The following is a 115,343-nucleotide window of genomic DNA, read 5'->3' as shown; positions in this document are numbered from 1 at the left end:
TGCGTTTTACCATACATTGCAACATTTCACGGGTTCTAAAGATCATAATATTCGAATTCGACAAATTGCGAAACAAACGAACGAAAAAGTAAGTGAATACGGTATCGAACAACCAGATGGTACGTTGTTGCAACTCGATAGTGAAGCAGCGATTTATGAACATTTTGGTGCCAAGTGGATTGAACCAAGTATGCGTGAAGACGGGTCAGAATTTGACAAAGACTTATCAGAAATTGTGACACTCGATGACATTAATGGTGATCTTCATATGCATACGACTGCGAGTGATGGTGCATTTTCATTAAGAGAAATGGTCGAAGCGAATATTGAAAAGGGCTACAAGTTTATGTGTATTACAGATCACTCACAAAGCTTACGTGTGGCGAATGGCTTATCAGTTGAGCGCTTATTGAAACAAAACGAAGAAATTAAAAAGTTGAATGAAGAATACTCGGAAATTGATATTTATTCAGGAACAGAAATGGATATTTTGCCTGATGGTCGATTAGATTACGAAGATGAAGTACTGGCACAACTGGATTATGTCATTGCGGCAATTCATCAAAGTTTTAATCAATCAGAAGAAGAAATCATGAAGCGATTAGAAGCAGCATGTCGAAACCCATACGTTCGCCACATTGCACATCCAACAGGTCGCATTATTGGGCGTCGTGACGGTTACGCGCCGAATATGGCACAATTGATTGAGTTATGTCGTGAAACGGGGACAGTGCTCGAAATTAATGCGAACCCGAAACGTTTAGATTTAAGTGCAGACGTGTTACGACAAAATCCAGGTTTGAAAGTAACGATTAATACGGATGCGCATCATGTCGATCATTTAAATTTTATGAATTATGGCGTTGCGACAGCACAAAAAGGCTTCGTCAAAAAAGAAGATGTGATCAATACGATGTCTCGTGAAGCATTTAAGAAATTTATTACACAACCCAAAACTGTTGAATAGAAATTGAGGGATTGGATGAAACAAAAAACGTTAGAAATATTGGAATTTAATAAAGTCAAGTCATTGATTGCGCTAGAAGTCATCAGTGATTTAGCGATTGAAAAAGTAAAACAATTAACGCCATCGTCAGATTATGAGACGGTCGTTCATCAAATGAATGAAGTGGATGAAATTTCACACATTTACAATCAATATCGTTTGCCAAGTATGAGCGGCTTGTCTCGTGTGCAACCGTATATTAAACGTTCACAAATTGGTGGGACATTGAACGTACAAGAACTGAATGCGATTAAAGCGTTGATTCAAGTTCAAAATCAGTTTAAAACTTTTTATAATCAACTTGTAGAAGATGAAGAAGCCGTTCATTATGAAATTTTAGATAATCACATGCAACAACTTCCTGTATTGACGCATTTGTATCAATCGATTCATCAAAAATGTGACACTCAGGATTTATACGATTCTGCAAGTATGGAGTTACAATCGATTCGAAGTCGTATTGCTAAAACGAATCAACGTGTCCGTGCACAATTAGATCGTATCGTGAAATCTACAAGCAATCAGAAAAAGTTATCTGATGCGATTGTGACGGTAAGAAATGAGCGTAACGTGATTCCTGTGCGTGCAGAGTATCGACAAGATTTTAATGGGATTGTGCATGATCAATCTGCATCAGGGCAAACACTTTACATTGAACCTTCTGCTGTTGTTGAATTGAACAATCAAATCAGTCGTCTACGCAGTGAGGAAGCAACTGAAGTCCAACGCATTCTAGCTGAGTTAACCGCTGAAGTGGCTGAAGAAGCTGAAGCGTGTTTAATTTCCGAACAGATAATGGGGCATTTAGACTTTTTAATTGGTAAAGCCCGCTATGCTGCTAAAATTAAAGGGACAAAGCCGACATTTTCAAAAGAACGCCAAGTATATTTACCGAAAGCATTTCATCCGTTACTTGACCGAGAAACAGTTGTAGCGAATACGATTGAATTTGAGTCGTCTATTCAAACTGTCATTATTACCGGTCCGAATACTGGGGGTAAAACAGTCACATTAAAAACGTTAGGCTTAATTATTCTTATGGCGCAATCAGGGCTGTTAATTCCGACGCTAGATGGCAGTCAGTTGAGTGTGTTTGACAACGTCTTTTGTGACATTGGTGATGAGCAGTCGATTGAGCAGTCATTGTCTACGTTTTCTTCACATATGAAAACGATTGTGAATATTTTAGAAGAGGCGAATGATAAGAGTTTAATTTTATTTGATGAGCTTGGTGCAGGGACAGACCCAAGTGAAGGTGCGGCGCTCGCGATGAGTATTTTAGACCATGTGCATCAAATGGGCGCACTTGTCATGGCAACGACACACTATCCAGAATTGAAAGCGTACAGTTACAATCGTGAAGGTGTGATGAATGCAAGTGTGGAATTTGATGTAGATACTTTAAGTCCGACATACAAACTGTTAATGGGTGTGCCAGGGCGTTCGAATGCATTTGATATTTCGAAACGTTTAGGTCTTGGCTTGAAAATCATTAACCATGCGAAATCCATGATTGGTCAAGATGAACAAGAAATTAATGAAATGATTGCGTCACTTGAAAAAAATGCAAAACGTGTGGATGACCAACGTATTGAGCTTGATCGTCTCGTCCGTGAAGCGTCTCAAATTCATCAAGATTTATCTCGTGCGTACGAGCAATATCAAAATATGGAAGCCCGTTTAATAGAGGAAGCGAAAGATAAAGCAAATCAGCGTGTCAAAGCGGCGATGGAAGAAGCGGATGATATTTTGAAATCATTACGTGACATGCGTGATCAAAAAGGGGCCGAAGTCAAAGAACACGAGCTCATCGATCAACGTAAACGCCTAGAAGATCAATATGAAGCGAAATCCATTAAGCAAAACGTACAAAAACAAAAATGGGACGAAATCAAAGCGGGTGACGAAGTTAAAGTACTTTCTTATGGTCAAAAAGGGGAAGTCCTTGAAGTATTGAGTGATGACGAAGCAGTCGTTCAAATGGGCATTATTAAAATGAAATTACCATTAAGTGACCTTGAGAAAAAAGAAAAAGCAAAAACACAACCGAAAAAAGTCGTCACACGTACGAATCGTTCTACAGTAAAAATGGAATTAGACTTAAGAGGTTATCGTTATGATGAAGCGATGATTGCACTGGATCAGTATCTTGACCAAGCCGTACTCAGTAATTATGAAGATGTATATATCATTCATGGTAAAGGAACGGGGGCATTACAAAAAGGCGTACAACAACATTTGAAACGTCATAAAAGTGTCGCTACGTTCAGAGGTGGTATGCCAAGTGAAGGTGGATTTGGTGTGACAGTTGCCACATTGAAATAAATGAGCAACGATAATGAAATCAAGCATACAATTTGTTATAATTTTAACATCACACGATATTTAAGGAGGAAACTTCCTATGGCAATCATTGAAGTGCAAGATTCAAATTTTGACGAACAAATTCAATCAGGTGTTAAGTTAGTAGATTTTTGGGCAACTTGGTGTGGCCCTTGTAAAATGATTGCACCTGTACTAGAAGATTTAGCAAGTGATTACGAAGGTAAAGCTGACATTTTAAAATTAGACGTTGACCAAAACCAAGCAACAGCAGCAAAATTCGAAGTAATGAGTATTCCAACATTAATCGTATTTAAAGATGGTCAACCTGTAGATAAAGTTGTTGGATTCCAACCAAAAGAAAACTTAGCACAAGTATTAGATAAACATTTATAATCACAAATTCACTTCGATTATAATAAATGTGTTGAACAGTTAGAACATCAAATGACAGTCATTTGATTGAACGGAAAGCGCAGTCGGTGATGAGTGAGTCCGCGTGCTTGTATATTATGAAGTGAATCACCGTTGCGGGAGTGAAACAGTCATTGAACTATTGAGATGACGTTCGTTTCACTCCTTTTCGTTGTATTCATTCACAATGGTATGACATGAGGATGAAGTTGTTTTAGGTGGGAGATGTAAAGAAGGTGAATGATACATGGAGGAAACGCAAAAACGAATTAAACAAAAGTTAGGCGTATTACCGATGGAACCGGGTTGTTATTTAATGAAAGATCGACAAAATCAAGTGATATATGTCGGTAAAGCGAAAAAGCTAAGAAATCGTGTGCGGTCATACTTTACAGGGGCACATGATACAAAAACGACGCGTTTAGTTCGAGAAATTGTTGATTTTGAATATATCGTGACGTCTAGTGAAACGGAATCATTGTTGCTTGAGCTCAATTTAATTAAAAAATATCAACCACGTTATAATATTTTGCTGAAAGATGATAAGAGTTATCCTTTTATCAAAATCACGAAAGAACGACATCCCAAATTGATTGTGACGCGAACAGTACGCAAAGGAAGCGGGAAATATTTTGGTCCGTACCCAAATGCGTATTCCGCACATGAAACGAAAAAGTTGTTAGATCGTATTTATCCATTTCGTAAATGTGATAAAATGCCCGATCGTTTATGCTTGTACTATCATATTGGGCAATGTTTAGGACCGTGTGTATATCCTGTTCAGCAAAACGAATATGAGCGTATGACGAAAGAAATTACTGAGTTTTTAAATGGTGAAGATAAAACTATCTTAAAAAACTTAGAAGATAAAATGATGAAGGCAAGTGAAAATCTAGAGTTCGAGCAAGCAAAAGAATATCGTGATTTGATACAGCATGTGAATAATTTGACGAAAAAGCAAAAAATTATGTCGGTTGATCAAACAGTGCGTGACGTCTTTGGCTATTATGTCGATAAAGGTTGGATGTGTATCCAGGTGTTCTTTATTCGACAAGGGAATTTGATTGAACGTGAAGCAACGATGTTTCCATTGCAACAAACGCCTGAAGAAGAGTTCTATACATTTATCGGTCAATTTTATCAACTGAATCAACATTTTTTACCTAAAGAAGTACATATTCCAAAACAACTTGATGTGGAAATGGTGCAATCTGTAGTGGATACGAATATCGTTACACCGCAACGTGGGCAGAAAAAACAATTAGTCGATATGGCAAATAAAAATGCGCGTATTTCATTAGAGAATAAATTTGAATTGATCGCACGTGATGAATCTCGTACGGTGAAAGCGATAGAACAACTTGGCGATGCGATGGGGATTCAAACACCGATACGTATTGAAGCGTTTGATAACTCAAATATTCAAGGCGTGGACCCTGTCTCAGCAATGGTCAGTTTTGTCGACGGGAAGCCGGATAAAAAAGGGTACCGGAAATACAAAATTAAATCAGTGGAAGGACCCGATGATTATAAATCGATGCAAGAAGCAGTACGTCGTCGATACACACGTGTGCTGAATGAAGGCTTGCCATTACCAGACTTAATTATTGTTGACGGCGGGAAAGGTCATATGTCGAGCGTGGCAGATGTGCTTGAAAATGAGCTCGGATTAGATATTCCGATTGCAGGTCTTGCCAAAAATGATAAACACCAAACTTCAGAGCTGTTATATGGAGACACTGCACAAGTTGTGCCATTAAAGAAAAACAGTCAAGCATTCTATTTATTACAACGCATTCAAGATGAAGTGCATCGATTTGCAATTACATTCCATCGCCAAACACGTCAAAAGACAGGATTACGTTCGATATTAGATCAAGTCGAAGGGATCGGACCTAAACGGAAGACCAAATTATTGCGTACGTTTGGCTCGATTAAAAAAATGCGTGAAGCTTCTGTAGAGACATTACAAGAAGCGGGGTTGCCGAAAAAAACGGCGGAGGTCCTTTTTAAAACATTGCAAGAGGAAGGCTAGATAAATTTGGTGTGAGAATCATTCTCATACCCAAATTTGTCACATTTAATGTTACAATAATAGAAAGTTGATTTCTTTTTTTAACTTGATATGCAAACGTTTTCTCAGCAACGAATTACAAAAGGGAATCAAAAAATATTAATAGTATCGCAGGGGGGACTTCCTTTGGCACATTCAAAGAACCAATTCTACCTTAGACGTTTACATTCGTTACTTGGTGTCATTCCATTAGGTGGCTTTTTACTCGTTCACTTATTGGTTAACCATCAAGCAACACAAGGGGTGGAAGCATTTAATAAGGCGGCTAACATGATGGAGTCGCTACCATTTTTATATGCTTTAGAGATTATCATGATTTATATTCCAATTTTATATCATGCAGTCTACGGCGTACATATCGCTTTCACAGCTAGTCACAACATCGGACATCATTCGTATATGCGAAACTGGATGTTCTTATTTCAACGTATTTCGGGCATTTTAACGTTTATTTTCGTAATGATTCACATGTGGCAAACACGTATTCAAAAGTTTTTTGGCCAAGAAGTGAATTTTGATATGGTACATGACATCGTATCGAATCCTTTTTGGTTAGTGTTCTACATCGTATGTATCATTGCGGTGGTATTCCATTTCTCAAATGGTTTATGGTCATTTTTAGTAACTTGGGGCATTTTGCAATCACCAAAATCACAAAAAGTGTTTACTTGGGTATCACTAGTCATCTTCATTGTGGTTTCATATATCGGTGTAAGTGCAATTTTAGCCTTCGTATAAACGTTTAATCATTTCAGGGGAGTGACAATTCTATGGCAGAGAAGAAAATTATTGTTGTCGGAGGCGGTCTTGCCGGTTTAATGTCAACAATTAAAGCAGCGGAACAAGGGGCACATGTAGATTTGTTCTCGATTGTTCCAGTAAAACGCTCTCACTCAGTATGTGCACAGGGCGGTATTAACGGAGCGGTAAATACAAAAGGTGAAGGTGACTCTCCGTGGGTTCATTTCGATGACACAGTATACGGTGGAGACTTCTTAGCGGATCAACCGCCTGTTAAAGCAATGACTGAAGCAGCACCACAGATTATTCATTTGTTAGACCGTATGGGTGTGATGTTTAACCGTACAGCTGAAGGACTTTTAGATTTCCGTCGTTTCGGTGGGACGTTACATCACAGAACTGCATTCGCAGGTGCGACAACAGGTCAACAATTATTATACGCATTAGATGAACAAGTACGTAGCTATGAAGTAGACGGACTTGTAACGAAATATGAAGGATGGGAATTTTTAGGTATCGTTAAAGATGATGACAATGCCGCACGTGGTATCGTCGCTCAAAACATCACAACTTCAGAAATTCAATCTTTCGGTTCTGATGCGGTCATCATGGCAACGGGTGGTCCAGGTATCATCTTCGGTAAAACGACGAACTCTATGATTAACACTGGATCAGCTGCATCTATCGTATATCAACAAGGGGGAAAATACGGTAACGGTGAGTTTATCCAAATTCACCCTACAGCGATTCCAGGTGACGATAAATTACGTCTCATGAGTGAATCAGCACGTGGTGAAGGTGGCCGTATTTGGACGTATAAAGACGGTAAACCTTGGTATTTCTTAGAAGAGAAGTATCCTGATTATGGTAACTTAGTACCTCGGGATATTGCGACACGTGAAATTTTCGATGTTTGTGTGAATCAGAAACTCGGTATTAACGGTGAAAACATGGTCTACCTTGACTTATCGCACAAAGATCCACATGAGTTAGACGTTAAATTAGGTGGTATCATCGAAATTTATGAAAAATTCACAGGTGATGACCCACGTAAAGTACCAATGAAAATCTTCCCAGCAGTACACTACTCAATGGGTGGTCTCTATGTCGATTACGATCAAATGACGAACATTGATGGTTTATTTGCGGCAGGGGAATGTGATTTCTCACAACATGGGGGTAACCGTTTAGGTGCGAACTCATTATTATCAGCAATTTACGGCGGTACGGTCGCAGGTCCAAACGCTGTGAAATATGTGGAAAACATTGAAAAATCATATGTGGACATGGATGACAGCATGTATCAAAAACGTGTGGATGAAGAACAAGCACGTTTCGACAAGTTGCTAAACATGAAAGGTTCTGAAAATGCATATAAATTGCATCGTGAACTTGGTGAAATCATGACAGCAAACGTTACTGTTGTACGTCATAACGATAAATTGTTAGAAACTGACAAGAAAATTGTTGAATTGATGAAACGTTACCAAGATATTGACATGGAAGATACATCACAATGGAGTAACCAAGCCGTATTCTTCACACGTCAATTGTGGAACATGCTTGTGTTAGCGCGCGTAATTACAATCGGTGCTTATAATCGTAATGAATCTCGTGGTGCGCACTATAAGCCAGAATTCCCAGAAAGAAATGACGATGAGTGGTTAAAACACACTTTAGCTGAATATAAAGGTCCAGATGCACCACCAGAATTTACTTACAAACCTGTTGATGTCAGCTTAATCCCACCTCGTAAACGTGACTACACAAGTAAGTCAAAAGGGGGTAAAAAATAATGGCAGAAACACAAGAGAAACAACACACACCACAACAAGCTCAAAGTAGCAATTCAAATAGAACAATCAAGTTAATTATTAAACGACAAAAGGATCAAAACTCAACACCATACGAAGAAGCTTTTGAAATTCCTTATCGTGAAAATATGAATGTCATCGCGGTGCTCATGGAAATTCGTCGTAACCCAATTAATACAAAAGGTGAAAAAACAACACCTGTGACATGGGATATGAACTGTTTGGAAGAGGTCTGCGGTGCATGTTCAATGGTGATTAACGGTAAAGCACGTCAATCTTGTTCAGCGATTATTGATCAACTTGAACAACCGATTCGCCTTGAACCGATGACGACATTCCCAGTGATTCGTGACTTACAAGTGGATCGTACACGTATGTTTGACAACTTGAAACGTATGAAAGCATGGGTGCCGATTGATGGTACGTATGATTTAGGTCCTGGTCCACGTATGCCAGAGAAAAAACGTCAAACCGCATATGAATTATCAAAATGTATGACATGTGGGGTATGTTTAGAAGTATGTCCAAACGTAACAAAAACAAACAGTTTCGTTGGGGCTCAAGCCATTTCACAAGTCCGTTTGTTTAACTTACATCCGACTGGTGCAATGACAAAAGATGAACGTTTAGATGCGTTAATGGAGCAAGGTGGTTTACAAGCTTGTGGTAACTCACAAAACTGTGTACAAGCGTGTCCAAAAGGGATTCCATTGACAACTTCTATTGCGGCAATGAACCGTGAAACATCATTCCATATGTTCAAATCATTCTTTGGTTCTGACCATGAAGTAGAATAATGATATAACAATGGCGCATGTTCTGTAGAGAGCATGCGTTATTTTTATGGACGTATATCGATGAATGATGATAATCAGATTGAACAACAAAAACAGTATGTAAATTTGATTCATTATACATTCAATATGATAAAATATTTGAAGTTGTGTGTTTCAGTGTAGATTTACGAAATACCAGATTGTTCAACTTCATATTAGATGTGATAAAATAAAAAGCAATAATGAACACGAATAGGATGAAAGAGATGGAAAGACCAATTGGAGTTATGGATTCAGGTGTAGGGGGGCTAACGGTAGCGAAAGAAATTATGAGACAGCTCCCCAATGAAACCATTTATTATTTAGGGGATGTCGGTCGTTGCCCATACGGTCCTCGAAATCAAGAAGAAGTTAAAAAATTTACCATTGAAATGGCCAATTACTTAGTACAATATGATATCAAAATGCTTGTGATTGCGTGTAATACGGCAACCGCTGTCGCATTAGAACCATTACAAAAACAGTTGAAAATACCAGTGATTGGTGTTATTGAACCCGGTGCGAGAACTGCCATTATGACGACTAAAAATCAAAATGTACTTGTACTTGGAACAGAGGGTACAATCAAATCAGAAGCGTATCGTACACATATTAAAAAAATCAACCCTCATGTAGATGTTTATGGCGTCGCATGTCCAGGATTTGTCCCGTTAGTAGAAGAGATGAAGTATAAAGATCCTACGATTACGAATATCGTGATTCATCAAACATTAAAAAGTTGGCGTCAAACAGAAGCAGATACGGTCATTTTAGGGTGTACACACTATCCGTTGCTGTACCAACCGATATTTGATTACTTTGGAAAAACGAAAACAGTCATTTCTTCAGGGCTAGAAACAGCGAGAGAAGTGAGCGCGTTACTTACATTTAGTCATGAACATGCGCATTACACGCCGCAACCGAAACATCGCTTTTTTGCGAATGGTGAAGTTCGACACATGACTTATATTATTCAAGAGTGGCTTAAAATTGATGCTGAAGTTGAAAGAATTCAGTTAGGATAGGAGAGAAAACTATGGCAGATATCGTCATTGCATCATCGAACCAAGGGAAAATTAATGATTTTAAAGTGATTTTTGCAGAAGATAATGTGATTGGCATTAACGAGATGATAGAAGACTTCGATGTTGAAGAAACAGGCACGACATTTGAAGAGAATGCGCGGTTAAAATCTGAAGCAGCAGCCAAATTACTGAATGCGACTGTGATTGCTGATGATAGTGGTTTAGAGGTAGCGGCATTGAACGGTGAACCGGGTGTCTATTCCGCGCGTTATGCAGGATTACAAAAAAGTGATGAAGCGAATATTGAAAAAGTACTTAAAGGGTTAGAAAATGAAGAAAACCGCGCTGCACGATTTGTTTGTGTGATTAGTATGACAACAGCAAATGGAGAAACAAAGACGTTTAAAGGTACAGTTGAAGGTGAAATCACTTTAAGTCAAATCGGCGAAAATGGCTTTGGATATGATCCTATTTTCTTAATTCCTGAACGTCAAAAAACGATGGCCCAACTTACTGCTGAAGAAAAATCGGAAATCAGTCACCGTCGTAAAGCCATTGACCTATTAAAAGCGTACATTGAAGGTGAAGCGAAATGAAAAAAATTATCGTACTGAGTGACAATCATGGAGAAACGGGCATTTTATATGATGTGTATCAACAGCATAAAGACGCAGAAGCATTTTTTCATTTAGGTGATTCAGAATTTAAATATGATGATACAGAGTTGAGTTTGTTTCAGCGTGTCAAAGGAAACGTAGACTTTTATCCTGAATTCCCAGAACAACAAGTGGTAACTGTTGGTCATGTGCGCATATTTTTGACGCACGGGCATCTTTATAACGTTAATAGTGGTCGTCAACAACTTGCTCAAGCTGCAATCGCTCATGATGCAGTCATTGCACTTTACGGCCATACACATGTAGCAAAATATAAACAGATTCATGATGTTCATGTGATCAATCCAGGAAGCATTTCGCAATCACGAAGCGATATGGAAGAAACTTATGCTGAAATCGTGTTAGATGCTGCGAACAGTCGAGTGAACTTCCGGAATCGCAATCATGAAATCATTGATACAGTCACATTTCAAATAGAAGTATAAATAGCGAAGCAGTACAGAGTTGGCGGATCTTTCCAATTGTGTGCTGCTTTTTGATGCTGAAATCAATAAAAAGACGTCTTACTGTGTATTCATACGAGATGTAAGAAGAATGAACGACTCCAAAGTGTAAATCGAAAAGAAAAGAGCATGCATCAGTTTCATACAGCCTCAAACACAGTCTAATGAAAGCAAGCACGATTTAGAAACGATGTGTGACGGCACATGATGCAAATACAGGAAAGCAATCATTTAAGAGTATTGAGAATAAAAACTATTTGTCTAAAGTTCATTAAACAACAAACATAGAGAGAATAGTGGAAAGTACACCGTATCAAATGGTATCTGTACACAATCATCCTAGAATTCCTTTGCCGAGTGAGGACGATTTAACAGCTCACCATTTAAGTAAATATGAAAAAAGCATAATAGGGGCTCATAATGGTAGGCTACTAGTTTATTGTGTTAATAAAGATATAGATTTTGAATTTTTGAAAAACTCATTGTAAGATACAAAGTGCTGTTTTTCAAAATAATATAACGACGCAATTAATACATTAAACAAAATGGATAATAGTTAAAAACGACGAAGTTAAATACAAGTCTTTAAAGCTAGTAATAGCAAGGGATACAGCGTATATAAAATTATGCTGATCCTTGCTATTTTTATTTTGGGATAAAATTGGGACAAAATTATTATTTACGGTTTGTAAGTTTGTTAAGTGTGTTTGCTATTTCTTTTTCACTACTTGGATATAAATGCCCATACACGTTAGCAGTTGTTTGTATATTATTGTGTCCAAGATGTTTAGAAACGCTATATAATGGTAAACCGTTATTAATTAATAGCGAAGCATTAGAATGTCTCAAGTCATGCACTCGTATTTTTGGTAATTTTAAATTAGCGAGATATTTATTCATTATGTGATTAGGTGTGTTTGTTTGAAGAGGTACGTTTTTGTTTTTGTATGTGAATAAAAAATCATCTGAGTATTCTTTGTATTTATTTGTTTGATGCTCGATCAATTCTATTACATGCTCTATAACAATATCTGGAACACTAATAACACGAACAGAATTTTTGTTTTTAGTGGTTGTGACCTTTTCACCATTCCAATTTTTATTAATTGATATTGTATTATCGTGCATGTTGATGTCGCTTGTCTTTAACGCTAACGCTTCACCTTTACGCATGCCACTCCAAAATAATAAGATAAACAGTGTTTTATAAACTGGATTGTCCACCTCTTTTATAAAGGTGTTAAATTCATCAACAGTCCAATATTTAACTTTTTCATCTTCGTGAGCACCGCTATTCTTTTCTGGAATCTTAACTAATTTAACAACATTTTTGGGTAAATCGTAAAAGCTCATAGCATAATTAAACATAGATGATAGTATTGCCTTTATTAATTTTAAATACGATTTTGAATATTCATCTAAAAACTTGTTATACAAATCTGCAATGTCTTTAGGTTTTATTTCTGATATTACCTTTTCTTCAAAGTGAGGTATCAATATCGTATTAATAACAATGTTTTGAATTTTAATACTACTTTCCTTTTTTCTTCCAACAGAATAATTCATATAGTCTTCTGCGATTTTTTTAAATGATGTCTTGTGACTGAGCTTTTCTTCTTTTATTCTTTTTAAAAACTCTTGTTCAGCTTGTAATGCTTCTTTCTTTTTATCAAAACCTCTTCTTTTTTTAGTTACCCATTTTCCGTTTTCGTTTTTAACTGCAACTTGAAAATACCATTTGTTTGTTTTTGGATCTTTGTATGCTACCAAACCACATCACCTGTCATCTGATTAAAGAGTAGTTTGAGGCGATTGCGAGCACTTTCGTAGTCTTCGTTAAAGAAAGAAGTTAATGAACGTTCGTCATACAGTTCATTTTCTATTATTACGTCTTTTGGCATACGAAATAATAGAGAGAATTTATTTGCTTCATACTCTTGTTTTTCGTTAAACATGTCAGGCATAATGTGTTGGTTTGTTGAGTGTAAAAAATAATGTCCTAACTCGTGTGTAAACGATCGCCACATAGTTTGTTCGTCACTTTGTTTGATATATATAACGTCATGACCTTTACGCTGCATGTAGCAAGATAGGTATTCGTTATATACTACAAAGATGTTTAAAACATCTGATATTTCTTCAATATTTAGTTTGATATTGAATTTTTTTAATGTTTTCAAAATGCTTTCTACTTTATCTTCTATAAACATCTAAAATGCCCCTTTGCGAATGTATGTTCGTGTAAAATTCCTAAATAAAGGACAGAATAATAGTCTGTCCAAATTGGTTATTTATTTTTTTGTTGAGCAAGTTTAATAAAAAAGTCAGCTTGTTCTTTTAAAAATTTTATGATTTCCTTTTTCTCTTTTTCGGGAAGTGCGTCGAATGCTGCTTTATCCTCAAACATAAAAGGAATAACTCTTTCTGAGAAATCGCCGTCCATTAACTCATACGTTGTTATATTTAAAACGTCAGCTAAAGACTGTATTTGTACCGAGTTTGGTCGCGTATAACCTCGTTCCAAATTAGATATAACTTGCTTAGATACGCCGATACGCTTAGCAAGTTCTAGTTGTGTAAAACCACGTTTTTTTCTAATTTCTCTTAAACGCTTATTAAAGTCTAACTCCATATAATCACTCCTATATGTTTATAAGTCGCTTTCTGATTCTTCGTCTTGAGATTGTTCGTCAATAATAGCGTTGTATCTATCTATCATTTCGTTGTATTCTTCTAAATTGACATCTCGGTTAACGTGATCCATTTTTTCGTTATCAGCTACCAATTCGTTATATCTATCAACGATTTCATTATATTCATCAGCTGGATATAGCTCTTCTTCTACGCTGTATTCATCAGTTTCGTTGTTAGAATCTAATTCTTCACTTGTTGAATCGCTATCATCTATATCTGAACTTAAATCTTCCTCACTTGAATTTTCTTCTTTTTCTTGGTTTTCTGCTGTTGTACTAACAATAGGAGTAACGTTATCATTTTTAGGCTTACCGTCATCAGCCAAATTGAACCTTAATTCGTCGCCGTAATAACTTAAAGTAGAATTGTCAGCTGGTTGTTCGATCGTTACACCGATTTCTTTTGGTGTTTTATCTTCTTGATAATTTAACGGAAGAATTGCATATCCTTTACCTTTAGAATTAGCGTTATATTCTTTAGCAAGCGGTCCGGAATTTAGACCGGCGTCTGGTTTTAATTGTTCACCAGTATCAGTTACAAAATGAATATAGTTTAAAAACTCTAGCGCTTTGTCAGAATCGTTTTTAATTTCACCAAAATAAGCTAATGATTTTTCTTTTGTTTCAGTATTTTCAAGAAGCATATAAGAAAAGTTGAACTTAAAACCGTTATTATCTTTTTGCGTCATGCCGTTTTTATCAGAATCTTCGTTTGTATATTTTTTTAGCATTTTGTACTGGACGCCGTTTTCATCTGTAAATATAGTACCTTTTTTAGATTGTGCGAACTTTAAAGCGTCAGTCGTATCTTTAGTTTCATTGCTTTCAGTTTTAGTTTGATTGTCATTACTCTCGTTTTGGTTACAAGCCGTTAAAGTAACGGCAGATGTTAATAAAACGACAGATAAGTATTTAAATTTCATTGTATGCCCCTTTGCAAAATTGTTTTTTTAATCTTTTTTATATTTGTGAATTAAAAAGTCAGCTTGCTCGTTTAAGATGTTCATCACTTTTTGCTGATCTTCCAACGATAGTTTTTTAAATTCTTCGATGTTCTCAAACATCAATACTGGTTCCTCTTTATAAGGTGTATCTTGAACTTCGATATTATCTTCGTTCGTAATATATCCGGCTAACTTCATTAAGTATAGATAGTCTAATTTATAACCGTTTGCAAATTTTCTTAAAACACTAGGAATGGGTATCGGTCTTAATCCACGTTCAAGTTGTGAAATGAAAGAATTTGATAGACCAGTTTTATAAGCCGCGTGATTTAACGAATAATTTAATTCTTGTCTTGTTGTTAATAGTAAATTAAATAACTCTTGCCCGTCCTTGTAACTATCGTTTTCCAATTTGAACCAGACCTCCAAAATAACGGTAATTTTGTTTTGTATACTAATGATAACGTAAAAAAGAATAAAAATCGCTGATTTTTTAAAATAAACACTTTACATTATATAGCGCCGTCGTTATACTTTGTATATAAGTTGGAGAGACTAAAAAACAAGGTTTTTATAAGGAGGAAACAAAAAATGATTAAAGTACTAAATATTAAACAAGGCAACCCGCACTTCGACCCAAGAAAGCAGAATGACGGGGGAGGTTACGACCAACCAATCGTAACTTTCGAAAAAGATGGCATTATTGGAACTTACCACAATTCGTCTTGTGGAGACTTCGGCAGTCGCTACCACTTGGAGTGGAACGACAAAGTCGAGGTTTGGGGTACGATGGAACCAGATTTCAATTACCATGATGATTTCAATGAGGATGAATTCGATGAAATCATGAGTAGCATTAAAAAAGCATTGAAAGGAGGCTATCACAATGAAAGTTAAATCAATGCCTAAAAACGAAGGTCTTCTATTTGTAGCAGCAACTATAGAAGAAGCTGAATTATTTGAAAATAAAGAATTTAAAAACAGCTTTGTCAATAACTTGAACAAAGCAATGGAATCGAAAATCAAAAACAAATAATAAAAATCAGCGCTCACATTGAGCGTATACGAGCGAGAGTAGGCGACGATATGAGCCGCACTAAAATACATTCAATAGTCATTGCGAGGACTGTGCGTTGAATGTGAGCGCTGAGCAATGTAGGAGGATATATAAAATGGAAATCAAAAACATGAATAAAAAAGAAGTAATCGAAGAAATTCAAAATAAAGCTGAACAATTGTTCGACTTTGTGAAAAAAGTAAGACAAGAAACAGAATTTAAACCTTGTCTTATAACGTTTGCAGCTTTAGACGAGGGAGACGAGATGAATCTCTTTAATCAAACGCTTCTTGGAAACTTTGATTTATTAGCACTGATGTTGAGCACTGCAGAAAACTTTGAAGAAGTTTTAATCCAAGCTTCAACTATTAAAATGTTTGAAGCTATAAAAGAGAAGTAGAGGTGTGAAAGAAATGCAACAGTTACAAATCAAAACTGATATCGAACAAATGTTTGAAATCCAAGAAAAAGAAAACGGAGAAATCGCAATAAGTGCAAGAGAATTATATAGCGCTTTAAACATAAAAAAGAGATTTAGCGAATGGGCTAAAACAAACTTAAAGCATTTTAAAGAAGATAGAGATTTTACAAGTGTACTTTCAAGTACAGTTGTAAATAATGGAGCGATAAGACAATTGAATGATTACGCGTTAACGTTAGATGTAGCCAAACATATTGCCTTGATGTCTGGCTCAAAAAAAGGTTTTGAATTTCGCGAGTATTTTATACAAGTTGAAAAAGCGTGGAATAGTCCTGAAATGGTAATGCAGCGAGCATTAAAAATAGCTAACAATACCATTTATCAACTTGAAGCAAAAATCGAACGAGATAAACCAAAAATCGTGTTCGCTGACGCAGTAGCTACAACAAAGACATCAATTTTGGTTGGTGAGTTAGCAAAGATCATCAAGCAAAACGGTGTAAACATTGGTCAACGTAGGATGTTTGAATGGTTACGACAAAACGGCTACTTAATCAAACGAAAAGGTGTTGATTATAACATGCCGACACAATATTCGATGGAAAGAGAATTATTCGAAATTAAGGAGACTACTATAAGTCATTCGGACGGACATACTTCAATAAGTAAGACACCTAAAGTCACTGGCAAAGGTCAACAATATTTTGTTAACAAATTTTTGAAAGAGGAGGAATAAAAAAATGGCATTAAAAAAACAAATTGAAAAAAATTACCGTTTAAAAAATCTTCGTGATAAACAAGGGTATTCACAAAAAGACATGGGAAAATTTTTAGGAATCTCTCATGTTACTTACTCGAGCAAAGAGATAGGTAAAATGCTCTTTACTCATAAAGAAATGTTAATTATCGCGAAGTTGTTTAATACAACTCTCGACGATTTATTTTGGGAAGAATTTAAGGAGGAAGTAGAAAATGGAAAACAACATCAAATTTGACATTCTCGATTGGTTCGAGATATTAATCGGAACAATACTAACATTAGGATTTTTTATGCTTGATTGTTTGTTCTTATTTGAACCGATTAAGTGGCTTTTGGTTCAAATGTTATTCGTTATAATCCCAGCAACTTATGGGGCTGGAAAATTGATACGTTATTTTTTTGATTATAAGTAACGGATTGGGTTACTTATTGAAAAATAATAACGTTAGGAGGTGATATTATGCACACACTAATGGACATGTTTAGAGACAGTCAAATGCATGAACCACAAGAAGAAGAAGGAGTATTTTTATATCTTCTAGAAGATGAACTAGAGGATAGAAGAATGGAAGAAAGAGAAGGGGCAGAAGAATAAAAAAGCACTCAAAGTGAATGGGAGTTACTTTGAGTGTCAGGAAATATAGTATATGCCATAGATATAATGGTTGTTTAAAACAACTTTTTAACTCCCTCAATTATATCAGGAGGTTAACAAAATGTCATTTAAAAATCTAAAAAGTATTAAAACAAAAGATATGTCCGAAAAAGCGTGGTTAGAACTACGAACGCATTCGCTAGGTGGTTCAGATTGCGGAACTATCTTAAATATGAATAAGTGGTCCAGTCCTTACAAGTTGTGGGTGCAAAAGTGTTACCCCGATTTGATAGAAGATGATCTATCAGACAATGAATACATTTACTGGGGGAATACACTTGAAGATGTTGTCGCTAAAGAATTTGAGCGACGCACAAATAAAAAAGTGAGACGTCATAACTACATGATGTATCACAAAGATTACGATTTTATCAGCGCGAATGTTGATAGGGTTGTAATCGGTGAAAACGCATTGCTGGAGTGCAAAACAGCGAGCGAGTATAAAAAATCTGAATGGCAAGATGACAATGTGCCAGGCTCTTATATGGCGCAATGTTATCACTACATGGCAGTGACTGGCGTTGACCGTGTATATATCGCTGTTTTAATCGGCGGAAATCATTTTGTTTGGAAGACGATCGAACGAGATGATGAAGTCATCGAACAAATCATTAAAAAAGAAGTAGAATTTTGGAATGATTATGTTGTTACTAAAACACCACCACCAGTGGACGATAGCGACGCAACAAGCAAAGCATTGAACGTTTTCTGGCAAGACACCAAAAGCAGTAGCATCGTTGTTGAAGACAGTGAAGCAAGTTACTTTAAAGCAATACATTCTATCAACAAACAAATTAAAGAGCTACAAAGTGAAAAGAAAGGTTACGAAAACAACCTTAAGGAGCTGCTAGGTGAAAATGAAAAAGCAGTAACTAACGGTTATAAGGCAACATGGAAACCTCAACAACAAAAGCGCATTGACTCAAAGCGGCTGAAAGAAGAACAACCAGAGATATACGAAAAATATATCAAAGAAATCAAATCACGACCGTTTAAAGTTGAAGAAACTAACGGATAAGGTTATAAAATGACGTTATATAACGTAAATAAGGCGTATAACAAACAAGAACAGAACAAACGATAAAACATACCAAATTTCGTTATCGCTTGTATATGTGCGTTTAAACAGCAAACTAGGAGGGAGTAAAAATGTATTTTCCAACAGGAGAAGAATATACAGGAATCATTGAAATCGAAGGCTTTAAATTTCGAAAGCATGTTATAAGACAAGATGATTATATCTTGATTGAAATAAGTGATATGGCATACAGAACTGTAGCAGAAACAAAGGTTTACGACATATCAGACGTAGACATCGCGCAAGAGGTACTCAGTGTAGCGCTGTATAACTACATTGAGAACGAAACAGATGATTTAGACAAAATTATGTCTAGATTTATCAAATAGAGATTTTAGGAGGACTATAAAATGGCTAATGCAAATTCATTTAAAGAACAGGTAAGCAAAAACGAAGTACAAGAAACGAACAACGAAAAACCAAAAGGGCCACGTCAACAAGTAAGTGACTTGTTAGAACGCATGGCACCTGAGATTCAAAAAGCATTGCCGTCGCACATGTCGGCAGAACGAATGGCTCGAATCGCAATGACAGCGATTAGCAGCAATCCGCAATTGCTCGAGTGTAACCCACGTTCGTTAATTGGTGCGCTATTACAAGCATCACAAATCGGATTAGAACCAAATACAGCGCTAGGTCAAGCGTATTTAATCCCATACTACAACCACAAAAAGAAAGAGTTCGAAGCTCAATTGCAATTAAGTTATTTAGGGCTTATCGAATTAGCAACACGTACAGGGCAATACAAAGCTATTTATGCTCATGAAGTGTACAAAGAAGATGAATTTTATTACGAATATGGACTTCATAAAAATTTAGTTCATAAACCAGTAGACGATCCTAATGGTGAACCAGTTGGATATTATGCAGTTTATCATCTTCAAAATGGTGGTTTTGACTTTGCCTACTGGACTAAAAACAAGATTGAATTGCACGCTGGAAACTATTCAAAAGCAGTTCAAAAAGGCTGGAACAGTCCATGGAAAACAGACTTTAATGCGATGGCCAAAAAGACAGTGCTTAAAGACTTATTGAAATACGCGCCAAAATCAATCGAAATCAGTCAAGCAGTTGGTTCGGATAGTAAAGTTACAGAAATTAATAAACAAGGCGAAATTATTGATATTACTGAATATGGACAGGAAGCTTTGGAGGGGTAACAAGTGAACGAACAACCTAGTTACTACGCAATAATAACAGCGAATGTCAGATATGATAACAGACTGACAGATAGCGAAAAAATATTATTTGCAGAAATAACCGCTTTAAGTAATAAGTATGGATATTGTACAGCTACAAATGGTTATTTTGCTAGTCTGTATGAAGTAACAAAAGTTACTATATCTAGACGTATTTCCAAGTTGAAAGAACACGGATATTTAGATATAGAAATCATCAAAGAGAATAACGAGTTTAAACAAAGAAAGTTATACCCATTAACACAAAATATAAGACCTATTAACACAGATGTTAAGACACCTATTAACACAAATGTTATGAGGGGTATTAACACAAATGTTAAACATAATAATACAAGTAATAATAATACAAGTAATAATAATACGAGTAAAAACCACCACCACCACCTATATAGTACTAATAATATATATAGTGATCCTACCACTTTAAATCAAGGTGGTGGGAGTGGTAGTAATCCATATCAATTTTTTCAAGAAAATGGTTTTGGACATATCAATAGCTATATAGCAGAAGATATGTCGATGTGGATTAATGACTTTAAAGAGTATGGCAACGACATGGTTATTGAAGCTATGAAGATAGCAATCGATAACAAAAAAAATACTTGGAGCTATACCAAGTCTATATTAAAACGCTGGATTAACGAACGAATTATGACACCTAAAGACGTGCAAGCAGACGAAAAAGCTCGAGAATCACATAAAAAGCAGCCGAAAATTGTAGGACCTGACGGCTTAACACCAGAAGAAAGAGCGGAACTTAGAAAAGATCCGGCATGGTGGGATTAGGAGGTTGAATAATGAAAAAAGCGTTTGGAAACTTTAAAAGCGAAAAACTTAAAAAGTTCGAACCAGTCGAAAGCATTAAAAACTTAAAATGTGAACAATGTAAAAAAACTTACACACTTCACAAATTCGAAAGTGGATACTCATATAAAGACGGTTGTGATTGTGAAATGATAGAAGCAGCTAAAGCATCACAATTAAAAAAAGAAGTTCAAGCCGCCTTTAGTAATTCGACTTATGACGAATCGATAAAAGATGCGACTGTAAATAACTACAAACCGCAAAACGAGTCACAAGAATACGCAAAACAAACAGCCATAGAATATGTAACGAATTTTAGTTTAGATAATCCTCGTTCAATCATTTTTCAAGGGGACTTTGGAACTGGTAAATCACATTTAGCTTTTGCGATTACTAAAGCTCTAAAGAATAAAAATTACAAAGTAGCGTTTATGCATGTCCCTGATTTAATGGATAGGATAAAAAACACGTATAACAAAGCGAGCCTACAAAGCACTGATGAACTTATTGATGAACTTAGCAACTTAGATTTGTTAGTTCTTGATGATGTTGGGGTCGAGGATACACAGCACACTTTGGGTAAGTTGTTCAGCATTGTAAACAAACGTCAAAACCTTAACAACATTTACACAACGAACTTTTCCAAAAAGCAGCTAGTTAAGTCACAAGACTGGGAACGCATTAGCACACGAATGAATAAAAACGCACGACGTGTAAAAGTGTTAGGCGAGGACTGGAGGGAAACGGACTCGTGGTAGAAATAAGCGATGTAATTACAAAGCGTTATATCATGAATTGTTTAAATTGTAGTCATGTATACGCTCAAAAGATGATAGACGCATATCCAAACGATCAATCAAAATTAAAAAAGGAGCTTATACGTCAAATTTTAAAACAACAAATGACACCAGCAATCACCTATGTTGGTTAACGCTTCATAAACGCACAATACAAGCCTTTAATTATTTTACGATAAATAACACCCAAAATGATTTATCGGCTAGTATTCAAAGGATATGAAAGAATTAGAGGTATTTGTAACGGATTAAGTTATAAAATGAATCGAAACAACCAAAAAGGAGAATAAAAAATGATAAACTCAGTAAATTTAAGTGGTTATATTAGCAATGAAATCAAGTACGCGGTATCTAACAGTGGTACGCAAATGGCGCAATTTAATTTAGCAGTACAACGCTCATTCAAAAACCAAGAGGGTAAACGTGACGTCGACTTTATTAATATCAGTGCATTTGGGAAAACAGCTGAAATCATTAACACATATTTAGGTAAAGGCGATCTTGTTAATGTAGGTGGAAGATTACAATCACGCTCATACGAAAACAAAGAAGGACAACGTGTAAATGTAACAGAAGTAATAGTTAGAGACTTACAAATGATTAATACTGGACAAAAGAATAAACAACAAGCAGTTCAACCGTCTAATCAACAACCAAAACAACAAAACGGTTGGCAACAACAATACAACAGCAATAACGATTCAGGAATTAATGATAATCCATTTGACAATGGTCCGATTAACATTAGTGATGACGATCTTCCGTTTTAATATTAAGAATTAAAGGAGAGTTAAATATGGCGATACAATTAGAAATCATCGATGGTAGATTGGACAGCACACAAAGTATTTACAACTTCGAAACATTAGTTAATAGCTTTTTAAGAACACACACTATTATCGATGTTGAATACAAAACGATAGAGCGAACAATACAACAAACTAATATAAAAACAGTAATTCAAGTCGCTTATATCACATACGATGATAATTTAGATAAAACGTGGAAAGGCATTTTTAACGAAATATCTGGAAAAGGATATAGCTACAAAGAATTATTAAAAGCATTTCTTAAAGTAACGGATATAGATATTTCCGAGGAAACAGCTAACGCGTTAGCAGATTATTATGACATTGAAAACTTAGCGCGAGATTTAGCAAAAGAGATCAACATAGATTACAAAGTAGACCAAGTGTTAAAGGAGTTGGAAGACAATGAATAAAACTTTCAAATTGTACAACGCCCGTAAAGAACCTATGGTAATTGTTAACAAAAAAATTGATGGCAGCTACCGCGTACTAGGATTAAAGGGCACACAATTATCAAATGTTAATTTAACGACTAACCACTTAGATGAGTTTAAAAACGATTTTAAACTTATGCATTACGAAGAGTTAGGACAGATAGGTCTTGAAGAACTTCTTGATTTTTAAAATTCACTAACAAAGTGACATCAGAGGTGATTTTATGTGGATATATGAACCATTTCACCATAGAACTACTAAAACAACTGTTGAACACCTACACAATCTAACTGGAATTCCAAAAATGACGATATATCATCAAGAATACAACAACAGCTATAACAAAAAATTAAGATGTTTCTTTTCGAAAGATATACCACGAATAAAAAAGAAACAAATGTTTAACGAAAGAATCAAAACAGAAGATGAGTATTGGAAGTATAGCGGTAAATACGGTTTATACGTTAGTGATTTAGGTCGTTTTAAAACTGTTAACGGAAAATTTAAGTTCGCAAATGACAATAAAGGATCTTTAAATATAATTGCAAACAAACGACGTTATCGTGCCGCAGATATAGTTTATGAAACATTTGTTAAGAAATTAAGTGCAGAAGCACACGCTTACCCAAAAGATAGCACTTACTACAACATCAGTGTCAGCAACTTATTTGAAACCACTTTTAAAAACTACAGAGTGTATAGACGAAATGAAGGCACTTCTAAAGCGTTGTATTTGGTTGATAGTAGTAACAACATTGTTGAAGAGTTTGTTAGTACAACGGAAGCAAGCGAACATTTAAATTTTGACAGACGTTATATCGCAAAGTTGTGTAATAAGAAAACGGTTAAAAACGATTTAATGTTTGTATGGGTTAGCGAGTATGAAAAGGTTTCTAAAGAACAACAAAAACGAAAGGGAGTAATTTGATGGACACTAAAGCAAAAGTAAAATCGAATTTAAAACAGTATTTTAGCAGCAAAAAATATTTATATCAAGATGGCAAAAAAGTAGCGCATATGCATGTTGTAAATAGTGTGTATTACCTACATGGACAAGTAAATGCTGTTGAGTGGCAAGGCGTTAAAAAAGAATTTAACAACAAACGTGATTTTGACGATTACCTTAAAGAACATGAGTTGTATTTTATAGAATCAACTATCTAGTTTTTTGAGTGGATCAGATGAGGTGTAAAAAGAGAAGGAGTGATGCCGAATGAACAACTATGTAAAAATACTTGAGTTGTTTGGTAGGGCGGGATAGGTGCGCCTAGAAAAGCGCTTCTAAACTTAGGCTATCCCCACAAAGCAATTGATTATGTAGAGATTGACGAAAAGTCAGTACGAACATACAACGCGCTATACGACCACCTACACAAACCGCAGTCGGTCGTCGGTTGGAACTTAAAGCCAGATATTCTAGTGCATGGTAGCCCTTGTCAGGACTTTAGCCGAGCAGGCAAACGGCTTGGTGGAAACGACGAAGATAAGACGCGTTCATCGTTGATGTGGGAGACAATCCGCATTATAGAGAACATGGGCAAATGGAAACCGAAAATCGTCATTTGGGAGAACGTTAAAGGCGTTCTCGCAAAAGATATGATTCATAGCTTTCAAAAGTATTTCGTGGAAATGGAGCGACTAGGATACACAAACAGCTATAAAGTTTTAGATGCTAGGGACTTTGGAATACCTCAAAAGCGTGAACGTGTATTTGTTATCAGCATGCTAGACGGTCATTGGTTCAATTTTGACACACTAGAGCACAAACCAATGAGAAGTGTCGACGAATTTATATTAGATCATGTAGACGACAAATACACAATCACTTCACCGTCAATGTTACGCGCAATAAATAAACGTAATGGTTTTGGTGGAGGATTAAAACCGATTGAAGAATACAGTTGGACCATAACAACTAAACAAAATCGAGTGCCAAACAGCGGTATTGTAACGATTGGAAACGGAAAATACAGATTGCTAACCGAACTTGAGTGTTGGCGCTTGATGGGCTTTGATGATGAAGATTATTACAAAGTCGCAAATGAGCACCCTACACGAAAAAACGCAACAAATGGCACGTTATACAAGCAAGCAGGTAACAGCATTGTTGTACAAGTGTTAGAAGCAATATTCAAGAAAATTATTGATATGGGAGTTATAGAAAAGGAGTGTATGAGATGAGTGTAGAGTTAGAACAAGTGTTTTTAGATCGTGATGAATACATCGAGCATAAACCTTTGTTTGGAGGTATTCAGTATATCTTCAAAACAGGGACGGGCAAAAAGTTAAGTGTGGTTCGACATGAGTTTTCACACGGCAATGAGTGCGGAGAAGGGTTATACGAGTTAGCAGACATAACGGACAGAAGTATCGATATAGTACAAGGTTATTTAGCACCTGAAAGAGTGATAGAAATTTTAGAGGAGGAACGATGATGAAGATTAAGAAAAAAGTAGAAATGAACTTAGCTGGATTAATTCGATGGGCGTGGGAGAATGATGTGAAAGGCAAAATTTTCATATCAAAGCGTGGAAAGAAAGTGGAGTTTTATAGCGAGGGCCCGTTCAATGTACTAGAGCCCATCTGGCCTCATGACGTATTCACTGTCGAAGCAGAAGAGGAAATCACAGTGGATACCGTTATTCCTATGTTAGTAGAAACGTATTTAAGTTCAAAAGGAGAACCTTCTTGTTATTCCTACAGAAACAAAAGCATAAATTATATTTTAGAGAACAATAAGTATTATAACAACATGCCACCTAAATATATCTACATGCTTAACGACGACATGACTATGACATTAATCTGGAAAGACGGGGAGATGGTCTAGCATGTACGATTCAAAGGATTACTGGTATAACGAACTACTCAAGTGTTCAAAAGAACGCGACGAACTAAAACGCAAGTTAGATGATGTGGTCGAATTGTTCAACACACACTTATATCACAAAAAAGCATGGTCGGATAATCCGTACTACGACTTAGTCCAACGTAGATTGAATCAGATTGTGGACGGTTATCCAGTCGAGACTACTAGACTAAGACGTCTATACTCAACTGAAATTGAGCAAGCGTTGAAGCACAAAAACTTAGCAGCATGTTTGTTCTTGTTAGAAAAAATACAAATGGATCTAGAGGAGGACGAGTAAGTTGGCAAAACACACTTAATTTGATTATTAATGTGGTTGGCGTACAACTGAGTAACGTATAACGATATTTAATTGATTGAAGTAACGCTATAAGGTGGAGGGAGTATGAATGAAAGATTTATTTTTGAATAAAGTAACGCAGATTGATTGTGTTGAAGGAATGAAACGATTACCAAACAATTCGATTGATTTAACTGTAACAAGCCCACCATACAACAATTTAAGAGACTATGACGGTTATAACTTTGATTATAAGAAAACTATTGAACAGCTATATCGCGTAACCAGATCGGGGGGGTGATCGTATGGGTAGTTGGTGACGCTACTATTAAAGGCAGCGAAACCGGTTCGTCGTTTAAACAAGCGTTAGAATTTTTAAATGCAGGTTTTAAACTACACGACACAATGATTTATAAAAAGAACACGTCATCATTTCCAGCTAGAAGAAACGGTAAAAGGTATACGCAAATCTTTGAATACATGTTTGTATTTTCGAAAGGTAAACCAGAAAAAGCGAGTTTAATATGTGATAAGCCTAATAAATGGGCAGGACATACAAATTGGGGGCGTAATACCCAAAGAGGAAAAGACGGCGTGTTAAAGCAAACTAAAAACATTAAACCAGTACCTACACATTCACCGAGAAATAATATATGGGAGTATTCAATTGGTGGTGGAATTGGACAAAAAGACAAATTAGCTTATAAACATCCGGCCACTTTTCCACTTCAATTAGCAATCGACCATATTTTGAGTTGGTCTGATGAAAAAGATGTGGTTTTAGATCCTTTTATTGGTAGCGGGACAACAGCAATTGCAGCTATAGAAACCGATAGAAACTTTATAGGTTTTGATATTAGTGAACAATATTGTGATTTAAGCAGAATGAGGATAGAAGCAGTATTAAATGAAAATTTTAGATTGGTGTAAGGAGGACAAGTGAATGTTCGAAATTATATCTGAACGTGACGCATTGCTAGAAGAAAAGAATCAAAACGAGGATTGGTGGAACGAGCTCGATTTTTGGTTGAACAAACGTAAAACAGAAAGTAAGCAGATTGACATCGATAAAGTACTTAATTTTATTGAAGATTTGAAACGATAAGGAGACTAAAAAATGAAAACAATACCGGCATTAGCATTCGAATTTAAAGACAGACCAGGCGTGTACATTGGCACTTTTGATGGAGAAACAACAAATATTGAAGAAGCAGTGGTATACGCTTTAAAAACAGGAAAGAAACCGGACAAAGAAAAAGCTAAAAATTATTATCTGGAGTTAGGAAAATTGCATAAAAAGCAGTTATTAGAAGAGTTTGGAGAAAACGCGATCAATAACTTCGATACAGAAAAATGGTTCGAGTTATGTAATTTAGTAGATGTACAGATTTCAGAAGAACATTTTAGGGAGATGTTAGAAAATGACTATTAGTGTTGGAGATAAAGTATATAATCCTGAAACAAATGAAATGTTAGAAATTGTGCAACTGGTTGGAGATATTAGAGAAACGCATTATAAGCTGTCTGATAATTCGGTTATTGGACTTATAGATTTTATCATCAAACCAATTTATTTAATTAAGGAGGACACAGACAATGACTAATCAATTACAAATTAAATTATTATCAAACAAAGCAACACTACCAACGCGTCATCATGATACAGATGCAGGCTTTGACATTTATGCTGCTGAAACAGTGATTTTAAAACCGCAAGAAAAAGCATTAATCAGAACTGACATAGCGGTCAATATTCCAAAAGGATACGTAGGTCTACTAACGTCAAGAAGTGGTGTAAGTAGCAAGACGCATCTTGTTATTGAGACTGGAAAGATTGATGCGGGCTATCAAGGTCATATGAGAATAAATATGAAAAATGATCATGAAGATAACGGAATGCAAACTATATTTTTAAGAGATATTGAGAACGAAAAAATCTTCGAGGAAAAACGTCATCTATATCAACAAGGTAGTTATCGTATTCACAAAGGCGAACGAATAGCTCAATTGGTTATCGTGCCTATCTGGACGCCGGAGTTGCAAAAAGTGGAGGAGTTTACAAGTGAGTCAGCAAGAGGACAAAAAAGTTTCGGATCATCAGGAATCTAAAGACATACTAGAAAAGGTGAAGGAGGTGTTGAGGAAGTGAATAACACTGCTAGCGCCAAAAAAGAAGTTACTGAAAGCTATATAGAAGAAATATACAGAGAAAAGATAGAACCTAAAATAAATAAAAAAGCAATACAAGGTAAGTCAGAATTAATGCACTCGACATTTTGGTCCTATACAAATGTAAAAGCGATAGCTAAGTATTTAGAAAGGTTAGGGTATGAAGTAAAAATTGGTAATAGTGTTTGGTTTTTTGGTTATGCCCTAATTATAAAGTGGTAGTAAAAGAGACATTAGCAAGGAGTGGAATAAATGACTACTTTTAAGATTATAGCTAACGGATTAATCGAGAATGACATTTCATTCGAATTGCAAGACGGCTATTTAGAAGTAGAAGATTTTACGGTAACGATTAGTGACAACGGTTTATATTATGTGAGATTGGTCGGTATTGATAGCGAACAAGGTTTAGCAGTAAAGTCACCGTTTGCGGTTTTAAGTTTTCTTATAAGCTATTCTCGATTGATTAGAGATAACCGAAGTATGAGTGTTAGTGGTTTAAAAAGGAGCAAAAATGAAATCTAATGAGACGATAGCAGCAGAAAGATATTTATATAACTTGTTATTAAAAGATAAGTTAAATGTTTATGGTTGTCATGAAGTAACAATTGGAATAGAGCCTTTAAAAAAGGGACGAGAGATTGTGGACTTTTTAACTTACGACACCAAAAATGTTTTTAGAGCTTATGAAATAAAAGTTACTAAAGAAGATTTAAAGAGTACCGCAAAACTATCTTTTGTTGGTCATTACAATTATTTAGTGCTGACTGAAAAATTGTACAAAGAAGTAAAAGATACAAATCTTATCCCATTTAATATTGGGATCATAATCGTAGGTAAAGGTGTTATTAAGAAATCTGGAAGAAAAACGTTAAGTATGAGCGATAACATTAAGTTGTTAGAAAGTTTAATGCGATCGCTCTATAGAGAACATAAACAAAAATACTTTAGTAGCTTAAAATTGTAAATTACGTAGAGGTGATAAGAATGAAGCGCATTTTGGACGCATGTTGTGGCAGCCGCATGTTTTGGTTCGATAAAAGTAATCAAGATGTGATTTTTATGGATAAACGTCAATTACAAACTAATTTGTGTGACGGTCGCAAATTAGAAGTTAATCCAGATATTGTGGCCGACTTTAGAAATATGCCGTTTGATGATGAAAGTTTTTATATGGTTGTGTTTGATCCACCGCATTTGTTGAGGGGTGGCGATAAAAGTTGGTTAGTACAAAAATATGGTCGTCTGAATGAAACATGGCCAGAAGATTTAAAACAAGGTTTCGATGAGTGTATGCGTGTTTTAAAACCAAATGGCACATTAATATTTAAATGGAACGAAGAACAAATCAAGCTATCTGAAATATTAAAAGTGATTGATTATGTACCTTTGATAGGTAACAAAAGAAGCAAGACGCATTGGTTGGTTTTTATGAAAGGGGCGGAACAATGACACAATACCTAATTACTACATTCACAGATTCAACAGGTCAAACATTCACAGAAGCAACTAAAGCGCGTGAGAATCAAACGTTTAGTGTTGTGTTAGCAGAAAGTAAAGAGGAAGCGCTGGAGATATAACGAACGATAAAGGGTGGCAAGATTTTATAAAGACGCTTAAGGAGGAAACAGAATGGGATTAGCTGAATTATTAACAATTGTATTTGTCGTTTTAAAACTAACTGGGGTTATTGATTGGTCGTGGTGGTTAGTACTTCTGCCTGAGATTATAGCAATCTTGATATATACTGTATTGTTTATTATCACCGTTGTCTATGCAAGAATGCAGAACAAAATATTCATGAGTAAATACGAACGCGCAGCTAAACGAACACGTAATAAACATGAAGAATATTTAAAGCGACGTCAAAAATGGTTTGAGAATCATAAATTAGATAGAGGTGAAAAGAAATGAAATACATCATCACAATCGCAGTGATTTTATATATCGCTTATGACTATTATATTCGTTTAACTGCGAATGACGAGGTGGATATGTTTAACGAGTATGATCATATCAACTTAAATAATATACGCGCGGAGGTATCAGACTAATGTGGGCGATTATATCATTATTACTATCAATCAGTTTATTAATTTCTATCGGTACAAATAATATGTTAAGAAAGAAAATCGAAACATTAGAATATTCGATAGATTGTTTAAGAAAAACAGAGGAATAATCATAGACTTAAGTAACGGATTAGGTTATACTGAATGTAGTGCTTCCTTATTCATTTTATACCCTACTAATCTATATTTGCTCGAGCCCCTTTAAAAAGGGGCTTATTTTATTGGTATAAAGAGTTTAAACTTCACTTAAATTAAGTAGAAGTTTTTTATTTTTTTAAATTCCTTTTACACGTGTTTATTGGTAAAATGAATCTGAGTAACGTAAACCGTTATTACATTGTTTTTCTCCATGTAAAGAAAGCATATAAAGCAATATTAATTATTTGGAGGTGAGCATATGAAAAAGATAATCTAAACAATGTTGAAAACAATTTTGATACATGTGTTATATAAGTCCATAAAGCTAACTATTTTTTTATCTCGAGTAAAAGCTAAAAATGGATACAAAAATAAAAGTGCTAATTATAACAAAGTATATAACATGAACGACGAAGAGTTATTCGAGCTAGAAGATTATATTTTTAAACACAGAAATGATCGATAAGGGGAATTTAAAGTGATTGATTACAAACATTTAAAACACGTTGAAGATATATTTGTAGATGACGAGGTAGTAAGCGCAAAATACCTTTTAGCAGCTAGAACATTATATGATACTCAAGCACCATATCAACAAGACTACATGTTGACAATTGATGTAAATAATCATCAAGTTAGGAATATCGAAACTATTGAGGATAAAGACAATAACAAAACGTCACAAGTTAGCTTTTTATGCAAGAATCGTCTAGTTCTATTGATGTATGAAAAGGGGATTATCTATGACATTTAAAACACCGTATAAAAACAGAGGGAAGTTTTTAGAGGACGCGATCAACGCAACAAACAGGCAGTATTTGGAAAGAGATTTAGCTTTAATTCAAAAAATACCAACACCAACTATTGTGAATACACGTACCGGAAAAGGTAGATATTCAGAAAAGAGCACTGTCGATTTCGTTGGTGTATCGCGTGGGAAACATGTTGCTTTTGATGCTAAAGAAGTATCAACAAAGGTATTCCTTTTTAGCAGGTTAAAACCGCATCAATATAATTATCTATTAAACGTGCACAAACAACGAGGAGAAGCATTTATCCTTATTCTATTTAAGCAAGCAAACGAGTTGTACAAACTAGACATATTCACTTTTGCAAAACTAAAAAGAGAGTTAGACCGTAAATCAATCCCATATGAGTGGTTTAAAAGTAATTTAAAACCGATTAAAAGTAAAAACGGTATTTACTATGATTACTTGGACGTTGCTCATAAATACATTTAAAGAGGTGTAGTCAGTGCAATATAGCCCTAAACAAGTGATTAACATGATGAAAAGGTACAACGAGAACAAGAAGACATTAGCACGCTTGAAAGCAATGTATGACAAAGAATTAACGACTGGTGAGGGTGTAGCACAATATGGCGATGACGCTGCTATGCCTAAAAGTGACAACGTTAGCGATACAACGTTCAGACGTGCAAAACAGTTAATGGAATCAAATAATATTGTTGCTAATCTACAAAATAAAGTTGACTTTATCGAAAACAACGCAGACAAGTTAATCAAAGACCGTCATATCATTGTTTTTACGTTACGTATACAAGGTCATACATGTGAATATATAGGTGATGTATTAACGACATCAAGGCAAACCGTTCATACGACTATAAACGAAATAGCGCAAGTGTTGTGTAAGTCTGACGAAGAATATGAAGCGTATAAACAAAAACAGTTAAAAAAGTCTGCTAATAAGTAACGTATTAAGTTATTTTTTAAGACTTAATAACGCCAGGAGGTTGAAACATGGAATTAAAGAAAATGAATATAAACGATTTACAACCAGCAAATTATAACCCGCGTGTCGATTTAGAAGCACATGACGAAGAGTATCAAAAAATCAAAAGAAGTATCGAAAAATTTGGTTATGTTGATCCTATCATTTGGAACCAAAAAACAAACAACATTGTCGGTGGTCACCAACGTTTTAAAGTCCTCAAAGATTTAGGTTATCAAGAAGTAGACGTGTCTGTTGTTGATTTAGACGAACAAGGAGAAAAGACGTTAAATATCGCCTTAAACAAAGTTGAAGGGGATTGGGACGCTGACAAGCTAAAAGAAGTTATCGAAGAGCTAGACGCGTCTATGAGGGAATTAACAGGTTTTGACGATGACGAAATAGAAAACTTAATGAATGATATGGACGTTGATAGTTTATTTGAAGATGATGACGAAGCAACTAACTCAAATAACGATGACGGTGAATCAAAACTAGAGCGAGCTATTGAGTTGTTAAAACTAACACATGATAAATTAATTGACGATTTTGACGATTATAAAAGCGGAGAACTGTATGAAGCAGTTGAATACTTTTTGGAGGAAGTATAATGACGCGCTTGTTTTTAGCATCATGGACAGCACGTCCGTATTTACTAGCAGAAGCTAAACCACCTTATGTCCTCGATAGCTTTCACTATTTCAAAAAGGTGTCAGGTAAATCTGAACGTACAGTTATGGACTATGTGTTGTCGGACGATTGTAAAATGTTTTTGCTTGATTCAGGTGCATTTACTTATATGGCCGAAATTAAAAACAGTGGTTCAGTGAAGATAAATTTTGATAGGTACGTTGAGGAATATGCGGCATTTATCAACAAGTACGATATAAAATACTTCTTTGAACTTGATATTGATAGTGTGGTTGGATTAGAAAAAGTTGAGCAGTTAAGAGCAAAGCTAGAATCACTAACCGGCAAGAAATGTATTCCAGTATTTCACAAATCAAGGGGAAAGGAATATTGGTTTAAGATGATACAGGAATATGACTATGTAGCGCTAGGTGGTATTGCTATCAAAGACTTTAAAAAAAGTGAACATAAATTATTTAAGTGGTTTATTGATACAGCACATAAAGCAAACACTAAAATACACGGGCTAGGATATACTAACGACTCGATAACAAAGAGAAATAACTTTGATAGCGTTGATAGTACAAGTTGGCTAGGTGGAAGTCGTTTTGGAAATTTAGACATGTATGATCCAGTCAAAAAGAAGTTAGTTAAATACCCTCGTCCAGCAAACACAAAAACAGTTAAAGGCTTTTACAAACATGCTGATTACCTCCAGTGTATTGAGTGGGTAAAGTGGGGACAACATCTTGAAAAAGCTAACAAACGAAAGGTGTTGTGGTGATGATAGTCTTTATATCGTGTGTTAAATCAAAAGTAAATCAACAAACAACAGCTGAAAACTTATATAAAAGTGACTTGTTTCATAAACAATTAAAGTATGCAAAGCAAATAACTACTAAAGATGATCACATTTATATTCTTAGCGCAAAATACGGCGTGTTAGAACTCAATGATATAGTGTCGCCGTATGAATTAACTTTAAACAATATGAACAAGTTAAAGCGTAAGCAATGGGCGTATAAATGCGTAAAACAACTTCAGGAAAAGGAAATTGATTTTAAAGATAAGACGATATTTTTAACAGGTAAGCCATATAGTCAATATCTATCACAATTATTTCCTAATAAAGAATTTCCGTTAAACGATTTAAGTTTTGGTATGAGATTAAAGCAATTAAAGGAGTGGTTAGATGAGTAAAGCAATTGTCGTGTTTAGTGGCGGTCAAGATAGCACAACATGCTTATTGTGGGCTTTAAAACGTTACGATGAAGTTGAAACAATTACATTTTCATACAATCAAAGACACAAGCAAGAAATCGAAGTGGCCAAAAAAATATCGAAAGACTTTGGCGTTAAAAATCAGGTTATTGATGCATCTGTTATTAATGAATTAACAGTCAACGCATTAACACGTGATATGGATATTGATGTTGATAATGATACAGGTCTACCTAACACATTTGTACCTGGACGAAATATCCTATTCCTAACTTTAGCAAGTGTTGTAGCATATCAACGTAAAGCGGACACAATCGTTACCGGTGTGTGCGAGACAGATTTTAGCGGTTATCCAGATTGTAGAAATGAATTTGTACGGGCGTTAGAACCAGCATTGCAATTAGGGCTAGACAAAAACATCACAATTGAAACACCGTTAATGTGGTTAAACAAGGCGGAAACGTGGGAATTAGCTGCCAACTTAGGTCATCTTAAATACGTCGTTAATAACACACTTACGTGCTACAACGGCGTAATAGGACAAGGCTGTGGAGAATGTCCGGCATGCAAATTAAGACGCAAAGGGCTAGAGGAATTTATACAAAAGCACCCAAAAGAAGTTGGATTAACAACATTAGTAAATACACCATTTCAACAAAATTAATTTAATCTAGGAGGAGTTTAAATGTTACAACAATTTTACCCTGTCGCACCACATAATTTTAAATACGAACTAAACAAAGACATGCAATTTGCAGCAGCTCATTTTATTGATCACGTAAGTGCTGGTAAGTGTCAAAACGTACACGGACACACTTATTTTGTTAATGTCACTATTGTAGGTAATGAGTTGATGGAGAACGGTTTTTTAGTTAACTTTCAATTGCTTAAGCAAGCAGTACACGGACGATACGACCATACACTGATGAATAATCATGATGAGTTTAGATTTAACCAAGAAGAGCCGTCTACTGAGAACGTAGCAAAAGCAATTTACAAAACACTACAAGAAGAATTGAAGAATTATAACAATAATCCGCAAGTGTTACAGGTGATTGTACGCGAAACACCTACTTCATACGTAACGTATAAGGAGGGATATTAATGGCAAAGATTCCATTTTTAGAAGTGTTTGGTCCTACAATTCAGGGCGAGGGCATGATAATTGGTAAAAAAACAATGTTTTTGAGGACTTATGGTTGTGATTATAGCTGCTCATGGTGTGATACCAAATACACTTGGGACGGAAGTGAAAAGGGCAATGTAAGACGCAACACGGCGCAAGAAGTGTTCGATTTACTTGTAGAAGAAGCAGGCGACAAATCATTTAGTCATGTTACAGTGTCAGGAGGTAATCCGGCGCTTATAGGTAAGGCTATGGACGAATTTATTGATATTTGTCATAAAAACGGTGTAAAGGTTGGATTAGAGACACAAGGGAGTATTTGGCGTGATTGGTTTTTAAAAATTGATGATTTAACAATTAGCCCAAAGCCACCAAGTTCGCTGATGAAAATAGATTTTAATGTGTTGGATGACATTGTGTCTAAGCTATTAACGCATAAAGTTAATTTTAGCTTAAAAATCGTGTATTTTAACGACAAGGACAAAGAGTATGCTAAAGAAGTATTTAATCGATATAGAGACAATAATATCCCTTATTACTTATCTGTAGGCAACGAATCGCCGTATACAGACAAAGACATTACGAAGCAACTGTTAAATAAATTAGACGAGTTATGGAACGTAGTTATTAACGAACCAGAATTTAACGACGTTCAAGCACTACCACAATTACATTCAATCGTTTGGGGGAATAAGCGCGGTGTTTAATCAAGTTGAGAGTTTAAAAGTTATTAGTGATGAACAGTACAAAAAATTAGAAGTGTTGAAGCCCGACATCAAAAAAAACGAACAAGACCTCCTAAACATTATGATAGGTTTAAGAAAATTAATTCGTGTGTGCGGTGATGATCCGACGCGTGACGGATTAGAAGAAACACCGTTTAGAGTGTTGAAAGCGTATTTAGAGTATACAGAGGGCTATCGAGAGGACCCAAGAAAACATTTAGAAAAAGAATTTGATGTAGACGGACATCAGGAATTGGTAATCGTTAAAGACATTGAGTTTAATTCGTTATGTGAACATCATTTCGCACCCTTTCATGGTCGTGTACATATCGGCTATATTCCAAACAAAAAGATTACAGGATTATCGAAATTTGGGCGTTTGGTTGACGGTTATTCTAAACGATTTCAAGTTCAAGAGAGACTAACAACACAAATTGCGGACGCTATTGACGAAGTTTTACAAGCTCAAGGTGTCATGGTAGTTGTAGAAGCAAAACACATGTGCATGTGTGGTCGAGGTATTAAAAAAGCGACGTCATCTACTACAACATCAGCTATTCGTGGTTCGTTTAAAGATAACGCCCAATTAAGAAATGAATTTTTATCTCTTATCAAGTGAGGTGATAGTAATGACTAAAGGTAAAGCGGGTAGAAAACGCGGTAATATCACAATGTATAAAGAGTGGTTAAACGAGGAAAAACTAGCTCAAATCACTCAGTGGAAAGGTCAAGGTTTGTCCAATACCGAATTAGCTGAAATGATAGGTGTATCTCGACCTACTTTGTACAACTGGATTGAGAAATACGAACCGATTAGAAACGCAGTTAAAGAGGGACAAAAGCGTACAGTACAACACATCGAAAATGCCTTGATGAAAAAGGTTAACGGTCACACTATACGCGAAACACGTCGATATAGAACGACAGACAAGGACGGTAACACGATCGAACGTGTTGAGATTATCGAAAAAGAAGTGAGTCCGGACACAACAGCGATTATTTATGCGCTTAAAACAAAAGACCCAGAAAATTGGAACGAAAAAATACGTATGGAACATAGCGGACGTGTTGATAGTAATGTGAATCATTATGCTAACTTATCTGAAGAAGAATTGAGAAAGCTCGCGCAATATGGCGACAAATAAAATACCACATCAAGTTAGAGATCAAGCACGCTTAGAGTTAGCACGTTCACATTACAAATACTATTTACTATTATCACATCACGATAGTTTTACACCTTACGCACATACAGATTTAATAGCAAATGAATTACAAGAAATTATTGACGGTAAACAAAAACATATCATTATTGAAATGCCACCACGACACGGTAAGTCGATGGCAGTAACTGAAACTTTCCCATCGTATTTTTTAACAATGCACCCAAATAAACGCGTAATAACAGCATCTTATTCAGATGGATTAGCGAGAAAATTTGGTCGCTTAAATCGTAATAAGTTTTTAGAGTTTGCAAACAGCTTAAATAAAGTACAAATCGCATTCGACAATGGTTCAGTAAATAACTGGGGGATATTATCAAAACGTGGTGGTATGATTTCAACTGGTATCGGCGGTTCTATTACCGGACAAGGTGCCGACTTAATGATAATTGACGACCCAATCAAAAACGCTAAAGAAGCTCAATCCAAAACTTATCGCGATAATGTGTGGGCTGAGTGGGAATCAACATTATCAACGCGTCTTCATAAAGGAGCGAGTGTTATTGTAATTATGACGCGATGGCACGAAGATGATTTTGTTGGAAGATTATTAAAAGGTAGTCCATACAATTGGACGCGCTTAAGATTGCCGGCAATAGCTGAAAAAAACGATGATTTGTTAGGGCGGGAAATCGGTGAAGCGTTATGTCCAGCACTAGGCTATGATGAAGATTGGGCAGCTTATAAAAAGAAAGAAGTTGGAGAAAGAACGTGGGCGTCATTATATCAACAAAGACCCTCTCCAGAAAGTGGCTCGATATTTAAAAGGAAATGGATCAGCAAGGTTGATAGCGCGCCTAGACAGCACGATGACATGCTTATATCGTGGGACTTTACATTTAAAGATACTGATAAAAGTGACTTTGTTGTTGGGCAAGTTTGGATAAAAAAAGGTGCTGATTTTTATTTAATTGACCAAGTGCGCAAGAGAATAGATTTTACACAAAGTGTTAAAGCAACGCAGCAACTTCACAAAAAATATCCACGATGTAGAAAAATATTAGTAGAGGACAAAGCGAATGGTCCAGCTATTATAAACACATTAAAGCGTTCTATTAGTGGAATCATACCTATTACACCAAAAGAAAGTAAAGAAGCAAGAGCGTATTCAGTTACACCGTTTTTTGAAGCAAATAACGTACATTTTGTTAAAACAGTTCCACATCTTGATGAAATGATAGAAGAATTGGCCACGTTTCCTAATGGTCAAAATGATGATACAGTCGACGCATGTACACAAGCGCTTAATTACTTTGCTAATAAACAAGCTTCGAGAGTATCGTCCACAAACGCATGGTAGAAAGTAACGTAATAAGTTATTATTTAAAATAAAATAACGGGAGGTAGTGTAATGGCTGTTTATAGAGATGATGAGTTGAATTGGAATGAATTTAGTAAAGACACTATTAAATCAGTTCATGGAGATATGTATTATTATCGAAATTTATACGAGGGTAACCACCACGAAATATTCCCTAGAGCTAAAGAGTTAATCGAAAACGGTGAAATTATTGATGTTTATAGTGCTAGTGGTGATAGCACGACAAGTAAAAACGTTAGAACACCATATATTATGCTAAACATGTGTCGTATTATTGTTGATATTCCGTCGTTATTGGTATCGCGTTCAATCGGACAATTCAAAACAAATTATCCGAGAACAAGCAAAACAGTAGCAGACCAACAAGAATCGAACGAAAATAATACAAACGATAATGAACAAGAGATAGAACTAATTGAAGGCACTGAAACGGACGACATTAATGGACAGATAATTGATCCTCAACAAGAATTGATTGAACAAATTATTAAAAACAGCAAGATTAATCACGCAATGAACATTTCTCAACTACAAATTGATGGCGGCATTGTAGCAGTACCGTCAATCAAAAACAATCAAATAAGCATTGAATTTAAAGAAAGAAACATTTATTATCCGCACACGGACGGCTTAGGTGTTGACCTTGTTTATGAATTAGAACCGACTGCTGAAGAAATGGAAAATAACATTAGTTATATCCATGTGTATACGGAAAGAGAACAAGAACAATCGTTAGTGACAATAGATAGATTGTATCTTCGTAGCGATGACGGAACGCTTGAACAAGTAGACGACCCGTTATTAATTCAAGAAAAGTTAAAAATGGCACCAAACCAATTAACAAAAGAGTTTAAAGGGCGTCAACGTGTGTTAGTTTGTTATTTAGCTAACGAACCAACGTTTAACAACAGACTAGGCAAATCAACGTTAAAAGGTTTGGACGGTAAACAAGAGGAAATTAATTGGTCTTTAACGCGTTCAGCACAAACATTTGAGCGTAACGGTAAGCCGCGAATTAGTGTGTCAAAACAAACTATGGACGCATTAAAGAATATTGCGCTTGATATGTACGGTGACGAAAACAAAATTGATCATCGTTCGTTAGAAATTACTGAAATCGACACCGATACAGGACAATCCATTCAGATTCATCAAATAGACACTACGAAAATTGGTGATATGACGTATATCAAAGACATAGTTCGTGCGATGTTAGCAGAAACACAAACATCAGAAAATGCCGTGGAGATTGTTAAACGTGAAAGTAGTAACGCGCAATCAGGTGTTGCAAAATTCTATGATTTAATGGTGTCTATTATTAAGTCGGAAAAGATTAGAGATGAATATGTTGAGTTTTTAAAAGATGTTATTGAATCGACGTTGTGGTTAGCAAACTATACAGATAGTTCTGTAATTATAGAACGTCCAAATATTATGTTTAAAGATATGCTACCACAACCAAAACAAGAGGTATCGACAGACAATATCACAAAATATCAAGCAGGTGCACAATCGTTAGAAGAAACAGTGCGTCAAAACAATCCAGATAAATCAGAAGAGTGGATAGACGAGGAAATCGAACGTATCAGAAGCGATAAAACGTCTACCGATTCGTTAGCAATAGATAGAGGTAATCAAACGCTACAAAACTTTTTAAACAACAGAGATGAAGAAGGTAATCCGTTGGACGAGTTTGGTAATCCTATCAATAACAATCAAGACGAAGAACAAGATGAATAGAGTGATATAAATGACGCCAGAACAAATTAAAGCGCTTATTCGCTACCTATTACAAAAGATTGATATTTATATCAAACAGACAAACATTACCGATGAACAACAAATCAATAAGTTATATAAGCAAGTTGATAACCTTTTTAAAGAGTTGGACGCTGGATTATCTAATACAATACCTAAAGAGTTGTACAACGACTATCTACAAGGCTTGTCTGACGCACAAAAGCTATTAATACAAGAAAGTGTGATTGCAGCTGCTACCAAATTTAATCCGAAACAAGTTATTAATTCGGCTATACATGTAACGTCGTTAACAAATATTGTTACAGACACAATGTTAGATTTAACCGCAGCAGTTAGAACAGCGAAAGCGAATGCTAACAAAAACATAAAAAAAGTGCTTAATGATGTTAACAAAGAGATTAATAACGGATTGCTTGTTGGAATGCCTAATAAAGAAGTGTCAAAGCGTGTTGCGAATAAGTTTGCAGATGAAAAACTTACGGCTTTTGTTACAAAAGATGGTAAACATTTACCTTTAGACTTTTATGCTGAAACGGTAACGCGTACTAAAAAGCAAACTGCATACAATCATTCGCATTTGAACAGATACAAAGAGCATAACGTTAAACATGTCTATGTAACTGGCAATATACCTACATGCGAAACTTGTGCTAGGTACAGAGGGAGAGTGTTTGCGACAGAAAGAGGGGACAAGTTCCCTTATATCAATCTGTATAAAACATTTCCATTGCACCCAAATTGCAGATGTAACTTTAGACCGTTTGTTTTAAAGTTTAAAAGTAAATCAGAAATCGACATGCATTTAAAGAAATCAAAAACTTTTAATGTCGACGACGATCCTCGCACCAAAGAAGAAAAAGAAAAGTATGATAATATCCAAAAAGCACAAGCAAAAGCAAGGCGACAAGCGTTATCATACAATAAGATGCAACGAAGATTAGGTAAAAATGGTCCAAAGTCTTTAAACGAATACATTAAAGTAAAAAATACAGACAAAGTTAAATACTATGATTGGGTAGCAAAGATGAAAGGCTTACTACCAAAAGACAAAGATGTTACAATAAACAAAACCGTACCAATAGAAAAACCTAACTTTAAAATGACTGACAAAAAGATTCGAAAGTTAAAAGAAGCTGGTGAACTTTGGGCTAAAGATTTAACAGAAAACGAATTTATTGCAGTTTCGAAGTATACTCTTATGGATTATGAATATATTAACAATTATTTAAGAGGAGTTATTACTGGTATTGATGATGATCAAAAGGAACTTATTAACAGTATTTCTGTTGCTTTAAATAAGTTTAAACTTACTGAACCGATTCAAGTGTATAGAAGTATTGATATAAGCGAATATGAATACTTAATTGATAACAAAAAATCAAATACGTTTTTGTCTTTTACTAGCACAAGTATTGATAAGGAAGTTGCTGAGAACATAGATGACCGAGCAAAAATCTTAAAGATTGATGTTCCTAAAGGAGCAAAAGGTGCTTATTTAGAGTATGTTAGCGAATTTTCAGAGGAACTGGAATTTTTATTAGACAAAAACACAAGATTTAAAATCATTTCAGATGACGAAGCTACCGGCGTACTACATTTGGAGGTGTTAACATGAGTGTACTAACAAAAGAGGAGCAAGAAGAAGTTAGAAGAAAAAGAGAGAAAGCTGCCGCGATTGCGAGAAAAAGCGCTATCGAAAAAGGTCGTAGCCCTAAAAGAAAATCACTTCGCGAACGTTGGAAAAAAGAAGCAGAATCATATCGAAAACACAAAACTAACAAATAAAAAAGTGATTACTTACTTTACAAAGTGAACATGACTTGGACTTTTGTAACGTAATGCGTTATAATGTGGGCATACCCGTTGGTATATTTCGACATGACTGTGTATGCGTAGCCTGGCTAATAGCCGGGCTTTTTTTATGTCGAAAATTCGTAAGTAACACGTTACGTTACAACCCTTTCGGTGTCGTAACACCGTATAAAAAAACGTAAGGAGAGATGTTTTTATGAGTTTTACTAGAGATGATTTAAGAGGATTAGAATTGTCTGATGAGCAAGTTGAAAAGGTGATGTCGCTACATGGTCAAGAAGTTCAAACACTAAAAGAACAAGTAAATGACTTTAGTGCTAAGAACGACTATGCGCAAGAAGAATTGAAGAGTTATAAACAACGTATCGACGAAAAAGAAAGCGAACTAAATGAGTTACAAAAGAAAGCTAAAAACGGCGATGATTTAAGCGAGACGTTAGAAGCGTTAAAACAAGCAAACAAACAAAAAGACGAGCAACACAAAAAGGAAATGGATAGCTTAAAACTAAAATATGAAGTTTCTAAAGCGTTAACCAATGCTGGAGCTAGAAACGAACGCGCTGTACTTGCTTTAATCGATACAGATAATTTAACTCTATCAAACGAGGGACATGGTGTTATTGGTTTAGAAGATCAACTTAAAAACTTAAAAGAATCAGACAGCTATTTGTTTAACGAAGACACAAATAATAGTTCTCAAGATAACTCTAATTCAAACTCACCTGGATATAATGCAGGTGGACAACAAGGTAACGGCGGCATTGAAAAGTCTGATGAATCAATCGGCATTAATAACGCACGTCGCTTGTTAGGTAAAAAGTAAAAAAGGAGGAATAAAAACAATGAACTTAAAACCTAAAACAATCAATCAGTACGATCGTAAAATCGAATTTTTACGTGACGGTAAGTATGTTCAGTATACTGTCGGCAATCCGGTGTTAGACGCTTCTAAGTTTAGTGCTGTAACAAGCGTACCCGCGGGCACAGCTATTTTTAGAAATGATACAACTGGTTTGTATGAACTTGTAAAAGAACAAACACCAGAAACAATGAAAGGTGCAGTATTAACGTCGTTTGATGTTACTGTTGAACCAAATACAAACGAAATGGTAGGCGCTATTCGTGAAGCGTCAGTTATCGAAGCGCGCTGTCATGGTGTTACACAAAACTTTAAAAACGCGACTAAAGGTCGTTTAATTTTTGATATTTAATCATTTAATAAGAGGAGGAACATTTAATGGTATTAGAAGACGCTAGATTACAAGCTACATCATTACAAGCGTTTGTTATGGAAGCAGACAAGATTCGTAACGAAGATGGTACGAATTTGGTTAAGTATCCTTTAGCAAGCGCATTTCCAGTAGAACAAGTTTATGACATCGATAATGTTTATGACATTATCGAATCACAAATTAATGCTGCTGCATCAATCACTGGTTTCAACAGTGGATCACCTATTCGCTCAAAAGGACAAGGGAAGCAAGCAGTTGCAACATTAACAAAAATTCAAAACGCTTATTTCTTGGACGAGGTTGAAATTTACAAGTATAAAAATCCTCGTATGCCAGAAGAAAAGCAACGCGTTGTGGATAACGTGTTGATGAATACGAATGACTTGTCTGTGTCAGTTGACGACACAAAAGAATACATTCGTGCGCAAATGGTTTATAACGGACGTTTTGACTATGCGGACGCAGCAACACAAACGCGCTTAACTTTTGATTTAGAAAGACCGAAAGAAAACGACGTTGTCGCAGCTATTCCGTGGGGACGTCAAGACTCTACTCCAATCAGCGATTTATTAGCAGCGGTTAAACAATTCCAAAAAACAAACGGACGTAAAAAGCCTGACGTTATCAAAATGTCATCTGCTACTTACGAAAAGTTGGTTAGATCTGGTCAAATCAAAAATGAACTATTTGCTAATTCAAATAGCCCTCGAATTGTTACAGACGAAATGTTAAATGGATTGTTTACATCTGTTAAGTTACCACCAATTCAAATTGACGATAATGAAACAATTATCGAAAATGAAGATGGAACATTCACTGAGCACAAACATTTAGCGGACGACAAAGTTGTTTTACACGCTGCTATTTTAGGTTCTACAATGACAGGTCCGTCAGTTGAAAATAACTTTAAAATCGGTAAGTTTATTCAAACAGTTACAACACAAGACCCAATTACTGAAAAAACAATTGTTGGTGAAGTTGTAATGCCGGTTACTAAAAACTTAAATGGAACTGTTTATCTTGATGTTAGCGATAGAAAAGGTGAACAAGATTTAGGTAACGACGGTACAGAAGAAGAAAGCGTATAAAGGCGTGATTCCTTATGAATAAATATATTATTAAAGATGGAGTAATTGCGTATAAAGGTAACATTTATCGCAAAGGTGATTTAATCGAATTAGAAGATAAGTACGCACAATCTTTGAAACCGTATTTAGATATGTCGATAAGTAATCAAAAAGATTTATCTCAATACGGTGATATTAATGATTTAAAGGTTAGCGATCTCCAAAAGATCGTCGACGAATTTGGCATCGAAGTTATTCCGACAGGGAAAACAGGTCCTATCCGTTCTGACTATCTTAAAGCGTTAGATAGTTATAAAGTCTGAGGTGGTAAGTTATGGCAAATGTAACCACTGAACAAGTGATTAAATACATTAATAACATGCCGACAAATGAATATTATAAAAGTCTTGATGAAAATGTCGTTAATCAGCACATATTCGCCGCACAAGAAGAGGTAAATGATTTATTGATTAATTACCCTAAAATTACCTTGTCGGCGCGTATGGTCGCTTTACAAGCGTTGTATAACATTGAGGCGGAAGAAGAAGGTTTTGGTATGTTGCGGAGGCAAGGCGTTAAAAATTACAGCGTTAAAGATGTGAGTGTATCTTTTGACGATAATATAAGCCCTCGCTTGTTAGAATTGATTCGACGATTAGACGAAGCGACAAAATCAAATATTGCGCGTGTAGGTAGATTGATATGAAACCAGTAATGAACCAATCCATAACAATCGAAGTGCCTACACTTGATGATAAAGGACGAATTAAATTAAACGATTACGGTCAGCCGTTAACAAAAAAAGTTTCTGGTAAGTGTAGGGTAGTTGAAAACGGTGAAGTACGCAGAAATGAAATGCTAGCAATCACTGACGCTAGTGATAAAATAGACGTGTTACCAAATTTTCCAATTGTAGACGGTGCGAAAGTAACTTATACAACAATTGGAGGAATAACTAAAAATGGCACTATCAAAACACATACAGAAACAACAAACTTAACGGCAAACAAAGTATACTTTAGGACGTTAATTGTAGATGCCTAATAGTAAAAACATGCGTGTTACTATTGATTCGAGTAGAATTCGTGCTTTAGAGGGCAAATTTGCGGGAAGCAAAGAAAGATTTGATAAAGCGTTACGAAAAAACGTCGGATTATTTAGCTTGGAAATGGAAAGCGATAGTAAAGCACTGGCACCTAGGCAAGACGGTGAACTTGAAAACTCTATTCAATCAAAAACATCGTTTAGAAACGGTGTCGCTTCATCAGTTACAGGATCAAACCTAAAATATGCTTTAAGGCGGCACGAAGAACACGAAAGAAAAGGTGTGTATCCTTTGTATCGTCGCGGTGTTAAACACCCCGATTATTACTATAACGGACGCGGTGAAATAACAAGAGCAAAATCGCCTGTTGGTGGTTTTCAACCTGGAAGAAAATATTTGCATAATGCAGCTATTTTAAATAAAGATAACTGGTATCAAACTATCTCTGATTCGTTAAAAGAAAGTTGGGAGTAGCTATATGATTGAGCAACCGTTAAAAAATTATATAAAAAATGCACTTGATAATGATATGTACTATACCATTAATTACAGTAGTGTTAATGATAATATAGTGACGGTTTATAGCGAATCTGGCGAGCGTCCAAGTAGTTACAAAGGTGTGTTGGTTAAACCTAATTATCAAGTGCTTATTAAATCATCAAATTTTGAAAAAGCATACAATGTAGCAGACAAAATTTATAATTTACTACATCAATTACAAGACATAATTATGAGAGTGCAATTAGAAGATAGAGAGCTTAATTTTAAAGTGTACTCTATCGAAGCGCTCCATCTTCCAGCCAGACTTGGTGTAGATGAAGATAAAATCATGAGTTATAGCATTAATTTTCAAGCATATATTAAAGAGATTAAACACGTTCAGGAATGAGCGTGTTTTTTATATTAAGGAGGAAATAACGTGGAGATGAAAAAATATCCATTTACACAAAAGAAAGATTTTTTGAAATTAAACATGCAACACTTTGCACAAACCGCTAAACGTAGTGGGGACGATGAAATCATGTTCGGACTTGCTGATATCTTAATCGGTGAGGGCGATGATTTAATTAAATTTGATGGTAAAAACGGTGACACACGTTCGTATTTACAAGTTGAGGGCGGTTCAGTATCGTTTGAACCGGACTTTGAAGACATTACATTCCAAGATTACGGAAACGGTGCATACGATCAGCGTGTAGTTTCTTATGGTGTAACTGTCAAGATTGTTGCCGGACAAGAAACAATTGATATTCTTAAATTAGCGATTGCTGGTACTGAAGATGTTACCGACGAATCAGGTGACGTGACAGGTGTTACAGATAGCCCGTTAGGAGCTTCTAACCGTCGTCGTGGTAAACCAATTCGTATTCACCCACGTTTTGCAGGTAACGACCATTCGCGTGATATTAATATTTATAAAGCTGCTTCAAACTCAGAAGCCGAACGTGCTTTCGGTAACGAACAAGGTACATTTGAAATGGAATTTATCGCTTACGTACGTGATGGTGCTGACGCGAATAAAAAAGGTAACTACTTCTTTACTGGAGAAACTGACCCTAACGGTGTATTACCTACATGGAACGAAGTTTTAAATGGACAATTATCAAAAGAGGTTTCTACACGTTTGGACGACGTACAAAATACCAGTAAACCTAATGTAACATCAATTAATTTAACAGCAGATAAAGAAACGATTAAACCTTTAGAAAGCACAAGAATTACAGCAACAGTGCAACCAGATACAGCAAACAAAGCACTTAAATATTCTGGTAACAATGATAGTGTTGCGACAGTTAACGCAGATACTGGAGAAGTTACAGGCGTTGGTGAGGGCGTTGTTGACATTACAGCGACAGCACAAGACTCTGGTCGTGTAACGGGTACTATTCAAATTACAGTTGAAAATCAAGAGTAATAACGTGGGGCTATACGCCCCATTTTTTTATGTTTAATTATAAATTTTAAAATCGGAGGAATTATAAATGACTAAAGTAAATTTAAAGAAATTTAATCAAGATCGTGAAGGGAACTTTGTAGATACAAATGAATCAGTAGCCATTGAAATCGAAGCGATTAGACCACGACAATTTGCAGCTTTAACAAAAATCTTAAACGAAACACAAAAGGATCTACAAAGCAATAAAGATTTCCAAAAAACTGTTGGCAATTTAATTGAAAACTTAACAGAAGGCTTTGATTTTGAAGATATTTTTAGAAGCGAAGAATTTAATGTATTCGATATTTTAAACGCGCTAGGTTTCTTAATTGAGGAAGTGCCACAACGTACAACTGAAATTTTATCGGTGACTAGCGGAATCTCGCAAGATTATTTAGAACTACAAGACATGGACACGTACTTTGAAATTGCTGAAGCAGTTATCGAAGTTAATGATATTGAAAAGATTGTTAAACGCGTTCAATCACTTTCGAAAAAATTGGGAAAGGCTCTAGCATTCATGAAACCCAAAACAGCAGAAGAACAAATGAAGAACGCGAACAAATAAGTATAGAAGATGCTTTTGTATATAAGCTATCAAATATTTTGGGCGGTAGAGAACAAGTTCTTAACACACCAACTGTCGATTTACTAGGTTATTTATTAATTCACTTCAACGAAGAAGAAGAAAAAGCGAAAATACAACGTCAAGAGTTATACATCAATCACGTATCACGGTCATTGTCGAACCCTCAAACAAAAGAACAAGCAAAAGCAGCGCAAAAATTCTTAAAACAATTAAGTGCTGATGAATCAACGAATCAAAACACACAAGTTTTAACCAGAAAAGATTTAAATTGGGACGACTTTGACAAAATCAAACGAATAGAAAACTCGTGATATAAAGAGAGGTGAAGTAAATGGCTGAGATTGACAAGGTTTCCGTACGCTTTGACGCTGATGTTAACGGTTTTAATCGTGGTGTATCAAGAATGGAAAGAAAGTTAGCTGAATTTGACGCAGTAACTCAAAAGACTGAAAAGAATTTTGGCAAACGCTTTGACTTAATGGATAAACAAGCGAATAAATTAAATAAAACTTTAACCAAAACTGGTGACGACGTTGATTTATCAGGTTTTTATAACGAACTTGATAAAGTGCGAAAAGAGTACAAAGAAACTGGTACAGTAGCAAATACTACTATGAAAAACTTGGACAAAGCGATTAAAGACGTTGATTTTGATTCAATGTCAAAAAAATCACAAAAAGCGTTTAAAACACTTACTAAAGATGTTAAAAACTTAAAAGAACAAGCCGTATCTTTAAATCAAATTAAATTCGCCGATAGATTTAAAGGCGAATCAAAAATTATGGCTTTATCGTTGTCTAAAACAAAGGATCAACTAGACTCGTTAAGAGATTCCGATTCAAAATTACGCAAGCAAATGAAACAAGATGCATTTGCTGCCTATACTAAAAATTTAGATAACGTTAATATTTCGTTAGATCAAGCGTCTAAAGAACTTAAAAAAGTTGGACGAGTGTCTGACGAAACAATGACAAAAATCAATAAAGGAATTAAAGATGTTGACTTTAAAAAGTTATCAGGACGTTCAGCGGTTGAGTTTAATAAAGTTCGCTTTCATGTTACTCAACTGAACAATTCCTTTAAAGGTATTGATACATCTTTAAGTCTTACTCAAAGAAATATTAATAGATTTAGTAAAACAAGTAGAACTAGCCTTAACGCTATACAAGAAGATTCTAAAACTTTAATCGCCCGTATTAACAGAATTGGTACAGCTTTTCGCAATGTCGAAGAGGTTTTAGGTGGTACTTTTAAAGGTGTTGTTATGGCAGTGTTACCCGCTATTGTACCTATGGCTGGCGCTGCTACTACATCTATTATGGCGATAGGTGCTAGTACTGCAAGTGTTGCTGGCGGTGTCGTAGGATTAGGTGGAGCATTTGGAATCGCCGGTGGAGCTGCTTTTGCATTTGTAAAACAAGCGACGTCCGCATTACAAATGTTGGAGGATAAAACTTTAAAAGTTACAACTGAGGTTAAGAACTACCAATCATCTTTAAAAAGTTTAAAAAAGACGTGGGAAAGTCTTATCGCTCAAAATCAAGCTGCAATTTTTAATACTATGACAAACGGTATTAATACAGCGAAAAGAGCTTTGATTATCTTAAACCCATTTTTAACACAAACAGCTAATCAAATCGCCGAAGCAAGTCTTAAAATGTACAACTGGGTAACTTCTTCTGAAAATGCTTTAGCTGCTTTTGATATGATTAATACGAGAGGACCGGCTATATTCCAAAACATACTTAATTCGGCGGGTTATTTAGGTAACGGTCTTACTAGGATTTTTACAATGTTTGGTCCACTGTTTAGCTGGACAGCTCAAGGCTTAGAAAACTTATCTAAAAAGTTTGATGTTTGGGTAAGTAAAGCAGAAACACAAACAGGTATTAAATCATTTATTGATTATACTAAAGCTAATTTACCCGTATTAGGTAGTGTGTTTGGCAATACATTTTTAGGTATTATCAATTTATTTAAAGCATTTAGCGGACAAACTGAATGGGCTTTAAAAGGATTAGACAATTTAACAGAGCGATTTAAAAATTGGGCTGCTACATTAGATCAGTCACAAGGCTTTAAAGATTTTATTGCCTATACTCAAAGAAACGCACCCGCCGTCGGTCAATTAATTGGTAATATCGTAAATATTTTAGTTCAGTTTGTGAAAGCGACTGCACCAGTAGGCGAACAAGTGTTAAAAGTGGCGAATGTTGTAAGTGAATGGGTAGGCAAAATGCTCGAAGCTCATCCAGTTATAGGTAGAGTGATTGCTAGTTTAATAGCATTTGGCGGTATTATCAAAGTTGGAGCAGTTGCTGTTGGTTTGTTGTTAGGTCCATTAGGTCGATTAAAAGGGCTTTTTGGTTTACTAATAGGGACAACAGGTAAAGCGACGTTAGCAACAAAGTTATTCGGTGGTGCAACATTAGCAAATAACGGAATCATCGGTTTGGCAAAAGGTTTATATAGCACCTTAGCAACGCAAGTTAAAAGGTTAGCTATACAACAAGGCATTGCGTACGTAAAAACTAAAGCATTAAACTTAGCAACTAAAATATACACTAGTACTCAAGCGTTATTAAAAACCGCTTTGATGGTGAGTAGAGGTCAAATGTCTTTAATGACGGTAATGACTGGTAAATACTCATTAGCAACAAAAGCAGCAGCAATCGCAGCAAAAGGTTTAGGTTTAGCAATTCGATTTATGACAGGTCCAGTAGGCCTAATTATGATTGCGCTTGGATCTTTTATCGCATTAATTATCCATTTATGGAAAACTAACGCCGATTTTAGAAATGCGGTTTTTATGATATGGAACAGTATTAAAAACGGTGCTATTTCGATATTTGCAGCATTAAAGAATTTCTTTGCTAACACATGGAACAATATTAAAAACTTTAGCATAAATACGTGGAATTCCTTGAAATCTGGAATTTTATCCACGTGGAATAGTTTGAAAAACGGAATCGTAAATTTAACAACCTCATTAAAGAATTTTGTAGTCAATATTTTCAATGGATTGAAGCGAATTACATTAGGAATTTGGGGCGCGATTAAATCGGGCGTTATTTTTATAATAAAAACGTGGATTACAGCCGTTAAATTATATTTTACAGCGTGGAAAATTTTTCTATCGACGTTATGGAATGTCATGAAAGCGACAACATTGCGCGTATGGAATGCTATTAAAAACGGTGTTATAAATATAGTCAAAAATTTGTATAACGGAACAAAAAACATTTTCAATTCCTTGAGAAATTTTATAAAAAATTTATGGTTAAGTGTTAAAAATACGGTTATAAAATACGCTTCTCAACTTTGGGCCGGTGTTAAGAGAACGTGGAATAATTTAGTTAATGGTACAAAAGAAAAATTCGATTATATCAAACGTTGGTTAACTGCTGCGTGGACTGTTATTAAAAGAATTGTTACGCAAAAAGCAGCTCAATTGTGGTCGAGTGTCAAAAGAACGTGGCAAAATCTTTTTAATGGTACACGTAATATTTTCAACTCTTTGAAAAACTGGATAACTAAAAAATGGGGCGATATTAAGCGTTCTGTAACTGGTATAGCAAATAGTTTGTGGTCTGGTGTTAGACGTACTTTTACAAACATGAAAAACGGTTTAAAGAGTATCATCGACAAAATTAAAGGTCATATTAATGGAATGGTTAATTCTGTTAAAAAAGGTCTTAATAAATTGATTGATGGTGTCAACTGGGTAGGTAAAAAACTTGGAATGAAAGCATTACCGAAATTTAGCACTGGTACAACACACACAACTACTCACAACCTTGTAACAAATGGCAAAATCAATCAAGATACATTTGCAACAGTTGGTGACAAAGGGCGTGGCAATGGCCCTGGTGGCTTCAGAAATGAAATGATACGTTATCCAAACGGTAAAATGGCACTTACACCAAATAAAGACACTACAACATTCTTGCCGAAAGGATCATCAATCTATAATGGTGCACAAACACATGCTATGCTTAGTAATCAACCTAGATTTAATAAAGGTACTTTGCCACGCTTTGCAAATGGTACTGGCTTTAATTTACTAGGTAATGGCAAAAAACCGCAGAAGCACAAGCACGGAGACAGCGTTGTTGGCGACGTTATGGGTAACGCTGGTGCATTAGCTGGAAAAGTTGTTAAAAGTGGTAAAGCAGTCGTCTCTGACACATTAAAAAAAGCGGGAAGCATTGCCGGTAAAGGTGCAAACTGGTTAAAAGACAAAGTCGGTGACGTTTTAGACTGGATGGACAAACCAGGTAAATTGTTAAACAAAGTATTAGAAGGCTTCGGAGTAAGTCTTGGTTCTTTTGGAATTCCTAAAAAAGCTGAACTACCTTTTGAAATGATGAAAGGAATGTTTGGAAAACTAAAAGACGCTGCAATCAACACGTTTAAAAGTTGGTTTGAAGAGCAAGGCGGTGACGGTGGTTATATCGACCTTTCAAAAGGGATAAACTTCGGTTTTGCACCGTCGGCAGCGGCAGCAGCAAGAGCGGGATATCCGTTTGCAAGACCTCACTATGGTTTAGACATTAACTATAAGCACGATAAAGTTTATAGTACGTTAAGCGGAACCGCTAACGCGTCATATGGCTGGAATGGTGGTTTCGGTAATATGGTACGTATTGTTAGTGGTGCGTTAACTGCAATTTATGGACATATGCATAAGTTAGCTTTTACAGGCTCTAAAAAAGTTAATCCAGGTACTTTTTTGGGTATTTCTGGTGGTGATCCTCGCGAAGATGGACAAGGTGCCGGTAGTTCAACAGGATTACACTTACACTATGAAATGCAAAAGCATGGAGTGCCATTTGACCCGACGAGTTGGCTAAAAAGAAATAACGGAGGCGGCAAAAGTGGTGGTAAAAAAGCTGCTTCACAATGGCGTCCAGAAATTGTTCGTGCCGCAAAAGCAATGGGTGTTAATCCGTCAAACCGACAAATTACCGGTATTATAGCGCAAATTCAACGCGAATCAGGCGGAGACGCTGGCATTACACAATCAACAGCAGTTCGAGACATCAACGCTTTAACTGGTAACCTTGCACAAGGTCTATTGCAATATGTACCGTCTACATTCCGGAATTTTGCTGTGAGAGGTCACACAAATATCAAGAGTGGATACGATCAACTATTAGCATTCTTTAATAACTCAAATTGGGCTAATGACATTCAGTATGGTAATTCAGGTTGGGGCCCTAGAGGTGTTAGACGTCGTGAAAACGGTGGTATTGTTAATAGTTTAGAGTTAGCTTGGTTGGCGGACGGCGGTTTTAGCGAATCAGTTATTTCGCACGATCCTAAAAACAAAGTTAAGTCAAAAGCTGTTTGGGATAGAACTGGTGAAATGCTTGGTTATTCCGATGATTACGAACTATTAAAAGAAGCAGTCGCTTTACTCGCTCAAAACAATGAGTATTCTCGTAACACAGAATTACACACGCGTGCTATGGCGTCGAATGGTCTCGACATACACATGGATAAACGTAAGGTAGGCGAAGCGATAGCACCTTATGCAAGAACTGAAATCAAAAGAATCGACAAACGTATGAACAAGTTTAAATAAGGTGGTGAATGTAATCTATGAATTTTAGATTTAACGGTAAAACTAATCCACATTGCGATTATATGGATTATCAAACTTTTTATGGTATTGATAGAGATGTTCAATATAACGAAGTTTTAGGGCGCCCTGGTGGCGTCCTTTCTCATATTAAAGAAAGCGTTAGAACAATCGAAGTTAATTTATTAATCGATGCTTACGGTACAGGAAGAACGCTTGAAGATATTGTGGACGAAGTTGTTAGTTGGCTAACAACAAACGAACCAGTACCTTTAATATTTGATAGAGAGCCAGATAAAATCTATTATGCAATGACTACTGGGGGATTAGATCCGAGTTATTTTGTAACATTTGCAAAAGTAAAAGCAAATTTTGTTTGTTTAGACCCATACAAATATGCTGTGAACGGAAATCAAAACACGGCAATCAGCGATGCGGTTTCTGTAGTTAATGCAGGAACGGCAGACACACCGGTTATTGTGGAAGCTAGAGCATTACAGAACTCAAACTACTACATGATTTCAAAAGGTGATGAGGATTATTTTATGATTGGCGACGACGACTTAGATAAGCCGTTAAAAGATTATTCGCCTTTGATTTTAGAAGATGAGGCACGTTCATTTGTTGGCTGGAGCAAGCAAACTACTATCGATTTTACTGACAATCAAACTGGCGGTGCAGTTGGTGGTAGCTTTACACAATCCAGTTCAAAACAAAGTTTTTACCTTAATGCTGATTCTGTTAATGGCAACGGTTGGAATGGTGCAATGTATAAACGTTCGTTCAGCAAGCAAGCACAAGATTTTACGACAACAGTTAAATTCGGAATTAATCAAAAAAATAAAGGTGCCGTTCGATTTGCTCAATATATTTACGATTCAGACAATCGTGTTATCGCTTCTATTGGTTATACTAATCCGAACGCCAAACAAGCAATAGGCACGATTATTGTTACTTTATTTGACCAATCAGGCAATCAACAAACGATATATAAATACAAAAATAATCCAAGTTTATATAAACTTGATAGCTTTGTTGTGTATATCAGATTAACACGTAAAGACAATGTTTTTACTGTCAAAAGTTGGAAGTACAAAGAGTTTCCGTATCCGTTGCGAAAGCAATCTTTTGACGAGCATGAAAGACAATTTGTTGATGGCGGTAACTTCTATCAACGTCCAGTCGCGTCACTGTCATTGTATAGTGCTAAAAACGGTAATAACAATGTTATGCCGCTGTACATCTTCGGTACTTACACACGTGAGTTGTTACCGCGACCAACTAATGCGCGCGATATGATTATCAAAAAAGGCGACTTAATAACAATTGATATGGCCACAAAAAATGTACTTGTAAATGAGGAATCTTATCTATCAGAAAAAACGTTTGGTAGTAACTATTTCAACGTTGACAAAGGACATACAGAACTCGTTATTAATCCGCCTGGCATATTTGATACAACGGTGAAGTGGCAAGACAGATACTTGTAGAAAGGAGGTTATACATTGATCCATGTAATGAATTTTAAGGGTGAAATCGTTGATTTTATATCACAATCAGATAATGCGGTGATTCAAGCAACACACAAGCGTGATATAAATGAGCGCATGGAAACATTCGACTTCACGATTTTATCTGAACGTACAACGCATATGCATGAGCGCAATCGCATCATCATTCAAGATAAAAACGGTCAGTATCGTGAATTTATCATCGATAGAATTTCCGCAGATATTGACGGATATACAGAAGTTGAGACGGTCGCGTCGTACCTTGAAGATATAACAAAAGCGCGTCCTTACGCGCCAGGCAAATTAGAAAAAATGACGACTAAACAAGCGTTGTCTGACGTACTGAAAGACACAGGTTGGGAAGTTTCTGACGCTACTGAATTTGGTGGTTTACGAACGACTTCGTGGACATCTTATAACACACGATATGATGTGTTGCTTCAACTGTGTACGACATATGACATGATGGCTGATTTTTATATAGAGGTTGGTTCGAATCGTGTGGATAAACGTTTTGTCGTGCTGCGTAAACGTAATCCACTTTTTAAAGGTAAAGAAATCGAATACGGTAAAGACTTAATAGGTTTAAAAAGGACTGTCGACTTTTCAGAAATTAAAACCGCATTATTATGTGTAGGTCCTGAACCCGAAGAAGGTAAAAAACGTTTAGAATTAGTCGTAAAAGATGATGAAGCACAAGCGAAATACGGCTTGCCTGGTCGTTATAATTGGGCTGTTTACGAACCTGAAACAGAAGACCAAAATATGACAGAAGCACGTTTGCGAACTCTAGGTACAACAGAATTGAACAAACGTAAGTCAGAAGTCATCACATATGAAGTGACCGCAATTGACATTGAAAAAGAATTTAAGCATGAAATCGTTAATTTAGGTGATAAGGTACGAATTAAAGACCGTGAGTTCACGCCACCTTTATATGTTGAAGCTGAGGTCATTTCAGAAGAATATGACTTGATTAGTGAGGACGCGACGTACACTTTCGGCGAATATAAAGAGTTTAAAGAAAGTGATTTGAGAAGCTCATTTGATAGGAAATTAGACGCAATTCGGCAAACGTTAAACGACGGTTTATCAAATGTTAATACAATTGTTAGAGAGTCGCTAGAGGGCGAATTACAATATTTTGAACCTAAGATTTTAAAAGGTGATACGCCACCGGACAATCCAGTCAATGATTTGCTGTGGTTAGACACTAGTAATCCTAAAGTAGCTGTATTGCGTCGTTATTGGAACGGTGAATGGATTAAGTCATCAGCTGAAAATGCAAATGATGTGGGCGCTATAACACGTGAACAAGCGTTATATAGCGAGTTAAGTAATATATTCGTAAACTTAACGATTCAACATAGTAGATTGATACATGAAGTGTCTGACGTTTTAGAATCTGAATACCTTGTTGATACTGATATTAAAGCAGAAGTTAACAGTGATTTAGATGAAACTATCGGCGTGTTTAACGAGATCAAGCAAAATCTTGAAAGTATGACAAGTGAAACGGCAACGATTGGAAAACTTATCGATACACAAGCGTTATTCTTAAAATATCGCGAGAAAATGCAAGCGTTATATAACACCGTCGAAAACGCAAAAATTGCGATTGATGAACGATTTAAGTTATTGCAATCACAATACACTGATGAAAAATATAATGAGGCAATGGAGAAAATCGCAGCCGCCTTGCCTGACGGAAATTGGAATGCTGAAACTGGGCAACTGACAGGCAATATTCCAAATGAAGAAAGAATAAACGAGATTGAAATTGCATTACAACAAAATTTGACAGACCAAATTAATGGTGCAAATCAGATTTTGAATAATCAAGTTGACGCTAAGCTATTGCAATTAAAAGACGAAATCACATTGTCAGTTCATAGTGTTAATGAGAAAATCGATGGTTTGGGCGACGGTGTGAATTTGCTTGATTCATACAATTCAAGTCGTCCTACTTCAATAAACAAAGACATTGTTTCAACAAAATCTTTCCAAGGAAGATATTATGCTACAAATTTATATACTGCTGATTATCTAAAAACTATATTAATTCCTGGTGAAACATACACGTATTCGTATGAAATGGAAATTATAGGACTATCTGAAAAAGAAGTTCCTTATACTAAAAAACACGGAATTATTTTTTATAGTAATGCAATAGCTAAAGATAGAATTTTTTCTTATCAAGACGTTGAAAGAAAAGTAGGAAATAAAATTAAGTATACTCGCACATTTGTAGCTCCTGAGATTACAGATCATAGATTTGTTGCTTATGCCGGTTTTTACACGGACGACGGTACGCTTAAATATCCAATAAGCTCAAACTTAGTGGAGATAACAAACTTTAAACTCGAACTAGGAACTAAAGCAACACCTTACACCGAATCGATTAACGACAGATTAGAACCTATCAAAATACGCACGACAAACGCCGAAAACAGCATCAAAGTGTTACAAGACAGTTTGTTATTAACTGCCACTAAAACAGACGTACAACGCACGCTAGACGAGCAATTAAAGCCGTTGAAAAATGAAGTGAATGAGCAAAAAGCACAACTGCAAATTATGTCTGATTCGATTGATAGTAAAGTGAGTCAATCCGAGTACACATCTAATTTACAAGGTGTGGTAGAACGCTTAGACAACGCTGAAACACATCGACAACAGTTAAGTAATGAGATTACTGATAGAGTGACTTTAAGTGAGTATAACAAAGGTATTGATGATGTAAATCAAACACTAGATATGCATGAAACACGCTTAACGCAAAATGGTAAAGATATTGCGTTAAGCGCAACGCAAGAAGAACTTAACGCTAGTAAAAAGATATTGTCACGTGTGATTGCTGATTTAACTTTAAACACGACAACCGGATTAACGATGACATATGACGAAAATGGTTCTATACAGTCGCACACGGTTGGTCCTGAGGGGATTAAGTTAAAAGGTGATAGAGTTGATATTACAGTCAACAAAGATTTTAATGTGTTGGTCAATGACGTTTCTAAAAAGGCTGATGAAACTAACATTATTAATAAATTGAATCTATCTCGCGAAGGGCTAGATATTAACGTAAATAAAATTGGCATACACGGTGGTAATGATGTTTCGTACGTCGATATTAGAAATGACCAAATTGAATTAAGTGGTGAATATACACGAACTTTCAGAGGAGATACACAAAAAGACTTTGTTTACACGAGGATAAAAGACGGTTTACTTCGTTTTAGAAATAATACACGTAATCGTTCGCTTTATTATTCGGACTTTGGAATTTCGACATACGTTGATGGAGGTCCTAATGAGTCTTCGGGGACACTGCAATTTTTTGATAACACATATAGCAAAAATGCTAGAGGTGTTACTTTGAATAGTGTGAGTGGTGTCGTTGCTTTACGCTCAGATAATAATAGTATTGTTATTGAATCATCATTAACAACTAATATTGAAAGCAATAATTATTCAGTTTATGTAAGACCGTTTAAACAATCGCGTGCAGGTTTAAATGAATTTCAGTTTTATGTGAAAGACGCTGATTCTAGCAGTGATACCGACGGTTGTATTTTATTTGGAAACTTAACTGATCCAAACGGCGTACACGGTTCTGGTATTCGCTTTAGTAAGTCGCGAACTGACAATATCTTATATGTTACTAATCCTAACGGAGATATTGGAACGGGTGATATTTCTGTAAGAGCTGCAGAAATAAGAGGTTATATTAGAACAATCGGCATGTTAGAAATACGACAATGGAGCGATTCGAAAGCGTTTAATCAAATTAAAGTTGGAGCAGTTAATACAACAAATAGTGTTGTAATGGCATCGCACAGTGGTGGAAATGCTTACTATGGTGTTGGTGGCGGAAGTAATGAGATGCGAGTTACTGACAATAACGGTTATAACGGTGGTAACACTAGATATAAAAGTGTTAGAGCTGATACGTTTTATGGTAAAACAGCTTCGAATTCTTCTGAAAAATACAAGACTAATATTGAACCGTGGGATATAAACGCTAGTAAGTTACTTGAAGATACAGTGTTTTATGAATACAACTACAAATCTGATTTAAAAAAAGGAAATAAACAAAAAAGTCACGGTATTATAATCGAGAGAGAAATGCCTAAATTTATCAGTAGGGACGGTGATTCTATTGATTTATATGAATTTATATCCACAATTGGCAAAGCATTACAAGAGCAAATGGAACGTAATGACCGATTAGAATTCAAGATAGAAAATATATATAGAATTTTGGAGGAACAATTAAATGAACAAACTACAAGCTAATCCACAATTAACAATTGATTATCTAACGCAAGAGGTCGCAAGGCTTACACAAGAGAATGCAATGTTAAAAGCAATCATTCAAGAACAAAATAACGATAATGAAGCGTCTGACGAATAGTTAGGCGTTTTTATTATATATAAAATTATTTAGGAGGAATTTATAATGGAACAATTTACAGAATTTTACTTAGTTGAGGTTAACAAAAATGGTGAAGAAAGTGCATTAATGCAAAACTATTCAAATAGTTTTATTAAAGGTGCGTCACCTGCAAATGCGTACAAATTTAAAGATGAGGAGCAAGCAAAAAAAGTGTGTGCAATGCAAAACATGCTCGCTGAAATTTTTAACAATGGTACAAAAACATATTACGTTAAACAAGAGGTAGCGCGTACAAAATATAATCAAGATGGTACAGCGTATAAATCAGCAGAGGAACCGTCATCGAGAGAAGAAACAGAATAAACCTCTAATAAATAGAGATAGAGGAGGTATCGTTATTTGAAAAAGCAAACTTTTAGTGAAACGATTGCATTTGTTTTAATCTTTGGCTTGGGCGCTTTTACATTCGTAAGGGCGCTTTTTTGGTCATATGAACAAAACGAAGTAATCAATGATTCCGAGTTTTATACAAAATTAAATGAAGTGATGCCGATTTGGCTGTGGGGCGTGTTGTTAATGATTGCGTCTCTTATTTTGATGTTGTCAGTATTCTTTTTGCCTAAACAACCATATAACAACGTTTGTAATTACTTGTTGCTATTTGGTGGTTTTTCAACAGCTATCATGTATTTTTTAATGACGAGTGCAAGCATATTCAATGCAATTAATTGGCTGACATGGGCGCAATTTGCCGTATTAACTGTTGTGTGTGGTGCGATTGGTTTCCTCGGGGGTGCAGCAATTTATGAACGACGAAAATAAATTTGTATTGCGTCACGAGTGGGAAAAATCTCGTGGAAAGATTTACGAAAAAATTAACGAGAACGATCGCAAACACACAGAAGCACTAAATAAATTAGAAAAAACTGTGGATAGACAAGTTTTATTACAAGAGCGTGCTTTTGAATCACAAGAGCGTTCAGAAAAGCATCTTGAAACATTAAATGAAACCATGCTGAAATTTGGTAATGACTTTACAGAGATTAGATTTAAAGTGCAAACACATGACGAAAAGTTAGAAGATATTTCTAACGACATTTCAGAAAAGCAAAAAGGAAATGTACAAATTACAACGACGATCATTACTGGAATTTTTGGCGTTATCATGGCAGCTTTAGGCTTAGCGCATTACTTTTTTTAAGGTCGGCACTGACGTGTCGGCTTTTTATTTTAAGGAGGAATAAATATGGAAGATAAAATCAAACAATTTATCGCTTTAATCGGTGGTTTTGTAGGTGCTTTATATCTAGCGTTACAAGCTAGTGGAATCAGTGCGGAATGGATTAATCCGCAAGCAGTGGACGCATGGATTAATGTGTTAAACACTGGCGTGCCACTAGTGTTAGTAGCGTATGGCGTGTGGAAAAACACGTTCATTGTTAAAAAATCAGCACGTGAACAAGAGGAGTATTTAAAAGAGAAAGGGCTGAAATAATATGTTAACGGCTATTGACTATTTAACTAAAAGAGGTTGGAAAATATCGTCAGACCCACGCAAATACGATGGCTATCCTAAAAATTATGGATACCGAAATTACATCGAAAATGGCATTAACTATGATAAGTTTTGCGGTGGTTATCATAGAGCTTTTGACGTATATAGTAACGAAACTGACGACGTGCCTGCTGTAACAAGCGGTACAGTTATTGAAGCGAATGACTACGGTAATTTTGGCGGTACATTTGTTATTCAAGACGCTAATGGTAACGAATGGATCTATGGACATTTGCAACGTGGTTCAATGCGATTTGTTGTAGGCGACAAAGTCAATCAAGGTGACATTATCGGTTTGCAAGGTAATAGCAACTATTACGACAATCCTATGAGTGCGCATTTACATTTACAACTACGACCTAAAGACGCAAAGAATGATGAAAAATCACAAGTATGCAGTGGTTTGGCTATGGAAAAGTACGACATTAGTAAATTGAATGTAAAACAAGATAAATCTAAAAATGGGAGCGTGAAAGAATTGAAACACACTTATTCAAATCATATTAAAGGTAATAAAATAACAGCACCGAAACCTAGTATTCAAGGCGTTGTTATTCATAACGACTACGGAAGTATGACACCTAGTCAATATCTGCCTTGGTTATACGCTCGAGAAAATAACGGTACACATGTGAATGGTTGGGCGAGTGTGTACGCAAATCGTAATGAGGTATTATGGTATCACCCGACTGATTATATCGAGTGGCATTGTGGTAATCAATGGGCAAATGCTAATTTGATTGGTTTTGAGGTTTGCGAATCATATCCTGGTAGAATCTCGGACGAATTATTCTTAGAAAACGAAGAAGCAACATTGAAAGTAGCTGCCGACGTGATGAAGTCATACAGCTTGCCGGTAAACAGAAACACGGTTAATTTGCATAATCAGTATTTCGGTACTTCTTGTCCACATCGTTCATGGGAATTACATGTAGGTAAAGGTGCACCATACACAACTGCAAACCAAAACAAACTGAAAGATTACTTTATCAAGCGCATCAAACATTATTATGACGGTGGAAAGTTAGAAGTTAGCAAAGCAGCAACTATCAAACAATCTGATGTTAAGCAAGAAGTTAAAAAGCAAGAAGCAAAACAAACTGTAAAAGCAACTGACTGGAAACAAAATAAAGACGGAATTTGGTACAAAGCTGAGCATGCTTCATTTACAGTAACGGCAGACGAGGGAATCATTACTCGCTACAACGGTCCTTGGACTGGACACCCAAAAGCCGGCGTATTACAAAAAGGTCAAACGATTAAATATGATGAAGTTCAAAAATTTGATGGTCACGTTTGGGTATCGTGGGAAACATTCGAAGGCGAAACAGTATATATGCCAGTGCGCACGTGGGACGCTAAAACTGGCAAAGTCGGCGAGTTATGGGGCACTATTAAATAAAATATGATATACTATGTATATCCACGACATGATTAAAGGGTAGCCGTAATGGTTACCCTCTTTTTTTATGTTATAATGTATATAAACGATCTACGCTATAATTTACTCAGTTATAGTGTGTGGCTAACTGTTAAAGTGGTTAGCCTTTTTTATATTCATTGAACAATTCAAGTGCTATACCGTTCCTCAAAGCAACGTCCTGGAATAGCTTTTTATACACATTAAGCATTGCTTTATCTGTTGGCAACTCCTCGTCGGAACCGATAACATCATACATACTTTCAATGGAAAACATTTCTCAATATTTTATTGACATTGAGGACAATGGCCAAGCTCAATTTAATATTGAGTACGCCTTGCTCAATGAAGTTAAACACGAAAATGGCAATACGTATTTCGAAGTGGAAATCCACAGAACAGAAGAAGTTCCGTTCGACGATATGATAGAAAAAGATAATATTGATGATTTAGAAGAGAAATGGCTCGAAACGGATCAACAAGGAGAATCGTACATCGAAAGCGGACTTTTTAAAAAAGAAGAAGATGCAAAGGATTATATAACGTTAGTTCTTAAAGGTTTTAGCACATTTGAAAAAGCTGCTAAAGAAAGTGGCGTGTTAAGAGGTTCTCTTGTATAATAAATGTAGGGAGAGGTAACTCGAAAATAGTTACCTCTTTTTCTCGTGGGACAATCTGTGGGACAAATAAATTTAAAAAATATTTTTCCTCCTTGAGATTAGCGATAAAATGCTTTTTATAACGTTAAAATTTACTTTTGCTATTAAAAATAACTTTAAACGTTACAATTAAACAAAATGATAAGTGAATCTAAAGGAACTAGAATAATCGATTTTAAATAGCTATAATAAAGGCGTTAGGAGGGGATTTTATGTTGATTATGAAAAACTTGATAGAATGAAGGCTAAAATCAGAGAAATTACAGATAATATAGATTTTCCTGATGTGGAAGATGCTCCTTTACCATGGATTGAGCCTCCAGAGGGTTTTTATGAATTAACAGACGAAGAATTTAGATATGTTGCCTTTGGAATTAAACCCGAATAAGCACCAGATGAAACGGAAAATTGGTTGAACAGAGAAGTTATAGTTTGGGTAAAACTATCGGTAAGGCATATATTGATAGTAAATTTATAGCAACAAAATGGGGATAGTCCACTACTCAAAAACAGTCACTCATGTTGTACCTTATGAAAAGGAGGGTATTTTATGAAAAAGGAACTTGATTATGAAAAACTTGATAGAATGAGGGCGGAGATAGATGAAGCGAGTAAAAAAACAAAGGCGCCCGATGTCGAAGATATGCCTCTTGAACCGATTGAGCCCCCAGAGGGTTTTTTTGAATTAACAGACGAAGAAATCACATATTTAGCCTTTGGAATTAAACCTGAATGAGCACCAGATGAAACGGAAATTTGGTTGAACAGAGAAGTTATAGATTTTGGTAAAACTGTCGGTAAAGTATATACTGATGGCGAGTTTATAGAAACGAAATTTGGGAAGGTGCACTACTCAAAAACGGGTAGCCACGTTGTCCCTAAAAATGAGAAGAATAAGTAATGGAACTATGGACATATGTCGGAAAAACTGTACGAATAGAACTGACTGACGGTCTACTATTCATCGGTAAGGCTACTGATTATGACGATGAAATGGATAATGAAAGTGGAGAAGATTCTATAAATTTATATAATGGTATAAATTTATATGATTTTAATGAAAGTCAAATTAAATCAATCGAAATTTTAGATTAAGCACCTAGCCGATAAAAAGGTTGAGGTGCTCTTTTTATACCCATTTTTAAGCGACTGTGTTGCAGTGGCTTTTTTTATTGCCCAAACCGTGCTTATGGCGTTAAAAGATGCAAGTGTCGTCCACACCATGCAATGACATCAAACTTGCAAGAGTAGATTTAAATGAGGTGCGAAATATGACGAATTAATGAAAGGCTTTGAACAATCAAGATGAACTGAGAAAAGATATGGAACGGATGGCAAGTCATGTGATGTTATGTGGACGTCATTCGTATGAGTTTGTGCCAGGGATACGTAAGAAACAACAACAGACAGTCGCTAATACGAAAAGGTTATTGATTACCGAAGCTGCACGTGTCCAAACAGAAGCGCAGAAAATACATTATTTAGAAACGATGCGTGACGACGCTGAATATGAGTTTGTGGCGAAACGTGATGAAAGACATCAAAAATCTATCGTCATTATGATCATCAAGTGTTTAAAGCCAAAGACATGATGCCTGGTGTAAATGCCCCACTAATGCACCCCCATTGTCGAAGTACGACAGTCCCTTATGTTGGTAACTGGCGTGAGAAGTTTTTCAAAGATAGACAAGGGAAGTATCAATTGAAAGACGGGGATGCTAGGAAAATTGATACGAATAATGTTGAAGCGGCACATAAACCTAAGAAGCATTGGATTACTGAAAGAGATATAGACAACGTGGAGTTTGTAAATATTCCAGGTCATACAGAAGAGGAAAGTCTTTATATCCAAGAACAGCATAAGAGGTTGTTAAGAAAAGAGATGACTGAAAATGACAGTAATGAATATGCGTTTGTTTCTAAAGGTAAAGATGAAAAAGAGCCGGCTGAAGCTAAAGGGACACAATATGATGTGGATTTCAAACCAGGATTCAATGCAACTGACAGATTGTTAAATAGCCCTGGAAAGTCGTTAATACTGATGCATAATCACCCGGGTGGTTCGAGTTTTTCAACTTATGATTTGATTATGTTTAATGACCGTGAAACTAAAAAAACAATGACTATTGTTACAAATACAGGAAAGGCTATTAACGATAAGGATGTTGAAAAAGCATTGAGAAAATTATATAATAGGGGAATAATAGAGTATAAAGTGAGATGATATTATGATTCCTTTAGGGCTAGATTTACCAGTAACTCGTGAAGAAGCTATAAAAATATTTGAGCAATTAGAAAAAAGGTTTGCAGAAGAAAGAGAAGAAAGAGAAAAAAGAGAACAAGAAGAAAAACAAAATAAACAAAAATAAGCACCTGATGAAACAGTAACTCATTCATCCAGGTGCTCTTTTTATACCCATTTTTAAGCGACTGTGCTGCAGTGGCTTTTTTTATTGCCCAAACCGTGCTTATGGCGTTAAAAGATGCAAGTGTCGTCCACACCATGCAATGACATCAAACTTGCAAGAGTAGATTTAAATGAGGTGCGAAATATGAAAGAACAATGGTAAAAGTTAAGCTTACAGTTTTTTAATGATGCGAGTACTGAAGCGCAACTTAAGTTAGTGAATGATCGTGTGAATGAGGAGATGCAACGGCTATAAAACAATTACACAATAGCATTCTAAATCGTTATGGTAATAAAAAAGATGATTCTACACATCTATTTGTTGTAAATTTTTGTATTAGGTGTTAAATGTTTAATTTTTTTCTTAAGCTTATATTGATTTATAATGTCCGATTCGTTATAATTATCCTTGTGTTGAAAATGTCCTGGTAGCTCAGCTGGATAGAGCAATGGCCTTCTAAGCCATCGGTCGGGGGTTCGAATCCCTCCCAGGACGCTAACTAAGTTTAAGTTTATTAAAACACCGTTATATCACGTGAATTGAAACGTGATATAACGGTGTTTTATTGCATTTATACATCATGTTGAGGCTTTAAATATTCATCTGAAGAGAATGTCATCCGTAATATAAAAAAAGCATAACATTTTCTTCCCTTATCGAATCAAATTTAATTAAATGCGAAGCTTAACAGTCACTTTGTTTCTTTTATTTGATTAAAAGGTATATAGTAGTGAAGTACGTTAAATATGAAAGGGAGATGGACCATGACAAAATTATATCCATATATTGCATTTGAAAATACTAAAGAAGCGTTAGAATATTATGAGGAAGTTTTTGGAGCAACTGAAATTAATCGTCTACCAGTAACTAAAGAACAAGCGGGACATTTTGGTCTTTCACAAGAAGATGCGACGGATGCGACGATGCATGCGGAATTTACGATTGCATCAACACAACTGTTTGGGTCTGATTCATTTGGTAAAGCAGCGACAATTAACGGTGCGATTTCACTCATGTTAGATTACGATGTGAATATTGCGGAGGATGCACAAGAAATTGAAGCGTTATATGACCGCGTGAAAGATCATGAAAGTATTACAGTTGAAATGCCTTTAGAAGAACAATTCTGGGGTGGAAAAATGGACGTATTTACAGATCGTTACGGTATTCGTTGGATGATTCACGGCCAGGATACATCAGCGCAGTAATCGGAAGTGAATGTATAGGTTAGGACGTTATCATTTTGATTTCGTTAAATGCTCAAGTTTGCATCGGGATGAACTAAAAACACGTCATCACATTTTACAAGGTGTGATGGCGTGTTTTTTGCTTTTATAAATATAAATGGCTTTTCGCATAATGAAATGTTTCTCTTGTACGATTGTGTAGGACACCTAATAATGTAAGGACGCCAATTTTACCGGCAATCATCGTGATAATAATGAGTACCTTCGCAAAGGTATCGTACTCTGCAGAAATTCCTGTTGATAAGCCTACTGTCCCAAATGCGGAAATGACTTCAAAAGCAATGGCCTCAAATTGTAAGTTCGGTTGGGCTACTGCAAACCAAAAAATAATGATTATGTTAAACATCATCGCAGTTAATGTAATCGCAACCGCTTTTTGTGTTTGTTTTTGATCAATTGAGCGATGAAAGAGTTGTGTGTGGCGGTGACCTTTCAATGACGTCACCACATATAAAAGTACAAGTGTAAATGTAGTCACTTTAATCCCACCGGCTGCACTAATAGGACCAGCACCAATAAACATTAAAATCATCGTCAACATGAGCGTGCCCGGTGCGAGGTGTGAGAAGTCTATCGTGTTAAAACCTGCTGTACGCGTACTGACAGATTGGAAAAATGAGACTAAGACTTGTTGTGGAAATGACATTCCTTTTAATGCGTGATGATGTTCTAAGATTAAAAAGCCGAGCGTTCCTACAACAATTAAGATCAACGTTACAAACAATGTGACCTTCGTGTGGACGTGTAGTCGTTTTAATTGTCGTGTTGTGATAAGGTCGAATAGCACGATATAGCCGATACCACCTACAATTATTAATAAAGCGATGATCAAATTGACAACGGGATCACTCGCATATGCAATTAAATTGTCACTGAATAAAGAAAACCCAGCATTATTTAGAGCGGAAATGGAAGTAAAGACACTTATGAATATCCCTTCTGACCATCCATACTCAGGCACGAATACAGTTGCAAGTACTATAGCGCCTAACGTTTCAAATACAATTGTGAAGATGAAAATAAATTTTGCGAAGTCAACGACATTGATGTTTTCGTCAATGTTTAGTTCTAATTTGAATAATTGATTGTTTTGAAATGAAATTTTCTTTTGCGAAATCATCAGTGCCAATAAAGACACAGCAACGATTCCCATACCTCCAATTTGAATCAGAAGCATAATTACCGTATCACCTAAAACGTTAAACTGTTCTGTAATATCCACAGTCGTGAGTCCGGTTACTGTAAAAGCACTCGTCGCGACATACATCGCATCGATAAAAGAAATCGGCTTCTGACCCGTCCAAGGTAAGTAAAGAAGAAGACTCCCAATTAACGTTGTACTTAAAAACAAAATAAGATAAAGCAGGATAGGTTGTCTTTTACTATACATCTTTGACGCCTCGGTTCTTTTTGAAGTTATAATATCACGATATGTTCCAAAAACAAATCACTATTTTTCAAAAATACATCAAACAAGCTTTTGGATTGTATTTTCTTGCATTGCTTTTTTCATGTTTTGAAGATGGAAAGTATCCAGTCATTTCATTGAGGGATGAGTGTGTGTCTTCTTTTACATATGAGAGATGAAATTTGAAAATGATAAGTAAGGTGTTTTGAAGAATGGAAACCGCATCTGGACACATTCAATGCGAACAGTGATATTTAACATGGCGCATGGGTTGATTCGAATGGGATTGGGAAGAGTGCTATCAATCGCACTACATGGAAAAAGGCTGGACAATGAATGCCTCAGCCTTTTGAAACGATAGGATTATTTTGCGAATGTATCAATTAACCCTTTAATTACTTTAATAATGCCTAAAATAATATCTGCCCACATCATATGGATAACCTCCTTTATATGTTTATCTTGTATTTTTATTTTAAATGATGACTTGGGTTAAAAGGGGATTACGACTTAACTCGTTCATTTGAATGCTTAACTGTCATTGACGTTGATTTTTAAATACAGTTAGGCATTATATCGTTGCCAATATGTAATTGATATCAAAGTGTCTACGTTTATTGTTAAGTTAAATTTATAAATTATCTTGATTTTAATTGTTAGTTGGTTTTTAAATGTAATTATTAATTTTTAGAAAACAGTTGGGCATCATAACTGTAAAAAATTGGGACGGTTTCAAACGGTTAGGAATGCTAACCAATGAGTTAAGAAATATGGGCGGCAATATTTTTAAAATACGTTATAGTTGAATCAACAAAGCAAACAATTCAACGCTTTGTAATACTAATTATCTTGATGGAGGGTTCTATTATGACAGAATTATTCGAGGCAATTAAAAATACAATCGAGGCAGGAATTAACCACGACTGGGTGACATTAGGTACAAGTATTGCTGACATTGTAGCAAACGGTATTAGCGTGATTAGTGGTTTCTTTGGTTAATTCATAGTTTCAACTTTTGGTAATTTAAATATCAACTTTCCTTAACAATAAATATTTTTGATTAGATGATACATTTCGTGCACGTAGGGTGAACGTGAGCACTGAAATGTATCATTTTTTTATGTTGCATGTGATAATTAAAAGGTATGGTTATTCGAAATTTCCATAGTTTTATCACAGATCTGATGTTTGTCAGGTGAAACGTATGACAGGACATACATCATTTGATACGCTTAGAGAAGGTTTGATTATTATTCGGGAGGCGTGGAATTTGAATTATAAAGTGATTTTATTCGATTTTGATGATACTTTGGTAGATTTTCATGATGCTGAAGTGCAAGCATATGCACATTTAATGCGTCATTATGAAGTACCATCACGCATACATAACTATAAGCGTTTTAAGGAAATTAACCAAAATCATTGGGAAGCATTTCAGCGTGGAGAAATTACAAAAGCGGAAGTGTTGAGTCATCGTTTTATAGAAACATTTGAGACTTATGACATGACAGTGAATCGTCAAGAAGCAGATATTATCTTTCGAGATGGATTGGCACGTGCACCAATTAAATGGCTCACAGGTGTTATGCCGATGTTAGACACCCTTTCTTCACAATATACTTTAGCCATTGTGACAAACGGTGTAACGGATACGCAAAAGCGACGTATTGCGCAAACGAATCTACATTCGATGATGGATCATATTTTCATATCAGATCAAGTAGGGGCACAAAAGCCCAATGTCGCATTTTTTGAAGCTGTTTTTGAGGTGTTTTCTCAGTATGATAAAAAGGACTTCTTAATCGTAGGGGATTCGCTCACTTCAGATATTCAAGGTGGCATCAATGCGGGAATTGATACGTGTTGGTTTAATCATCGACAACTTGAAAATCAAACGACGATTCAACCGACGTATACGATAGAGCATATTGAAGCGTTGAAAGAGATTTTAATGTAAAAGAAGGTATTCATCATGATTTGATTGATAGTGATGAAAGTACAAGGATGAGATTTCCAAAAAGCACGCCAATATTTTTCAGAGGTAGTATAGGATAAAAGATAGCACTGATCTTAAAAGTTATATTTTTAAGATTGCTATTTCTAAAATCACTTTCACAGACGACTCCGATACAAAGATTAGGGGCTGGGACACAATGAAATGCCCAGCCCTCTCCTACAATAGATGACATTCAAAATAGTACACCGCTATCAACTTTAAAGATTATTGTTGTGGTTCCCAGACGAGGATGTCGTGACCATCATCGTTTTTAGCTTCTAAATCTTTAAATCCATTTTTAATAAAGAAACCTTTCGATTCATTTCTCGCAATGGCTTTAATAGGAAAGCCAAAAGATTTTGCATATTCAACGAGTGCAGAACCGTAACCTTTACCTTGATATTTTTTAAGGACTTCAAGTTTCCAAACGACGAGATAATCTTCAAAGTTCGGGAAAAACGTTTCTTCTACTTCACCTTTGCGATACAGGGCCATACGTGCGCCAATCTTTTCCCCAACATAAATCCCGTAAAATGGGGATTCAGAACTCGCATCAATCATCTCACCGTGTAGTTCGTTCACCATATATAAATCTTTGTTGCCAAAATTTTGACGAAAGTCTTCAAAAAGCTCTTCTGTTTTGTAGTTAATGTCAAGGTGTTCAACTTTTGCCATGTGATTACCCCCTTGTCTTTATTAATTTAATTATAGCCTATTTATTTTAAATTTTGAAGCAAGCCGTTAGATTGTCATGCGCGTGTGTAACCTTTATACTGTTATGGAATACTGTTTAAGGAGAAATGAGCATGGATTGTTTAAATATTACAGTCAATGAGTCGGATCAATTTATTAATCGTTTAAAACAACAAGACAAAACTTTGTTACAATTTTTTGATTATGATCCAGTAGAAGCGGAAAGTTATGCACGCCGTATGCAACAACCGAATAATGGCAGAGAACGTGAAGTTGCGAAAGTTGTGCGTCAATATATGGCGGATTTAAAGCTTTCTGAAGCCCAACAACGTGCACTCGATGCTTTAGAAAACGGAGCGAAAGTTGTTGTAGGAGGTCAGCAAGCAGGATTGTTTACAGGGCCACTCTATACTTTTCATAAAATTATTTCAATCATTGTAAAGGCGAATGAACTTGAATCTACATATGATACACCTGTTGTTCCGGTGTTTTGGATTGCGGGTGAGGACCACGACTTTGATGAAGTCAATCATACGTATGTGATGCAGCAACGTATGGGAACATTGCAAAAAGTGAAATATCATACGATGACGCCACCAGAATCCAATGTGTCGCGTTACGTTCCTGATAAAGATGCATTGAAACAAGCATTGACTGATTATTTTGCAGCGTTACCTGAAACATCATATTCGAAAGCATTATATCAACAAATTGCTCATTTTATCGATCAAGCAGACAATTGGACAGCGTTATTCAAAAAAATCGTTCATGAATGCTTTAGTCAATCAGGTTTATTATTGATTGATGCCCAATTTGAACCGCTACGTGAATTAGAAGTACCGTTGTTCAAACAAATCATTCAACAGCATGCGCAAATTGACCAAGCGTTTCGATTACAACAGCAACGTACAAGTGGTGCTGGCTTAACACCCATGATTCAAACGGATACGAATGTCCACTTGTTTATGCATGAAGATGGGCAACGTCAGTTATTAAAGTTTGAAGAGGGCGTCTATCGTTTAAGTAAATCGGACATTACGTTCAGTCAAGCAGCATTATTAGAAAAAATTGAAGCAGAACCGGCACTTTTCTCTAATAATGTAGTCACGCGACCACTCACTGAAGAATGGTTGTTCAACACCGTCGCATTTATCGGAGGACCGAGTGAAATTAAATACTGGGCGGAATTGCAAACAGTCTTTCATGAAATGGACATTGAAATGCCGATTGTGTTACCACGTTTACGATTCACTTATGTAACACCAAAAATCGAAAAATTGTTAGCGACTTATGACCTTGATTTAGCAGATATGATTGCGAATGGGACGAAAGCTGCGCGCCAACGTTTCATACGTGCCCAAGCTTCTGATGAGGTGCTTGCAGAAATGCAACAGATGCTCGACCAACAACATGCCTTTTATGAGCGATTACACGTGGAGTTGAAAGATTCCGAAGACCAGCGTAAGTTGCTGAAAAAGAATCACCAAATTCAAACCCACCAATATGAATATTTGCAATCACGTTACCTTAAAAATATCGAGCGCGAAAATGAAATCAGTATGCGTCATTTCCATTTATTATCGCAAACTTTGCATCCTATGGGAGGACTTCAAGAACGAATTTGGAATCCACTCCAATTATTAAACGAATTTGGGATAGAGATGTACACGACCTCCACCTTCCCTCCACTTCGTTACACGTTTGATCAATATGTCATTAAAACATGATAATATCAATGCTTTGAGAGCTCTTCTGAAAACAGGGGGAGCTCTCTTTTTGTGTCTAAATTGATAAATATTGGAGATTTTTACAGAATTAGTGGAGCATAGTGGTGAGATGTGGTAAATTATAGTAAAGGTGAGGTGATAATAGAATGTTCATGGGTGAATACGAAAATAAACTCGATGCTAAAGGCCGTATGATAGTACCATCAAAATTTCGTTATGACTTAAATGAACGTTTTATTCTCACGCGTGGCCTTGATAAATGTTTATTTGGTTACACACTTGAAGAATGGCAAACCATTGAGGAGAAAATGAAATCCTTACCTTTAACGAAACGTGATGCACGTAAATTTGTGCGTATGTTCTTCTCAGGAGCTATTGAAGTGGAAATCGATAAACAAGGGAGAATTAACATCCCAGCGAAATTAAGAGAGTATGCACATCTTGACAAAGAATGTACGGTGATTGGCGTGTCAAATCGAATTGAGATTTGGGACCGCAACACTTGGAATGATTTTTATGATGAATCTGAAGAGAGCTTTGAAGAGATTGCAGAAGACTTAATTGACTTTGATTTTTAAAAAATGGAGGGTTCGCGGTGTTTCATCACATTAGCGTGTTATTAAAAGAAACTGTAGACCAACTGAATATTAAAGAAGATGGCGTCTATGTGGATTGCACGTTAGGTGGCGCGGGACATTCGCAATATCTTCTGAATCAACTATCGGATGAAGGTCGATTGATTGCGATTGATCAAGATATGACAGCAATCAATCATGCTAAAGAAAAATTGCAACAAGATTTACATAAAGTCACGTTTGTACATAACAACTTTAGAAATTTGGCGAATATTTTAGCTGAATTAAACATAGACAAAGTGGATGGCATTTTATATGACTTAGGTGTTTCAAGCCCTCAACTCGATGTACCAGAACGTGGGTTTAGTTACCAACATAATGCCAAGTTAGACATGAGAATGGACCAAACGCAACCTCTTTCTGCTTACGAAGTTGTCAATACGTGGTCTTATGAAGCACTCGTGAAGATCTTTTTTCGATATGGGGAAGAAAAATTTTCGAAACAAATCGCACGAAAAATTGAAGCAAGACGACAGCAACAACCGATTGAAAACACTTTTGATTTAGTGGAGTGCATCAAGGAAGGGATTCCGGCTAAAGCACGACGAAAAGGTGGCCACCCTGCAAAACGCGTATTTCAAGCAATCCGTATTGCAGTCAATGATGAACTTGCGGCATTTGAAGATTCATTAGAACAAGCGATTGACCATGTGAAAGTAAACGGACGTATTTCAGTCATTACGTTCCATTCATTAGAAGATCGTTTGTGTAAGCAAATGTTTCAAGAATATGAAAAGGGGCCAGATGTCCCAAGAGGATTACCCGTACTTCCAGAAGCATACACACCTAAATTGAAACGTGTGAATAGAAAACCCATCGTAGCGGATGCGACGGACTTAGAAGACAATCATCGTGCGAGAAGTGCAAAACTACGAGTAGCGGAAATATTAAAATAGAGGGGCGAAAAAGAGATTATGGCTGTAGAAAGAATATATGATACCTATCAACCGCAAGTCGAACCACAGAAAAAGCAATCGACACAAAAGCAAACCGTCAAAAAGCAAGTTGTCGTCAAGTTAACACGGTTTGAAAAGATGTTATACATAACGTTAATTACGATTATTGCTGTCATCAGTATTTATCTGTTATCTTTAAAAATGGATGCCTACGATACAAGAGGCAAGATTGCAGATTTAGATCAAAAAATCGAGAAGCAAACGAGTCAAAATAGCGCATTAAAGTCTGAAACAATGGAAAATTCATCGTACAAACGCATTTATAATAAGGCGGAAGGTCAAGGGATGAGCTTGAAGAACGACAATGTAAAGGTAGTGCGTAAAGATGGCGAAACGAAAAATTAAAATTAAAAAAAATAAGCTAGGAGCAGTCCTCCTGATGGGTGTTTTCGGGCTGCTCTTTTTTCTTTTGGTTTTAAGGTATGGTTATGTCATGCTGACAGGACATTCCTCAGGAGAAGACTTGATTGCCAAAGCCAATGAAAAATATTTATCTCATTTAGATGAGGATGCTGAGCGAGGTAAGATTTACGACCGGAACGGCAAAGTATTGGCAGAAGATGTGGACCGTTTCCGTTTAGTGGCGGTTATTGATCCACAAGCAAGTAAAGACTCAGACAAACCACGTCATGTCGTAGATAAGAAAAAAACAGCTAAAGCGCTCGCTAAAATTATCGATATGCCGGAAAAGGATATTGAAAAACGACTCAACACGAAAAAAGCATTCCAAGTCGAGTTTGGTAAATCAGGTCAAAATTTAACATACCAAGATAAAGAAAAGATTGAAAAAGCCAATTTACCTGGTATCACACTTTATCCTGAAGTGAAACGCTTTTATCCGAATGGTAAGTTTGCCTCGCATTTAATTGGGATGGCACAAAAAGACCCGGATACAGGTAAGTTAAAAGGGGCTTTAGGGGTTGAAAAGATTTTTGATAGTTATCTGACGGGTAAAGCTGGGCATACTTCATACACGAAAGATATTTGGGGTTATATTATTCCGAATTCTAAAAATGAAGTCGCACCGCAACGTGGCGATGATGTCCACCTCACCATTGACTCTAACATTCAAGTTTTTGTTGAAGAAGCATTAGATAAAATGGTTGAGCATTATGAACCAAAAGATCTCTTTGCTGTGGTGATGGATGCAAAGACAGGTGAGATATTAGCCTACAGTCAACGTCCGACATTCAATCCAGACACAGGAGAAGACTTCGGAAAAAAATGGGCAAATGATTTATACCAAAATACGTATGAACCAGGTTCGACATTCAAAAGTTTTGGTTTAGCTGCAGCCATTCAAGAAGGGGAATTTAAACCGGACCGTAAATATCAATCAGGATATAGAGATATTCTAGGGTCACGTATTTATGACTGGAACAGAAAAGGTTGGGGCGAAATCAATATGAGTCTCGGTTTTACGTATTCATCAAACACATTAATGATGCGTCTTCAAGACCTTGTCGGTGCAGATAAAATGAAATCATGGTATGAAAAATTTGGATTTGGCAAGTCAACAGGAAGTTTGTTTGAAAGTGAACAATCGGGTAATATTGCATGGGAAAATGAACTGATGCAAAAAACTTCTGCATTCGGTCAATCGACAACAGTGACTCCTGCACAAATGTTGCAAGCCCAATCGGCATTTTTCAATGAAGGTGAAATGTTGCGTCCATATTTTGTCCAATCGATTGTGAATCCAGTGACGGATAACACGTATTATAAAGGTGAACGGGAAGTCACAGGCAAACCAATTAAAAATGATACAGCGAAGAAAGTAAACAAACAATTGGATGAGGTCGTAAACAGTGAGGATAGCCACGCGAAAAACTATCGTGTTGACGGCTATCGCATTGGGGGTAAAACAGGTACAGCACAAGTGGCAGACCCTGAAAATGGGGGCTATGTGAAAGGACCTAACCCATATTTTGTAAGCTTTATGGGGCATGCGCCAAGTAAAAATCCGCGTGTTGTTGTTTATGCAGGTATGAGTTTAGCGCAAAAGAACGATCAAGAAGCTTATGAAATGGGTGTCAGCAAAGCATTTAACCCGATTATGAAAAATACTTTACAATATTTAAATGTCGGCGATAATGAAGTAGATGACAGTAAAACGAAAATCAGCAATGTCCCAGATGTTGAAAATCGTAGCGTACAACGTGCTGAAGATGAAATCAAAGGTAAAAAACTAAATCCAATCGTCATCGGTAACGGCAAAAAGGTTGTGAGTCAATCGCCATCATCAAACGGACAATTATTGCCAAATAGTAATGTAATGTTGCTAACTGAAGGTGATTTAACAATGCCAGATATGACAGGTTGGACGAGAGACGATATTGTTGCCTTCCAATCGTTGACAGATATTAAAGTCGAAGTCAAAGGTAGCGGATTTGTTAAGTCGCAATCGACAGCACCGCAGTCAGCAATTGATAAAAACAGTAAAATTGAAGTCACCTTAGATTCCGAGAAAACAGAATAAGCAATATGTTAAACAGGCACTGGACATAGGGGCTTGAGCTGCAAGTATTGCAGTATGCTTAAGTTGATCCAGTGCTGAATATAGAATGAGTTGCCATGCATCCTATCACTTCAATTGTTGTATATGCATACACACATTGGAGTGATAGCATCATAGGCACAATATATAAAAATGTGAGCAAAAAGAAGAGAAGATAAGGAGAATATTATGGGTTTGATTAGTGCAATAATCGCATTTGTTATTACAGCAGTTTTAGTACCAATTTTAATTCCAACTTTAAAAAGAATGAAATTTGGTCAAAGCATTCGTGAAGAAGGTCCACAAAGTCATATGAAAAAAACAGGCACACCAACGATGGGTGGATTAACATTTTTAATTGGTGCAATTGTTACAACGATAATCGCAAGTATTTTTGTAGAACCAGCAAGTCCATTGCTGTTACTGCTCTTTGTCACAATTGGTTTTGGTTTGATTGGCTTTATAGATGACTATATTATTGTTGTGAAGAAAAATAATCAAGGGCTCACAAGTAAGCAGAAATTTTTAGCACAAATCGCTATCGCAGTCATTTTCTTTATTGTCGCTAAAGGTTTTAATGCATTTGATTTCTCTACAAATATTCATATTCCGTTTACAGATGTGAGTATTCCATTATCATTTGCCTATGTCATTTTCATCGTTTTCTGGCAAGTTGGTTTTTCAAATGCAGTTAATTTAACAGACGGTCTAGACGGTTTGGCGACAGGTTTATCTATTATCGGTTTTACAATGTATGCCATTATGAGTTTTGCGCTTGAACAACCTGCTATCGGTGTATTTTGTATCATTATGGTGGCAGCTTTAGCTGGCTTTCTTCCATACAACATTAACCCTGCGAAAGTGTTCATGGGTGATACAGGAAGTTTAGCGCTAGGTGGTATTTTTGCGACAATTTCAATTATGTTAAACCAAGAAATATCATTGTTATTCATTGGTCTCGTTTTCGTATTAGAAACATTATCAGTGATGATTCAAGTGACATCGTTCAAGTTAACAGGAAAACGTGTGTTCAAAATGAGTCCATTACATCATCATTTCGAATTAGTCGGTTGGAGTGAATGGAAAGTGGTGACTGTATTCTGGTCAGTCGGATTAATCACCGGTTTAATCGGTTTATGGATGGGAGTGAATTAATTGATACATTATACAGGGCTAAGAGGTAAAAAAGTACTCGTTATTGGCATGGCGAAAAGTGGCTATGAAGCTGCAAAATTATTACATCGTTTAGGCGCTGAGGTGACGGTGAATGACGGCAATGATTTATCTAACGATGCCCATGCAAAAGATTTAGAAGACATGGGGATTAATGTTGTGAGTGGTGCACATCCATTAGCTTTATTAGATGAAAGACCTATTATTTTCAAAAATCCAGGTATTCCATACACAGTACCGATCATTCAAGAAGCACAAAAGCAAGGATTGAAAATTTTAACAGAAGTAGAATTAAGTTATTTAATTTCTGAAGCACCCATTATTGGGATTACTGGAACAAACGGTAAAACAACTGTGACGTCATTAATCGGTGACATGTTTAATAAAAGTCGCGAAAATGGGCGTCTATCGGGGAATATTGGTTTCGTTGCATCAAAGGTTGCCCAAGAAGTAAAGGCAGATGAATATTTAGTCACGGAACTCTCGTCGTTCCAATTGCTCGGAATTGAACATTATCGCCCGCATATCGCAATCATTACAAACCTTTATTCGGCACATTTGGATTACCACGAAAATCTTGAAAATTATCAAAATGCCAAAAAGCGTATTTACGAAAATCAAACTGAGAGTGACTATTTAATTTTTAACGATAAACAAAGACACCTCATCGATACATCAAAAATTAGAGCTAAAATTTTGTACTTTTCAACACAACATCGTGTAGACGGTATTTATGTTGAAAAAGAGTATATCGTCTATAACGGTGTACGTCTCATTCATTTAGATGATATTGTGCTACCAGGCGAACACAATTTAGAAAACATTTTAGCAGCGGTCATGGCGGCAATTTTAGCAGGTGTGTCAATCAGTGCAATTGTCCAATCATTAACGACTTTTTCAGGCATTGCACATCGCCTTCAATATATCGGTAATAACAAAACGAATAAATATTATAATGACTCGAAAGCAACGAATTCATTGGCAACACAGTTCGCCTTAAGTTCATTCACACAGCCTGTTATCTGGTTGTGCGGTGGTTTAGATAGAGGTAATGGCTTTGACGAACTGATTCCTTATATGAACAATGTGCGCGTGATGGTGACATTTGGTGAAACACAAGATAAATTTGTGAAACTCGGTGAAAGTCAAGGGAAATATGTCATTCGTGCAAACGATGTGACAGATGCAGTGGCTAAAGTCCAAGAAATCATCGAACCGAATGATGTAGTACTATTATCGCCTGCTTGTGCAAGTTGGGATCAATATGACACTTTTGAGCAACGTGGAGAACGTTTTATTGAAGCATTTAAAGCACATTTGCCATCACATTAAAGGATGTGACGATTGATGACAAAAGAAATACCCAAGATTAATAATGAATATTTAAAAGAAAAGAGAAAAAAGCAACGTATTCAACAACGTCGTATTCAACGGATTATTGTTGGGATACTGCTTGTCATTGTTTTATTGATCCTGGTTTATATGTTTACACCGATCAGTCACATTAAAAGTGCTGACATTAAAGGGAACCATTATGTGTCTAAGCAAGATATTTTGAAAGAACTTGATATTCAAAATCACCCACGCATTTATGCATACAGTTCTGATGATGCTGAAGAACGGTTGAAAAAGAATGAATTAATCGATGAAGTGACGATTAAAAAAGGACTGTTCAATCCGATTGAAGTCAACGTAAAAGAACACGATATCATCGCAGTAACAACAGAAAAGTCACGCGTGGTGCCTATGATTGAAAATGGCAAAGTGTTAAAAGATTATAAACAGGAAGTTCCGAATGAAGCACCTTACATTGAAGGTTTTAAAGGTGCTGAAAAACGTCATCTCGTCGATGCGCTACAAAAAATGGATCGGACGACACGTGCACAAATTTCAGAAATCGTGAGTGCCCCGCAAAAAGATCAACCCCATTTAATTAAACTGTTCATGCGTGATGGGATTGAAGTTGTTGGGAATACAAATACTATTGCTGATAAGTTGAAATACTATCCAAGTATGTCACAAGCATTAGAAAAAGATGAAACAGGTAAATTGAAACAATCGGGCTTTATTGATTTATCGGTCGGGGCAACATTTATACCTTATGATAATGTGAACAATGCACAATCAAATTCGGCAAGTGCGAAAGAAGTCCAAAGTGGTACAGCGAGTGAAGACAAAGCCAAGGATGATTTACAAAAGGCTTTAAACAAGATTAAAGATGAAGAATCGTCGTAATGGCAAGGGCGAGACTCGAAAATATTTTGCTATAATAATGATTTTGAGTCGTCATCACCTTTGCGATGAAATGAATGCGCATTACAAAAAGATGACATTAATATATAAATGTGATAAAAAGTTGAAATTCTACTGTGTTTATAGTTCACATTGATAGTGTGTTATTGTAAACTTAAAATAGCTTAATTATGTAAAGAAATGTCAGGAGGTGCCTATCTATGGAAGAGCATTATTATGTTAGTGTAGATATCGGCTCATCAAGCGTGAAAGCGATTGTTGGTGAAAAATTTCATAACGGAATTAATGTGATAGGTACAGGGCAGACCTATACAAATGGAATCAAGAATGGCTTGATTGATGATTTCGATCTGGCTAAACAGGCCATTAAAGATACACTAAAGAAAGCTTCAATTGCTTCAAGTGTGGATATTAAAGAAGTGTTTTTAAAATTACCAATCATTAGTACGGAAGTTTTTGATGAAACAAATAAAATTGAATTTCATCAAGATACAGAAATAAACGGTACACATATTGAAGAGGTACTTGAAGGGATTCATGAAAAAAATACGGAACCTGAAACGGAAGTCATCGATACATTCCCAATTCGTTTCGTTGTGGATGACAACAATGAGGTTTCAGATCCAAAAGAGCTTGTTGCACGTCATTCATTACAAGTCGATGCAGGTGTGATCGCGATTAATCAATCTATTTTGATTAATATGATTAAATGCGTAGAAGCTTGTGGCGTGGATGTGTTAGATGTTTATTCTGATGCATTAAATTACCGTTCAGTGTTAACAGCGACTGAAAGAGAACTCGGCGCTTGTGTGATTGATATCGGTGAAGATTTAACTCAGATTGCGTTTTATGAGCGTGGCGAGTTAGTCGATGCTGATGTGGTCTTTATGGCAGGCCGACACATCACAGAAGATATTGCACAATTTTTAAATACTACATATGATACAGCAGAAAAGATTAAACAACAGTACGGACATGCGTTTTACGATTCAGCTTCAGACCAAGATGTGTTTACAGTGAATCAACTTGACGCTGAGGAACCTGCACAGTTTACTCAAAAAGAACTGAGTGATGTGATTGAAGCACGTGTTGAGGATATTCTCATTAAAGTGTTCGATGTATTACAAGAACTCGGTTTAACGAAAGTCAATGGTGGTTTTGTAGTGACAGGGGGTTCTGCTAACTTACTCGGCGTGAAAGAATTACTTCTTGATATGGTGAATGAAAAAGTACGCATTCATACACCTTCACAAATGGGCGTTAGAAAACCAGAATTTTCTTCAGCAATTTCAACAATTTCTAGTAGTATTGCTTTCGATGAGCTATTAGATTATGTTACAATTAGTAATCATGATAATGAAGAAATTGAAGAAGAAATTATTGAAAACGATTCAAAGCGACAAGAACAAAAATCAGGTGGTTTTGAGTCATTCTTCAAGAAAAAACCAAAAAAACAACAATCACAAGACACGGCAAATTCTGAATTTGTCGACGACGATACTTCGGAAGAGGTATATGAAGACATTGATGGACATGAACACGGAGAACCTAAACAAGAAGAAAGTAAGTTCAAAAAGATTATGAAATCACTGTTTGATTGATTGGCTACAAAGATTAGGAGGAAATTTAAATGTTAGAATTTGAACAAGGATTTAATCATTTAGCGACACTTAAAGTCATCGGTGTCGGTGGTGGCGGTAATAATGCTGTTAACCGAATGATTGACCACGGTATGAACAATGTTGAATTTATTGCAATTAACACAGATGGACAAGCTTTAAACTTATCTAAAGCAGAATCTAAAATCCAAATTGGTGAAAAATTAACACGTGGATTAGGTGCAGGTGCGAACCCTGAAATCGGTAAAAAAGCTGCCGAAGAATCACGTGAACAAATTGAAGATGCGATTCAAGGTGCAGACATGGTATTCGTTACTGCTGGTATGGGTGGCGGTACTGGTACAGGTGCAGCACCTGTTGTAGCCAAAATCGCAAAAGAAATGGGCGCTTTAACAGTAGGTGTTGTGACACGTCCATTCAGTTTCGAAGGTCGTAAACGTCAAACACAAGCTGCTGCGGGTGTTGAAGCAATGAAAGCTGCTGTGGATACATTAATTGTGATTCCTAACGATCGTTTGTTAGACATCGTAGACAAATCTACACCAATGATGGAAGCGTTTAAAGAAGCTGACAACGTGTTACGTCAAGGTGTACAAGGTATTTCTGATTTAATTGCAGTATCAGGTGAAGTGAACCTCGACTTTGCAGACGTTAAAACAATCATGTCAAACCAAGGTTCTGCATTAATGGGTATCGGTGTATCATCTGGTGAAAACCGTGCAGTTGAAGCGGCTAAAAAAGCCATTTCTTCTCCTTTACTTGAAACATCAATCGTAGGCGCACAAGGTGTGTTAATGAACATTACTGGTGGCGAATCATTATCTTTATTCGAAGCACAAGAAGCAGCTGACATTGTACAAGATGCTGCAGACGAAGATGTGAACATGATCTTTGGTACAGTGATTAACCCAGAATTACAAGATGAAATTGTTGTCACTGTCATCGCAACAGGTTTTGAAGATAAACCTTCTTCACAAGCACGCAAACAAGGTCACTCTGGCTTTGGTACAAGTGCTACACCATCAAGTGCAAAAGAAACGAGCTTCGGTGGCGGACATACAGGACAAGCTTCAACACAAGATAAAGAAGTTGAAAGTGGACGTAGCCATACAACAGCGGACGACGATATTCCAAGCTTCATTCGTAACAGAGAAGAAAGACGCTCAAGAAGAACACGTCGTTAAGCGTGTGATATGTTGAAAAATAAAGTACATCACTCAACAAGATAAAGTATAATCCTTATCTTACATAGGATGTCATGAACTGCTAGGACAATTGTCACTTCATCAATGTCCTAGCAGTTTTTAATAGATAAAGTAAAAAAAGAGGGATTAGGATGGAATTATTTACGAAAAAGGCGCATCATTTATCTTATCAGCCGAGCTTAGCACACGGTGTTCAAATCGGTATCACCACGCGAGGTAAAGGTGTGAGTTCATACCCAGCTGATGCATTCAACATGGCAAGATATATTGATGACAAGCCAGAAAATATTACCCATCATCAAGAGGTATTGGCACAAGAAATCGGTGTGCCGAGAGCGCAATGGGTTTTTCCAATACAGACACATGAAGCCAATGTCGTAGAAGTGACGCAAGCAGATCGTGGTAAAAATATTGATGTTCTTGCGAAAGATACACTTCATGGCATCGATGCGCTATACACATACGACGGTGATACGATGCTAACAATGTGTTACGCCGATTGTGTGCCGATATACTTTTATAGCCCTTCTCATCACTTTATAGCTTTAGCACATGCAGGTTGGCGTGGGACAGTCGCAACGATAGTGCATCGCGTGTTAGATCAATTTCCATATGATTATAACGATTTATATGTCGTCATTGGCCCAGCAACGTCTGATAGTTATGAAATCAATGATGATATTTTAAACCAATTTCAACAACTGCCAATCGACAGTGCTGCATATATTGAGACTCGTGGCGAAGACCGTCATGGTATTGATTTGAAATATGCGAACCAATTGTTGTTAGAACAATACGGTGTGCCAAGTGATCATATTTATACTACAACGTATGCAACTTCCGAAAACTTGGATTTATTTTTCTCCTATCGTTTAGAAAAAGGAAATACGGGAAGAATGTTAGCATTTATTTCTCAATCATTGAATGAAAGTGGAGATGATTAAATGTCAGTGAAGACAAACTTAGAAGAAATAGAGCAAACCATTACTGAAAATGTGACTTTTCGTGAAGACACGACAAGACCTCGCGTGATTGCTGTCACAAAATATGTTACAATAAACCGAGCTAAAGAAGCTTATGAAGCAGGCATTCGTCATTTTGGTGAAAACCGCATTGAAGGCTTTTTAGAAAAGAAAGCTGCTTTACCAGACGATGTCCAAATGCATTTTATTGGCTCTTTGCAGTCACGTAAAGTGAAAGATGTTATAAATGACATTGACTATTTACATGCAATAGACCGTCAAAGTTTGGCTAAAGAAATTAATAAACGTGCAGAACATGAAATTAAATGTTTTGTCCAAGTGAACGTTTCAGGTGAAGCATCTAAACATGGCATTGCTTTGGAAGAGGTTATTCCTTTCATTGAAATGCTGGCAGACTACGACCATATTCGTGTTGTAGGTTTGATGACGATGGCACCATTCACAGATAATGAAGCTGAATTAGAGGACATTTTTGAAAAACTTAAAAATAAACGCGATGAAGTCCAATCATTGAACCTTACATACGCACCTTGTACAGAACTTTCGATGGGTATGAGTAATGATTATCATATTGCCACGAAAAAGGGTGCCACATTTGTTAGAATTGGAACGCGTCTTGTAGGAAAAGAGGAGTGAATCCATTGGCTATAAAAGATTTGTTCAACAATTTTTTCACAATTGAAGAAGAGGAAGATGAAGATTTCATTCGAGAAGAAGAAGATCGTCGTGAACGTGAACAACAGCAGGCGCAACAACAAGCGAGCAAACAACAATCTGAGCGTCCAAGAGCTGTTCAATCTGTACCAAAGCGTCAAGCGTCACGTTCAAAATCTTCTCAAAATGATAAACAGTTGCAAGTTGCCCAAAAACAAGAGCAAGGGAATGTGGTGAATATGAGCTCAGCACAAGATACTTATCAAAATGGTAGTTCTAAAATGTGTTTATTTGAACCACGTGTATTTTCTGATACACAAGATATTGCTGATGAATTGAAAAATCGTCGTGCCACACTTGTGAACCTTCAACGGATTGATCAAGTTTCTGCAAAACGGATTATCGATTTTTTAAGCGGTACCGTTTATGCGATTGGTGGCGATATTCAACGTGTTGGCGCAGATATATTCTTATGTACACCAGACAATGTTGAGGTTGCTGGCAGTATTACTGATCATATCGAATCCATGGAAAATCATTATTAATAAGGAGTAAGCTATGAACATCGAGATATTAACATCCATCTTTGAATTTTTATTATTCATTGTTAAAGCTTATACATTTGGGATGATCATTTACATTTTTATGTCATGGTTACCAGGTGCAAGAGAAAGCGCAGTTGGACGATGGATGTCGAAAATTTATGAACCGTTTTTAGAACCGTTTAGACGAATTATTCCACCACTAGGCATGGTCGATATTTCACCTATCGTTGCCTTTTTCGTGCTTAATTTGTTTGAACGTGGACTTGTAGCCATTTTTAAACTTATTTTGCATCAAATTTATTCATAAAGACCTATGCATTTTAGACTGTTCAGACGTTGTGATGACGTGTTTGAACAGTCTATTTTTATATGTGTAGTGAGATGAAGATTGTGTGTTCAATTTGACTAAAGGTAAATCATCACTCAAAAAAGCCCCTCCAAAACAATCATTTAGAAAGATTGTTTTGGAGGGCTTGATGTGCATTGCTTCAATATTGATAGCTACTATTTAATAAATACAGTTACAGTTGCGGCGGCTAAAATTAAAATCAAACCGATGATTGTGACAACCATTTCTTTAGCCGTTTTGCGTTGATTCAAGAAATAAATACCTGTCAATGTTGCTAAAACGACTGATGTCTGGGATAAGATGAATCCTGTTGCTAATCCGTTCATATCCGGTTGCGCAGAGATTAAGTAGGTCAATGCTGCAAACGCGAAGAAGAAACCTGAAATGATTTGTAACCAAGTGACTTTTTTGTTGAATGGATTTTCTTTTTTCATTGTCATCAGCCCATAAATGACGGCAGTCAACACCATACCGATCGCTTGTGGTAAAAATGCAGATTGACCACCGATATTTGTCGCTTGCGGTGCGGCTGAATAAAGCCAATAACCAATGCCACCAATTAATAAGATGACGACTGCTTTTCTCAAGGAACTACTTTTTGTTTCTTGACTATTTTCGCTCCAAACTGTCAGCCATGCACCAATTAAAATCACTACCAATGCAGTGAAGCCGATGATTTTGTTTGTAAGGCCTGGCCAGTTACCTAATGCAAATACACCCCAAAGTGATGCACCGAGTAATTGGAAAGCCGTTGTAATCGGCATTGCACGAGAAGAACCAATATATTCAAATGATTTGAATGTCATAATTTGACCAAAACACCAACCGGCTCCTGACAGCAAGGCGAAAAACAAATCTATACCTGTCGGAAATTGAAGTCCTGAAAATATAAAAAAGGCACTCGCGAAAATCAGTGTCCCAACGGTTGCGCCGATGATCTGATTGACCGGTTTACCTCCAAATTTTGATGCGATCGTAGGAAAAAGCCCCCAACCAATGAGCGGTCCTAAACCAATTAATAATGCGACCATATTCATTACTTACACTCCTCTATTTCTATAAACATTTTGTCTTTCATTCAAAAAGCCACGCATTAAAATATAACATTTTTATAAGAATACATAAACTAACTTTAATTAAAATTCAAAACGATTCATTGAAATAATCAAAAAATGAAACAAACTTGTCACACATGACATTTCAAATGTCTTATTTTGGCTAATAACGCGAGTAAATGTGTTAACTGAAAATTTAAGTGTCAATTTTAAAGCGTGTTTAACTTAAGATGAAATATATTCTGAAACTTGTTTCTAAAATTATAGTATTGGTTGAAAAACAGAACGGTAGCACATAAAATAATTGTTGTAAACGCTTGCAAACAATGAGGTGTGTTGAATGAGATTTTATAAAGTACTCGTTCCGATGATTGAATCGAATCTTGAAAATATGACACCGACAGAAAAAGAAGTCGCACAATTTTTTTTGAAACAAACGACTGTGGATGATCTATCATCTGAGATGTTTAGTCAGCAGCTACATGTATCGAAAGCAACGTTGACTCGTTTTGCGAAAAAGTGCGGATTTACGGGTTTTAGAGAATTTTTGTTTCATTATAGAGAAATGATGCGTGAAAAAGAGGACATTCTCGCATACAAAGACTTAACACAAAAAGTTTTATTTGATTATGAAGAGATGCTCCGTAAAAACTATTCGATTCTCAATGAAAGTCAGTTAGAACATATTAAAGAGATGATTAATCAAGCTGAACGTGTATATCTTTATGGAAAGGGAAGTTCGGCACTGGCACTAAAGGAAATGAAAATAAGATTTATGAGGCTCGGCATTATATGTGAAGTGATTGAAGATAATGACATGTTCGTATGGAACAATCTATTAGTAGATGCGTCATGTCTCGTGATTGGGGCTTCAATTTCAGGTAAAACGCGTTCTGTCCTACACGCATTAGAACGTGCAAAATCTCAAGGTGCACAAACGGTTTTGATGACAACTAGAAATTTCAATGCCCATGAATTCGGGTGTGATGAAATTCTATTGTTAGCAGCAGGAAAACATTTATCTTATGGCAATGTCATTTCACCACAATTTCCAATATTACTCATGACAGATTGCTTGTTATCCTATTATTTGGAAGATCCTCAAAGACGGAGGTATTACGATCAAACCATTATTGATAAAGAGATATAATCCTCTCACCATCAAAGTGGAGATGAATACCTTCAGATAAGCGTTGCGCAATAAAATTCTGTATAAATCATGTAATAAGATTTGCATCAATGATTGAGAAAAGGAGAATGGAAATGAGAGATTTAAGTCGATATCAAGGGATTATTCCGGCATTTTACGCATGTTATGACGACAATGGAGAAGTCAGCCCAGAACGTGTACGTCAACAAGTTCAATATTTGATTGACAAAGGGGTCAAAGGGCTTTATGTGAATGGTTCTTCTGGAGAATGTATTTACCTGACGACTGAAGAGAGTAAACAGATTATTGAAGCAGTGATGGAGGTCGCAAAAGGTAAAATAACAGTGATTAACCATGTCGCGTGTAATAACACGAAAGAGAGCGCGATTTTGGCAGCACATTCTGAACAACTGGGTGTGGATGCGATTGCGGCCATTCCACCGATTTACTTTAAATTACCAGAATATTCAATCGAAAAATACTGGAATACGATTAGTGAAGCAGCACCGAATACGGATTTTGTCATTTACAATATCCCACAATTAGCAGGTGTCGCGTTGACTAATTCATTGTATGCGGCGATGCGTCAAAATCCACGTGTCATTGGTGTGAAAAATTCTTCAATGCCTGTGCAAGACATTCAAACTTTTGCGGCGGCAGCGGGTGAAAATTACATTGTTTTCAACGGTCCAGACGAACAGTTTGTCGGTGGTCGCACAATGGGCGCTCAAGCAGGCATTGGTGGAACATATGGTGTGATGCCTGATTTATTTGTGAAACTGAATCAACTCATCATTGATCAAAATATGACTGAAGCCCAAGCACTTCAATTTGCAATTAATGACATTATTGCGAAATTAGTGTCTGGACATGGCAATATGTATGCAGTCGCAAAAGAAGTGCTCAGAATTAATGAAAATGTAGATTTAGGTTCAGTGCGCGCACCGTTAGAACCATTAGCTGAGAAAGATCAAGTCATTGCACAAGAAGCGGCACAAATGATTGTAGCTGCAAGACGACAATTTCTAGCATCATAGTGAACGCATAATAAAGGAGTGTTGATGATGAATACAACGGGTTTTACTTTAGTTGATTTATTTGTATTAATTGTATACTTACTTGCTGTTTTAGTGGCGGGGCTCTACTTCTCGAAAAAAGAAATGCAAGGGAAAGAATTCTTCAAAGGGGATGGCTCGGTGCCATGGTATGTGACATCCGTCTCTATCTTTGCGACGATGTTAAGTCCGATTTCGTTTTTAGGACTTGCCGGGAACTCTTATGCAGGCAGTTGGATTTTATGGTTTGCACAATTAGGGATGTTAATTGCCATTCCATTAGCAATTAAATACGTGTTGCCAATCTTTGCACGTATGGATATTGATACGGCTTATGATTATTTAGAGCGTCGATTTGAAGCGAAATCATTACGTGTCATTTCTGCGTTACTCTTTATCATTTATCAACTTGGACGTATGTCAATTATCATGTATTTACCATCAGTTGGTTTAGCAAAATTAACAGGTATCGACATCAATATTTTAATCATCTTAATGGGCGTAATCGCGATTGTGTACTCCTATACAGGTGGTTTGAAATCTGTACTTTGGACGGACTTTATTCAAGGGGTTATCTTATCAGCTGGGGCATTGATTGCGTTATTCGTGTTGATTAAAGATATTGATGGCGGTGTCGGTGCGATTACAGAACAATTGGCACACGGTAAATTTATTGCACCAACTGAAAAGATTTTTGATCCGAATATTTTATCAGGTTCGATTTTCTTAATCGTGTTTGGTTCTGGTTTAACGATTTTCTCATCTTATGCGTCTTCTCAAGACTTAGTACAACGTTTTACAACAACACAAAATATTAAAAAGTTAAATAAAATGTTGTTCACAAACGGTGTATTGTCATTAGGTGTAGCGACAGTATTCTATTTAATTGGAACAGGTTTATATGTCTTTTACCAACTTCAAAATGTAAGTGAAGCAACAAAAGCGATTCCACGTGACCAAATCTTTATTTACTTTATTGCGTATCAGTTGCCGGTTGGGGTGACAGGTATCATTTTAGCAGCGATTTATGCCGCAGCACAGTCGACGATTTCAACGGGGTTAAACTCAGTAGCGACATCTTGGACTTTAGATATTCAAGAAGTGGTTGCGAAACAAATGTCAGATAAAGTGCGTACGAGAATTGCACAAATTGTTTCATTATTAGTAGGTATTTTCTCGATTTTAGTGGCAATTGTGATGGCACACTCAGATATCAAATCAGCTTACGAATGGTTTAATGGCTTTATGGGACTCGTACTCGGTTTACTCGGTGGTATTTTCATTTTAGGATTTGTGAGTAAAAAAGCGAACAAGCAAGGCGCTTATGCTGCTTTAATCGTTGCGACAATTGTGATGGTGTGCATTAAATATGTATTGCCTCCAGAAGCGGTCAACTACTGGGCATATTCATTTATTTCAATCAGTGTTTCTTTAGTAGTGGGTTATATTGTTTCATTATTAACTGGTAATAAAGTGTCAGCACCACAATTTACAACGATTCATGACATCCCAGAAATTCTTGCAGATAAAAGTTGGGAAAAACGTCATTAATTCAAGGAGAGGTGTTTGGAATGATTGTAGCAGAACGTGAAGATTTGAAAAGATATGTAGCAGTGAATCCCCATTTTAGTAAAGTTGTTGATTTTTTAGAGCAAACGGATTTGGCAACACTAGAGTTAGGGAAAGTGGACATTGATGGCGACAATGTGTTTGCGAATTGTATGTCGTATGTGGCAGATGGTGTTGCAGGACAGCAGTTTGAAAATCATCAAAAGTATATCGATATTCATTTAGTGTTAGAAAATACAGAGAAAATAGCAGTAACGTCGCCACAGTTTGCAGAAGAGACGGCATCATATGATGAAACGGATGACTTTGCATTGTTTAAAGGTGAACAGTATCAATTAATTGAGATGACACCGTCAAATCTGTTAATTACATTTGAAGAAGATTTGCACCAACCGAAAATTGGCGATAACGATCAACCCGTGAAAAAACTCGTATTTAAAGTCCTGAATGCATAGAATTAAAGTTACAAAATAGAGTGAAAGAAGGTAATACGATGGTGAATTATGGTATTGTCGGTGCGGGTTACTTTGGGGCAGATTTGGCACGTTCACTCGTGAAGATTGATGGTGCGCATGTCACAGCGATATATGACCCCGCACATGGTGAAACGATTGCGACAGAGCTTGGTGCGGACAACTGCGAGAGTCTTGACGCACTGGTGTCTCGTGAGGATGTCGATTGTGTCATTGTCGCATCACCGAGTCATTTACATCGTGAGCCCGTTATTAAAGCGGCTGAACACGGCAAACACGTCTTTTGTGAGAAGCCGATTGCGTTAAATTACGAAGACTGTCAAGCGATGGTCGCAGCATGTGAAGAAAATCAAGTATGGTTTATGGCGGGCCACATTATGAATTTCTTCAATGGGGTTCATCGTGCAAAAGAACTGATTATGCAAGGTAAAATAGGAAAAGTCCTCTTTTGTCATGCAGCAAGAACAGGTTGGGAAGAACCACAGCCGACTGTTTCCTGGAAGAAATTGCGTAATCAGTCGGGGGGACATTTGTATCATCATATTCATGAACTGGATTGCATTCAATTTATGATGGGCGGGCTCCCTGAAAAAGTGACGATGGTGGGTGGTAATGTGTACCATCAAGGCGAACAGTTCGGTGATGAAGATGATATGTTGCTGATTCAGTTAGAATACGCAGATCAACGTTATGCGGTGTTGGAATATGGCAATGCGTTTCGTTGGGGCGAACACTATGTCTTAATTGAAGGGACATTAGGCGCCATTAAATTAGACTTATATCACACGGCAGGGACATTGCGGGTGAAAGGTGAAGGTGAATCCCATTTCTTAATTCATGAAACGCAACAAGAAGATGATGAACGGACAGCGATTTATACAGGACGTGGTATGGATGGCGCGATTGCATATGGTAAACCTGGTGTGAGAACGCCACAGTGGTTACAAACATGTATCGATAAAGAGATGGCTTATCTTCATCACTTAATGCAGGGCGGTACAGTCGAGGAAGATTATGTGAAGCTGACGAATGGTGTCGCAGCGCTTGAATCGATTGCGACAGCGGATGCGTGTACGTTATCACTGAAAGAAGATCGCAAAGTCCGACTGTCTGAAATTGTAACAGCAAAATAATCCGTAGAGGTTTGAGCGCTATCAACTTTAATTGATTTGATATTTCTATATTTTGATTTTCATCCATCGTAGGAGAGGGGCTGGGAAACGCAATGTGTCCTGGTCCCTTTCCTACGATTTGTGTATCAGCGGGGTGCGATGTCATGCTTTAAAGTTCTTTCAAAGCCATGTATACTGAAATCAATAGGGTGTACGTACTGTGTTTTGACATTTAATTTAATGAAAATAAGGAAATACAATGGAATGTATACTTGCTTTGACGATGAAACATTGAGCAAATAAGGAGTTCAAACATGGATATTTATCAACATTTTAGACCTGAAGAGCATGAACAAATCGACTACTTATTAGATAAAGTGCGTCAGGCTGAAACGCAATATGCGCCTGTATTGACGCATTTTTTAGATCCACGTGGTCAATACATGTTGCAAGTGATTGTCGGAAGTTTTAATGATTTACATGTGGCTTTTGATGGAGGACGTGACGCAGAAAGATGTCGTGCAGTCATTGCGCCAAGTTATTATGAACCGACACGTGAAGATTTTGAGTTAACGTTAATCGAAATTGATTATCCGGCAAAGTTTGTGACTTTACAGCATCAACATGTACTTGGCACACTGATGTCACTCGGCATTGAACGCGAACAAGTCGGTGATATTATGGTGGCTGAACGGATTCAATTTGTTTTGACAAAGCAACTTGAATCGTATATTATGTTAGAATTAACACGTATTAAAGGGGCAACAATTAAACTTAATGTTATCCCGTTTGAAGATATGATACAATCAGAAGAGTATTGGGAGACCCATGAAGCAACAGTGAGCGCAACGAGACTTGACGTTGTATTGAAGGAAATGATTCGTAAGTCACGAACGATTGCGAAGACACACATCCAACGAAAACGCGTTAAAGTCAATCATACGTTGATTGAAGCGGCTGATTTCCAACTTGAAGCAGGAGATTTGTTGTCTATCCAAGGCTTTGGTCGTGCTAAAATCACTGAAATTGGTAATCGCACTAAGAAAGATAAATTAAGAATCACCTATCAAACTTTATTTAAATAGTGTATGATGGAGGAGGGCAAGAAATGGCTTTTACACCTAGCGAGATTAAAAATAAATCGTTCACACGTATTAAAAATGGCTTCGAACCGACAGAAGTAGAACAATATTTAGAGCAGTTGAGCCATGAAATCGAACGTTTAAAAGAAGATAAAAAACAATTAGAAAAAGTGTTAGAAGAACGTGATGCACATATTCAATCTTTCAAAGAGGTTGAAAAATCAGTCGGTGAAGCGATTGTCAGTGCCCAACGTGCTGCCGATGAAACAAAAGCAGCTGCACAAAAAGAGCGAGATGCGATTATTCAAAAAGCACAAGCAGAAGCAAGTCAAATTGTGAATGACGGTTTAGAAAAAGCACGCCGTTTATCTTTCCAAACAGAAGATATGAAGCGTCAATCTAAAGTGTTCCGTTCACGTTTTAAAATGCTTGTAGAGGCACAGCTCGACTTGTTGAAAAGTGACGACTGGGAATACTTGTTGAATTATGATTTAGATTCACAACAAGTAACAGAAGAAAATTTTCAACATTTAAATGAACAAGACATTACAGCAGAAGAAAAACAACAAGCTGAACAATCAAACGAAACATCACAAAACGAAACAGACAAGTAAAAGAGATAATCATCCATACAGCGAGTTAGGAAGCGGTGAGAGCCTAATAAGATGACCTTATTTTTTATATCACTGTTTCGACATGTTTATAATAATCAATGAGAGAACTCTAAGCTGAGTTAAGCAGGGTGGTACCGCGGCACGTCCGTCCCTGAATATCTGAGCTTAGAGTTCTTTTTCAGTTAAAGGAGTGTAATTTATAATGGAATACAAAGATACGTTACTTATGCCAAAGACAAAATTCCCAATGCGCGGAGGACTTCCGACTAAGGAACCGCAAATTCAACAAGAGTGGAAAGAGAAAGATTTATACCGCAAAATGTTAGAAAAAAATGAAGGACAACCTTCTTTTATCTTGCATGATGGTCCACCATATGCAAACGGTAGCTTACATATGGGACATGCGTTGAATAAAATTTTAAAAGACTTTATCAACCGCTACAAAACGATGCAAGGGTTTTATACACCTTATGTTCCAGGTTGGGATACGCACGGGTTACCGATTGAACAAGCGTTAACAAAAAAAGGTGTTAAGCGTAAAGAAATGACAACAGCTGAATTCCGCGATAAATGTCAAGCTTTTGCGATGGAACAAATCGACATTCAGAAAAAAGACTTCCAACGTTTAGGGGTCAATGGTGATTTCGATAATCCATACATCACATTAAAACCTGAATATGAAGCAGCACAAATTCGTTTATTTGGTGAAATGGCAGACAAAGGCTTAATTTACAAAGGGAAGAAGCCGGTTTACTGGTCACCATCAAGTGAATCATCATTAGCAGAAGCAGAAATCGAATATCACGATAAACGTTCGGCTTCGATTTATGTCGCATTTGACGTCAAAGACAGTAAAGGTATCGTTGCGGATGATGCGAAATTTATCATTTGGACAACAACACCTTGGACATTACCATCAAACGTGGCAATTACGGTACATCCTGAATTAACGTATGTTCAAATGAATGTGGATGGTACACGTTATATTATCGCTGAAGCATTAGTTGATGAAGTGGCTGAACAATTAGGTTGGGACAAAGAAGCGGTTGTTCGCGAAAAAGATTTCAAAGGTTCTGAATTAGAATATATCGAAGCACAACATCCATTTATCGATCGTATTTCACTCATCATCAATGGCGAACATGTCACAACAGATGCAGGTACAGGTTGTGTACATACAGCGCCTGGACACGGTGAAGATGACTTTATCGTTGGTCAAAAATACGGTTTAGATGTCATCAGCCCATTAGACGATAAAGGGGTCTTTACAGCTGAAGGTGGTCCATTTGAAGGCATGTTTTACGATGAAGCCAATAAAGCTGTGACAGAATTGTTAACTGAAAAAGGTGCATTACTTAAATTAAACTTTATTACGCATAGTTATCCACATGACTGGCGTACGAAAAAGCCTGTGATTTTCAGAGCGACACCACAATGGTTTGCGTCAATTTCTAAAGTGAGACAAGACATTTTAGACGCGATTGAAGATACAAAATTCAAAGTCGACTGGGGTAAAACACGTATTTACAACATGATTCGTGACCGTGGTGAATGGGTCATCTCACGTCAACGTGTATGGGGTGTGCCATTACCAGTATTCTACGCTGAAAACGGCGACATCATCATGACGAAAGAAACAGTTTACCATGTGGCAGATTTATTCGAAAAACATGGTTCTAACGTATGGTTCGAACGTGACGCGAAAGACTTATTACCAGAAGGCTTTACACATCCAGGTAGCCCGAACGGTGAATTTACGAAAGAACAAGACATCATGGACGTTTGGTTCGACTCAGGTTCATCACATCGCGGCGTACTTGAAACACGTCCAGAGTTAAGTTTCCCAGCAGATATGTATCTTGAAGGTAGTGACCAATATCGTGGTTGGTTCAACTCATCCATTACAACATCAGTTGCGACACGCGGCCGTTCACCATATAAAATGTTATTGTCACACGGTTTCGTTATGGACGGAGAAGGTAAGAAAATGAGTAAATCGTTAGGTAACGTCATCGTGCCAGATACGATTGTGAAACAAAAAGGTGCAGACATTGCACGTTTATGGGTGAGCTCAGTAGATTACCTTGCTGACGTACGTATCTCGGATGAAATTTTAAAACAAGTGGCTGATGTTTACCGTAAAATCCGTAACACTTTACGTTTCTTATTAGGTAATATCAACGACTACAACCCAGCAACAGACCGTATTGCTGAAGCGGATTTATTAGAAGTCGACCGCTACATTTTAAACCGTTTACGCGAGTTTACAGCAAGCACGTTAGATCATTATGAGTCATTTGATTATCTAGATATTTATCAAGAAGTTCAAAACTTTATCAATGTTGAATTAAGTAACTTCTATTTAGATTACGGTAAAGACATTCTTTACATTGAAGAAAAAAATGCGCATAAACGTCGCAGCATGCAAACAGTACTGTTCGAAATTTTAGTGAACATGACAAAATTACTTGCGCCAATCATTCCACATACTGCTGAAGAAGTTTGGTCGCACATCGAACAAGTTGAAGAAGAAAGTGTACATTTAACGAATATGCCTGCGAAAGAAGAAGTGGATCACGCGTTAATCGAAAAATGGAACACATTTATGGCGTTACGTGATGATGTGAACCGTGCATTAGAAGCAGCAAGAAATGAAAAAGTTATCGGTAAATCTTTAGAAGCCAAAGTGAAAATCGGTAACAGTCCTTCATTTGATACACTTGCATTTTTAGAAGGCTTCAGCGATTTACATCAATTGTTCATCGTATCTCAAGTTGAATTAGTTGAAGATGCGAAAGGTGAAGTGTATCAACACGGTACAATCGAAATCGCACAAGCTGACGGAGAGAAATGTGCACGTTGTTGGAATTATAGTGAATCATTAGGCAGTGTTGGTGAATTGGATGATTTATGTCCGCGCTGTCAAGAAGTAGTGAAAACGTTAGTATAATAGAATAGTGATTATTGAGGAAGGCAATGTTGGCGCTGAAAAGTGCTGATGTTGCCTTTTTTGCGTTTTTATGGAGAACACTTAACCCTAAGATTGCAGAACAAAGTCCTCGCGTTCCTAGGGGCTGATCCTTCAACTAACCAAGGCTTTGATTGAACTGTGACACTTATAGAAGCCTTGGTGGATTTTCCGGCTCAGCTGATCCCTCAGGAGTCTCGGACAGTTCATGCAATCTGGGGATAATTACACAATAAAATTGGCAACATTACTAAAGACAACAGGGTCATACAGCCACTATCCATTATTGGTAGGGAGAGGTAATTTGGTGGTGTAAATTCTATCTTTTTGATTCTATGGAGAAAAATTAACTCTAAGATTGCAGAACAAAGTCCTCGCGTTCCTAGGGGCTGATCCTTCAACTAACCAAGGCTTTGATTGAACTGTGACACTTATAGAAGCCTTGGTGGATTTTCCGGCTCAGCTGATCCCTCAGGAGTCTCGGACAGTTCATGCAATCTGGGGATAATCACACAATAAAATTGGCAACAATACTAAAGACAACAGGGTCATACAGCCACTATCCATTATTGGTAGGGAGAGGTAAGTTGGTCGTGTAAATTCCCTCTTTTTGATTTTATGGAGAAAAATTAACTCTAAGATTGCAGAACAAAATCCTCGCGTTCTAGAAGGTAATCCTACGACTAAATTAGTGTACATGAGATCGAAGCCGAACTGGATTTTGGGAGTAGTACAGAAATCTGATATGTAACAAAAATTTCGTCGTACTGCCCCCGCAAGAATGACTAAACTTCTCGAAAATAAACGCATTGAGAAGTCAGGCAGCTACTGGATTAAACGGTTCAGTACAAAGGTAGAAAGCGGTATTAAAGTGCAGAATTCATTCCCTTGGGAGTCGTGCACGGTTCTTACAACCTGATGTATGGTCGTTCAAAAAGAGGCAATCTCATGAAATAGAACATTGTCACTCGTATAGGAGACACTTTTTCAAATTTGGGTGAAAAACGAAGGATATATCCCCGTTTTTATTATTCAAATAGTCAATATGAAAGGGGACTATGAACTGCTAATTTTTAAAATTATTAGGAATGTTAAGAAGTGAGTGAATTTTAAATAACATCGTGGCATAAATAAATTTAAAGTTTGTACGCATCTATTTAAGGCGGTCATAATACTTGATTTGAAAATAGCGCAAAATAAAGTTGTGATGAAATATGTGTGATGATAATATACTTTAAATGTCTCTCCAATGTCATTTTATTAAACTTTAACGCTGACAACGGTGTTTGCAAGATGCTGAAGAATGATGAGACTTTATGAGATTGCCAATTTGGGCGAGACTCCTGAGGCATAGAGCCGAAGCTGAAAATCCACCAACGCGACTACAAATGTAAGGCTTCAATCAAGCGTTGGTTAGTTGAAGCGAGGCGTGATCTCGGAACGCGAGCCCAAGAAAGCAATCTATAAAGCCAAATTAAGTTGAGGCAAAGGGAGACCCAAGGAAAGTCATCGCAGTTAGTAAATAAAAGTTATCCTTAAGCAAGCTTGTCATTTTAACTACAATGTTCCAAAATAAGGCGACAATTTCCATACAACAAAAATTACAAATTACACTACTTTAATTCGTTCTTTCTAAACTGTCCAACACTGTATCACTGACAATCCTAGCATGTATTTCAAATGTAGTTATCATGAAATAATTACATAGTTAAAATATATCGTGTTATAATGTAGCAGTGACTAACAGAAAGGACAAAAAGTATGAAACAACAATATTACATCGGCCTATCTCTTTTTATCGCACTCGTTATTTTAATAGGCGATCAACTTACAAAATTTATCATTCGTACACAAATGACGATAGGTGAATCTTTCGCTGTGCTACCAAAATTTTTATATATTACTTCTCATCGCAATAATGGGGCCGCTTGGGGTATACTAAGTGGGAAGATGACATTCTTCTACATTATTACGGTGATCATTTTAGTTGCGCTCATCGTCTTTTATATTAAAGAAGCGAAACATAATATGCTGATGCAAATTGCGATCAGTCTGTTATTTTCGGGGGCATTAGGTAACTTTATTGATCGTGTCAGTAGTGGTGAAGTGGTAGACTTTATCGATACCATCATTTTCGGTTATGATTTCCCGATTTTTAATATTGCAGATGCGAGTTTGACAATAGGTGTGATCTTGTTGATGATTGTATTATTAAAAGATTAGAATCAAAAAGGTAAGGTGTCGTAATGGAAAAACATATATTTAATATTGAAGACGCAACCCATCATTTACAACGTATTGATAAAATTTTGCCTGAATTCAATTCAGAATGGTCGCGTAGTCAGCTACAAGAGTGGATTAAAGAAGGATTGATTGAGGTCAATGGTAAAGCCGTTAAGTCGAATTATAAACTTAAGTTAGGTGATCGCATCGAAATCACTGAAAAAGAAGTGGTGGAAGCAGATATTGAACCGGAAGACTTAAATTTAGATATTTACTATGAAGATGATGACGTAGCGATTGTTTATAAACCTAAAGGCATGGTCGTTCATCCATCACCAGGTCATTATACAGGGACACTCGTGAATGGTTTAATGTATCAAATCAAAAACTTGTCAGGCATCAATGGCGAAATTCGTCCAGGTATCGTGCACCGTATTGATAAAGATACGTCAGGGTTACTCATGGTCGCTAAAAATGACGTGGCGCATCGTAGTTTAGTTGAACAATTGATGGCGAAAACAGTGAAAAGAAAGTATATTGCGTTAGTTCATGGTCATATCCCACATGAATTTGGAACGATTGAGGCACCGATTGGACGAAATAAAAATGATCGTCAATCTATGGCAGTCGTTGATGACGGTAAAGAAGCTGTGACGCATTTTAATGTGATTGAAACGTTTAAAAATCATACGCTTGTTGAATGTGAGCTAGAGACTGGGCGTACGCACCAAATTCGTGTGCATATGAAGTATATTGGTTATCCACTTGTTGGAGATCCGAAATATGGTCCGAAAAAGACGCTAGAAATTGGTGGCCAAGCTTTACATGCAGGATTAATCGGTTTTGAACATCCTAAGACAGGCGAATATATCGAACGTACTGCACCGCTTCCTGCAGAATTTGAAGCTGTCATTGAACAAGTGCGTAAAGAAGAACTTTAATCCGATTAATTGTTTTTGAAAGATTTACCAGATTTACTTTGACTTTTGGTGTCAAAAACGTTACCATAAGAACAAGTAAAAAACGAATAAAAAATGAATCGTCTTTAAGAAGGAGTCCCGTGAGGCTCAAAAGACATGATATCAATCATTCAATTTAATTAACGATCATCCAGATACCGCGTAGTACGTATGAGAGACGTAATGGTACAGTTGATGAGAGTGTTAAATATAAATTGGGAAAAACTCATGTCTAATTGAAGGCATGAGTTTTTTTACGTAAGGAGTGAAATCATTGGCTGAACGTGTTGTTTTAGATGAAGCAGCTATTAAAAGAACAGTAACACGCATCGCTCATGAAATATTGGAATACAATAAGGGGACAGAAAACCTCGTATTACTCGGTATTAAGACGCGTGGTGAGTATTTAGCGCAACGCATTCAACAAAAGATTCAACAAATTGAAGAAGTGCAAGTGCCAACTGGAGCTATCGATATTACAAGTTTTAGAGATGATATCGATTCGCGCCAACAGCTGGATGTGCCTGGTTTTGATATCGACACAGATTTGAATCATCAAGTGGTCATTATCGTGGATGATGTACTTTATACAGGACGTACAGTACGCGCTTCTCTTGATGCAATTTTGTTACATGCGAGACCGAAAAAGATTGGTTTAGCGACACTCGTGGATCGTGGTCACCGAGAGTTACCGATTCGTGCAGATTTCGTCGGAAAAAATATTCCAACCTCACATGAAGAATCTGTCAATGTTTACTTAGAAGAAATAGATGATCGCAATGCGGTTGTCATCACATAATCACACCTTTTAATTCAGTACGAGAGACTGACAAAGGTACAATTTCAAACAGCATCCATGTATCCCATGCCGCTTTTTAAGGCTGGCGTCTATGTGTATCGCTACTTGAAGTTACCTCAGTCTCTTACCTTAATCGGTGAAGAGACTTTTTTTATGCGAAAGGAAGAAAACAATGGAAAATGAACAAATGTTTACGAGAACGGTTCAACCGGTACTCGATGTGAATGAAAAACCGAAAGCAGGTCAATGGGTATTTTTAAGCTTACAACATCTATTCGCGATGTTCGGGGCAACAGTACTCGTACCCTTCTTAACAGGCTTACCCGTATCATCTGCATTGCTTGCATCAGGGGTAGGGACATTACTTTATATCTTGATTACGAAAGGAAAAATTCCGGCATATCTCGGTTCAAGTTTTGCTTTTATTACGCCGATTATTACTGGTTTAAGTACAAACAGTTTAGGTGACATGCTCGTCGCGCTCTTTATGAGTGGTGTGATGTACGTCATCATCGGTATAGCGATCAAAGTGAGTGGTACAAATTGGCTCATGCATTTATTGCCACCTGTCGTTGTAGGCCCAGTCATTATGGTTATCGGTTTAAGTTTGGCACCGACTGCTGTGAACATGGCAATGTTTGAAAGTTCAGCTGAAATGAAAGGGTACAACTTAAGCTTTGTAGCAGTGGCAGGGATTACCTTACTTGTCACGCTCATCGTACAAGGATTTGCGAAAGGCTTTTTCTCGCTCATTCCAGTGTTAGTCGGTATTATCGTCGGCTACATTACAGCTATCTTGTTTGGCATTGTAGATTTCAAGCCTGTCGCAGAAGCGGCTTGGTTCCAGTTCCCAGATATTTACATTCCATTTGCAGATTATCAGCCTTCCATTCATCTCGGTTTAATCGCAGTGATGTTACCGATTGTGTTTGTAACGGTGAGTGAACATATCGGTCACCAAATGGTTATCAATAAAATCGTCGGACGCAACTTCTTCAAAGACCCAGGATTACACCGTTCCATCATTGGTGACGGGGTATCGACAATGTTCTCAAGTATTATCGGGGGACCACCAAGTACGACTTACGGTGAAAACATCGGCGTGCTTGCGATTACGAAAATTTACAGTATTTATGTCATTGGTGGCGCGGCAGTCCTTGCGATGATGCTCGGCTTTGTCGGAAAATTTACGGCACTGATTTCATCTATCCCAACACCAGTCATGGGTGGTGTGTCCATCTTATTATTCGGAACTATCGCAGCAAGTGGTTTACGTATGATAGTGGAAAGTCAAGTCAACTTTGCACAAAACCGTAACTTAGTTATTGCTTCAGTCATTCTCGTTATCGGTATCGGTAACATGATGTTGAATTTATCTGATTTAGGTGTACATCTTACAATTGAAGGCATGGCATTATCAGCAACAGCAGGGATTGTACTGAACTTAATTTTACCAAAGCGCTAATTATAGGAGGCCTTGATGATCATGCAACATCTCGTATCAATGGAACACTTATCTGTAGAAGAAATTGAAAACTTAATTCAAAAAGCGATGCAGTATAAAGCAGGTGAAGCGGTGCCGAATTTGCAAGGACGCTACATTGCGAACTTGTTTTTCGAGAATTCAACGCGTACGAAATGTAGTTTTGAAATGGCAGAGCACCGTTTGAATATGAAACAACTCAATTTTGAATCAAGTGTCTCGTCTGTACAAAAAGGAGAATCACTGTATGACACATGTCGAACATTGCAAAGTATTGGATGTGATGCGCTCGTCATTCGTCATGAACAAAACCATTACTACGAAGCATTGCTCAATATGGGCATTCCGATTATTAATGCAGGTGATGGAAGTGGTCAACATCCGACGCAAAGCTTACTCGATTTAATGACCATTTATGAAACTTTCGGGCGCTTCGAAGGGTTAAAAGTCGTCATTTGCGGCGATATTAAAAATTCACGGGTGGCACGTAGTAACTTTCATAGTCTCACAGCACTCGGCGCAAACGTGGTCTTCTCAAGTCCTGACGTGTGGAAAGACGATAGCATGGCCGCAGATTATGTCGAACTTGATGATGTGATTGACGAGGTCGACATTGTGATGCTGTTGCGCGTCCAACATGAAAGACATGATGGCAATGCACAAGGGTTTGAAAAGGCGGATTATCATCGTCAGTATGGATTGACTGAAGCACGTTATGCCAAACTTCAGGAGCATGCGATTGTGATGCACCCCGCACCCGTCAATCGAGATGTAGAAATTGCAGATGCATTAGTCGAAGCACCAAAGTCACGTATTTTTGAACAGATGTCAAACGGTGTGTACATAAGAATGGCAGTATTGGCTGAAATTTTAAAAGGTTAAGGAGCGATAATGATGAAATTAATTCAAAATGCAAAAATGTTAGAAGCAGGTACGTTGAAAAAAGTGGATGTGCTCATCGACGGTAAGAAAGTGAAACAAATTGCTGAAACGATTCAACCGACTGAAGAGATGACAGTGATTGATGCAAAAGGGCATTTTTTAGCACCAGGCTTCATTGATGTGCATGTTCATTTAAGAGAACCAGGTGGCGAATATAAAGAAACAATCGAAACAGGGACGAAAGCAGCAGCACGTGGTGGTTTTACAACAGTGTGTCCAATGCCAAACACGAAACCTGTCCCTGACTCGTTGGAACATTTAACGCAATTGAATGAATTAATTGAGAAAAATGCACAAGTACGCGTCCTACCTTATGCTTCAATTACCGTACGCCAAGCAGGTAAAGAACATGTCGATTTCAAAACGTTAGCTGAAAATGGTGCATTTGCATTTACAGATGATGGTGTCGGTGTTCAAGAAGCAGCGATGATGTATGAAGCGATGCAACAAGCAAAAGCACAAAATAAAGCGGTTGTTGCACACTGTGAAGATAACAGCTTGATTTATGGCGGCGCAATGCATGAAGGGCGTCGCAGTCAAGAACTTGGCATTCCAGGTATTCCGAATATTTGTGAATCTGTCCAAATTGCACGCGACGTGTTACTCAGTGAAGCAACAGGGTGCCATTATCATGTGTGCCACGTGTCGACAAAAGAAAGTGTGCGTGTGATCCGTGATGCGAAAAAAGCAGGTATTCCGGTAACAGCTGAAGTGACACCGCACCATTTATTACTGACAGAAGATGACGTACCTGGTGACAATGCAATTTATAAAATGAATCCACCGCTTAGAAGTCAAGAAGATAGAGCGGCGTTATTAGAAGGCTTACTTGACGGAACGATTGACTGTATTGCAACAGATCATGCGCCACATGCAGCAGATGAAAAAGCACAACCGATGACACGTGCACCATTCGGTATTGTTGGTAGTGAGACAGCTTTCCCATTACTTTACACACACTTTGTTAAAAACGGGGATTGGTCATTACAACAATTGGTCGATTACTTAACAACGAAGCCGGCTGACGTATTCCAACTCCCATATGGCAAGTTAGAAGAAGGAGGTCTTGCGGATTTAACATTGATCAATTTAGAGGATGAATATGAAATTAAAGCAGAAGATTTCTTATCAAAAGCATCTAACACACCGTTCTTAGGTGAAAAAGTATACGGTAATCCAATTTTAACGATGGTTGAAGGCGACATTCGTTACGAGGAGGCAAAATAAACATGTTTGAGAAACGTTACCTTGTTTTAGAAGATGGTTCACATTATACAGGTTTTAAGTTAGGGGCCGACAAACTGACACGTGGAGAAATTGTGTTTAACACAGCGATGACAGGTTATCAAGAAACGATTTCAGACCCGTCATACACAGGACAAATTATTACATTTACGTATCCATTAATTGGAAATTACGGTATTAATCACGACGACTTTGAATCACTGACACCGAGTTTGAATGGGGTGGTCGTGAAAGAAGCTTGCACAATGCCGAGTAATTTTAGAGCACAAAAATCATTTGATGACGTCCTGAAAGAATATGATATCCCAGGCATTAGCGGTGTCGATACACGTAGCATTACGAAAAAGATTCGTCAACATGGTGTGCTCAAAGCAGCATTTGTCGATGATCCATCTGAAATTGAAACAACCGTGACAGCACTCAAAACAACAGAATTTCCTAGAACTGAAGTACCAACAGTGTCTACAAAAACACCTTACGTTTCAACAGGGTTTGATTTACGTGTAGTACTTGTGGACTTCGGTAAAAAACAAAATATCGTTCGTGAATTGAATGCACGAGGCTGTGAGGTAACGGTCGTTCCCTACGACACTTCTGCCGAAACGATTATTAAAATGGCGCCAGATGGTGTGATGTTATCGAACGGCCCTGGTGATCCGGATGATGTGACAGTTGCGCTTGATATGATTAACGGTATTTTAGGTCGCATTCCGTTTTTCGGTATTTGCCTAGGTCACCAACTGTTCGCGCTCAGTCAAGGGGCGAAATCATTCAAGATGAAATTTGGACATCGTGGTGCCAACCATCCTGTTAAAGACTTAGCAACAGGGAAAATTGCGCTAACAAGTCAAAACCACGGATACGCGATCGATGCAGATTCGGTTGCACAAACCGGTTTAGAAATTACGCACATCGCTTTAAATGACGGCACTGTTGAAGGCTTAAAACATCGTACGTTACCGGCCTTTTCAGTGCAATACCATCCAGAAGCTTGTCCAGGTCCAACAGATTCAAATTACTTATTTGACGAATTTGTAGAAATGATGCAACAAAATAAGCAAAAGGAGCGCGTTACACATGCCTAAAAGAAATGATATTCAAACGATTTTAGTGATTGGCTCAGGTCCTATCATCATCGGTCAAGCAGCAGAATTTGACTACGCAGGGACACAAGCATGTCTCGCACTAAAAGAAGAAGGTTACCGTGTCATTTTGGTTAACTCTAACCCTGCAACGATTATGACGGATAAAGAAATTGCTGACAAAGTATACATCGAACCGCTCACGCATGATTTTATTGCACGCATTATCCGTAAAGAGCAACCGGATGCGCTTTTACCGACGCTCGGTGGACAAACAGGGCTCAACATGGCGATTGAACTCCATAACAGTGGTGTCTTAGCTGAAAACAATGTGACACTCCTCGGTACGAAACTTTCGTCGATTGAACAAGCAGAAGACCGTGAATTGTTCCGTACATTAATGAACGACTTGAATGTACCAGTCCCTGAAAGTGATATCGTCAATACACTTGAACAAGCATTTGCCTTTAAGGAAGAGGTAGGCTATCCGTTAATCGTACGTCCAGCTTTTACAATGGGTGGAACCGGTGGCGGTATTTGTCATAACGATGAAGAGCTCCGTGAAGTTGTATCAAATGGGTTGAAATACAGTCCTGCTACACAATGTTTAATTGAAAAATCAATTGCAGGCTTTAAAGAAATTGAATATGAAGTGATGCGTGATAAAAACGATAACGCAATTGTTGTTTGTAACATGGAAAATATTGACCCAGTTGGTATTCATACAGGTGACTCAGTCGTTGTGGCGCCAAGTCAAACGCTCTCTGACGTGGAATATCAAATGTTACGTGATGTGTCATTAAAAGTGATTCGTGCCCTAGAAATCGAAGGAGGCTGTAACGTGCAACTGGCATTAGATCCACATTCGATGCAGTTTTACATTATCGAAGTGAATCCACGTGTCTCTCGTTCATCGGCACTCGCTTCAAAAGCAACAGGGTATCCGATTGCGAAACTTGCGGCGAAAATTGCGGTAGGTCTCACGTTAGACGAAATGAAAAACCCAGTGACAGGGACATCTTATGCGGCATTCGAACCAAGCTTAGACTATATCGTTTCGAAAATTCCACGCTTCCCATTTGATAAGTTCGAAAAAGGTGAACGTGAACTCGGTACACAAATGAAAGCGACAGGAGAAGTGATGTCGATTGGCCGTACGTACGAAGAATCTCTGTTGAAAGCGATTCGCTCATTAGAATATGGCGTACATCATCTCGGCTTGCCAAATGGTGAATCATTCGACTTAGACTACATCAAGTCACGTATTCAAGCACAAGATGACGAACGACTTTTCTTCATTGGAGAAGCGATTCGTCGTGGCACAACGCTTGAAGAGTTACATGAAATGACGAAAATCGATTACTTCTTCTTAAACAAATTCAAAAATATTATCGATATGGAGCATGCGTTAAAGGCACATCCAGGAGACATTGATTACTTAAGATTTGCGAAACGTTTCGGCTTTAGTGACCGCGTGATTGCGCATCGCTTCGGAATGACAGAAGCAGAAGTATACGATTTACGTCAACAGCACAACATTTGTCCAGTGTATAAAATGGTCGATACGTGTGCAGCTGAATTCGAATCAACAACACCTTATTTTTATGGCACGTATGAAGAAGAAAATGAATCACTCGTGACTGAAAAAGAGAAAATTATCGTGCTCGGTTCAGGACCTATTCGTATCGGTCAAGGGGTAGAGTTCGACTATGCGACTGTCCATGCCGTATGGGCGATTCAAAATGCCGGTTATGAAGCGATCATTATTAACAACAATCCTGAAACTGTATCGACAGACTTCTCAATTTCAGACAAGTTGTATTTCGAGCCACTGACTGAAGAAGATGTGATGAATATCATCAACCTTGAACAACCTAAAGGCGTCGTCGTGCAATTTGGAGGTCAAACGGCCATCAACTTAGCAGACAAATTAGCGAAATATGGCGTGAAAATTTTAGGGACATCACTTGAAGATTTAAACCGTGCTGAAGACCGTAAAGAATTTGAAGCATTACTGAACAAAATCGACGTGCTTCAGCCAAAAGGGAAAACAGCGACATCTGCTCAAGAAGCACTCGACAATGCACGTGATATCGGTTATCCCGTCGTTGTGCGCCCATCATACGTTCTTGGTGGCCGTGCGATGGAAATTGTGTATAACGATGCGGAACTTGAAAACTACATGAATGAAGCGGTGAAGGTGAGTCCAGAACATCCTGTATTAGTGGACCGTTACTTAACAGGTAAAGAAATTGAAGTGGATGCGATTTGTGACGGTGAAACAGTGATTATTCCAGGTATTATGGAACATATCGAGCGTGCGGGTGTCCATTCAGGTGACTCGATCGCAGTGTATCCGCCACAAACGTTGAGCCAAGACGTTATTGATACGTTGGAAGCTTATACGATCAAATTAGCAAAAGGACTCAACGTCATCGGTTTGATCAACATTCAATTCGTTCTCGCACATGATGGGGTTTATGTGCTAGAAGTGAATCCAAGAGCAAGTCGTACGGTGCCGTTTTTAAGTAAAATTACTGAAATTCAAATGGCACAACTCGCCATGCAAGCGATCATGGGTCAAAAACTAACTGAACTTGGTTATCAACCTGGTATCCAACCATACAAAGAAGGGGTATTTGTTAAAGCACCGGTATTCAGCTTTAATAAATTGAAAAATGTCGACATCACACTTGGACCTGAAATGAAGTCAACAGGAGAAGTCATGGGTCGCGATATTACACTCGAAAAGGCGCTATACAAAGGGTTAACAGCAGCAGGGATGGAAGTAAAAGATTACGGAACAGCACTCATCACGGTAAGCGATAAAGATAAAGACGAAATGGTCAAGATCGCGAAACGGTTAAGTGAAGTCGGCTATAAAATTGTAGCAACAGCAGGAACAGCCGCGACATTAAAAGACAATGGCATCAATGTTGAAACAGTAGAAAAAATTGGCGGTCATGATGATTTAATTACAAAAATTCAAGACGGTTCGGTTCAACTTGTGATTAACACGATGACAAAAGGTAAAACGATTGAACGTGACGGGTTCCAAATTCGTCGCGCATCCGTTGAAAATGGGGTCCCTTGTCTCACTTCACTTGATACAGCGAACGCATTAACAAATGTCATTGAGAGCATGACTTTTTCAATGAGAAATATGTAGGAGGGCAAAAGCGGTGGAAAAATTAACGGTGGTTTCAAATGCACCTATTGCAGAGCGCATTTATGAATTAACAGTCAAAGGGCCGGTTGTTGAAAAACTTCAGCAACCTGGTCAGTTCGTGCATATTAAAGCAGGAGAAGGCTCATTACACATGTTGCGTCGTCCGATTTCAATTTGCAATATCGATCACGCACAGCAACAATTCACCATGTTATTTCGTGCAGAAGGAGAAGGTACAAAGCGCATTGCTGCCTTGAATGAAGGGGACGAAATTGATATTTTGGCACCACTCGGTAATGGTTTTCCAGTAAATAAAGCAAAGAAAAAAGCTTTACTTGTCGGAGGAGGCATTGGTGTTCCGCCGCTTTATGAACTTTCGAAACAACTCAATGAACGCGGTATCGAAACTGTACACGTGCTTGGTTTTCGCTCAGCACAAGACGTGTTTTATCAACAACAATTTGAAGCATTAGGTGAAACACACATTGTGACAGAAGACGGTTCGTTAGGTGCACAAGGATTTGTTACAACAGTCATTGATGCACTGCCGGTTGATTACGATATTTTCTACACATGTGGACCGCTGCCAATGTTGAAAGCTTTAACACAGTTAGAAACGTTGAAAGATGTACCGGGCTATATTTCTTTAGAAGAGCGTATGGGTTGCGGTGTGGGTGCGTGTTTTGCCTGTGTTTGCCACGTACCAGAGAGCCCGACAGATTATGTCAAAGTTTGTACAGATGGACCAGTTTTTGAAAGAGGAGCGGTGGTACTATGAATCGTTTAGCAGTGGAAATGCCAGGATTATCGTTAAAAAATCCGATTATGCCGGCAAGTGGTTGTTTCGCTTTCGGTGCAGAATACGGCCAGTTTTATGACTTGTCAGAGCTCGGTGCGATCATGATTAAAGCCGCAACGAAAGAAGCACGCTTTGGCAATGAAACGCCACGTGTTGCTGAAACAGATAGCGGGATGCTCAATGCGATTGGACTGCAAAACCCAGGTGTTCATCACATTATTGACCATGAACTGAAAGCATTGGCACAACATGATGTCCCAATTATTGCCAATGTCGCAGGATCAATGGAAGAGGACTATGTATATGTGGCTGAACATATTTCAAAAGCACCGAACGTGAAAGCATTAGAGCTTAATATCTCATGTCCGAACGTGAAAGAAGGCGGTATGCAGTTCGGTGTAGACCCGACCATCGCCTCAGAACTCACACGCAAAGTTAAAGCAGTATCATCAGTTCCGGTTTATGTGAAATTGTCGCCTAATGTGACCAACATAGTCGAAATGGCGGAAGCAATCGCACAATATGCAGACGGTTTAACGATGATTAATACACTCGTCGGTATGAGAATTGATCCACGTACTGGTCGTCCGATTATTCATAACGTGACAGGGGGATTAAGTGGCCCTGCAATTAAGCCTGTCGCATTAAGAATGGTGCATGATGTGCGCAAAACTTTACCCGATATTCCAATTATCGCAATGGGTGGTGTCCAAAACGCACAAGATGTCATTGATTACGTATCGGTCGGTGCAGATGCAGTAGCAGTCGGAACCGCTAACTTCCAAAATCCAATGGTATGTAAAGAGATTATTGACACCTTACCTGAATATTTAGATGCATTAAATGTGCAACATATTTCAGAACTTAAAGGACGTACGTTGAAAGGGTTGTATCAATTATGAGACAAGATCCGATTATCGCCTTAGATTTTGCCACAGAAGCAGAAGTGATGTCGTTTTTAGCACAATTTGATGAACCGTTATTCGTCAAAATTGGCATGGAACTGTTTTATCAGACGGGTCCTGCACTCATCGATCAAATTAAAGCACTCGGTCATGACATCTTTTTAGACTTAAAATTGCACGACATTCCGAATACGGTCGGTAAAGCAATGGAAGGGCTCGCGAAACTGAACGTGGACCTCGTCAATGTTCATGCAGCGGGTGGTACAGTCATGATGCAACGTGCAGTGGAAGGGTTACGACGACATAATAAAGACATTAAAATCATCGCTGTCACACAATTGACCTCCACATCTGAACAACAATTGCATGATGAGCAAAACATCCAAACATCAATGGAAAAGGCTGTATTAAACTATGCACAACTTGCAAAACAAGCCGGCTTAGATGGTGTCGTATGTTCGCCGTTAGAAACTGCCATGATTCGTGAACATTGTGGTGCAGATTTCTTAAAAGTCACACCAGGCATTCGTCCAGCAAACAGTGCGAAAGACGATCAACAACGTATCACGACACCCGAGCAAGCACGTCAACTCGGTTCGACACATATCGTTGTAGGTCGTCCGATTACACAAAGCGACCATCCAGTACAAAGTTATCATCAAATTAAAGAAAGTTGGTTAAATGCATGTCAAAATTAATCGCTAAATCATTATTAGATATTGAAGCTGTCTCATTATCACCGAATGAGATGTTTACGTGGAGTTCAGGCATTCAATCACCTATTTATTGTGATAACCGTGTCACACTCGGCTATCCGGAAGTACGTACAGCCATTCGTGACGGCTTAATCGAACTGATTCAACAACATTTTGCTGAAGTAGAAATCGTGTCAGGCACAGCAACTGCCGGCATTCCACACGCGGCTTACATTTCAGACAAAATGAACTTACCGATGAACTATGTTCGCTCGAAAAGTAAAAGTCACGGCAAACAAAATCAAATCGAAGGCGCGCGCAGTGAAGGTAAAAAAGTTGTGGTTATTGAAGACTTGATTTCAACAGGGGGCTCTTCAATTACAGCTGTTGAAGCATTACAAGAAGCGGGTGCAGAAGTGTTAGGCGTCGTTGCTATTTTTACTTACGGTTTAAATAAAGCTGATGAGACGTTTAAAGCTGCAGGTGTCCCTTTCTATACTTTAAGTCACTATGACGAATTGATCGAAGTGGCACGTGAAGAAGGTAAAATATCAGAGGCAGACATTCAAACATTAGTCGAATGGCGTAATCAATTATAAGCACAACAAGAAGCTGTTATACATTTCATTAAAAAGTAGATCTTGTTTGTTCAATGGTATTATGCTGATTGCTATCATGAGCTCGCGTTCCCAGGGGACTTGCCTCAACTAAATTTGGCTTGATTTTAGTGTACACTTGATGGAGCCAAATTGGATTTTCGGCTGCGTCTGATCCCTCGGGAGTCTCGCTCTGATTCGCAATCCAACAGGTTATCGTTCTTAAGTGTGAAATGAACAGTTTGCAATCTTGTTATTATTTGCATTGAAACACCTCAAGACAAGTGCTAATTATTGTTAATCACATATTCATCTTAATAGTAGTGTGTGTTTAAAAATATATGACATGATTTTAGGATTGATTACAAATATTTTTAAGTAAATATTGGAAGAGGGCCTGGGACATTAAGTTTTCCCAGGCCCTATCCTTTTATGGACATATAACGATTAATGATGTTAAAACAGTCAAAAATAAAGATGAATTGTACATAAAAGTTAAGGTATCTTCATTTTCGAAACTTGCCCTATGTGACTGCATTTGATGTGAGATTGGCTAGAAGGCTGACATCCTGAGGGATATAGTTAAAAACAATATGTCGTGTTTTAACTTTGATAGCGGCTACTGTTTCACGCAGTGGCTGTCTGACTTCTCAATACGCATGCTTTTGAGAAGTCTCGTCAGCCTTGCGGGGGCAGTACGACGAAATCTTTGTTGCACATGAGATTTCTGTACTGCTCCCAAAATCCAATTCGGCTTCAATTCGGGCGAACTTCAATCAAGCCGAATTGAGTTGAAGGGACAGAACAGCCCCAGGAACGCAAGCCTATGATAGCAATTGGCAACAAGATTAATTATGTGGGGAATTACTCATTGAAATGTTACTAAGACCCATTGGCTGAGAAGAAAATGATTCAATAATACGCCATTTTAGTTAAGTGTTAGTCATGTCATTTAAGCCAATGAACGGATTATTTTAAATACCAGCGTAAAAAGAGCCAACCGCCAACTAAGATCAATAGAAAAACTAAAAGAGGAATTAATAAATTGATACTAATCATAAAATAACCTCCAAAAATGATTTAACACTATTGTAACCGGTTATAATATAGAGTGAAAGCAAAAAACAAAAGAGAATCAAATAGAGACAGAAATAAAATTGCCACAGTATAACAAAACAACATCGTGTATTGTGAACGTATCTCTTAACATTTGAGGAGGATAGGTTATGAAAATACCTAAAATTACAACGTTTTTAATGTTTAATGGTGAAGCTGAAGAAGCCATCAAACGTTATACGTCATTATTTGAAGACAGCGACATCATCACAATGGTGAAATACGATGACACGATTCCAGAACAAGCAGGTAAAGTGCAACATTCTATTTTTACATTGAACGGTCAAGTCTTTATGGCCATCGATAATATGAATGGCACAGAGATTGAAATGAACCCAGCGATGTCATTGTATGTCACAGTGAAAGATCAATTTGAAATGGATACATTATACAATGGTTTAAAGGATGGTGGCGCGATTTTAATGCCAAAAACAGCAATGCCACCGCAATATCGTGAATTTGCGTGGGTTCAAGATAAATATGGCGTAAACTTCCAACTTGCCTTACCTGAATCAAAGAAATAACAATAAAATAAACTGAGAAAAAATCCGAGGCTTTCGTTACATATGGCGAAAAGTCTCGGATTTTTTGTATCATATAGTCAATTATTGTTGGTAATATGCTGGCCACTTGTTGTGTTGATTGGATATAGCGTACATACAATATGAGAAACGGTGGAGAGATTTAAATTGGATATCAAAAAATGGCCTTTATACTATGATTTTTATAAAAAAAGGTCATCTACTCGATGGGCACTTAACTTACTTATCGCAGTTCTGTTTGGTATGTTGTCTGGTCAGTTATTTTCACAAGCATTATCTGATGAAAAATCTTTATCTTTTGAAGGTGTTGATCAGCATAGCGCACTCATCATCAATCGAACTATTTTCTCTATTACAGTAGGATTTACTGTTCTATTTTCTATGTTATTTTTCTTTATTTTGTCTTTGGTAGTCGCTAAAATATTGAAAACCAAACCGAGCGCTAAAAGTTTATTTTCCGGAGCAGTATTACTCGTATTGGTCATAAATGTTGTCACTTTAATCGTCGCTATCATTCAATTTTTATTTGGATTAAACCCGGAAGACTATAATATTTTAAGTTTAAACGTATTTAATGCAGGCAATCAAATTTTAGCTGCGTTTGATTTAAAACTTACCCTTCAAAGCTATTTATTCATGTTGCTATGACATGCAACAGGTAAGTTATCACTCAAGCGGTCTGCTATGATTTCAACATTGTTTTTAATTTTAATATTTCTATTCAATATCATCGGAGCATTATTTTAAGTTCAATCATATGATGATAATTCATTTATTTATTGTTTGCCAGTTTATCAAAATGGATAGTCAAAATTTTCATGCGAAAAAAATAAGGAGTTGTGTTGAGTATATTAGATTTTATAAAAGCAAAAGAAGATTTTGTTCGTACACCATTGAACAGTATTAGAATAAAAATTATAGATAGCTGTAACTGGAACAGTTGGTGGTGTCACAATGAAGGAACCGGTAATAGCAAATCAGAAGCTTATACAAAATGTTGGCTTTTTAGATAAAATATTTTTCTCGGATTTTCTTGAAGTTACTAAAGAATTAAATATTTCTGAGATTCACTTGACAGGGGGCAAGCTAGTTTGCATACTAAAGTTGACTTTATATTCAGAAAATTTAAGAAAAATGGATTTATCGTCAAAATGACTTCTATTTGTTGTAATAAACGCGTCATTGACAAAATAATCGAATCAGGAATTGATGGCATAAATTTCAGTTTACATGCGATAGATAAAGATGAAATGTATGGAACACAAGTTGATCGTTCTGAACGATGGATAGAGCAAAATCATAAAAAATTGATGGAGTTGATAGCGTGTGTATGTTCTAGAGGTGTAAATGTTAAATAAATACTGTCGTAGCTTCATTTGCTTTTAATGAGTTGAAAGGAGAAATTTAATGAAAGAATTAGAAGTTAGGTTTTCAATTGCTGATAAAGATAATTATCTTAAAGTGATTGAATTTTTAGATCAAAATTATAAATTTAAATCAAAGAATAGACAAATAGATAAGTATTATAAAGCGCGTGGAAAAGAAACTGAAGAAGATGTTAAGGGGAGCTTTATTTATCGATTTCGTCAAGAAAATGATTCTACATCAGGTATTTTTACTAGGAAAGATACAGTGAAACCAGGTTTCTGGACGGAAGATGAGATTTTATTAGAATCGCAACAAATGGATTTTGTAAAAAATATTCTAGATGCTGGTTTCTCTAATATCATGACTATTGACAAAGATAGAAAATCATATACTAATCTTGAAGAAACCAGAACTGTAAACGCTGACGTAGTTGGAGAGCTTGGATATTATATTGAAGTTGAAATCTTAGGCGACTTTTCTGAAGATGATTACGATTCCTTTGTAAAAGAAACAGAGACAGAGTTTGGATTTATCAATTCAAAAATTGAAACAAAAGGTTATGTACAATTAATGAGAGAAAAAAATGAACGTACAAGAGATAATTGATCCATACTGTAATAAATATTTTAAAGGAATTTATTAATATGACATTTTAAAAATTGGGGGTGTATAGCATATGAATAAAGCTTTAGTAGTTTTGGATTTGCAAAAAGGGTTTGTAGAACAAGGTAATTTTCAAGAAAGGATTGATAGAATAGAAAAAATGATTTCTCATTTTGAAGAAAATAAGAATGAAGTAATATTTTTTAAACATATTGATTACGATATTGAAAATAGTCCTTTATTTTTTAAAAATAAAGATAATATTGAGATAATAGTAGATACAAATAATAGTAAAGTATTTGAAAAAAGTGAGCCTAGTGCTTTTAC

136 protein-coding genes, 1 tRNA gene and 1 pseudogene (1 of these 138 running past the window's edge) are annotated in these 115,343 nt (G+C 36.8%); 129 read left to right on the top strand and 9 right to left on the bottom strand.

All coding sequences use genetic code 11. The features are described from left to right. The 10 genes from polX to CD138_RS07150 form a co-directional block, all read left to right on the top strand. Window positions 1–967 carry the 3' portion of a DNA polymerase/3'-5' exonuclease PolX gene (gene polX / locus CD138_RS07195; protein WP_019168146.1) on the top strand. It extends 743 nt beyond the left edge of the window, so the window shows 967 of its 1,710 coding nt (coding positions 744–1,710); its start codon lies off the left edge, out of view; the stop codon is at window positions 965–967. Between the two features lie 15 nt (window positions 968–982). Next, entirely contained in the window at window positions 983–3,331 is a 2,349-nt protein-coding gene (locus CD138_RS07190) for an endonuclease MutS2 (RefSeq protein ID WP_019168145.1), read from the top strand. 78 nt (window positions 3,332–3,409) lie between these two features. Beyond that, window positions 3,410–3,724, top strand: coding sequence for a thioredoxin (trxA, locus tag CD138_RS07185; RefSeq protein WP_019168144.1), 315 nt, complete (start codon window positions 3,410–3,412; stop codon window positions 3,722–3,724). A gap of 265 nt (window positions 3,725–3,989) precedes the next feature. Next, entirely contained in the window at window positions 3,990–5,777 is a 1,788-nt protein-coding gene (gene uvrC / locus CD138_RS07180) for an excinuclease ABC subunit UvrC (protein WP_019168143.1), read from the top strand. A gap of 165 nt (window positions 5,778–5,942) precedes the next feature. Next, window positions 5,943–6,554 (top strand): succinate dehydrogenase cytochrome b558 subunit, encoded by a 612-nt coding sequence (locus CD138_RS07175; RefSeq protein WP_019168142.1) that lies wholly within the window; start codon window positions 5,943–5,945, stop codon window positions 6,552–6,554. A gap of 32 nt (window positions 6,555–6,586) precedes the next feature. Beyond that, window positions 6,587–8,353, top strand: coding sequence for a succinate dehydrogenase flavoprotein subunit (gene sdhA, locus CD138_RS07170; RefSeq protein ID WP_019168141.1), 1,767 nt, complete (start codon window positions 6,587–6,589; stop codon window positions 8,351–8,353). Next, entirely contained in the window at window positions 8,353–9,168 is an 816-nt protein-coding gene (gene sdhB, locus CD138_RS07165) for a succinate dehydrogenase iron-sulfur subunit (RefSeq protein ID WP_019168140.1), read from the top strand. The genes sdhA and sdhB overlap by 1 nt, the downstream gene beginning before the upstream one ends. 245 nt (window positions 9,169–9,413) lie before the next feature. Further along, a complete protein-coding gene (racE, locus tag CD138_RS07160; protein WP_019168139.1) occupies window positions 9,414–10,211 on the top strand; it encodes a glutamate racemase in 798 nt (265 codons plus the stop codon). Window positions 10,212–10,222: 11 nt separating this feature from the next. Beyond that, the gene (locus tag CD138_RS07155) at window positions 10,223–10,807 is read left to right on the top strand and encodes an XTP/dITP diphosphatase (protein ID WP_019168138.1); all 585 of its coding nucleotides are present in this window, start codon (window positions 10,223–10,225) and stop codon (window positions 10,805–10,807) included. Then, window positions 10,804–11,313, top strand: a complete 510-nt coding sequence (locus CD138_RS07150) for a YfcE family phosphodiesterase (RefSeq protein ID WP_019168137.1) — start codon at window positions 10,804–10,806, stop codon at window positions 11,311–11,313. The genes CD138_RS07155 and CD138_RS07150 overlap by 4 nt, the downstream gene beginning before the upstream one ends. A gap of 693 nt (window positions 11,314–12,006) precedes the next feature. Here the strand turns inward: CD138_RS07150 and CD138_RS07145 are convergent. The 5 genes from CD138_RS07145 to CD138_RS07125 form a co-directional block, all read right to left on the bottom strand. Beyond that, window positions 12,007–13,101 carry a site-specific integrase gene (locus CD138_RS07145; RefSeq protein ID WP_019168136.1) on the bottom strand — a complete coding sequence of 365 codons (1,095 nt, stop codon included), beginning with the start codon at window positions 13,099–13,101 and terminating at the stop codon, window positions 12,007–12,009. Beyond that, entirely contained in the window at window positions 13,095–13,541 is a 447-nt protein-coding gene (locus tag CD138_RS07140) for an ImmA/IrrE family metallo-endopeptidase (RefSeq protein WP_019168135.1), read from the bottom strand. Before CD138_RS07140 ends, CD138_RS07145 begins: the two co-directional genes overlap by 7 nt. Window positions 13,542–13,618: 77 nt before the next feature. Continuing rightward, window positions 13,619–13,963, bottom strand: a complete 345-nt coding sequence (locus CD138_RS07135) for a helix-turn-helix domain-containing protein (RefSeq protein ID WP_096638246.1) — start codon at window positions 13,961–13,963, stop codon at window positions 13,619–13,621. 18 nt (window positions 13,964–13,981) lie between these two features. Next, window positions 13,982–14,947 carry a hypothetical protein gene (locus tag CD138_RS07130; RefSeq protein ID WP_019168133.1) on the bottom strand — a complete coding sequence of 322 codons (966 nt, stop codon included), beginning with the start codon at window positions 14,945–14,947 and terminating at the stop codon, window positions 13,982–13,984. A 27-nt stretch (window positions 14,948–14,974) separates the two neighbouring features. After that, complete coding sequence (locus CD138_RS07125) at window positions 14,975–15,379, bottom strand: helix-turn-helix domain-containing protein (RefSeq protein ID WP_019168132.1); 405 nt, start codon at window positions 15,377–15,379, stop codon at window positions 14,975–14,977. A 180-nt stretch (window positions 15,380–15,559) separates the two neighbouring features. On the opposite strand from CD138_RS07125, the gene CD138_RS07120 reads away from it, so the two are divergent. The 78 genes and pseudogenes from CD138_RS07120 to CD138_RS06765 all read left to right on the top strand — a co-directional run bounded on the left by CD138_RS07120 (window position 15,560) and on the right by CD138_RS06765 (window position 66,680). Next, entirely contained in the window at window positions 15,560–15,865 is a 306-nt protein-coding gene (locus CD138_RS07120; protein ID WP_019168131.1) for a hypothetical protein, read from the top strand. Beyond that, entirely contained in the window at window positions 15,855–16,004 is a 150-nt protein-coding gene (locus tag CD138_RS14205; RefSeq protein ID WP_019168130.1) for a hypothetical protein, read from the top strand. Before CD138_RS07120 ends, CD138_RS14205 begins: the two co-directional genes overlap by 11 nt. A gap of 136 nt (window positions 16,005–16,140) precedes the next feature. Further along, a complete protein-coding gene (locus tag CD138_RS07115; protein ID WP_019168129.1) occupies window positions 16,141–16,425 on the top strand; it encodes a DUF2482 family protein in 285 nt (94 codons plus the stop codon). A 13-nt stretch (window positions 16,426–16,438) separates the two neighbouring features. Next, on the top strand, window positions 16,439–17,182 hold the full coding sequence (locus tag CD138_RS07110) for a phage antirepressor KilAC domain-containing protein (protein WP_019168128.1): 744 nt from the start codon (window positions 16,439–16,441) through the stop codon (window positions 17,180–17,182). A gap of 4 nt (window positions 17,183–17,186) precedes the next feature. After that, window positions 17,187–17,441: a helix-turn-helix transcriptional regulator gene (locus CD138_RS07105; RefSeq protein ID WP_019168127.1), complete on the top strand. Its 255-nt coding sequence runs from the start codon at window positions 17,187–17,189 to the stop codon at window positions 17,439–17,441. 225 nt (window positions 17,442–17,666) lie between these two features. Further along, a complete protein-coding gene (locus CD138_RS14645; RefSeq protein WP_019168125.1) occupies window positions 17,667–17,801 on the top strand; it encodes a hypothetical protein in 135 nt (44 codons plus the stop codon). Window positions 17,802–17,922: 121 nt separating this feature from the next. Beyond that, a complete protein-coding gene (locus CD138_RS07095) occupies window positions 17,923–18,879 on the top strand; it encodes a YqaJ viral recombinase family nuclease (RefSeq protein ID WP_019168124.1) in 957 nt (318 codons plus the stop codon). A 131-nt stretch (window positions 18,880–19,010) separates the two neighbouring features. Further along, the gene (locus tag CD138_RS07090; protein WP_019168123.1) at window positions 19,011–19,268 is read left to right on the top strand and encodes a DUF1108 family protein; all 258 of its coding nucleotides are present in this window, start codon (window positions 19,011–19,013) and stop codon (window positions 19,266–19,268) included. 21 nt (window positions 19,269–19,289) lie between these two features. Beyond that, window positions 19,290–20,099, top strand: coding sequence for a recombinase RecT (locus CD138_RS07085; RefSeq protein WP_019168122.1), 810 nt, complete (start codon window positions 19,290–19,292; stop codon window positions 20,097–20,099). Window positions 20,100–20,102: 3 nt separating this feature from the next. Then, window positions 20,103–20,927, top strand: a complete 825-nt coding sequence (locus CD138_RS07080; protein ID WP_019168121.1) for a DnaD domain protein — start codon at window positions 20,103–20,105, stop codon at window positions 20,925–20,927. A gap of 11 nt (window positions 20,928–20,938) precedes the next feature. Beyond that, complete coding sequence (locus CD138_RS07075; protein ID WP_019168120.1) at window positions 20,939–21,703, top strand: ATP-binding protein; 765 nt, start codon at window positions 20,939–20,941, stop codon at window positions 21,701–21,703. 332 nt (window positions 21,704–22,035) lie between these two features. After that, window positions 22,036–22,512: a single-stranded DNA-binding protein gene (locus tag CD138_RS07065; protein ID WP_019168118.1), complete on the top strand. Its 477-nt coding sequence runs from the start codon at window positions 22,036–22,038 to the stop codon at window positions 22,510–22,512. A 26-nt stretch (window positions 22,513–22,538) separates the two neighbouring features. After that, window positions 22,539–22,964, top strand: a complete 426-nt coding sequence (locus tag CD138_RS07060) for a hypothetical protein (protein ID WP_019168117.1) — start codon at window positions 22,539–22,541, stop codon at window positions 22,962–22,964. Further along, window positions 22,957–23,175 (top strand): hypothetical protein, encoded by a 219-nt coding sequence (locus tag CD138_RS07055; RefSeq protein ID WP_019168116.1) that lies wholly within the window; start codon window positions 22,957–22,959, stop codon window positions 23,173–23,175. Before CD138_RS07060 ends, CD138_RS07055 begins: the two co-directional genes overlap by 8 nt. Before the next feature lie 34 nt (window positions 23,176–23,209). After that, window positions 23,210–23,914: a hypothetical protein gene (locus CD138_RS07050; RefSeq protein WP_019168115.1), complete on the top strand. Its 705-nt coding sequence runs from the start codon at window positions 23,210–23,212 to the stop codon at window positions 23,912–23,914. Continuing rightward, window positions 23,914–24,150, top strand: coding sequence for an SAV1978 family virulence-associated passenger protein (locus CD138_RS07045; RefSeq protein ID WP_019168114.1), 237 nt, complete (start codon window positions 23,914–23,916; stop codon window positions 24,148–24,150). The genes CD138_RS07050 and CD138_RS07045 overlap by 1 nt, the downstream gene beginning before the upstream one ends. Window positions 24,151–24,243: 93 nt before the next feature. Next, window positions 24,244–25,167, top strand: coding sequence for a DNA cytosine methyltransferase (locus CD138_RS07040; RefSeq protein WP_425328991.1), 924 nt, complete (start codon window positions 24,244–24,246; stop codon window positions 25,165–25,167). Next, window positions 25,164–25,421, top strand: a complete 258-nt coding sequence (locus tag CD138_RS07035; RefSeq protein WP_096638244.1) for a hypothetical protein — start codon at window positions 25,164–25,166, stop codon at window positions 25,419–25,421. The genes CD138_RS07040 and CD138_RS07035 overlap by 4 nt, the downstream gene beginning before the upstream one ends. Further along, entirely contained in the window at window positions 25,418–25,816 is a 399-nt protein-coding gene (locus tag CD138_RS07030) for a hypothetical protein (protein WP_033193807.1), read from the top strand. Before CD138_RS07035 ends, CD138_RS07030 begins: the two co-directional genes overlap by 4 nt. A 1-nt stretch (window position 25,817) precedes the next feature. Then, entirely contained in the window at window positions 25,818–26,135 is a 318-nt protein-coding gene (locus CD138_RS07025; RefSeq protein ID WP_019168110.1) for a hypothetical protein, read from the top strand. Window positions 26,136–26,244: 109 nt separating this feature from the next. Next, window positions 26,245–26,436, top strand: coding sequence for a site-specific DNA-methyltransferase (locus CD138_RS14520; protein WP_202898886.1), 192 nt, complete (start codon window positions 26,245–26,247; stop codon window positions 26,434–26,436). Then, a complete protein-coding gene (locus CD138_RS07020; RefSeq protein WP_202898885.1) occupies window positions 26,433–27,065 on the top strand; it encodes a DNA-methyltransferase in 633 nt (210 codons plus the stop codon). Before CD138_RS14520 ends, CD138_RS07020 begins: the two co-directional genes overlap by 4 nt. A 13-nt stretch (window positions 27,066–27,078) precedes the next feature. Beyond that, entirely contained in the window at window positions 27,079–27,240 is a 162-nt protein-coding gene (locus CD138_RS14200) for a hypothetical protein (protein WP_019168109.1), read from the top strand. 12 nt (window positions 27,241–27,252) lie between these two features. Further along, complete coding sequence (locus CD138_RS07015; RefSeq protein ID WP_019168108.1) at window positions 27,253–27,567, top strand: hypothetical protein; 315 nt, start codon at window positions 27,253–27,255, stop codon at window positions 27,565–27,567. Then, window positions 27,557–27,739 (top strand): type II toxin-antitoxin system antitoxin HigA, encoded by a 183-nt coding sequence (gene higA, locus CD138_RS07010; RefSeq protein ID WP_019168107.1) that lies wholly within the window; start codon window positions 27,557–27,559, stop codon window positions 27,737–27,739. The genes CD138_RS07015 and higA overlap by 11 nt, the downstream gene beginning before the upstream one ends. Then, entirely contained in the window at window positions 27,732–28,244 is a 513-nt protein-coding gene (locus tag CD138_RS07005; RefSeq protein WP_019168106.1) for a dUTP diphosphatase, read from the top strand. Before higA ends, CD138_RS07005 begins: the two co-directional genes overlap by 8 nt. A 36-nt stretch (window positions 28,245–28,280) precedes the next feature. Next, on the top strand, window positions 28,281–28,526 hold the full coding sequence (locus tag CD138_RS07000; RefSeq protein ID WP_019168105.1) for a hypothetical protein: 246 nt from the start codon (window positions 28,281–28,283) through the stop codon (window positions 28,524–28,526). Window positions 28,527–28,556: 30 nt separating this feature from the next. After that, on the top strand, window positions 28,557–28,829 hold the full coding sequence (locus CD138_RS06995; RefSeq protein WP_019168104.1) for a hypothetical protein: 273 nt from the start codon (window positions 28,557–28,559) through the stop codon (window positions 28,827–28,829). Next, complete coding sequence (locus tag CD138_RS06990; RefSeq protein ID WP_019168103.1) at window positions 28,819–29,271, top strand: hypothetical protein; 453 nt, start codon at window positions 28,819–28,821, stop codon at window positions 29,269–29,271. Before CD138_RS06995 ends, CD138_RS06990 begins: the two co-directional genes overlap by 11 nt. 20 nt (window positions 29,272–29,291) lie before the next feature. Further along, entirely contained in the window at window positions 29,292–29,756 is a 465-nt protein-coding gene (locus CD138_RS06985) for a class I SAM-dependent methyltransferase (protein ID WP_019168102.1), read from the top strand. After that, window positions 29,753–29,884, top strand: coding sequence for a DUF1381 domain-containing protein (locus CD138_RS06980; protein WP_019168101.1), 132 nt, complete (start codon window positions 29,753–29,755; stop codon window positions 29,882–29,884). Before CD138_RS06985 ends, CD138_RS06980 begins: the two co-directional genes overlap by 4 nt. Window positions 29,885–29,936: 52 nt before the next feature. Then, the gene (locus tag CD138_RS06975; RefSeq protein WP_015978014.1) at window positions 29,937–30,218 is read left to right on the top strand and encodes a hypothetical protein; all 282 of its coding nucleotides are present in this window, start codon (window positions 29,937–29,939) and stop codon (window positions 30,216–30,218) included. Continuing rightward, window positions 30,215–30,358 carry a hypothetical protein gene (locus CD138_RS14195; protein WP_019168100.1) on the top strand — a complete coding sequence of 48 codons (144 nt, stop codon included), beginning with the start codon at window positions 30,215–30,217 and terminating at the stop codon, window positions 30,356–30,358. Before CD138_RS06975 ends, CD138_RS14195 begins: the two co-directional genes overlap by 4 nt. After that, window positions 30,358–30,486 (top strand): DUF1514 family protein, encoded by a 129-nt coding sequence (locus CD138_RS14035; RefSeq protein ID WP_019168099.1) that lies wholly within the window; start codon window positions 30,358–30,360, stop codon window positions 30,484–30,486. Before CD138_RS14195 ends, CD138_RS14035 begins: the two co-directional genes overlap by 1 nt. Window positions 30,487–30,992: 506 nt before the next feature. Further along, window positions 30,993–31,268: a hypothetical protein gene (locus CD138_RS06965; protein ID WP_019168097.1), complete on the top strand. Its 276-nt coding sequence runs from the start codon at window positions 30,993–30,995 to the stop codon at window positions 31,266–31,268. Next, window positions 31,258–31,755, top strand: a complete 498-nt coding sequence (locus CD138_RS06960) for a Holliday junction resolvase RecU (RefSeq protein ID WP_019168096.1) — start codon at window positions 31,258–31,260, stop codon at window positions 31,753–31,755. The genes CD138_RS06965 and CD138_RS06960 overlap by 11 nt, the downstream gene beginning before the upstream one ends. A gap of 43 nt (window positions 31,756–31,798) precedes the next feature. Then, window positions 31,799–32,230: a hypothetical protein gene (locus tag CD138_RS06955; protein ID WP_244913367.1), complete on the top strand. Its 432-nt coding sequence runs from the start codon at window positions 31,799–31,801 to the stop codon at window positions 32,228–32,230. Window positions 32,231–32,277: 47 nt separating this feature from the next. Then, window positions 32,278–32,859: a ParB N-terminal domain-containing protein gene (locus tag CD138_RS06950; protein WP_019168094.1), complete on the top strand. Its 582-nt coding sequence runs from the start codon at window positions 32,278–32,280 to the stop codon at window positions 32,857–32,859. Next, window positions 32,859–33,662, top strand: a complete 804-nt coding sequence (locus CD138_RS06945; RefSeq protein ID WP_019168093.1) for a tRNA guanosine transglycosylase family protein — start codon at window positions 32,859–32,861, stop codon at window positions 33,660–33,662. The genes CD138_RS06950 and CD138_RS06945 overlap by 1 nt, the downstream gene beginning before the upstream one ends. Continuing rightward, window positions 33,662–34,078 (top strand): DUF6884 domain-containing protein, encoded by a 417-nt coding sequence (locus tag CD138_RS06940; RefSeq protein WP_019168092.1) that lies wholly within the window; start codon window positions 33,662–33,664, stop codon window positions 34,076–34,078. The genes CD138_RS06945 and CD138_RS06940 overlap by 1 nt, the downstream gene beginning before the upstream one ends. Further along, window positions 34,071–34,763 (top strand): 7-cyano-7-deazaguanine synthase QueC, encoded by a 693-nt coding sequence (queC, locus tag CD138_RS06935; RefSeq protein WP_019168091.1) that lies wholly within the window; start codon window positions 34,071–34,073, stop codon window positions 34,761–34,763. Before CD138_RS06940 ends, queC begins: the two co-directional genes overlap by 8 nt. A 21-nt stretch (window positions 34,764–34,784) precedes the next feature. Next, the gene (gene queD, locus CD138_RS06930) at window positions 34,785–35,204 is read left to right on the top strand and encodes a 6-carboxytetrahydropterin synthase QueD (protein ID WP_019168090.1); all 420 of its coding nucleotides are present in this window, start codon (window positions 34,785–34,787) and stop codon (window positions 35,202–35,204) included. Continuing rightward, window positions 35,204–35,932: a 7-carboxy-7-deazaguanine synthase QueE gene (queE, locus tag CD138_RS06925; RefSeq protein WP_019168089.1), complete on the top strand. Its 729-nt coding sequence runs from the start codon at window positions 35,204–35,206 to the stop codon at window positions 35,930–35,932. The genes queD and queE overlap by 1 nt, the downstream gene beginning before the upstream one ends. 67 nt (window positions 35,933–35,999) lie before the next feature. After that, on the top strand, window positions 36,000–36,569 hold the full coding sequence (gene folE / locus CD138_RS06920; RefSeq protein ID WP_373364645.1) for a GTP cyclohydrolase I FolE: 570 nt from the start codon (window positions 36,000–36,002) through the stop codon (window positions 36,567–36,569). A 10-nt stretch (window positions 36,570–36,579) separates the two neighbouring features. Further along, window positions 36,580–37,095 (top strand): bacteriophage terminase small subunit, encoded by a 516-nt coding sequence (locus tag CD138_RS06915; protein ID WP_019168087.1) that lies wholly within the window; start codon window positions 36,580–36,582, stop codon window positions 37,093–37,095. Continuing rightward, window positions 37,082–38,473, top strand: coding sequence for a phage terminase large subunit (terL, locus tag CD138_RS06910; protein ID WP_019168086.1), 1,392 nt, complete (start codon window positions 37,082–37,084; stop codon window positions 38,471–38,473). The genes CD138_RS06915 and terL overlap by 14 nt, the downstream gene beginning before the upstream one ends. Before the next feature lie 51 nt (window positions 38,474–38,524). Continuing rightward, on the top strand, window positions 38,525–40,234 hold the full coding sequence (locus tag CD138_RS06905; protein ID WP_019168085.1) for a hypothetical protein: 1,710 nt from the start codon (window positions 38,525–38,527) through the stop codon (window positions 40,232–40,234). Window positions 40,235–40,244: 10 nt separating this feature from the next. Continuing rightward, a complete protein-coding gene (locus CD138_RS06900; protein ID WP_019168084.1) occupies window positions 40,245–41,870 on the top strand; it encodes a phage minor capsid protein in 1,626 nt (541 codons plus the stop codon). Next, window positions 41,867–42,040: a hypothetical protein gene (locus CD138_RS14190; protein ID WP_019168083.1), complete on the top strand. Its 174-nt coding sequence runs from the start codon at window positions 41,867–41,869 to the stop codon at window positions 42,038–42,040. The genes CD138_RS06900 and CD138_RS14190 overlap by 4 nt, the downstream gene beginning before the upstream one ends. Before the next feature lie 223 nt (window positions 42,041–42,263). Further along, on the top strand, window positions 42,264–42,890 hold the full coding sequence (locus tag CD138_RS06895) for a phage scaffolding protein (protein WP_019168082.1): 627 nt from the start codon (window positions 42,264–42,266) through the stop codon (window positions 42,888–42,890). A 19-nt stretch (window positions 42,891–42,909) separates the two neighbouring features. Then, window positions 42,910–43,278: a hypothetical protein gene (locus tag CD138_RS06890; protein ID WP_019168081.1), complete on the top strand. Its 369-nt coding sequence runs from the start codon at window positions 42,910–42,912 to the stop codon at window positions 43,276–43,278. 26 nt (window positions 43,279–43,304) lie between these two features. Continuing rightward, the gene (locus CD138_RS06885; protein ID WP_019168080.1) at window positions 43,305–44,387 is read left to right on the top strand and encodes a major capsid protein; all 1,083 of its coding nucleotides are present in this window, start codon (window positions 43,305–43,307) and stop codon (window positions 44,385–44,387) included. A gap of 14 nt (window positions 44,388–44,401) precedes the next feature. Beyond that, window positions 44,402–44,689, top strand: a complete 288-nt coding sequence (locus tag CD138_RS06880) for a hypothetical protein (protein ID WP_019168079.1) — start codon at window positions 44,402–44,404, stop codon at window positions 44,687–44,689. 11 nt (window positions 44,690–44,700) lie between these two features. Beyond that, a complete protein-coding gene (locus CD138_RS06875) occupies window positions 44,701–45,072 on the top strand; it encodes a hypothetical protein (RefSeq protein ID WP_019168078.1) in 372 nt (123 codons plus the stop codon). Beyond that, on the top strand, window positions 45,069–45,410 hold the full coding sequence (locus CD138_RS06870; protein WP_019168077.1) for a hypothetical protein: 342 nt from the start codon (window positions 45,069–45,071) through the stop codon (window positions 45,408–45,410). Before CD138_RS06875 ends, CD138_RS06870 begins: the two co-directional genes overlap by 4 nt. Beyond that, window positions 45,403–45,885 carry a hypothetical protein gene (locus CD138_RS06865; protein WP_019168076.1) on the top strand — a complete coding sequence of 161 codons (483 nt, stop codon included), beginning with the start codon at window positions 45,403–45,405 and terminating at the stop codon, window positions 45,883–45,885. The genes CD138_RS06870 and CD138_RS06865 overlap by 8 nt, the downstream gene beginning before the upstream one ends. 4 nt (window positions 45,886–45,889) lie before the next feature. Further along, complete coding sequence (locus tag CD138_RS06860; RefSeq protein ID WP_019168075.1) at window positions 45,890–46,300, top strand: minor capsid protein; 411 nt, start codon at window positions 45,890–45,892, stop codon at window positions 46,298–46,300. 36 nt (window positions 46,301–46,336) lie between these two features. Next, the gene (locus CD138_RS06855) at window positions 46,337–47,326 is read left to right on the top strand and encodes an Ig-like domain-containing protein (protein WP_033193809.1); all 990 of its coding nucleotides are present in this window, start codon (window positions 46,337–46,339) and stop codon (window positions 47,324–47,326) included. 67 nt (window positions 47,327–47,393) lie between these two features. After that, window positions 47,394–47,915, top strand: coding sequence for a hypothetical protein (locus tag CD138_RS06850; RefSeq protein ID WP_019168073.1), 522 nt, complete (start codon window positions 47,394–47,396; stop codon window positions 47,913–47,915). A 38-nt stretch (window positions 47,916–47,953) separates the two neighbouring features. Next, window positions 47,954–48,247, top strand: a complete 294-nt coding sequence (locus CD138_RS06845; RefSeq protein ID WP_019168072.1) for a hypothetical protein — start codon at window positions 47,954–47,956, stop codon at window positions 48,245–48,247. A 20-nt stretch (window positions 48,248–48,267) separates the two neighbouring features. Then, window positions 48,268–53,523, top strand: a complete 5,256-nt coding sequence (locus CD138_RS06840; protein ID WP_019168071.1) for a peptidoglycan DD-metalloendopeptidase family protein — start codon at window positions 48,268–48,270, stop codon at window positions 53,521–53,523. 17 nt (window positions 53,524–53,540) lie between these two features. Further along, a complete protein-coding gene (locus tag CD138_RS06835; RefSeq protein WP_019168070.1) occupies window positions 53,541–55,010 on the top strand; it encodes a distal tail protein Dit in 1,470 nt (489 codons plus the stop codon). Between the two features lie 15 nt (window positions 55,011–55,025). Further along, window positions 55,026–59,330, top strand: coding sequence for a phage tail spike protein (locus CD138_RS14855; RefSeq protein ID WP_103265973.1), 4,305 nt, complete (start codon window positions 55,026–55,028; stop codon window positions 59,328–59,330). After that, window positions 59,311–59,448 (top strand): hypothetical protein, encoded by a 138-nt coding sequence (locus CD138_RS14180; protein ID WP_019168068.1) that lies wholly within the window; start codon window positions 59,311–59,313, stop codon window positions 59,446–59,448. Before CD138_RS14855 ends, CD138_RS14180 begins: the two co-directional genes overlap by 20 nt. Window positions 59,449–59,493: 45 nt before the next feature. Next, window positions 59,494–59,793 (top strand): hypothetical protein, encoded by a 300-nt coding sequence (locus tag CD138_RS06825; protein ID WP_019168067.1) that lies wholly within the window; start codon window positions 59,494–59,496, stop codon window positions 59,791–59,793. Window positions 59,794–59,829: 36 nt separating this feature from the next. Next, entirely contained in the window at window positions 59,830–60,252 is a 423-nt protein-coding gene (locus CD138_RS06820) for a hypothetical protein (RefSeq protein WP_019168066.1), read from the top strand. Further along, on the top strand, window positions 60,236–60,631 hold the full coding sequence (locus tag CD138_RS06815) for a hypothetical protein (RefSeq protein ID WP_019168065.1): 396 nt from the start codon (window positions 60,236–60,238) through the stop codon (window positions 60,629–60,631). Before CD138_RS06820 ends, CD138_RS06815 begins: the two co-directional genes overlap by 17 nt. 45 nt (window positions 60,632–60,676) lie before the next feature. After that, window positions 60,677–60,925, top strand: a complete 249-nt coding sequence (locus tag CD138_RS06810) for a phage holin (RefSeq protein WP_019168064.1) — start codon at window positions 60,677–60,679, stop codon at window positions 60,923–60,925. Between the two features lies 1 nt (window position 60,926). Continuing rightward, on the top strand, window positions 60,927–62,387 hold the full coding sequence (locus CD138_RS06805; protein WP_019168063.1) for an SH3 domain-containing protein: 1,461 nt from the start codon (window positions 60,927–60,929) through the stop codon (window positions 62,385–62,387). 284 nt (window positions 62,388–62,671) lie between these two features. Further along, window positions 62,672–63,025: a hypothetical protein gene (locus CD138_RS06800; RefSeq protein ID WP_019168062.1), complete on the top strand. Its 354-nt coding sequence runs from the start codon at window positions 62,672–62,674 to the stop codon at window positions 63,023–63,025. 277 nt (window positions 63,026–63,302) lie between these two features. Continuing rightward, window positions 63,303–63,452, top strand: coding sequence for a hypothetical protein (locus CD138_RS14175; RefSeq protein ID WP_019168061.1), 150 nt, complete (start codon window positions 63,303–63,305; stop codon window positions 63,450–63,452). A 162-nt stretch (window positions 63,453–63,614) separates the two neighbouring features. Further along, window positions 63,615–63,800 (top strand): hypothetical protein, encoded by a 186-nt coding sequence (locus tag CD138_RS06795; protein WP_096559672.1) that lies wholly within the window; start codon window positions 63,615–63,617, stop codon window positions 63,798–63,800. Between the two features lie 18 nt (window positions 63,801–63,818). After that, window positions 63,819–63,965 (top strand): polymorphic toxin type 50 domain-containing protein, encoded by a 147-nt coding sequence (locus CD138_RS06790; RefSeq protein WP_081583080.1) that lies wholly within the window; start codon window positions 63,819–63,821, stop codon window positions 63,963–63,965. Then, window positions 63,965–64,159 (top strand): LSM domain protein, encoded by a 195-nt coding sequence (locus CD138_RS06785; protein WP_019168044.1) that lies wholly within the window; start codon window positions 63,965–63,967, stop codon window positions 64,157–64,159. Before CD138_RS06790 ends, CD138_RS06785 begins: the two co-directional genes overlap by 1 nt. A 200-nt stretch (window positions 64,160–64,359) precedes the next feature. After that, window positions 64,360–65,288, top strand: a pseudogene (locus CD138_RS14640) (minor capsid protein); the annotation flags it as partial. Between the two features lie 4 nt (window positions 65,289–65,292). Beyond that, window positions 65,293–65,433 (top strand): hypothetical protein, encoded by a 141-nt coding sequence (locus CD138_RS14165; RefSeq protein WP_019167924.1) that lies wholly within the window; start codon window positions 65,293–65,295, stop codon window positions 65,431–65,433. A 460-nt stretch (window positions 65,434–65,893) separates the two neighbouring features. Then, window positions 65,894–65,967, top strand: a tRNA-Arg gene (locus tag CD138_RS06770). 269 nt (window positions 65,968–66,236) lie between these two features. After that, the gene (locus tag CD138_RS06765) at window positions 66,237–66,680 is read left to right on the top strand and encodes a VOC family protein (RefSeq protein ID WP_026066901.1); all 444 of its coding nucleotides are present in this window, start codon (window positions 66,237–66,239) and stop codon (window positions 66,678–66,680) included. Between the two features lie 124 nt (window positions 66,681–66,804). On the opposite strand, the gene CD138_RS06760 is transcribed toward CD138_RS06765, so the two are convergent. Together CD138_RS06760 and CD138_RS14800 are read right to left on the bottom strand one after the other, a co-directional pair. Then, entirely contained in the window at window positions 66,805–68,109 is a 1,305-nt protein-coding gene (locus tag CD138_RS06760) for a TrkH family potassium uptake protein (RefSeq protein WP_019169122.1), read from the bottom strand. A gap of 381 nt (window positions 68,110–68,490) precedes the next feature. Then, window positions 68,491–68,559 (bottom strand): alpha-1/alpha-2 family phenol-soluble modulin, encoded by a 69-nt coding sequence (locus CD138_RS14800; RefSeq protein WP_373364644.1) that lies wholly within the window; start codon window positions 68,557–68,559, stop codon window positions 68,491–68,493. A 435-nt stretch (window positions 68,560–68,994) separates the two neighbouring features. Here CD138_RS14800 and CD138_RS06750 point away from each other — a divergent pair, with 435 nt between their 5' ends. Beyond that, entirely contained in the window at window positions 68,995–69,126 is a 132-nt protein-coding gene (locus CD138_RS06750; protein WP_019169121.1) for a beta-class phenol-soluble modulin, read from the top strand. Window positions 69,127–69,397: 271 nt separating this feature from the next. Then, on the top strand, window positions 69,398–70,084 hold the full coding sequence (locus CD138_RS06745; RefSeq protein ID WP_026066900.1) for a YjjG family noncanonical pyrimidine nucleotidase: 687 nt from the start codon (window positions 69,398–69,400) through the stop codon (window positions 70,082–70,084). A gap of 264 nt (window positions 70,085–70,348) precedes the next feature. Here the strand turns inward: CD138_RS06745 and CD138_RS06740 are convergent, their stop codons facing one another. Next, window positions 70,349–70,798 carry an N-acetyltransferase gene (locus CD138_RS06740; RefSeq protein ID WP_019169119.1) on the bottom strand — a complete coding sequence of 150 codons (450 nt, stop codon included), beginning with the start codon at window positions 70,796–70,798 and terminating at the stop codon, window positions 70,349–70,351. A 131-nt stretch (window positions 70,799–70,929) separates the two neighbouring features. On the opposite strand from CD138_RS06740, the gene bshC reads away from it, so the two are divergent. From bshC to CD138_RS06670, 14 genes are all read left to right on the top strand, one after another. Further along, a complete protein-coding gene (gene bshC, locus CD138_RS06735; protein ID WP_019169118.1) occupies window positions 70,930–72,543 on the top strand; it encodes a bacillithiol biosynthesis cysteine-adding enzyme BshC in 1,614 nt (537 codons plus the stop codon). A 146-nt stretch (window positions 72,544–72,689) separates the two neighbouring features. Beyond that, a complete protein-coding gene (gene mraZ, locus CD138_RS06730; RefSeq protein ID WP_014614186.1) occupies window positions 72,690–73,121 on the top strand; it encodes a division/cell wall cluster transcriptional repressor MraZ in 432 nt (143 codons plus the stop codon). 17 nt (window positions 73,122–73,138) lie between these two features. Further along, entirely contained in the window at window positions 73,139–74,074 is a 936-nt protein-coding gene (gene rsmH, locus CD138_RS06725; RefSeq protein ID WP_019169117.1) for a 16S rRNA (cytosine(1402)-N(4))-methyltransferase RsmH, read from the top strand. An 18-nt stretch (window positions 74,075–74,092) separates the two neighbouring features. After that, window positions 74,093–74,479 carry a cell division protein FtsL gene (ftsL, locus tag CD138_RS06720; RefSeq protein ID WP_019169116.1) on the top strand — a complete coding sequence of 129 codons (387 nt, stop codon included), beginning with the start codon at window positions 74,093–74,095 and terminating at the stop codon, window positions 74,477–74,479. Continuing rightward, window positions 74,460–76,613, top strand: coding sequence for a penicillin-binding protein (locus CD138_RS06715; protein ID WP_019169115.1), 2,154 nt, complete (start codon window positions 74,460–74,462; stop codon window positions 76,611–76,613). The genes ftsL and CD138_RS06715 overlap by 20 nt, the downstream gene beginning before the upstream one ends. 207 nt (window positions 76,614–76,820) lie before the next feature. After that, a complete protein-coding gene (mraY, locus tag CD138_RS06710) occupies window positions 76,821–77,786 on the top strand; it encodes a phospho-N-acetylmuramoyl-pentapeptide-transferase (protein WP_019169114.1) in 966 nt (321 codons plus the stop codon). Beyond that, entirely contained in the window at window positions 77,787–79,136 is a 1,350-nt protein-coding gene (gene murD / locus CD138_RS06705) for a UDP-N-acetylmuramoyl-L-alanine--D-glutamate ligase (RefSeq protein ID WP_019169113.1), read from the top strand. Window positions 79,137–79,151: 15 nt separating this feature from the next. Further along, complete coding sequence (locus CD138_RS06700; protein ID WP_019169112.1) at window positions 79,152–80,039, top strand: cell division protein FtsQ/DivIB; 888 nt, start codon at window positions 79,152–79,154, stop codon at window positions 80,037–80,039. Between the two features lie 218 nt (window positions 80,040–80,257). After that, the gene (ftsA, locus tag CD138_RS06695; RefSeq protein ID WP_019169111.1) at window positions 80,258–81,658 is read left to right on the top strand and encodes a cell division protein FtsA; all 1,401 of its coding nucleotides are present in this window, start codon (window positions 80,258–80,260) and stop codon (window positions 81,656–81,658) included. Window positions 81,659–81,687: 29 nt separating this feature from the next. Continuing rightward, the gene (gene ftsZ / locus CD138_RS06690) at window positions 81,688–82,860 is read left to right on the top strand and encodes a cell division protein FtsZ (RefSeq protein ID WP_019169110.1); all 1,173 of its coding nucleotides are present in this window, start codon (window positions 81,688–81,690) and stop codon (window positions 82,858–82,860) included. 152 nt (window positions 82,861–83,012) lie between these two features. Beyond that, window positions 83,013–83,825, top strand: a complete 813-nt coding sequence (pgeF, locus tag CD138_RS06685) for a peptidoglycan editing factor PgeF (protein ID WP_019169109.1) — start codon at window positions 83,013–83,015, stop codon at window positions 83,823–83,825. After that, window positions 83,826–84,500, top strand: a complete 675-nt coding sequence (locus tag CD138_RS06680; RefSeq protein WP_019169108.1) for a YggS family pyridoxal phosphate-dependent enzyme — start codon at window positions 83,826–83,828, stop codon at window positions 84,498–84,500. A 5-nt stretch (window positions 84,501–84,505) separates the two neighbouring features. Beyond that, window positions 84,506–85,063, top strand: coding sequence for a cell division protein SepF (locus CD138_RS06675; RefSeq protein WP_019169107.1), 558 nt, complete (start codon window positions 84,506–84,508; stop codon window positions 85,061–85,063). A 13-nt stretch (window positions 85,064–85,076) separates the two neighbouring features. Next, window positions 85,077–85,370 carry a YggT family protein gene (locus CD138_RS06670; protein ID WP_019169106.1) on the top strand — a complete coding sequence of 98 codons (294 nt, stop codon included), beginning with the start codon at window positions 85,077–85,079 and terminating at the stop codon, window positions 85,368–85,370. 197 nt (window positions 85,371–85,567) lie between these two features. Here CD138_RS06670 and rbsU read toward each other — a convergent pair whose 3' ends face one another. Further along, entirely contained in the window at window positions 85,568–86,449 is an 882-nt protein-coding gene (gene rbsU / locus CD138_RS06665) for a ribose/proton symporter RbsU (RefSeq protein ID WP_019169105.1), read from the bottom strand. Window positions 86,450–86,807: 358 nt separating this feature from the next. On the opposite strand from rbsU, the gene CD138_RS06660 reads away from it, so the two are divergent. From CD138_RS06660 to CD138_RS06540, 25 genes are all read left to right on the top strand, one after another. Beyond that, window positions 86,808–87,617, top strand: coding sequence for a MurR/RpiR family transcriptional regulator (locus CD138_RS06660; RefSeq protein ID WP_019169104.1), 810 nt, complete (start codon window positions 86,808–86,810; stop codon window positions 87,615–87,617). Window positions 87,618–87,730: 113 nt separating this feature from the next. Continuing rightward, window positions 87,731–88,654 (top strand): dihydrodipicolinate synthase family protein, encoded by a 924-nt coding sequence (locus CD138_RS06655; RefSeq protein ID WP_019169103.1) that lies wholly within the window; start codon window positions 87,731–87,733, stop codon window positions 88,652–88,654. A gap of 24 nt (window positions 88,655–88,678) precedes the next feature. Then, on the top strand, window positions 88,679–90,223 hold the full coding sequence (locus tag CD138_RS06650; RefSeq protein WP_241520307.1) for a sodium:solute symporter family protein: 1,545 nt from the start codon (window positions 88,679–88,681) through the stop codon (window positions 90,221–90,223). Between the two features lie 20 nt (window positions 90,224–90,243). After that, a complete protein-coding gene (locus CD138_RS06645) occupies window positions 90,244–90,696 on the top strand; it encodes a NanQ anomerase/TabA/YiaL family protein (RefSeq protein WP_019169101.1) in 453 nt (150 codons plus the stop codon). A gap of 38 nt (window positions 90,697–90,734) precedes the next feature. Further along, window positions 90,735–91,847, top strand: a complete 1,113-nt coding sequence (locus CD138_RS06640) for a Gfo/Idh/MocA family protein (protein ID WP_019169100.1) — start codon at window positions 90,735–90,737, stop codon at window positions 91,845–91,847. Between the two features lie 293 nt (window positions 91,848–92,140). After that, window positions 92,141–92,911, top strand: a complete 771-nt coding sequence (locus CD138_RS06635; RefSeq protein ID WP_019169099.1) for a YlmH family RNA-binding protein — start codon at window positions 92,141–92,143, stop codon at window positions 92,909–92,911. A gap of 23 nt (window positions 92,912–92,934) precedes the next feature. Next, entirely contained in the window at window positions 92,935–93,522 is a 588-nt protein-coding gene (locus CD138_RS06630) for a DivIVA domain-containing protein (protein WP_019169098.1), read from the top strand. Between the two features lie 202 nt (window positions 93,523–93,724). Further along, window positions 93,725–96,472 carry an isoleucine--tRNA ligase gene (gene ileS / locus CD138_RS06625; protein WP_019169097.1) on the top strand — a complete coding sequence of 916 codons (2,748 nt, stop codon included), beginning with the start codon at window positions 93,725–93,727 and terminating at the stop codon, window positions 96,470–96,472. A gap of 1,779 nt (window positions 96,473–98,251) precedes the next feature. Continuing rightward, window positions 98,252–98,713 carry a signal peptidase II gene (gene lspA, locus CD138_RS06620; protein WP_026066762.1) on the top strand — a complete coding sequence of 154 codons (462 nt, stop codon included), beginning with the start codon at window positions 98,252–98,254 and terminating at the stop codon, window positions 98,711–98,713. A 23-nt stretch (window positions 98,714–98,736) separates the two neighbouring features. Next, the gene (locus tag CD138_RS06615; RefSeq protein WP_019167404.1) at window positions 98,737–99,654 is read left to right on the top strand and encodes an RluA family pseudouridine synthase; all 918 of its coding nucleotides are present in this window, start codon (window positions 98,737–98,739) and stop codon (window positions 99,652–99,654) included. 292 nt (window positions 99,655–99,946) lie between these two features. Then, complete coding sequence (gene pyrR, locus CD138_RS06610; protein ID WP_019167403.1) at window positions 99,947–100,471, top strand: bifunctional pyr operon transcriptional regulator/uracil phosphoribosyltransferase PyrR; 525 nt, start codon at window positions 99,947–99,949, stop codon at window positions 100,469–100,471. 172 nt (window positions 100,472–100,643) lie between these two features. Continuing rightward, a complete protein-coding gene (locus tag CD138_RS06605; RefSeq protein WP_019167402.1) occupies window positions 100,644–101,936 on the top strand; it encodes a uracil-xanthine permease family protein in 1,293 nt (430 codons plus the stop codon). Between the two features lie 21 nt (window positions 101,937–101,957). Then, window positions 101,958–102,836, top strand: a complete 879-nt coding sequence (locus tag CD138_RS06600) for an aspartate carbamoyltransferase catalytic subunit (RefSeq protein WP_026066761.1) — start codon at window positions 101,958–101,960, stop codon at window positions 102,834–102,836. Window positions 102,837–102,848: 12 nt separating this feature from the next. After that, complete coding sequence (gene pyrC / locus CD138_RS06595; RefSeq protein ID WP_033193764.1) at window positions 102,849–104,123, top strand: dihydroorotase; 1,275 nt, start codon at window positions 102,849–102,851, stop codon at window positions 104,121–104,123. 2 nt (window positions 104,124–104,125) lie between these two features. Next, window positions 104,126–105,226, top strand: coding sequence for a carbamoyl phosphate synthase small subunit (locus CD138_RS06590; protein ID WP_019167399.1), 1,101 nt, complete (start codon window positions 104,126–104,128; stop codon window positions 105,224–105,226). Further along, a complete protein-coding gene (carB, locus tag CD138_RS06585) occupies window positions 105,219–108,392 on the top strand; it encodes a carbamoyl-phosphate synthase large subunit (RefSeq protein ID WP_019167398.1) in 3,174 nt (1,057 codons plus the stop codon). The genes CD138_RS06590 and carB overlap by 8 nt, the downstream gene beginning before the upstream one ends. Window positions 108,393–108,405: 13 nt before the next feature. Then, on the top strand, window positions 108,406–109,170 hold the full coding sequence (locus CD138_RS06580) for a dihydroorotate dehydrogenase electron transfer subunit (protein ID WP_019167397.1): 765 nt from the start codon (window positions 108,406–108,408) through the stop codon (window positions 109,168–109,170). After that, window positions 109,167–110,093: a dihydroorotate dehydrogenase gene (locus CD138_RS06575; protein WP_019167396.1), complete on the top strand. Its 927-nt coding sequence runs from the start codon at window positions 109,167–109,169 to the stop codon at window positions 110,091–110,093. Before CD138_RS06580 ends, CD138_RS06575 begins: the two co-directional genes overlap by 4 nt. Then, window positions 110,090–110,794: an orotidine-5'-phosphate decarboxylase gene (gene pyrF, locus CD138_RS06570; RefSeq protein WP_019167395.1), complete on the top strand. Its 705-nt coding sequence runs from the start codon at window positions 110,090–110,092 to the stop codon at window positions 110,792–110,794. The genes CD138_RS06575 and pyrF overlap by 4 nt, the downstream gene beginning before the upstream one ends. Beyond that, window positions 110,782–111,390, top strand: a complete 609-nt coding sequence (gene pyrE, locus CD138_RS06565; RefSeq protein ID WP_019167394.1) for an orotate phosphoribosyltransferase — start codon at window positions 110,782–110,784, stop codon at window positions 111,388–111,390. Before pyrF ends, pyrE begins: the two co-directional genes overlap by 13 nt. 1,223 nt (window positions 111,391–112,613) lie before the next feature. Continuing rightward, window positions 112,614–113,027, top strand: coding sequence for a VOC family protein (locus CD138_RS06560; RefSeq protein WP_019167393.1), 414 nt, complete (start codon window positions 112,614–112,616; stop codon window positions 113,025–113,027). 165 nt (window positions 113,028–113,192) lie between these two features. Further along, the gene (locus CD138_RS06555) at window positions 113,193–113,693 is read left to right on the top strand and encodes a hypothetical protein (protein WP_019167392.1); all 501 of its coding nucleotides are present in this window, start codon (window positions 113,193–113,195) and stop codon (window positions 113,691–113,693) included. Between the two features lie 443 nt (window positions 113,694–114,136). Beyond that, a complete protein-coding gene (locus tag CD138_RS06550; protein WP_019167391.1) occupies window positions 114,137–114,403 on the top strand; it encodes a hypothetical protein in 267 nt (88 codons plus the stop codon). Window positions 114,404–114,452: 49 nt separating this feature from the next. Then, window positions 114,453–115,019, top strand: a complete 567-nt coding sequence (locus tag CD138_RS06545) for an adenylate cyclase (protein ID WP_096559777.1) — start codon at window positions 114,453–114,455, stop codon at window positions 115,017–115,019. Between the two features lie 70 nt (window positions 115,020–115,089). Then, window positions 115,090–115,343: isochorismatase family protein (locus CD138_RS06540; RefSeq protein ID WP_142380752.1), on the top strand; the 254-nt coding region annotated here is incomplete at its 3' end.

Origin of the sequence: Staphylococcus intermedius NCTC 11048 (assembly GCF_002902385.1) — a bacterium.
GTDB classification, from domain to species: domain Bacteria; phylum Bacillota; class Bacilli; order Staphylococcales; family Staphylococcaceae; genus Staphylococcus; species Staphylococcus intermedius.
Note: the sequence above shows the minus strand (reverse complement) of the source record. Positions and strands in the feature narration are given on the sequence as shown.

Bases quoted from the DNA above. Each gene is read 5' to 3' on its own strand.
- CD138_RS07190 (WP_019168145.1), top strand. From the start codon at position 983: ATGAAACAAAAAACGTTAGAAATATTGGAATTTAATAAAGTCAAGTCA.
- trxA (WP_019168144.1), top strand. From the start codon at position 3,410: ATGGCAATCATTGAAGTGCAAGATTCAAATTTTGACGAACAAATTCAA.
- uvrC (WP_019168143.1), top strand. From the start codon at position 3,990: ATGGAGGAAACGCAAAAACGAATTAAACAAAAGTTAGGCGTATTACCG.
- sdhA (WP_019168141.1), top strand. From the start codon at position 6,587: ATGGCAGAGAAGAAAATTATTGTTGTCGGAGGCGGTCTTGCCGGTTTA.
- sdhB (WP_019168140.1), top strand. From the start codon at position 8,353: ATGGCAGAAACACAAGAGAAACAACACACACCACAACAAGCTCAAAGT.
- racE (WP_019168139.1), top strand. From the start codon at position 9,414: ATGGAAAGACCAATTGGAGTTATGGATTCAGGTGTAGGGGGGCTAACG.
- CD138_RS07155 (WP_019168138.1), top strand. From the start codon at position 10,223: ATGGCAGATATCGTCATTGCATCATCGAACCAAGGGAAAATTAATGAT.
- CD138_RS07150 (WP_019168137.1), top strand. From the start codon at position 10,804: ATGAAAAAAATTATCGTACTGAGTGACAATCATGGAGAAACGGGCATT.
- CD138_RS07140 (WP_019168135.1), bottom strand. From the start codon at position 13,541: ATGTTTATAGAAGATAAAGTAGAAAGCATTTTGAAAACATTAAAAAAA.
- CD138_RS07135 (WP_096638246.1), bottom strand. From the start codon at position 13,963: ATGGAGTTAGACTTTAATAAGCGTTTAAGAGAAATTAGAAAAAAACGT.
- CD138_RS07130 (WP_019168133.1), bottom strand. From the start codon at position 14,947: ATGAAATTTAAATACTTATCTGTCGTTTTATTAACATCTGCCGTTACT.
- CD138_RS07120 (WP_019168131.1), top strand. From the start codon at position 15,560: ATGATTAAAGTACTAAATATTAAACAAGGCAACCCGCACTTCGACCCA.
- CD138_RS14205 (WP_019168130.1), top strand. From the start codon at position 15,855: ATGAAAGTTAAATCAATGCCTAAAAACGAAGGTCTTCTATTTGTAGCA.
- CD138_RS07115 (WP_019168129.1), top strand. From the start codon at position 16,141: ATGGAAATCAAAAACATGAATAAAAAAGAAGTAATCGAAGAAATTCAA.
- CD138_RS07110 (WP_019168128.1), top strand. From the start codon at position 16,439: ATGCAACAGTTACAAATCAAAACTGATATCGAACAAATGTTTGAAATC.
- CD138_RS07105 (WP_019168127.1), top strand. From the start codon at position 17,187: ATGGCATTAAAAAAACAAATTGAAAAAAATTACCGTTTAAAAAATCTT.
- CD138_RS14645 (WP_019168125.1), top strand. From the start codon at position 17,667: ATGCACACACTAATGGACATGTTTAGAGACAGTCAAATGCATGAACCA.
- CD138_RS07095 (WP_019168124.1), top strand. From the start codon at position 17,923: ATGTCATTTAAAAATCTAAAAAGTATTAAAACAAAAGATATGTCCGAA.
- CD138_RS07090 (WP_019168123.1), top strand. From the start codon at position 19,011: ATGTATTTTCCAACAGGAGAAGAATATACAGGAATCATTGAAATCGAA.
- CD138_RS07085 (WP_019168122.1), top strand. From the start codon at position 19,290: ATGGCTAATGCAAATTCATTTAAAGAACAGGTAAGCAAAAACGAAGTA.
- CD138_RS07075 (WP_019168120.1), top strand. From the start codon at position 20,939: ATGAAAAAAGCGTTTGGAAACTTTAAAAGCGAAAAACTTAAAAAGTTC.
- CD138_RS07065 (WP_019168118.1), top strand. From the start codon at position 22,036: ATGATAAACTCAGTAAATTTAAGTGGTTATATTAGCAATGAAATCAAG.
- CD138_RS07060 (WP_019168117.1), top strand. From the start codon at position 22,539: ATGGCGATACAATTAGAAATCATCGATGGTAGATTGGACAGCACACAA.
- CD138_RS07055 (WP_019168116.1), top strand. From the start codon at position 22,957: ATGAATAAAACTTTCAAATTGTACAACGCCCGTAAAGAACCTATGGTA.
- CD138_RS07050 (WP_019168115.1), top strand. From the start codon at position 23,210: ATGTGGATATATGAACCATTTCACCATAGAACTACTAAAACAACTGTT.
- CD138_RS07045 (WP_019168114.1), top strand. From the start codon at position 23,914: ATGGACACTAAAGCAAAAGTAAAATCGAATTTAAAACAGTATTTTAGC.
- CD138_RS07035 (WP_096638244.1), top strand. From the start codon at position 25,164: ATGAGTGTAGAGTTAGAACAAGTGTTTTTAGATCGTGATGAATACATC.
- CD138_RS07030 (WP_033193807.1), top strand. From the start codon at position 25,418: ATGATGAAGATTAAGAAAAAAGTAGAAATGAACTTAGCTGGATTAATT.
- CD138_RS07025 (WP_019168110.1), top strand. From the start codon at position 25,818: ATGTACGATTCAAAGGATTACTGGTATAACGAACTACTCAAGTGTTCA.
- CD138_RS14520 (WP_202898886.1), top strand. From the start codon at position 26,245: ATGAAAGATTTATTTTTGAATAAAGTAACGCAGATTGATTGTGTTGAA.
- CD138_RS14200 (WP_019168109.1), top strand. From the start codon at position 27,079: ATGTTCGAAATTATATCTGAACGTGACGCATTGCTAGAAGAAAAGAAT.
- CD138_RS07015 (WP_019168108.1), top strand. From the start codon at position 27,253: ATGAAAACAATACCGGCATTAGCATTCGAATTTAAAGACAGACCAGGC.
- higA (WP_019168107.1), top strand. From the start codon at position 27,557: ATGACTATTAGTGTTGGAGATAAAGTATATAATCCTGAAACAAATGAA.
- CD138_RS07005 (WP_019168106.1), top strand. From the start codon at position 27,732: ATGACTAATCAATTACAAATTAAATTATTATCAAACAAAGCAACACTA.
- CD138_RS06995 (WP_019168104.1), top strand. From the start codon at position 28,557: ATGACTACTTTTAAGATTATAGCTAACGGATTAATCGAGAATGACATT.
- CD138_RS06990 (WP_019168103.1), top strand. From the start codon at position 28,819: ATGAAATCTAATGAGACGATAGCAGCAGAAAGATATTTATATAACTTG.
- CD138_RS06985 (WP_019168102.1), top strand. From the start codon at position 29,292: ATGAAGCGCATTTTGGACGCATGTTGTGGCAGCCGCATGTTTTGGTTC.
- CD138_RS06980 (WP_019168101.1), top strand. From the start codon at position 29,753: ATGACACAATACCTAATTACTACATTCACAGATTCAACAGGTCAAACA.
- CD138_RS06975 (WP_015978014.1), top strand. From the start codon at position 29,937: ATGGGATTAGCTGAATTATTAACAATTGTATTTGTCGTTTTAAAACTA.
- CD138_RS14195 (WP_019168100.1), top strand. From the start codon at position 30,215: ATGAAATACATCATCACAATCGCAGTGATTTTATATATCGCTTATGAC.
- CD138_RS14035 (WP_019168099.1), top strand. From the start codon at position 30,358: ATGTGGGCGATTATATCATTATTACTATCAATCAGTTTATTAATTTCT.
- CD138_RS06960 (WP_019168096.1), top strand. From the start codon at position 31,258: ATGACATTTAAAACACCGTATAAAAACAGAGGGAAGTTTTTAGAGGAC.
- CD138_RS06955 (WP_244913367.1), top strand. From the start codon at position 31,799: ATGATGAAAAGGTACAACGAGAACAAGAAGACATTAGCACGCTTGAAA.
- CD138_RS06950 (WP_019168094.1), top strand. From the start codon at position 32,278: ATGGAATTAAAGAAAATGAATATAAACGATTTACAACCAGCAAATTAT.
- CD138_RS06945 (WP_019168093.1), top strand. From the start codon at position 32,859: ATGACGCGCTTGTTTTTAGCATCATGGACAGCACGTCCGTATTTACTA.
- CD138_RS06940 (WP_019168092.1), top strand. From the start codon at position 33,662: ATGATAGTCTTTATATCGTGTGTTAAATCAAAAGTAAATCAACAAACA.
- queC (WP_019168091.1), top strand. From the start codon at position 34,071: ATGAGTAAAGCAATTGTCGTGTTTAGTGGCGGTCAAGATAGCACAACA.
- queD (WP_019168090.1), top strand. From the start codon at position 34,785: ATGTTACAACAATTTTACCCTGTCGCACCACATAATTTTAAATACGAA.
- queE (WP_019168089.1), top strand. From the start codon at position 35,204: ATGGCAAAGATTCCATTTTTAGAAGTGTTTGGTCCTACAATTCAGGGC.
- CD138_RS06915 (WP_019168087.1), top strand. From the start codon at position 36,580: ATGACTAAAGGTAAAGCGGGTAGAAAACGCGGTAATATCACAATGTAT.
- terL (WP_019168086.1), top strand. From the start codon at position 37,082: ATGGCGACAAATAAAATACCACATCAAGTTAGAGATCAAGCACGCTTA.
- CD138_RS06905 (WP_019168085.1), top strand. From the start codon at position 38,525: ATGGCTGTTTATAGAGATGATGAGTTGAATTGGAATGAATTTAGTAAA.
- CD138_RS06900 (WP_019168084.1), top strand. From the start codon at position 40,245: ATGACGCCAGAACAAATTAAAGCGCTTATTCGCTACCTATTACAAAAG.
- CD138_RS14190 (WP_019168083.1), top strand. From the start codon at position 41,867: ATGAGTGTACTAACAAAAGAGGAGCAAGAAGAAGTTAGAAGAAAAAGA.
- CD138_RS06895 (WP_019168082.1), top strand. From the start codon at position 42,264: ATGAGTTTTACTAGAGATGATTTAAGAGGATTAGAATTGTCTGATGAG.
- CD138_RS06890 (WP_019168081.1), top strand. From the start codon at position 42,910: ATGAACTTAAAACCTAAAACAATCAATCAGTACGATCGTAAAATCGAA.
- CD138_RS06885 (WP_019168080.1), top strand. From the start codon at position 43,305: ATGGTATTAGAAGACGCTAGATTACAAGCTACATCATTACAAGCGTTT.
- CD138_RS06880 (WP_019168079.1), top strand. From the start codon at position 44,402: ATGAATAAATATATTATTAAAGATGGAGTAATTGCGTATAAAGGTAAC.
- CD138_RS06875 (WP_019168078.1), top strand. From the start codon at position 44,701: ATGGCAAATGTAACCACTGAACAAGTGATTAAATACATTAATAACATG.
- CD138_RS06870 (WP_019168077.1), top strand. From the start codon at position 45,069: ATGAAACCAGTAATGAACCAATCCATAACAATCGAAGTGCCTACACTT.
- CD138_RS06865 (WP_019168076.1), top strand. From the start codon at position 45,403: ATGCCTAATAGTAAAAACATGCGTGTTACTATTGATTCGAGTAGAATT.
- CD138_RS06860 (WP_019168075.1), top strand. From the start codon at position 45,890: ATGATTGAGCAACCGTTAAAAAATTATATAAAAAATGCACTTGATAAT.
- CD138_RS06855 (WP_033193809.1), top strand. From the start codon at position 46,337: ATGAAAAAATATCCATTTACACAAAAGAAAGATTTTTTGAAATTAAAC.
- CD138_RS06850 (WP_019168073.1), top strand. From the start codon at position 47,394: ATGACTAAAGTAAATTTAAAGAAATTTAATCAAGATCGTGAAGGGAAC.
- CD138_RS06840 (WP_019168071.1), top strand. From the start codon at position 48,268: ATGGCTGAGATTGACAAGGTTTCCGTACGCTTTGACGCTGATGTTAAC.
- CD138_RS06835 (WP_019168070.1), top strand. From the start codon at position 53,541: ATGAATTTTAGATTTAACGGTAAAACTAATCCACATTGCGATTATATG.
- CD138_RS14180 (WP_019168068.1), top strand. From the start codon at position 59,311: ATGAACAAACTACAAGCTAATCCACAATTAACAATTGATTATCTAACG.
- CD138_RS06825 (WP_019168067.1), top strand. From the start codon at position 59,494: ATGGAACAATTTACAGAATTTTACTTAGTTGAGGTTAACAAAAATGGT.
- CD138_RS06815 (WP_019168065.1), top strand. From the start codon at position 60,236: ATGAACGACGAAAATAAATTTGTATTGCGTCACGAGTGGGAAAAATCT.
- CD138_RS06810 (WP_019168064.1), top strand. From the start codon at position 60,677: ATGGAAGATAAAATCAAACAATTTATCGCTTTAATCGGTGGTTTTGTA.
- CD138_RS06805 (WP_019168063.1), top strand. From the start codon at position 60,927: ATGTTAACGGCTATTGACTATTTAACTAAAAGAGGTTGGAAAATATCG.
- CD138_RS06800 (WP_019168062.1), top strand. From the start codon at position 62,672: ATGGAAAACATTTCTCAATATTTTATTGACATTGAGGACAATGGCCAA.
- CD138_RS14175 (WP_019168061.1), top strand. From the start codon at position 63,303: ATGAAGGCTAAAATCAGAGAAATTACAGATAATATAGATTTTCCTGAT.
- CD138_RS06795 (WP_096559672.1), top strand. From the start codon at position 63,615: ATGAAAAAGGAACTTGATTATGAAAAACTTGATAGAATGAGGGCGGAG.
- CD138_RS06785 (WP_019168044.1), top strand. From the start codon at position 63,965: ATGGAACTATGGACATATGTCGGAAAAACTGTACGAATAGAACTGACT.
- CD138_RS14165 (WP_019167924.1), top strand. From the start codon at position 65,293: ATGATTCCTTTAGGGCTAGATTTACCAGTAACTCGTGAAGAAGCTATA.
- CD138_RS06765 (WP_026066901.1), top strand. From the start codon at position 66,237: ATGACAAAATTATATCCATATATTGCATTTGAAAATACTAAAGAAGCG.
- CD138_RS06760 (WP_019169122.1), bottom strand. From the start codon at position 68,109: ATGTATAGTAAAAGACAACCTATCCTGCTTTATCTTATTTTGTTTTTA.
- CD138_RS06750 (WP_019169121.1), top strand. From the start codon at position 68,995: ATGACAGAATTATTCGAGGCAATTAAAAATACAATCGAGGCAGGAATT.
- CD138_RS06740 (WP_019169119.1), bottom strand. From the start codon at position 70,798: ATGGCAAAAGTTGAACACCTTGACATTAACTACAAAACAGAAGAGCTT.
- bshC (WP_019169118.1), top strand. From the start codon at position 70,930: ATGGATTGTTTAAATATTACAGTCAATGAGTCGGATCAATTTATTAAT.
- mraZ (WP_014614186.1), top strand. From the start codon at position 72,690: ATGTTCATGGGTGAATACGAAAATAAACTCGATGCTAAAGGCCGTATG.
- ftsL (WP_019169116.1), top strand. From the start codon at position 74,093: ATGGCTGTAGAAAGAATATATGATACCTATCAACCGCAAGTCGAACCA.
- CD138_RS06715 (WP_019169115.1), top strand. From the start codon at position 74,460: ATGGCGAAACGAAAAATTAAAATTAAAAAAAATAAGCTAGGAGCAGTC.
- mraY (WP_019169114.1), top strand. From the start codon at position 76,821: ATGGGTTTGATTAGTGCAATAATCGCATTTGTTATTACAGCAGTTTTA.
- CD138_RS06700 (WP_019169112.1), top strand. From the start codon at position 79,152: ATGACAAAAGAAATACCCAAGATTAATAATGAATATTTAAAAGAAAAG.
- ftsA (WP_019169111.1), top strand. From the start codon at position 80,258: ATGGAAGAGCATTATTATGTTAGTGTAGATATCGGCTCATCAAGCGTG.
- ftsZ (WP_019169110.1), top strand. From the start codon at position 81,688: ATGTTAGAATTTGAACAAGGATTTAATCATTTAGCGACACTTAAAGTC.
- pgeF (WP_019169109.1), top strand. From the start codon at position 83,013: ATGGAATTATTTACGAAAAAGGCGCATCATTTATCTTATCAGCCGAGC.
- CD138_RS06680 (WP_019169108.1), top strand. From the start codon at position 83,826: ATGTCAGTGAAGACAAACTTAGAAGAAATAGAGCAAACCATTACTGAA.
- CD138_RS06670 (WP_019169106.1), top strand. From the start codon at position 85,077: ATGAACATCGAGATATTAACATCCATCTTTGAATTTTTATTATTCATT.
- rbsU (WP_019169105.1), bottom strand. From the start codon at position 86,449: ATGAATATGGTCGCATTATTAATTGGTTTAGGACCGCTCATTGGTTGG.
- CD138_RS06660 (WP_019169104.1), top strand. From the start codon at position 86,808: ATGAGATTTTATAAAGTACTCGTTCCGATGATTGAATCGAATCTTGAA.
- CD138_RS06655 (WP_019169103.1), top strand. From the start codon at position 87,731: ATGAGAGATTTAAGTCGATATCAAGGGATTATTCCGGCATTTTACGCA.
- CD138_RS06650 (WP_241520307.1), top strand. From the start codon at position 88,679: ATGATGAATACAACGGGTTTTACTTTAGTTGATTTATTTGTATTAATT.
- CD138_RS06645 (WP_019169101.1), top strand. From the start codon at position 90,244: ATGATTGTAGCAGAACGTGAAGATTTGAAAAGATATGTAGCAGTGAAT.
- CD138_RS06640 (WP_019169100.1), top strand. From the start codon at position 90,735: ATGGTGAATTATGGTATTGTCGGTGCGGGTTACTTTGGGGCAGATTTG.
- CD138_RS06635 (WP_019169099.1), top strand. From the start codon at position 92,141: ATGGATATTTATCAACATTTTAGACCTGAAGAGCATGAACAAATCGAC.
- CD138_RS06630 (WP_019169098.1), top strand. From the start codon at position 92,935: ATGGCTTTTACACCTAGCGAGATTAAAAATAAATCGTTCACACGTATT.
- ileS (WP_019169097.1), top strand. From the start codon at position 93,725: ATGGAATACAAAGATACGTTACTTATGCCAAAGACAAAATTCCCAATG.
- lspA (WP_026066762.1), top strand. From the start codon at position 98,252: ATGAAACAACAATATTACATCGGCCTATCTCTTTTTATCGCACTCGTT.
- CD138_RS06615 (WP_019167404.1), top strand. From the start codon at position 98,737: ATGGAAAAACATATATTTAATATTGAAGACGCAACCCATCATTTACAA.
- CD138_RS06605 (WP_019167402.1), top strand. From the start codon at position 100,644: ATGGAAAATGAACAAATGTTTACGAGAACGGTTCAACCGGTACTCGAT.
- CD138_RS06600 (WP_026066761.1), top strand. From the start codon at position 101,958: ATGCAACATCTCGTATCAATGGAACACTTATCTGTAGAAGAAATTGAA.
- pyrC (WP_033193764.1), top strand. From the start codon at position 102,849: ATGAAATTAATTCAAAATGCAAAAATGTTAGAAGCAGGTACGTTGAAA.
- CD138_RS06590 (WP_019167399.1), top strand. From the start codon at position 104,126: ATGTTTGAGAAACGTTACCTTGTTTTAGAAGATGGTTCACATTATACA.
- carB (WP_019167398.1), top strand. From the start codon at position 105,219: ATGCCTAAAAGAAATGATATTCAAACGATTTTAGTGATTGGCTCAGGT.
- CD138_RS06575 (WP_019167396.1), top strand. From the start codon at position 109,167: ATGAATCGTTTAGCAGTGGAAATGCCAGGATTATCGTTAAAAAATCCG.
- pyrF (WP_019167395.1), top strand. From the start codon at position 110,090: ATGAGACAAGATCCGATTATCGCCTTAGATTTTGCCACAGAAGCAGAA.
- pyrE (WP_019167394.1), top strand. From the start codon at position 110,782: ATGTCAAAATTAATCGCTAAATCATTATTAGATATTGAAGCTGTCTCA.
- CD138_RS06560 (WP_019167393.1), top strand. From the start codon at position 112,614: ATGAAAATACCTAAAATTACAACGTTTTTAATGTTTAATGGTGAAGCT.
- CD138_RS06545 (WP_096559777.1), top strand. From the start codon at position 114,453: ATGAAAGAATTAGAAGTTAGGTTTTCAATTGCTGATAAAGATAATTAT.